Below are 82,542 nucleotides of genomic sequence, written 5' to 3'. Positions count from 1 at the left end.
GCGGTACGACCTTGCTGGACGGCACTGGTTCAGCCAGCAACTACACGGTGGCCAATCCGACTGGCTTGACGGCCAGCATCACGCGGGCGTCGATCAGCGCCATTGCCGGTATCGTGGCAGCGAACAAGGTATATGACGGCGGCACGGCAGCCAGCCTGAACCTGGCGGGCGCCAGCTTCAATGGCATGGTGGCCGGTGACGCCTTGAGCCTGGCCGGCGGCCCTGTCCTTGGCGCATTCAGCGACAAGAATGCGGCGGTCGGCAAGACCGTGACCATCAGCGGTCTGGGCCTGGCCGGTGCCGATGCGGGCAACTATGTGCTGGCCAGCAGCCAGGCCAGCACCACGGCCACCATTACCCCAGCCGCCCTGACGGTCAGCGCCAGCGGCGTCAACAAGGTGTATGACGCCACCACGAATGCCGCCGTTTCCTTGCGCGACAACCGTATCGGCAACGATCAGCTGAGCATTGCCAGCAATGGCGCCAGCTTCAGCGACAAGAATGCGGGCGTGGGCAAGACGGTGACGGTGGCCGGCATACGGCTGAGCGGCGCGGATGCGGGCAATTACGTGGTCAACAGCACCGCCAGCACCACGGCCACGATCTCGCAGGCGGCGCTGACGGTGAAAGTCGATAACGCCGAAAAAGACCAGGGACGCGCCAATCCCGACTTCCGCGCCAGCTACAGCGGCTTGCTCGGTGGCGACACGGTGGCCGCCGAGGTGAGCGGCAACCTGGCGTTCAGCACGCCTGCGACGACGGGATCCGTGGCCGGCAATTATCTCGTATCGGCATCGGGCCAGGTGTCGAATAACTACGCCTTGAGCTATGTGGACGGCGTGCTGAAAGTCAATCCGACGGAAGCGCTGCAAAGCGCGGTCGCAAGCGTGATTGCGGCCGTTGCCGTGGCGCCATCGCAGGGCAATATGGTGCAGGCGGACATGATCGTCAGCGGCGAGACGGCGCCAGGCAAGCCCGCCGCCGCGCCGGAGGGAGAGAAGGGCAGCGCAGGCAGCGCGCCGGTGGTGCAGCTGGCCGGCAATGTCGTCGGCAATGTCCTGCCAGGGCTGCGTCTGAGCGTGGTCGATAGCGGCCTGCGCCTGCCGACCGAAGCTGGCGGCAACACGCGCCAGGACAGCCAGTAAAGCCAGCGGCGCCACCGCAAGGCGGTGCCGGAGATGCCGCTTCGTGTTTCGAAGCGGCATTTTTTTTACCGGCGCGTCGTTGCCGCACTCTTATAATGGCTGCACCATCCTTGATTTCCGTCAGAAGAGCAACGCTGAACAGAAAGTACAATCGCATGACATCCAATTTCATCGGCGTGGCCGGCTTGCCACGCGCCGGTTCCACCTTGCTGTGCCAGCTGCTGGCGCAGCATCCCGACTTGCATTGCGAAGGCAATAGCTCGCCCCTGTGCAACGCCTTGCTGGGCATGCGGCGCATGGTCAGCGACGACGCTTTTTTCCTGTCGCAGCTCGACAGCTCCTTCGATGCCAGTTATGACCATCTGAAAACGGCCATGCAGGGCTTCCTGCGCGGTTGGTACCGGGATTGCGGCAAGCAGGGCGTGGTGGACAAGAACCGCGCCTGGCTGCATTGCGTGGAAATGCTGCTGCAGCTGGCGCCGGAAGCGAAAATCATCGTCTGCGTGCGTGAACTGGGCCAGGTCTACGGCTCCATCGAAGCGCAGCACCAGCGCACCATCCTGCTCGATTTTGTCGACCATCTGGCCGATTTCGACCGCCTGGGCCGGGCCGACATGCTGTTTGCCAAGGACCGCACCATCGGCGCTCCCCTGAGTTCCCTGCATGCCGTGCTGGACTTGCCTGCCGAAGTGCAGCAAGAGCTGTATTTCGTGCGTTTCGAGGACTTGATGGCGCGGCCGGTGGAATGCATGTCGCACCTGTACACCTGGCTGGGCCTGGCACCGTTCCAGATCGACCCGCACGATCTGGCCGTGGGTATCCAGGAAAGCGACAGCCATTACCGCATGAAGTACACGCACCGCCAGCAGGCGACCATCAGCGCGCCCAGGCCGCATGCGATACCGCCGCGCATCCAGGCGCAAATCGAAAGTGCGTATGGCTGGTTTTATGACCTGTATTATCCGCAACACCAACGCGTGGCAACGCCATCGGCCTGAAAACACTTGCGGCAGTGCTAATACCACTTGCCGCAACGCTGCCGGCGCGGTATTGCCGGCAGTTGCTGCAAACTCTGCTTTTCTTCCTCCCCTCACTCTTTGCTTCTCATGCCGTGGCCGGACCGCATGAAGCCACTGGTATTGTAAAAAACACCGTTATATAAAACCACTTGACTACCAATTTAAGGCGTCGCATTCTCTGTGCAGAAAGCCGACGCTTCGCTGTGCTTTCTTTACGTACAACATAAAAAGCTACTTCGATAGTTTTCGTATAACGTTCAGGAGACATTGTGAAGACACGGCAAATTAGCCGGCTGGCCTCGCCCTTGATGGCTGGCCTGCTGGGCAGCGCGCTGCTCGCTTGCGGCGGCAATTCCACCACCGAACCCCCATCGACCCTGCTGGCCGCCACGGCCGCCAGCGACAGTTGCGCAGCCTGGAGCGCCAGTGCCGTCTACACGGCGGGCCAGTGCGCCGTCTACGATGGCAAGGTGTACCGGGCCAAATGGTGGGTGCAGGGCACGGCGCCGAACAACGACCAGTGGGGACCGTGGAGCCTCGACACCACCACGCCGACTCCGACACCCACGCCTACCCCGACGCCAACGCCGACACCCACGCCAACGCCAACGCCAACGCCAGGCGTGCCCACCAAGGCCCAGGCCGAGGCGAACGAGGCGGCGCTGACGAACAACGATTTCTTCCGCAAGGTCAAGGCGTCGATCCGCACCCTGGGCAATGTGGCCGTCGAGGCCGTCCAGCCTGGCCTGGCCAGCAATCCGCTCAACGTCAAGCGCGTCGAACGTCTGCTGCCGGCGGCGAAGTGGGATTATTATTTTGCCGCGCGCGACGCCAGCTACACCTACCAGCGCTTCCTGCAAGCCGTGGCCAAGTTCCCCGCCGTGTGCGACGACTACAGCGACGGGCGCAATGCGGACGCCATCTGCCGCCACAGCCTGGCCACCATGTTCGCCCACTTCGGACAGGAAACGGGCGACCATAACGCCAGCAGCCCGCTGCCGCAATGGCGCCAGGGCTTGAAATATTTGCGCGAGCTGGGCTGCGACGAGACGGGCGCCGGCTGCGGCTACAACATCGAGTGCGCCGACCCTGTCTTCAACAAGGTGTGGACATGCGGCAAGAATGCCGACGGCAGCTTCAAGAAGTATTTTGGCCGCGGCGCCAAGCAGCTGTCCTACAACTACAACTATGGGCCGTTTTCGCAAGCCATGCATGACGGCGATCAATCCGTGCTGCTGAAAAATCCGGACCTCGTCGCCTCGACCTGGCTGAACCTGGCGTCGGCCACGTTCTTCTTTGTCTATCCGCAACCGCCGAAGCCATCGATGCTGCACGTGCTCGACGGCACCTGGGTGCCGAACGCGGCCGATACGACGGCTGGCGCGGGCAATAATTTCGCCACCACCATCATGATCATCAATGCCGAATGCGGGCAGGGCACGGAAAAGCAGGCCGCGCAAAACCGCATCGATTACTACAAGCAATTTGCCGCCGACATGGGCTGGGATTATTCCGGCGAACAATTGTCTTGCGCCAACATGCAACGCTTTACCCCGGCCAGTTCCGCTGCCTACAACATCTATTGGGAAAAGAACTGGAGCGCCGGTGGCGACAACCAATGCCAGCTGGTCAGCTATCAAACCCCGTACAGCGCCTTGCTGGCCGGGAACTACGTGAAATGCGTGGAAGCCAACTGGAATGTGAAGTTGCAGTAGCAGTAAATGCAGGAAAGCCAGCCAGGGATAACAGTTGACAAGAGCCCCTTGAGGGGCCTGCAACAAGCTCTCGATGTATAACCATAACGGAGACAGACACCACATGAAATCGAATGCATTATTGATGGCCCTGCTCAGCGGCGTGCTCGTCGCTTGCGGCGGGGGCCAGGAAGGCACGACCGCCACTCCGAACACCTTGCTCGCCGCCGTGGAAGCGTGCGCCGTCTGGGATGCCGCCACCGTCTACACGGGCGGCCAGTGCGTGCTCTATCAGGGCGTCACCTACAAGGCCAAATGGTGGACGCAAGGCAATGTCCCCAGCGCGGCCGACCAGTGGGGCCCATGGGCCGTGACGGATACGCCGACACCAACCCCGACACCGACGCCGACGCCAACGCCAACGCCGACACCAACGCCAACACCGACGCCAACGCCAACGCCAACGCCGACGCCGACGCCGACGCCAACCCCGACCCCGACCCCGACCCCGACCCCGACCCCCACGGCTTGCCGTCCGGATGGCCTGATCTCGGCCGTGCCGAATGTGCCGTATTGCAAGGTGTACGACGCGAACGGGCGCGAAGTGCTCGGTAATGGCTTGAACCGGCGCATCGTCGGCTATTTCGCCAGCTGGCGCACGGGCGTCGATGGCAGCCCGACTTATCTGGTGAATAACTTGCCGTGGGACAAGATCACCCACCTGAACTATGCGTTCGCTTCCGTCGACCCGGCCACGTCGAAGATCGCCATCGGCAGCGGCGCGGCCAATCCCGACACGGGCCTCACCTGGCCGAACGTGCCGGCCGCGGCCATGGACCCATCCTTGCCGTACAAGGGCCATTTCAACTTGCTGGCGCAATACAAGAAGAAGTATCCGGGCGTGAAACTGATGATTTCCGTGGGCGGCTGGGCCGGCAGCGGCGGCTTCTACACGGCCACGACGAATGCGGACGGCAGCATCAACACGGCCGGCATCAATACCCTGGCCGATTCCATGGTGGCCTTCGTGCGCCAGTACAACTTCTTCGATGGCGTCGATGTCGATTACGAACACCCGACCACCAACAATGAAGCGGGCAATCCGAACGACTTCGCCGTCTCGAAACCGCGCCTGGCCGGCCTGATGACGAGCTACAACGTGCTGCTGAAAGTGCTGCGCCAGAAGCTCGACGAAGCGGCCGTGCAGGACAATAAGTATTACCTGCTCACCATCGCCGGCTCCGCCTCGGGCTGGGTCTTGCGCGGCGAGGAAAACATGTCGGGATTGAAATATCTCGATTACGCCAGCCTGATGACCTACGACTTGCACGGCGCGTGGAACCAGTATGTGGGACCGAACGCGGCGCTGTTTGACGATGGCAACGATGGCGAGTTGCGCGCCGGTAACGCCTATCAGTACCAGAACATCGGCTATCTGAACACGGACTGGGCCTACCGCTACTACCGGGGCGCCATGCAGGCAGGCCGCATCAATATCGGCGTGCCGTTCTACACGCGGGGCTGGAAGGATGTGACGGGCGGCACCAACGGCCTGTGGGGCACGACGGCGCTGACCAATTCCACGGTCACCTGCGCGGGCGTGAAAACCTGCGGCATGGGCGCCACCGGCATCGACAACGTGTGGTACGACCTCGATACACAAGGCAAACCGACGCCAGGCGGCGGCAACCCCATCTGGCATGCGCTGAACTTGCAAAACGGCATCGTGCCGAGCTACCTGGACGCGTATAAAGTCACGGACAAGGCGCTGGTGGGTACCTATGTGCCGTACTACAGCAGCACCATGGTGGCGCCGTGGCTGTGGAATGCGACCAAGAAAGTGTTCATTTCCACGGAAACCACGCAGTCGATCGCGGCCAAGGCCCAGTACATCGTCAATAACAATATCGGCGGCGTGATGATCTGGGAAATGGCAGGCGATTATGCCTGGGATGCCACGCGCAATGGCGGCAAGGGCGAGTATTTCATGGGCACCACCCTGACGGACGTGCTGTACCAGGCTTTCCGCACGGCTGGCGTGTATGGCAACAAGCGCGCCGAAATCGCCATGCCGGGCACGGCGGCCAACGTCAGCATCACCCTGGGCGGCTGGAAGCTGGGCGACAACAACTTCCCCATCAACCCGGTGATGACGGTGAAGAACAACACCACATCGACCCTGCCGGGCGGTACCGTGGTGGAGTTCGACTATCCCGTCTCGGCGCCATCGGACATGAGCGACCAGTCCGGCTTCGGCTTGACGGTGATCAATGCCGGCTACACGGGGCCGAACAATATCGGCGGCTTCACGAAGAACTACAACCGGGCCCGCTTTGCGATTCCCGCCTGGCAATCGCTGGCGCCGGGCGGCTCCGTGGCGCTGACCCTGAACTACCGCCTGCCGATCTCGGGACCGGCCAACTACACGGTCACCGTGGGCGGCACCAAGTACGCCTTGACGCAGGAGTATCCGGAACTGCCGGTGGCCTTGCCGTAAGTTGAATCCGGCAGGGTAAACAAAGAAGGGCGGAACCGGGGTTCCGCCCTTTTTTATGTAGCTTCTTGTGTAGTAAAACGCCGGACAAAACCGTCGCGAGCGGCAGTGATTTGTGGCTAAGAAGCGCAACCGTGCTAGAGCACGGTGAGCATCGCAGGCCGCAAAGCGCGCCGCGCAGCAGGTTTGGTTCGGTGTTTAGAACCAGGTTTCCACTTGGAAGCCATACGACGTGCCGCTGGTATTGTTGTTGTAGATCGGGCCGCCGTTGTTCGACGCATTGACCGAGGCGGTGGCCGCATCGTTCCATTTGCCGTAGGTCACGAAAGCGCGCAGCTCGGGACGCGACCACAGGCCAGGACCGGCCGAGATCGTCGGCGCGATGGTCAGCTTGGTCAAACGCTTGGCCGGCAGGCCACCCGCTTGCGTCACGCGGTCCGTGCCCAGTTCGCCCACCAGCTTGAAGTTGTTGGTGAACGCGTACACGGGACGCACGCCGACCGAAGTCCAGGTCGAGGAACCGGTGGCGTTCGATTCGTCTTTTTGCCACAGGGCGACGAATTCCATGCCGAAATTGGCCATCGGCTGGATCGCCATGTCATTGAAGATGCGCGTGCGCTTCACGTCCGAACCGAAATTGGTGTCGCCCGAAGCGCCGAACTGCGCGCCCTTGCCGGTGCCAGGACCGACGCCGTACTGCACGCCGAAGGTATTGCCGCCGCCGAAGACTTTCGCCTGGCGGTGGAAGGCCGACAGCTGCCAGCCATTGTGCTTCTGGCCAAACGCGTCGTTGTCCTTGCCTTCGCCGATGATGTAGGTCGCGGCCAGGTCCAGGGTGCCGTTTTCATTCACGGGAATCTCGCCGTAGATGAAGTTCTGGCGCACGGCGGACTTGGTGCTGACGACGCCGGTCGGCGACACGGTGTTGATGTCGTTGTCCTTGAAGAAGGCGTACGAGAATTTGCCGGGGCCCGCAGGAATGCGGTCCAGGCCGGCGCCCGTGCCGTTCATATTGATGTACTGCAAGTCCAGCATGTGGATGTCAGGACGGTAGTAGAAGCGCTTGCCGATCCAGGCCGTGCCGCCGTTCAGGAAATCGAGTCCCTGTGCTTCGACATAGGCCTTGACGATGCCCAGCTTGTTGTCGCCGAAATCGGAGTTGGGCGCGTAGGCGTTGACCCAGATGGTGGCCAGGTAGTTCACGCCGCCGGACTGGGCGACGGACTTGGTGTAGCCGAATTCCGTATAGGCGTCGCACTCATTGCCCAGACGATATTTCATGGTATTGCCGCCCAGGCCGAAGCAGCCTTGCGAACCGCCGTCGCCCGAAGTATTGCTGCCGGCGCCGGCGCGCAGGTAGCCGTGGAAGCCTTCGGAATCGGATGGGTACATGGGGTCGGCCATGGCGGCAGCGCTGGCGATGGCCAGGAGCAGGGCAGGTAAAGTTTTCAATGCAGTGCGATTCATGCGGTCTCCAGAAGAATGTTGGTGGTAGCGGTGGCGCCCCGGAAGGCCGCTCACCGCACACGGTCTAATGCCGAAAACCAAGTCTAGCAGCGCTTTTTTAACCACCCTGATACAAATCGAACAAGTACCGATACTTTCTTTCAAAGTGTTGTTTTTCCTCAATATCGATACTCTGGTGCATGAAGCGGGTGCAAAAGAGTATCGAATTGCGGTTTTGGAGTATCAGAAAGTATCAAAGTCCGGTGCTACATTGTGGTCGTGGTGCTAAGTACCTGAGCATTGCCAACGACAAAAAACACTGGAGACACACAATGAAACGTTCCGCCATTGCCGCGCTGTGCGCCGGCGCTCTCTGCCTCAGTTCGTCCGCTTTTGCCGCAACCGACCTCGTCATCGCCACCGTCAACAACGGCCACATGATCGAAATGCAAAAGCTCAGCAAGTTCTTCGAGCAAGCCAATCCCGACATCAAGCTCAAGTGGGTGACCCTGGAAGAGGGCGTCTTGCGCCAGCGCATGACCACCGATATCGCCACCAAGGGCGGCCAGTTCGACGTGATGACCATCGGCCTGTATGAAACGCCCATCTGGGGCAAGAAAAACTGGCTGATCCCCATCAAGCCGGACGCCAAATACGATATCGACGACTTGCTGCCCGCCATTCGCGAAGGCCTCTCCGGCGACGGCAAGCTGTACGCGTCGCCGTTCTATGGCGAAAGCTCGATGATCATGTACCGCAGCGACCTGGTCAAAAAGGCGGGCATGACGATCGAAGACCGCCCCACCTGGAACAAGTTGCGCGACGTGGCGGCCAAGCTGCACGATCCTGCCAACGGCGTGTACGGCATCTGCCTGCGCGGCAAGCCGGGCTGGGGCGACAACATGGCGCTGATCACCACCATGGCCAATTCCTACGGCGGCCAGCTGTTCGACATGCAATGGAAACCGCAATTTACCAGCAAGCCGTGGAAGGATGCGGTCACCATGTACGTCGACCTGATGAAGAAATACGGCCCGCCGGGCGCGGCCGCCAACAGTTTCAATGAAAACCTGGCGCTGTTCAACCAGGGCAAGTGCGGCATCTGGATCGACGCGACCATCGCCGCCTCCTTCATCACGGACCCGAAACAGAGCAAGGTGGCCGACAAGGTGGCGTTTGCCCAGTCGCCCATCGGCGTGACGGAGCGGGGCGCCAACTGGCTGTGGATCTGGTCGCTGGCCATCCCGTCGAGCTCGAAGCACCCGAACGAGGCGCAACGCTTCATCAACTGGGCCACGTCGCCCGATTACGTGAAACTGGTTGCCAAGGAAACCAGCTGGGCCAATGTGCCGACGGGCACGCGCAAGTCGACGTATGCGAGCCCCGAGTTCCAGAAAGTGGCGAAATTTGCCGCCGCCGAAGGCAAGGCCCTGGCCACCACGCGCGCCGTGCAAAGCACCTTGCCGCCATCGCCATATGTTGGCGTGCAATTCGCCTCGATTCCCGAATTCCAGGTGATCGGCGTGGCCGCCGGCCAGCAGATGGCGGCAGCGCTGCTGGGCAAGGTGACGGTGGAGCAGGCGCTGGAATTGTCGCAGCAGACGGCGGAACGCGAGATGCGCAAGGGTGGCTATTACAAGTAAGAGGGTAGCCTGACCAAACCTGCTGCGCGTCGCGCTTTGCGGCCGGCGATGCTCACCGTACTCCAGTACGGTTGCGCTTCTCGGCCACAAGGGGGCGCCGAGCCTCACTGCCGCTCGCTACGGTTTTGTCAGGCATCTTTGTTGTGCCGTTTGGTTTGTAAAACAGGTGACATGACTGGCCTTGCTATTGCAGAGATCAATCACTCACCTCACGTCTCAAGAGAACCCTATGAAACGCTTTATCCCCCGGACTTTGCTGACGCCGGCCGTGGTCGCCGTCTCCGTCATTTCCGTGATCCCGCTGCTGATCACCCTGTTTTACTCGTTCGTGCGCTATTCCATGCTCGATCCGAGCGGCCATCCTTTCCATGGCCTGGCCAATTTCCACTTTTTCTTTACCGATGCCTCGTTCCTGCCGGCCTTGCAGAACACGTTTACCTTGCTGTTTTCCGTCATGCTGGTAACCGTGGTGCTGGGCACGGCGCTGGGCTTGCTGATCAACGAAGCGTTTCCGGGGCGCGCCATCGTGCGCGTGCTGCTGATTTCGCCGTTTCTCGTCATGCCGGCCGTCAACGCCCTGATGTGGAAGAACATGCTGCTCAACCCGATCTACGGCCTGTTTGCGCAGATCAGCCTCTTCTTTGGCGCCACGCCCGTCGACTGGCTGTCGGCCCATCCCCTGTTTTCCATCATCATGATGGTCTCCTGGCAATGGCTGCCGTTTGCCTGCCTGATCTTCATGACGGCCCTGCAATCGATGGACCGCGAACAGCTGGAGGCGGCGCGCATGGATGGCGCCACCTATGTGCAGCAATTACGCTATCTCTACATTCCCCACCTGGGCCGCGCCGTCTCGGTGGTGCTGATGATCGAGATGATTTTCCTGCTGTCGATCTTTGCGGAAATCTTTACCACCACGGGCGGCGGTCCCGGCTTCGACACGACGACCATCACCTTCATGATCTATCAGCAGGCACTGCTGTCGTATGACGTGGGAGCGGCTTCCGCCGGCGCCTTGTTCGCCGTGCTCATCGCCAACATCGCCGCCTTCTTCCTGATGCGCGTCATCGGCAAGAACCTGTCGAAATAAGGAGACCTTGATGCATAGCAAACTCAATCTGTATGGCCGCACGGCCGCCGCCTGGCTGTGCGCGCTGCTGCTGTTCTTTCCCATCTTCTGGCTGGGCCTGATGGCCTTCAAGACGGAAGGACAAGCCATTTCCACGCCGCCCCTGCTGTTCTTCACGCCGACCCTGGACAGCTTCCGCGAAGTGCTGGCGCGCGACAATTACTTCGGCTACGCGTGGAACTCGCTGTTTACCAGCGTGGTGTCGACGGCCATTGGCCTCTTGATCGCCATCCCGGCCGCCTATTCGATGGCCTTCTTTCCCACGGGCGGCACCATCGGCTTGCTGAAATTCATGCTCAGCTCGCGCTACATGCCCGGCGTGGGCGCGCTGATGCCCATCTATATCTGCTACCAGTACTTCGGCCTGCTCGATACGCGCATCGGCCTGACCATCATGTTCATGCTGATGAATTTGCCCATCATGATCTGGCTGCTGTACACGAGCATGAAGGAGCTGCCGCGCGAAATCCTCGAGGCCTCGCGCATGGACGGCGCCACCGTGTGGGACGAGTTCCGCCACGTCGTGCTGCCCCTCTCCGTGGGCGGCATCGCTTCCACGGCCCTCGTGTGCATGGTGTGGTCGTGGAATGAATCGTTCTGGTCGCTGAACCTGGGCGCCTCGAACGCGGGCACCCTGGCCTGGCTCATCGCCTCGTATTCGAGCCCGGAAGGCCTGTTCTGGGCCAAATTGTCGGCCGCTTCGCTGATGGCCATCGCGCCCATCATGGCGCTGGGCTGGTTCTGCCAGAAACAATTGGTCCAAGGTATGACTTTCGGCGCCGTCAAATAATTAAAGAATTGAGAAAAATCATGGCTTACCTTCAACTGAGCAATATCGAGAAATTCTTTGGCGAACACCGCGCCATCAAGGGCATCGACCTGGAGATTCAACAGGGCGAATTCGTCGTCTTCGTGGGACCGTCGGGTTGCGGAAAATCAACCCTGCTGCGCCTGATCGCGGGCCTGGAACCGATCGATGGCGGCAAGCTGTCGCTCGACGGGCGCGATATCACGGCGCTGCCGTCGTCGAAGCGCGACCTGGCGATGGTGTTCCAGTCGTATGCGCTGTACCCGCACATGACGGTATTCCAGAACATGTCGTTCGCCTTGAAACTGGCCGGCGTCGATCCGGCCGTCATCCGCGAGAAAGTCGACAAGGCGGCCGCCATCCTCGATCTGGGTAAATACCTGGAACGCACGCCGAAGGAACTGTCGGGCGGCCAGCGCCAGCGGGTGGCCATCGGCCGCGCCATCGTGCGCGACCCGAAAGTGTTTTTGTTCGATGAACCGCTGTCGAACCTGGACGCGGCCCTGCGCGTGCAGACGCGCATCGAGATCGCCAAGCTGCACCGCGAGCTGGGCGCCACCACCATCTATGTGACGCACGACCAGGTCGAGGCGATGACCCTGGCCGACCGCGTGGTGGTGCTGCGCGACGGGCAGATCGAGCAGCATGGCTCGCCCCTGGAACTGTATGACCGCCCGGCCAACCGCTTCGTCGCGCAATTCATCGGCACGCCCAGCATGAATGTGGTGCCCGCCGATGCGGCGCCGCAGCTGCTGGCGCAGGCGGGCAGCGCGGCGCAGGCCGATGGTTTTGTCGGCATCCGCCCCGAGCACGTGCACCTGGGCGCGGTACAGCCGGGCAGCGTGCCCGTCACCGTCGACCTGGTGGAATCGCTGGGCGTGGAAACCCTGACCTATGTGCGCCTGCCGAACAATGTGCAGGTGGTGTCGCGCGGCGCGGAGCGCAGCAGCCTGCAGCCGGGCCAGCAGACGCACCTGACGTTCGAGCCGGGCTTCGTCCATTATTTCGACCGCGCCGGCAAGACCTACGCGGCGGCGAAAGGAGCGCTGTAATGGATGCCATCGCATTGAAGCAGGCGAACCTGGCCAAGCTGCCGGCGGACGTGGCCGTGCCCGCGTATGCGCGCGGCGCGCTCGTGCCCAGCATCGTGCATATCGGCGTGGGCGGCTTCTTCCGCGCCCACCAGGCCGTGTACCTCGACGATTTGCTGGCCTTGCCCGGCCAGCAAGACGCGCAATGGGGCTATTGCGGCGTGGGCTTGCTCGCGCATGATGCGGCCATGCGCGACGCCATGCGGGCGCAGGACGGTTTATATACGGTGGTCGAGCGCAGCGCGGCCGGCGATACCGCGCGCATCATCGGCTGCATCGGCGAATACCTGTATGCGCCCGACGAGCCGCAAGCTGTGCTGGAAAAGCTGGCCGACCCTGGCACGCGCATCGTCGCGCTGACCATCACGGAGGGCGGCTATTACGTCAACCAGGGCACGGGCGAGTTTGATGCGGATCATGCCGACATTGCGTACGAACTGGCGCATCCCGAGGCGCCGCGCTGCTCGTTCGGCTACCTGGCCGCGGCGCTGGCCCTGCGCCGCCAGCGGGGCCTGGCGCCATTTACCATCATGTCCTGCGATAACCTGCAAAACAATGGCGACGTGACGCGCAAGATGCTGCTGGCCTTTGTCGCCCTGCGCGACGCAGAACTGGCGCGCTGGCTGGCCACGCATGGCAGCTTCCCCAACAGCATGGTCGACCGCATCACGCCGGCCACCACGGACGAACACCGGGCGCTGGTGCGCGACAGTTTCGGCATCGTCGACGCCTGGCCCGTCGTGTGCGAGCCGTTCCGCCAGTGGGTCATCGAAGACGAATTCCCGCAGGGCCGTCCGGCCTGGGAACTGGTGGGCGCGCAGATGACGCACGACGTGCTGCCGTATGAAAAGATGAAGCTGCGTTTGCTCAATGCCAGCCACCAGGCCCTGTGCTACATTGGCATGCAGCTCGGCTACACGTTTGCGCATGAAGCGATGGGTGACCCTGGCATCCGCCTGCTGGTGCGGCGCATGATGGATGACGAGGTCACGCCCCTGCTGGGCGCAGTGGAAGGCATCGACCTGGCGCAATACAAGCACACCCTGATCGAACGCTTCTCGAATCCGGCCGTGCGCGACCAGCTGGCGCGCATTGGCACGGAAGGCTCGGCGCGCATCCCGAAATTCGTGCTGCCATCCGTGCGCGAAGCACTGGCCCGGGGCGGCGCCATCAAGCTGCTGGCGTTTACCGTGGCGTGCTGGTTCCGCTACCTGGAAGGCCACGACGAGCAGGGGCGCGAGATGCCCCTGAACGATCCATATGCGGTGCGCCTGCGCGCGCTGGCGCTGCAGGGCGGGGCGGACGCCGCGGCGCTGCTGTCCTTGCGCGAGCTGTTCGGCGAATTGAGCGACGCAGAGGCGTTCACGCAGGCGGTGGGGCAGTCGCTGGCCAGCCTGTATGGACTGGGCGCGCGCGCGGCGCTGGAACAGATCGTCGCCTGACGGGGAGGGCGCGCCATGCCACGCAAGGCCGGATATCCGCAGGTGGAGCAGGAACTGGAACAGCAGCGCGACGCCACGCCCGGCTTCGAGCCGAAAGGCAGTTTCGGCTTCATCCGCTATCTCGAGCACGGCTTTCCGAATGCGCTGGTGCGCTGGCATTACCACGACGAGTACGAACTGCACCTGATCGTCGAAAGCAGCGGCAAGGTCTTTGTCGGCGACTACATCGGCCAGTTCGCGCCCGGCCACCTGGTGTTGACGGGGCCGCGCGTGCCGCATAACTGGGTCTCGCTCGATACGCCGGCCGAGGGCGTGGCCCTGCGCGACATGGTGATCCAGTTCGGCCATGCGCCGCTGGCGTCGATGGCGGCCGCCATTCCCGAATTGAAGGGAATCTTCCCGTTGCTGCAGCGCGCCCTGCATGGCGTGGAATTCTTTGGCGTCAGCGAGCAGTCGCTGCGGCGCTTCCGGCGCATCCGCGACAGCAGCGGCCTGCCGCGCTTCATCGAATTTCTCACCTTGCTGGGTGAGCTGGCGCAGACCAGCGATTACCAGCTGCTGTCGACGGTGCCCATGCAGTCGAGCGACGATGACGTGGCCTTGGCGCGCATCAGTTCGGCCATCAACTTCATCGTGCACAATTACAGCAGCCAGTTCTCGCTGAAACAGCTGGCCGAGCAGGTGGACATGCCCGAGCGGACGTTTTCGCGCTTCTTTCGCAGCGCCACGGGCAACAGCTTCACGGATTTCGTCAACCGCCTGCGCATCAACAAGGCGTGCCAGCTGCTGATGGAGACGGAGCGCTATGTCAGCAACATCTGCTACGAGGCGGGTTTTAACAATGTGGCCAATTTCAACCGGCGCTTCCTGGAATTGAAGGGCATGACGCCGAAGGAGTTTCGCCAGCAGGCGCTGGGCCGTTTTGGCGAGTGAAGCTTTTTGAGGTACATTCGATGGCACGGGCGGGGACAGCCTGAGAGAGACGAGCATGGAACACCTATGGCACAAGGACAGCGAGCGCAAGGCGCCCGAGCTGGAACGCGAAAGCTACGACGGCATTATCAATTACCTGGAACATGGCTATCCCAGCTCGCGCGTGCGCTGGCACTGCCATGAAGAGTATGAGCTGCACCTGATTGTCGCCACCAGCGGGCGCCTGTTCGTGGGCGACTACATCGGCGAATTCTCGCCCGGCCACCTGGTGCTGACGGGCCCGCGCCTGCCGCACAACTGGATTTCCAACGTGATGCCGGAGGGCGGCGTGGCCCTGCGCGATATGATCGTGCAGTTCGCCCATGCGCCGCTGGCCGGCGCCGCGCGCGTGATCCCCGAATTGCGCGAGCTGCTGCCCCTGCTCGAGCGCTCCAGCTATGGCGTGGAGTTTTTCGACATGGGCCACGAGGCCGAACAGCACCTGGCGCGCATCCGCGCCACGCATGGCGCCGAGCGCTTCGCCGAATTCGTGCAATTGATGAGCAAGCTGGCGCGCACGGCCAACTACCGCCTGCTGTCGAGCGCCTCCCTGCGTTCCTACGACGATGACGCCACCCTGGCCAAGGTCAATTCCGTCCTCAACTATATTACGGAGAATTACCGCGAGCCGATATCGGCGGAAATGCTGGCCGAGCAGGTGGGCATGTCGCTGAGTAAATTCTCGCGCTTCTTCCGCAAGGCGACGGGCAACAGCTTTACCGATTTCGTCAGCCGGCTGCGCATCAACAAGGCGTGCCAGCTGCTGATGGACACCGACCAATACGTGTCGAACGTCTGCTACGACGTGGGTTTCCAGAACGTGGCCAACTTCAACCGCCGCTTTTTGCAGGTGAAGGGCGTCACGCCGAAGGAATTCCGGCGCCAGGCCGATGGCCGCTTCGGCGGCATCGGCGGGCCTGTTGCGGATACGCCACTGGCGTGACGGCTGTCATGGGCTTGTCACTTTGAACAGTTACTCTCCACGGCTTCAATCCCACCTTAGCCGAGGAATGCATGAACACTGCTGTAACGTCGACCCCGAAACTGACCCTGCTGGCCATCGCCGCCGGCCTGGCCCTGGCCGCCTGTGGCGGCAGCGATAATCCGCCGGCGGAACCATCCAAGCCCGTGGCGCAGACGGGTGTGTTCCTCGACGGCGCGGTGGAAGGACTCGATTACGTGGCCGGCAGCGCGGCCAAGGCCAGCACCAACGCCAAGGGCGAATTCATGTGCAACCCGGGCGAGACGGTGGCCTTCAGCGTGGGCGGCCTGGCCCTCGGTTCGGCGCCATGCGGCGCCGTCGTCACGCCGCTGGCGCTGGCCGCCAGCACGAATGTGGCGGACGACAAGGTCGTCAACCGCCTGCTGGCGCTGCAACTGCTCGATGACGACAGCGATCCGTCGAACGGTATCAAGCTGACGGCCGAAGTAAAGGCTGCGCTGGCTGGCAAGACCCTGGACTTTGCCGCCTCCCCGGCCGTCTTCAACACGGCCCTGGCCGCGCATCTGGCGGCGGTGGGCGGAAAATTCGCCGGCCGCACGGTCGATGCCGAGCGCCGCGCCCTCGTGCGCGAGCATTTCGAGGACACCCTCGCCTCGAAAGCGGGCGCGCCCGTCAACGAGGCGCTGACGCAGGCCAATCCGGTGGGCGAAGTGAAAGTGACCGTGACGCGCTACCAGATCCAGGCGGCCGACAAATTCTACGTGCCGTACGAAGGCGCGAACGCCAAGATCAAGGGCGAATTCCCGAACGGCTTCCTGCCTTCCTACGGTTCCGGCCTGGCCTACAAGGGCAAGAACGCGGCTGGCGACCTGGAATTCTATGGCTTGACGGACCGCGGCCCGAACGGCGACGGCCCGCTGGTGCCCGACCCGTCGGGCAAGGGCACCATCGGCAGCAAGATCTTCCCGTCGCCCAGCTTTACGCCCTCGTTTGGCGTGATCACGGTCGGCAAGAACGGCGCCGTGCTGGGTTCGTCGACGCCGATCAAGGTGTCGGCCACCGTCAACAGCTCGGGCTTGCCCGTGCCCGTGGGCGCGGTCGGCAATTCGGCCGAGATTCCTGTCATGGATGCGATGAAGTTCGACGCCGCCGGCAAGGCCGTCTTCAACGCGGGCGGCCTCGATTCGGAAGCCATCGTCGTCGATGCCAAGCGCAATGCGCTGTGGGTGTCCGACGAATACGGCCCCTTCATCGTCAAGATCGATGCGGCCACGGGTATCATCCAGGCCAAGTACGAGCCGGGCAAGGGCTTGCCGGCGCTGTTCGCCAAGCGCCGCGCGAACCGTGGCATGGAAGGCATGACCCTCGACACGAGCAACGACAAGCTGTACGCCTTTTTGCAAAGCCCGTTGACGGACGGCTCGGCAATGTACTCGGTGACGAAGAAGAATGAACAGGTCGAGCGCTTCGCCCGCTTCACGCGCTGGATCGAATTCGACCCGACGACGGGCACCAGCGGCAAGATGTATGCGTATCCGCTGAATGCCGCCGACTACCAGGATGGCCGCACGGGCAACGCCAAGCTGGGCGACATGGTGGCGCTGGGCGGCGGCAAGTTCCTCGTCATCGAGCAGGGCGCCGCGCCATCGGGCAAGGTCTTCAACAAGCTGATGCTGGTCGAACTGAAGGGCGCCACGGACATTGCGGCCGCCGCCTTCAACGCGACGACCTCCGACCTGGAAAAGAGCAGCATGGGCGGCGCGGCCGTCAATGGCGCCGACTGGGCCGCTGTCACGCCGCTGAAGAAAACCCTGTTGCTGGACTTGAACGCCATCGGCTGGGCGGCGGAAAAGGCGGAAGGCCTGACCCTGATCGACGACTCCACCATCGCGCTGGCCAACGATAATGACTTCGGCCTGAAAACCAAGGTCTTCGACGCGAATGGCGTGGAAGTGGCGGACGCCGACGTGACCAAGTGCACGGTCGACGCCAACGGCGCCATCGTCACCAGCAGCGCGGCCGGCTGCACCGCGGGCAATACCATCCGCGTGGCGCGCGGCGACGACCGCGAGCGTCCTAGCCGCTTGTGGATCGTGAAGTTCGCCAAGGCGCTCACTGCGTATTGATCGCGTATTGATATTGCGCAATTGATGGATGAAAAAAAGCCGCACAGTGCGAACTGTGCGGCTTTTTGACTGTGGGCCAGGTTTACTTTTTAGTATAAGTATTGAGCCAATCGAGCACCGTGTGATGCCACAGCAGCGAATTGGCCGGCTTCAGCACCCAGTGGTTTTCGTCCGGGAAGACCAGCAGCTTGCTCGGGATGCCACGGCGCTGCAGCGCCGTGAAGGTGCCCAGGCCTTGCGCCGTGGGGATGCGGAAGTCCAGGTCGCCCTGCACCACCAGCATCGGCGTCTTCCAGTTCTTCACGAAGTTGACGGGGTTGAACTGCTCGTACTTGGCCGGCGCGTCGTAATAGGTGCCGCCGTTTTCCCACTCGGTGAACCACAGTTCTTCCGTTGCATAGGCCATGCCGCGGTTGTCGAACACGCCGTCGTGGTTGACCAGGCACTTGAAGCCGTCCGGCCAGTTACCGGCGATCCAGTTCATCATGTAGCCGCCGTAGGACGCGCCCAGCGCGCAGCTGCGCTCGCGGTCCAGCCACGGGAATTTTTTGGCGGCCGCTTCCAGGCCCTTCTGCAGGTCGAGCAGCGGCTTGCCGCCCCAGTCGCCGCTGATGGCATCCGTGAACTTCTGGCCATAGCCGGTCGAGCCGTGGAAGTCGATGAAGACGGTGGCGTAGCCGGCGCCCGCATACACTTGCGGATTCCAGCGGTAGCTCCAGCTGTTGCCGAAGCTGCCTTGCGGGCCGCCGTGCACCAAAAAGGCGACCGGATACTTTTCGCCCGCCTTGGCATTCCATGGCTTCATGACGTGGCCGTAGACGGTTTCGCCATCCGCGCCCGCGAACGAGAACTGCTCATATTCGCCGAAGCGCACGTTGGCCAGCGCTGCCGCATTCTGCCTGGTCAGCTGGACCATCGGCGCGTTTTCCGACTTTGCGTCGAGCTTGCGCGTGTACAGCTGCGCGCCCGAGGCCAGGTTGGCTTGCGCCAGCACGATGGTATTGCCGCGCACGTCGAAGTCGCCCACGGCGCCCTTGCCCGTCAGCGCGCTGACCTTGCCGCTGGCCGCGTCGATGTGGAACAGACGGTGCTGGCCCACGTCATCGGCGGCGACGAGGAAGGCCTTGCCGTCCGGCGTCCAGCGGAAATCGGCCACGGAACGGTCCCAGTCGTCGGCCAGGGTGCGCTTCTTGCCCGTGGCGACATCCATCAGCACCAGATGAAAACGGTCCGCTTCGAAGCCAGGCTTGGTCATGGCGACATACGCCAGGGTACGGCCATCGGGCGAGTAGGTGGCTTTCGCATCCCAGGCCGGATTGTTGGCCGTGAGGTTGCGTGGCGCCTGGCCGCCGGCGGCGGGTATCGTATAGACGTCGAAGTTGGTCGACCACGATTCCGTGCGGCCGGCCACGCGCACGGAGAAGGCTACCGTCTTGCCGTCCGGGCTGAAGTGGTATTCGCTGTTGTCGCCGAATGGCTTCGATGGCGCGTCGCCATCGAGGGTGCCGCTCAGGCTGACGGGCGCGGCGCTGACCTTGCCGGTCGCGTCGATCGGCGCCGAATACAGCGCATTGCGGCGGCCGTCGGCCCAGGTATCCCAGTGGCGCACGAACATCTGGTCGTAGACCATGCCGCTGGCCTTGTTCTTCGCTTTTTCATCGAGGCGCTTTTTTGTACAGGCGAGGTCGGCGCAATCGAGGAAGACGCCCATGCTGAAGGCCAGGCGGTCGCCCTGCGGCGACAGGCGGTAGGTATCGACGTCCAGCGCCAGGTCGGTGACCTTGGCCGCTTCGCCGCCGTTCAGGGGCAGCTGCCACACTTGCGAGGAGCCGGAGCGGCCCGAGAGGAAGTAGATGGCGTCGCCGTTCGGCGACCATTGCGGGTCGCTGGCGCTGGCGTCGCCGCGCGTGAGCTGGCGCGGCGCCGCGTTCGGCGCGCGCAGGTCGATCATCCACAGTTGCGTATTGCCGCGGTTTTTCTCCAGGTTGGTCGTGCGCACCGTGTAGACGACGCGCGTGGCGTCCGGCGACAGCACGGGGCTGCCGACTCTTTCCATGGCGACCATGTCTTCCACGGTGAAACCGCGCGGCGCGGCCGGCGCCGGTTCTGCCGCAACGGCGGCGGCGGTGGTGGCCATGGCGGCACTGAATGCTCCCAAGAGCAGCAGACGTAAACTCATTCAAACTCCCGATTCTGATGACGACGTTATCGATATGGTATTGACGTGGCCGGCTGTACCGCCGGCAGCCCGACATCATAGCAATAAAGACGCGCCCGCTGCGGGAGTTGACCGCCGGTTAGCCGGCCGGCACTGCCAGTTGGTCGAGCGCCACGTGGCCCAGGAAACCGCCCCGGCTGACGGCCGGCAAGCCCGCCTCGATGGCGTGGGCAAAGCGGATGCCGGGGTCCTGTTCCAGCGCCGCCAGCACGCGCGCCACGTGCGGATAGTCGCTTAAGCGCGCCAGCTGCAGCGGTTCGGCCCAGCGCGCCGTGGCGGCCAGGTAGGCGTCGGCGATGCTCGGCGCCGCATCGGAAGCGAGCCAGGCGCGGCCTTCGAGCAGGCGTTCCAGGTGCGCCAGGCTTTTATTCACCTTCTCGACGGCCATCTCGCGCCAGACGGCCGCGCGTGCATCGTTTTCTGCCGCGCGGCTGGCCTGGAAGGCGGGCATGAAGGCCGCGTGGAAGGTCGTGTGCAAAAACGACAGCACGCTGTTCAGGCGGTCGCAGGCGGGCGTGCCCTGCGCAAAGCCCAGGCAGCTGTCCGGCGCGCGGGCGGCGATATGCAGCAGGATCGCCATGCTTTCCAGCAGCGGCGCGCCCGTGTGCGTGAGCAGGGCCGGCGTCTGGCCCAGGGGATTGATGGCGAGAAAGGCCGGATGCTGCTTGCTGGCCGGGTCGCGTGCTTCGACGCGGGCCAGGCGATACGGCAAGCCGCTCCATTCGAGGGCGGCGATGGCGGCAAACGAGCAGCCGAACGGCACGCTGTAGATCAGGGTGGTTTCCATGCTGGAGTTCCATTCAGGTGAGGGAAGGGCAGTCTAATCGCGATGGTTACTATTTGGAAGAAGGCAGAATAATGTGGTATAGGTACATTTTTTATACCAGATAGGGCATGCACATGAAAGACAATGTCTCGGGCTGCGCCGTGGAAGAAGCCATGCGCTTGCTGGGAGGGCGCTGGAGAGCGGTGCTGCTCAGCTATCTGATGGCGGGACCGAAGCGCTTCAGCGAAATCCGCCGCGCCGTGCCGAATATCTCGCAGCGCATGCTGACCCTGGACTTGCGCGCGCTGGAAGAGGCGGGCTTGCTGACGCGCACGGTCTACGCGGAAGTGCCCGTCAAGGTGGAATATCAACTGACGGACGAGGGCTTGCACCTGCGCGAGCTGGTCGAGATGCTGCGCGCCATCGGCCTGCGCCTGCGCGGGCAGGCGGACGGCGGCGGCGCCTTTCTCGCGCCCGATGTCGTGGATGATAGTTCTCTATAGAAACAGCTGTTTTTATGCAAAGTGCTAGACTGCCGGCCTTTGACCACTACTTTTGACACCCATGCGCCTGACTACCCTCGCCCTGACCGCCGCCGCCCTGTTCGCCGCCTTGCCAGCCCAGGCCGCTACCATGCCCACGCTCGAACACATCCAGGCCGCCGTGCAGGCGGGCGTGGCCAAAACGCAAGCCAGGATGCAATCGTCGATACCGGTTCCCATTCCCGTCAAGGCCACCAGCCTGCAGGGCTGCCAGGAGTCGCAGGAAGTGCAGGGCGAGGTGGTGTGCCTGGTCGGCATGAGCGCCGGCATGCGCGACGGTTTTATGGTCTTGCCGCTACGTAACGATAACGGCACCTGGGTCGGCGTCGAGCGCAAGGACGCCAGGTTTGCGGGGCCGTCGCCGGCCGAGGCACAAGCGATGATACGCGCCTGGGCCAAGGAAGAGGTGGCGCGCAATCCGGAGGCGGCCAAGGACGTGCAGATGCAGGAAGCGCAAAGCACCATGCAGGTCAAGGCCGTCAACGAGTGCGACGTCCAGCGCAAGACGGGCTATCTGGTGTGCGACACGGAATTGAGCGTGCCGAGCCGCCCTGAAGGCATCAAGACGGAACTGACCTTCATGCTGGAAAACGCCGGCTGGCGCTACGTGCCGCGCTAAGCTGCCAGCTGCCACGCCGTTCGCGCAGCAGCCTGGCATTCTTCCTCCCATAGCGCCAGCCCCGCTTCGGGGCGCCTGGCGCTGGTGTATTTCCTTCCTGCACTTCCTGCCTGTGGGCGGCCCATGCGGCCGCCGGCAGGCATATCGCCTCCCTCATCGGCACCATACATACAGTTAAGTGAAGTGGCTTAATTGATATATTTATTCATTAAATATTCATTTCAATTAAAATGATAAAATTGGTGATTATCTTTATTTTTGTTGTGATTTTCCCATATAAAGCCATATATTTGTTTTAATCGTTATTTTTTGGCGTATGATATTAATAATGCGTAAGTAAATTCTGCGATCTGAATGTCTGGAGAACCGCCGTGCTGAAAAAAATAACGAGTAGTGAACTCATGCTGGGAATGTATGTCGAACGCCTGGGCCGTTCCTGGCTCGATACCCCTTTCTGGACGCGTTCTTTCTTGCTGGAATCGCTGGCTGACCTCGAGCGTATCCGCTCGGCGCGCCTGTGCGAAGTGTGGATCGACACGGCGCGCGGCCTGGCGCCGGCGGTTGCCGTGCCGCCTGCCGTGCCGCCGGCAGCCGATCGCGGCCCCGCCCCTGATACGGCGCCCGCCGTGTCGCGCGACGAGCAACTGGCGCGCGCCTGGCGCCTGATCGAACGCTCGCGCCAGGCCGTGCAGACGATGTTCGACGAGGTGCGCATGGGCAAGGCCTTGTCCGCGGCGCAAGCCTACGAGCTGGTTGACGATATCGCCGGCTCGGTGCAGCGCGGCGGCGACGTGCTGCTGGGCCTGGCGCGCCTGAAAACCGCCGACAACTACACGTATATGCATTCGGTGGCCGTGTGCGCGCTGATGACGGCCCTGGCCAGGGAACTGGGCCTGGCGCCCGAACAGGTGCGCTCGGCTGGCCTGGCGGGTTTGTTGCACGATATCGGCAAGATGGCCGTGCCGTCCGCCATCCTCAACAAGCCGGGCAGCCTGAGCGAAGCGGAATTTTCCTCCGTGCGCGCCCATCCGTCCGCCGGCCACCGCATGCTGCAGGAGGTGGGCGAGATCGACCCGGTGGCGCTCGACGTGTGCCTGCATCACCATGAAAAACTCGATGGCAGCGGCTACCCCAAGGGGCTGCGTGGCGAGGATATCAGCCTGTTTGCCCGCATGGGTGCCATCTGCGACGTGTACGACGCGATCACCTCGAACCGGCCGTACAAGCAGGGCTGGTGCCCGGCCGATTCGCTGCGCCGCATGGCCGCCTGGTGCGGCGGGCACCTGGACGCGCAGCTGTTTGCCGCCTTCGTCAAATGCCTGGGCATCTATCCGCTGGGCACCCTGGTGCGGCTGCAGTCGGAGCGCCTGGCCGTGGTGGTGGGACAGGCGCCGGGCAAGCCGCTGACCCAGCCCAGCGTGCGCGTGTTTTTTTCCATCCGCGCCGGCACCTGCATCGCCCCGACTGTCATCGACCTGGCCGCGCCGGGTTGCCAGGAGCGCATTGTTTCCACGGAAAGCGCAGCCCAGTGGCGCTTGCAGGACATCGACCGTTACTGGGCCGGCGAACCTGCCGTGGCATGACGGCTGGCACGGCCGTAATAAAGTGCATTTTGTTAATAATAAAATATTAAAATAATGGTGCCAGTGCCGTGTTCGCTTTGCTGGCTGGCGACCGTTCCTTGTCCGCATACCCGTCACCGTACGGGCTACTTCTGAGGATGTGACCATGCGACTGAATCTTCCCGTCAGCGATACCGAAATCAACCTGAGCGATAGCGAGACCATCGTCTCGACTACCGACTTGCAAGGCAATATCACGTATGCCAACCCGTATTTCATCGCCGTCAGCGGTTACAGCGCGGAAGAATTGATCGGCGCGCCGCAAAACATCCTCCGGCATCCGGACATGCCGGCCGAAGCGTTCGCCGATTTCTGGGCCACCATCCGTTCGGGGCGCTCGTGGAGCGGCATGGTGAAAAACCGCTGCAAGAACGGCGATTATTACTGGGTGCTGGCGAACGTCACGCCGGTGGTGGAAGACGGCGTGGCCGTCGGCTACATGTCCGTGCGCACCAAGCCCACGCGCCAGCAGGTGGCGCAGGCGTCCGCCCTGTATGCGCGCATCAAGGCGGGGCAGGCCGATGGCATCGTCATCAGCCAGGGCGCTGCCGTGCGCACGGGCTGGCTGGCCAGGCTGGCGAGCCTGCGCGACCTGCCGCTGGGCCAGCGCATCGCCTGGAACCTGGGGGCGCTGGTGCTGCTGTTGCTGCTGCAACTGGGGTGGGATGCGGGCCTGCTGCCGGCCGCGGCCCACGGCTGGCTGACGGGCCTGTCCGTGGCGGCCTTGTGCCTGACCCTGTATTTCTGGCATGCCTTGCACAAGGTCGTGCTGCAGCCGCTGCAGCAAGCGCGCCAGGCGTGCGATGTGATGGCGGGCGGCGACCTGACGGGCGAGCTCGACACCACGCGGCGCGACGAGATGGGGCAGCTGCTGCGCTCGCTGCGCCAGTTGCGCGTGAACCTGCACTCCATCGTCGGCGACGTGCGCGGCAATTTCCTGCGCATCAGCATGGCCAGCCAGGAAATCGCCGCCGGCAATATGGATTTGTCGGGCCGCACGGAGGCGCAGGCGTCGGCCCTGCAGCAGACGGCGTCGAGCATGGAGCAGCTGGCGGCCACGGTGCAGCAGAATAGCGGCAACGCCGTGCAAGCGAGCGACATGGCGGGCAAGGTGCATGGCCTGGCCGGGCGCGGCGGCGAGATCGTCGGCCAGATGGTCAGCATGATGGCCGACATTAACGCCTCATCGAAGAAGATCGGCGACATTACGGGTATTATCGAGGGTATCGCCTTCCAGACGAACATCCTGGCCTTGAACGCGGCCGTGGAAGCGGCGCGCGCGGGCGACCAGGGGCGGGGCTTTGCCGTGGTGGCGGGCGAGGTGCGCAGCCTGGCCCACCGCAGCGCGGCGGCGGCCACGGAAATCAAGCAGTTGATCACGGCATCGCTGGAGCAAGTGCGGGCGGGCGCGACGCTGGCGCAGCAGGCGGGCGCCAGCAGCGCCGAGATGCTGGGCGCCGTGCAGGGCGTGCACGGCATCATGGAAGAGATCGCCTCGGCTTCGCGCGAGCAAAGCCATGGCATCGGCCAGGTCAACATGGCCGTCACGCAGATGGATGAAGTGACGCAGCAGAACGCGGCGCTGGTCGAGGAATCGGCGGCTGCCTCGGCATCGCTGCAAGACCAGACCTTGCAGCTGGAACAGGCGATGGCCCTGTTCAAGCTGGAACGGCGGCGCGGCGGCGCGGCCGTGCCCCTGCGCGCGCCGGAGCGCCGCGCTACAGCAGGCGCTCTGACAGCGCCTTGAACGGCACCTTGGGCACGAGGAAGGCGAACGGGGCGGACATGGGCGGCAATTGCCCCAGCAAGCCGCAGTCGGCGCGCAAGGCCGTCAGCGCTTGCACTTGATCCACATCAACGGGCAAGTCGATTTCGCCGAAGACCAGCTTGCCGTTGCGCGGCACGTGCGCAATGGCCGCATCCTGGCAGGCGAGGAAGGCGACGGCGTCGTGCCAGTTGCCGAACAGTTGCTGCCAGTCGGCATCGAGGCCATGCGCCGCCGTGATGTCCGCCTGCACATCGAGCGCCGGGGCGCTGCCGGAGCCGCTGGCAATGCTGCAGTGCGCCTGCGTGGCCGTGACCTCCAGCGTCATGCCGGCCGCCAGGTGGGTCGGCAGGATATCGCTGAACAGCCGCGTGCCCAGCGCGTGCGGCAGGCTGGCCATGATGTTTTTCAAGAAATACACGCAAGGCACGGCCGGTGCGCCCGGCGGCGTATGGTCCAGGTACAGGCGCCAGTTGCTTTGCAGGGGAGACGGCAGCAGCCGGCGCAGCGGACCGAGCAGGGCAGGGCCGAAATGCCCGTGGCGGTAGGTCAGCACGGTAAATGGCGTCTTGCCGTCGCGCTGCCACAGGGCCACGCCTGGCGGCAATAATTTCTGCGCCGCAGCGGCGTCGACCAGCCAGCTCACGTAGACGACGTCGCGCACGTCGCTGTGCAGTTTCAGGAAGGGCAGGCGCGACATGACGGCCTGGCGTAGCCTGGCGAAATGCGCGCAATTGGCGAGCGCGGCAAACAGGCGCCCCGGCCTGCCCGCGCGCGGGTGGCGGTAAGTGTTGTCTTGCAATTAGGAACTTTCAGATGCGGTGATGCAGGCGGACGGCGCCGCCTGCCGGAGACGCTGGGTCTTATTGCATGTGCCAGCCGTGACTCACCACGATGGATTGTCCGCTCAGGGCGTTCGACGGGAACGCGGCCAGGAAGATGGCCGTTTGCGCCACGTCCTGCGTGGTGGTGAATTCGCCGTCGATCGTGTCTTTCAGCATCACTTTCTTGATCACGTCTTCTTCGCTGATGTTCAGCTGGGCCGCCTGTTCGGGGATTTGCTTGTCGACCAGCGGCGTGCGCACGAAGCCGGGGCAGATGACGTTGGCGCGGATGCCGTCTTTTGCGCCTTCCTTGGCCACCACCTTGGCCAGGCCCAGCAGACCATGCTTGGCGGCAACATAGGCGCTCTTGAACGGCGAGCCTTCGTGCGAGTGCACGGAACCCATGTAGATGATGGCGCCGCCGCGGCCCGCCTTGATCATTTCGCGCATGCAGGCGCGCGTGGTGAGGAAGGCGCCGTCCATGTGAATGGCCAGCATCTTTTTCCACTGGTCGAACGGGTAGTCGACGACGGGGCTGATGATCTGGATGCCCGCGTTGCTGATCAGGATATCGATGCCGCCGAAGTGGGCCACGGCGTCCGCCACGCCCTTGTCCACCTGTTCTTCGCTGGAGACGTCCATGGCGACGGCAAACGCCTGGCCGCCCGCTTGCTTGATTTCCTCGGCCGTCTTGCTGGCCGCTTCCAGGGCCAGATCGGCGATGACGACCTTGGCGCCCTGTTTCGCGTATTCGATGGCCATTTCCTTGCCGATGCCACTGGCGGCGCCGGTAATCAGTGCGACTTTGTCTTTGAGTTGCATATTAATCCTTTGCATTGCGGGTTGGAGTGATCGTGGAAAACCTGACTATGCCAGTATAGCCAGAAAACGCGCCGCGCATGCCCCGCGCACGCCTAAACGGCTTGCTGCCGGTCAAGCTGCCTGTCCAGCATCTCCTGCAGGCGCCAGGCGCCGGGATTGGTGCCCGACCAGGTGCGAAACGCGTGGTTGAACGCGCTTTGTTCCTGGTAGCCGAGCAGGAAGGCGATGTCGACCAGCGACAGGTCCGGCTCGCGCAGATAGTCGCGCGCCAGGCCATAGCGGGCCTGATCCAGCAGGGCCTGGAAGCTGGTGCCCGCGTCGGCCAGCTTGCGCTGCAGGGTGCGCGGCGTGACGGCCAGCGCGGCGGCAACGGTGGCCAGCCGCGCCGAACCCTGGCGCAAGCCCGCCACGATGGCCGCGTGGACTTGCGCGTCGATGCCGGCGCCCATGTCCATCTCCGCCTGGCGCTGTGCCAGCAATTGTTCCGCATGCTGGCACAGCACGGGATACAGGCTGACGTCCGCGTTCGGCACGGGCCAGTCCAGCAATTGCGCGTCGAAGGTGGCCGTGTTGGCGGGGGCGTTGAAGGCGGGCAGGCTGCCCAGCACGCGCACGTATTCGTCGCGGTGCGCCGCGTGGCGCAGCAAGTCGCCGCCGCCATCGTGGGTGAATGCCAGCCGGGCCGGCGGCAGCGGCATGCCCGCCAGCCAGTCGCCGCACACTTTGACACCGGCAAAGACGCTGTCGACCAGGTGCCGGCTGGCGCCCGGGTAGTTGCTGGCCCAGCGGTAATGCGCGATGGCGCCGTCGCGCTGCAGGGTCGAGCGGCCCAGGTCGTGCGCCAGCCGTTCGTAGCGGGCCGTCTGTTCCAGCGCCTGGCCCACGTTGCTGCAACTGAGCAAGATCAAGCCGTAGGCGCTGTAGGTGCCCATGCGCACGCGCTGGCCCACGTGCAGGCCGAAATGCGCGTCGCCCGCCAGCTGCGCGCCCGCATCGAGCAGGCGCACGTAGTCGCGCGCGGCCAAGGCCAGGCCGGTCGCGGCCGCTTCCAGGCCGTGCGGCGCCACGCCGGCCGCCTGCGCCAGGGTGGCGCTATCGATGCCGTGGGCGCCGGCCGCTTCCAGCAGCGGCTGCAGATAGGCGCCGGCGACCCGGCCTTCCGCGTGGTGGCTGTCAGTGTCTGGCATGATGGAACAATGCGATTGTCATGAAAAACCAATACCCTTCGTCTGTGGCGGCATATGCTATTGATCTAGCAAGAAAATCAGGCAAGAACAGTATAGCAAGCCGCCATGGCGCGCAACTGGCCACAACACAGGGGGATGTCGATGCAACGCTGGAATGGCTGGGGGGACGAGAGCGTCACGTATGCGCTGAGCGAGGATGCGCTGGCTTTTCTGGGCGAGCGCCTGGGGCCGGGCAGCGGCATTGCCGACGCCACCTTCGACGACGCTTGCGCGCAAGTGCCCGTATCGCGCCTGGCGCCGCATCCGCTCATCGATACTACGCCAGCTGTGCGCGTGCCCCATGCGCTGGGTCAAAGCCTGCCCGACTGGTTCAAGTTGCGCCATGGCCGCATCGGCTTTGTTCCCGATGGCGTGGCGTTTCCCGACAGCGCGCTGCAGGTGCGCCAGCTGCTCGCGTATGCGCGCCAGGCTTGCGTGGCCGTGATACCCCACGGCGGCGGCACCAGCGTGGTAGGGCATTTGACGGTGGCGGCGGGGCCGCGTCCCGTACTGTCGATCAGCCTGACCCGCCTGTGCGCGCTGGGCCACCTGGACCGCGAGGCGCAGCTGGCGACGTTTGGCGCGGGCGTGTATGGCCCCGACCTGGAAGCGCAGCTGCGCGCGCATGGCTATACGTTGGGACACTATCCGCAGTCGTTCGAATACTCGACGTTGGGCGGCTGGATCGCCACGCGCTCGTCGGGCCAGCAATCGCTGCGCTATGGCCGCATCGAGCAGCTGTTCGCGGGCGGCGAGGTGGAAACGCCGTCCGGCACCTTGAGCATCCCCACCTTTCCCGCGTCGGCGGCCGGCATCGACCTGCGCGAAATGGTGCTCGGCTCCGAAGGGCGGCTGGGCATCCTGACGCAGGCCACCGTGCGCGTCTCGCCGCTGCCGCCGTATGAGGCGTTCCACGCCGTGTTCTTCGCCGACTGGGGCCAGGCGCAGGCGGCCGTGCGGGCGCTGGCCCAGTCGCGCCTGCCCCTGTGCATGCTGCGCCTGTCGAACGCGGTCGAAACGCAAACCATGCTGACCCTGGCCGGGCATAAAAGACTGGTGGGATTGCTGGAGCGTTATCTGTCCCTGCGCGGCTGCGCGGAAGGAAAATGCATGCTGATGCTGGGCGTGAGCGGCGACGAGAAACCGGCGCGCGCGGCCCTGCGCGGCGCCCTGGCGGTGGCGCGGCGGCACAAGGGCGTGCACGTGGGGCGCCACATGGGCGACAAATGGAAGCAGGGACGCTTTCGCAACGTCTACCTGCGCAACGGCGCCTGGGAACACGGCTACGTCATCGACACGGTGGAAACGGCCGTCGACTGGCCCCGCGTGACGGCCATGATGGCGGCCCTGGAGCAGGCGGGCAGCAATGCGCTGGCCGCACACGGCGAGCAGGTGCACGCCTACACGCATCTGTCGCACGTGTATGCGCAGGGCGCCAGCGTCTACACCACGTATGTGTACCGGCTGGCGCCCACCTTTGAAGCCAACATGGCGCGCTGGCGCAGCTTGAAAGACGCGGCCAGCGCCGCCATCGTCGCCAACGGCGGCACCATCAGCCACCAGCATGGCGTGGGCACGGACCACGCGCCGTGGCTGATGGCGGAAAAGGGAGAACTGGGCATCGCCGCCATGCGCGCGCTGCTGCGCCAGTTCGACCCGCAGGGCATGATGAACCCCGGCAAACTGCTGCCCGAAGCCGGCGGCCCGTCATGAACAGGGCAGAGCTGCCTGGCATCCTGGCGCGCGACTGGGATGTGCTGATCGTCGGCGGCGGCATCACGGGCGCCGGCATCCTGCTGGAAGCGGCGCGGCGCGGCCTGGCGGCGCTGCTGGTGGAGCAGCGCGATTTCGCCTGGGGCACGTCGAGCCGTTCGTCGAAGCTGGTGCACGGCGGCTTGCGCTACCTCAAGCAGGGCCAGTTCGCGCTGACGCGCGAGTCGGTGCATGAGCGGCAAGCCTTGCTGGCGGATGCGGCCGGGCTGGTCGAGCCGCAGGGCTTCGCCTTCGGCGACTACGCGGGCAGGAAGCCGGGGCGGCGCCAGTTCATGCTGGGCCTGGCCATCTACGACGCGATGGCGGGCAAGCGCGCGCGCCGCTATGTCGATGCGCCTGATTTTGCCATGCTGGCGCCGCACGTCCGGCGCGACGGCCTGCAGGGCGGCATGCTGTACCAGGATGCCAAGACGGACGATGCGCGCCTGGTGCTGCGCGTGCTGCAGGAGGCGCGGTGCCATGGCGGTGTGGCCGTCAATTACCTGGGCGTGGCATCGCTGCTGCGCGACGATGGCAAGGTCGCCGGCGCCACCTTGAACGATGCGGTCGATGGCATGGCATGCACCGTGCGTGCGCGCCTGGTGATCAGCGCCACGGGCGCCTGGGCCGACGGCTTGCGCGGCCAGGTGGGAGCGCCGCCGAAGCTGCGGCCCCTGCGCGGCAGCCATCTGCTGCTGCCCGCCTGGCGTTTGCCGCTGGCGCAAGCCGTCAGCCTGATGCACCCGCACGATGGCCGCCCCGTGTTTGCGTATCCGTGGGAGGGCGTGACCCTGGTCGGCACCACCGATGTCGACCACGCCGGCGGCCTGGAAAGCGAGCCGGCCATCACGCGCGGCGAACTCGATTACCTGCTGGCGGCGCTGCGCTGGCAGTTTCCGCAGCTGGCGCTGGGCGAAGACGACGTGCTGGCCACGTTTGCCGGCGTGCGCCCCGTGATCGACAGCGGCCAGCTTGACCCGTCGAAGGAAGCGCGCGAACATGCGCTATGGCTGGAAAACGGCTTGCTGACGGTGGCGGGCGGCAAGCTGACGACGTTCCGCGTGATCGCCCTCGATGCCTTGCGCCGCGCCGCACCGCTGCTGCCGGGCTGGCGAGCGGATTTGCGCCCGCTGCCCATCTTTGACGCAACGCCGCCCCTGTCGGGCAAGGCCTTGCTGCTCGACGGCGAGCAGCGCGAACGGCTGCTGGGCCGTCATGGCGCGGCCGCGCAGGCCCTGTGCGATGCGGCGCACGAGGGTGAACTGGCGCCGGTGCCCGGCACGCAGACTTTATGGGCGCAGCTGCGCTGGGGCGCGCGCAGCGAGGACGTGCAGCACCTGGACGACTTGCTGCTGCGGCGCACGCGCCTCGGTTTGCAGCTGGCCGGCGGCGCGCTTGCTATCATGCCGCGCCTGCGCGCCATCTGCCAGCATGAACTGGGCTGGGACGATGCGCGCTGGGAGGAAGAGCAGCAGCGTTACCTGGCCTTGTGGCGCAGCCATTACAGCGTGCCGCAGGGCGGCTGAAAAACCATAAAAATAAGCAAGAGGAGAGCATCATCGAGACCACCCTGTTTGGCCAGCCCCTGGCGCTGGGCGACGCCCGCATCACCTACGACAGCCTGTCGCCGCTGGACTTGCGCCAGCCCGTCGATACCCTTGTCGACGACCTGGGCGAAGACCTGCTGCAAATCACGTGCGCGAATGGCGGCATCGTCGACGTGGGCTGGTACCCGGCCTGGAGCGAAGAGGGACGCTTGCGCGTGGTGGCCGTGCGCGGGCAGGACTGGGAAGCGCCCGTGTTCAGCGCGCAGCCGGAAAAAGATCCGCAAGCGCTGCTGCAGGCGCTGCGCGCCGCGCTGGCCAGCGTGGCATAAGCCATGGCGACCGTAGCGGGCGATGGCCCGTATATCCTCTCCATCGACAATGGCACGCAAAGCGTGCGCGCGCTGTTGTTCGACCGGGACGGGACACTGGCGGCGAAGGCGCAGGTCTTCCTCGAAGCGTACTATTCCGACCACCCCGGCTGGGCCGAGCACGACGCCGACGGCTACTGGCAAGCCGTGTGCGAAGCGTGCCAGCAGCTGTGGCGCGGCACCGTCATTGAAAAATCGTCGATCGTCGGCGTGGCCGTCACCACGCAGCGCGGCACGGTGGTCAACGTGGATGCACACGGCGCGTCCTTGCGGCCCGCCATCACCTGGCTGGACCAGCGCAGCACGCGCGAGATTCCCCAATTGGCGCCATGGTGGCGCGCCGCCTTCCGCGCCACGCGCCTCGATGGCACGATCCGGTATTTCCGCCGCGAGGCCGAGATCAACTGGATCAGCGCGCACCAGCCCGACATCTGGCGCCGCACGCACAAGTTCCTGCTGCTGTCGGGCTTTTTGAATCACCGCCTCTGCGGAAAATATATCGATTCGACGGGCTCGCAAGTGGCGTATATCCCGTTCGACTACAAGCGCCATGCCTGGGCCGGGCGCTTCGACTGGAAGTGGCAGGCGCTGGCGATACAGCGCTCGATGTTGCCGGAACTGGTGACGCCGGGCACGCGCATGGGCGCCATCACGGCTGCGGCGGCCGCGGCGACGGGCATCCCGGAGGGCACGCCCCTGCTGGCGGCGGCGGCCGACAAGGCCTGTGAGGTGCTGGGCGCCGGCTGTGTCGAGCCGCACGTGGCGTGCCTCAGCTACGGCACCACGGCCACCATCAACACGACCAGCCGCAAGTACGTGGAAGTGACGCGCTTTATTCCGCCGTACCCGGCCGCCATGCCGGGCGCCTACAGCACGGAAGTGCAGATTTTCCGCGGCTACTGGATGGTCAACTGGTTCAAGGAGCAGTTCGGCGACCGCGAACGGGCGGCGGCGGCCGAGGATGGCACGGGCTTGTCCGCCGAGGCGCTGTTCGACCGCCTGGTCGACGCCGTGCCGCCCGGTTCCATGGGCCTGATGCTGCAACCGTACTGGAGTCCCGGCATCAAGGTGCCGGGGCCGGAAGCGAAGGGCGCCATGATCGGCTTTGGCGACGTGCATACGCGCGCGCACATCTACCGCGCCATCCTCGAAGGCCTCGCGTATGCGCTGCGCGAGGGCAAGGAACGCATCGAGCGGCGCAGCGGCATCGCCATCACGGAGCTGCGCATCGCCGGCGGCGGTTCGCAAAGCGACGCGGCCATGCAGCTGACGGCCGACATCTTCGGCTTGCCGGCCGCGCGCGCCCACGTATATGAAAGTTCGGGCCTGGGCGCGGCCATCGCCGCCGCCGTGGGGCTGGGCTGGCATGCGGACTTTCCCGCCGCCGTGCAAGCGATGACGCGCAAGGGCAAGGTATTCCAGCCGCATCCCGAGCACCGCAAGATCTACGAGCAGCTGTACCGGCGCGTGTACCGCAAGATGTATGCGCGGTTGCAACCGCTGTACCGCGAGATCGCCGACATCACCGGTTATCCGGAATAGCTACTCATTAAATGCTATTGCGAATCATTCTCATCCATTATATGATGTGTTCCGCATTTCACTAAGGCAACTTATCCCCGGTGACTGCAGTGCGCCGCCGGCCTTGCGCCGGCGGCGTGTCCGCGCGGGCAGGGTTCCGCCGCAACGCTTCCTTCAACGCCGCCGCTTGATCGTGCACCGCCTGTCCTCTGCCCAGCATTTTTTCATTCCACAAGCATGAAGCAGCAAACCCAGGCAAGGATAGCGATGAAGAGCAGCAAACAAGGATTGACCCCGCTGGCCGCCGCGCTGGCGCTGGCATTGGGCGGCGCGCACGGCCATGCGTGGGCGGCAGACAGCAGCGATGCGGTGCAGATGCCCGCCATCAGCGTGTTTGGCGACGCCATCAGCGCCGGCACGGCCGGACGCTCGTACATCAACAGCGCCGACATCGAGCGCCAGCAGGCCGACAATGTCGCGTCCTTGCTCGACACCTTGCCCGGCGTCGACCTGGCCGGCACGGCCCGCCCCAGCGGCCAAAGCCTCAATATCTGGGGTTTTAATAAAGTGCAGGACGTGAAAGTCATCCTCGACGGCGTGCCCAAGGGCTTCGAGAAATACCGCCAGGGTTCCATCTTCATCGAGCCGGAACTGATCAAGCAGATCGAAGTGAACAAGGGCGCGCATACGAGCTTGTACGGGAATGGCGGCTTCGGCGGCGTCATCACGGTCGAGACCAAGGATGCGCAGGACTTGCTGGAAGGCGGCGAGAAAGCGGGCGCCATGCTCAAGTACTCGCGCCACTCGAACAATGGCGAAAACGACGCCACCGTGGCCGTTTACGGCCGCACGGCAGACGGCCGCTTCGACGCGATGGCCTTCACCACGCAGCGCAAGTCGGACGATTTGCGCAAACCCGACGGCAAGCCATTCCGCTTTTCCGCCATCGACGCGCCATCGAGCCTGGCCAAGCTGAATATCCGGCTGACGCCGGAGCAGCTGCTGACCCTGACGGCGATGAAGGGCGGCAGTTCGGGCTGGGGCCCGTTCGCCGCCATGGGCGAAGACGTGCCCACGCCGACCGAGGCGGAAATCAAAAAATATGGACTGGAGGAGGCGTGGCAGCGCAAGGCCGTGTACCGCGACCAGGACGACGACACCTATTCCGTGAAGTGGCAGTACGCGCCGCAACATAATCCGTGGATCAAGCTGACGGCCAGCGCCGGCTATTCGCACACGGACCAGCATGACAAGCGCCTGCCATCGGCTTCGGCGGGTTCCTACCTGGGCTCCCTGGGCAACGAGAGCTGGGCTTCGTACGTGGACCGCATCGCGGAAGTGCGCAACGAAAGCGTGTTTGCGACGGGCGCCGTGTCGCATGTGCTGCAAACGGGCCTGCAATGGCACAAGAACGTGCGCGACACCCTGATGTACTACCCGTCATCGACGGCGCTGAAAGACCCCAGCTACAACTACGGCTATTTCCAGCCCTATTACATGCCGGCCGGGCGCCAGGAAACCACGGGCCTGTATCTGCAGGATGCGATGACGTATGGCGACCTGACGCTGACGGCGGCGCTGCGCCACGACCGGGTCGTTTCCCAGGGCGTGCCGAACAGGGCGCCGCGCTACAACAGTCCGCTGGCGGCGGCCGGTCACGACTTCAGCGAAAAGGCGCACGCAGACTGGTCGCCCCGCCTGGGTCTGTTCTGGAAGGCGTCCAGCACGCTGGCCTTGTTCGGCGACTTGAGCCGCACCTGGCGCGCGCCGACGATCGACGAGATGTATTCGAACGAATACTATGTGTCGTCCCGGCTCGGTTCATCGACGCCTGGCACCAGCCGCGACCTGGCCGTCGAGCGCGTGACGGCCGTGCGCGCGGGCGTCATGCTGCACCGGCAGAACGTCTTCATGGAGCGCGACGACGTGCAGCTGCGCCTGACGGCGTACCAGAACCGCGTCAGCGACAATATCGGCCCGCGCCTGGGCATCCTGATCGAAGGCTATGTGCCGGGATCGGGCAAGGTGCCGCCGGCCCTGTCGTCCTACCGCAACCTGGCCGGTTTCCGCACGCAGGGCGTGGAAGTCGAGTCCTACTACAATTCGCCGCGCCTGTTTGCCAGCGCCTCGCTGTCGAAGCAGCGCGGCACGCGCACGGGTTCCCAGCGCGACCCGTGGGGCCAGGACGAACCTGTGTCGACCATCGCGCCCGATAAACTGATGGCGGGCCTGGGCTGGCGCATGCCCGACCTTGGGGCCAGCATGGGCTGGCAGGGCCGTTTCGTGGCAAAGCAGGAGCGCGTCCTGCCGGTGGGGAGCGTGTACCGCCTGCCGCCATCGAAGGGCTATGCGCTGCATACCCTGTTCGCCTCGTGGAATGGCAGGCAGGGCGTGTGGCGCGGCACGGAGGTGCGGCTGACGGTCGATAATGTCTTCAACCGCAATTACATGCCTTACCTGAGCGAGGCGGTCACCGGCGTGGGGCGTAATGCGAAATTGAGCGTGTCGAGAAAATTTTGATTCGCTTTGAGAACGGCGGGCCGGAGACGCGGGCCTGAGAAAATGCCGATGGCAGCGTTGCAGCTTCCTTGCCGTACTGGCGTACTGTCTGCGTCGCTGCGCCTTGCCCTCGACATTTTTCAGGTCCGCTTGGCCCGGGGTGCCTTTTTTTGTGACTTGGGCCTACTCCCGGTCCGTTGCATGTTCCGTTGAACTTCCAACTTCAAACGTCAACGTAAAACGATCGCCTTGACCGTTTCCCAGGCCGTGCTGCCCGAGTGCGTGGCGCGGACCTGGTTGCGGCCCTCTTCCTTGGCCACGTACAGGGCGCGGTCGGCGGCGACGAACAGCGCTTCGCGGTCGTCCAGCTGGTGCGGGCGGATGGTGGCCACGCCGATGCTGACGGTGATCCACGGCGAGGTGCTCGAGCGCGGGTGCGGCAGTTGCAGCGCTTCGATGCTGGCGCGGATGGCCTCGGCCAGGTGCAGGGCGCTGCCGGCGTCCGTGTCGGCAAACAGCAGGACGAATTCTTCGCCGCCGTAGCGGGCCGCCAGGTCGCCGGAGCGGCTGGCATGCGCATCGATGGCTTGCGCCACCTGCTGCAGGCAGCTGTCGCCGGCCGGGTGGCCCAGGCTGTCGTTGTACAGCTTGAAGTGGTCGACGTCGAGCACCACCAGCGACAGGGCGCCGCCGCCGCGCACGGCGCGTTGCCATTCTTTTTCCAGGAAACTGTCGAAATGCCGGCGGTTGGCTATTTTGGTCAGCGGATCGAGGTAGGCGGCGCGCTGCAATGCGTCTTCCGACTGCTTGTGGTGGGTGATGTCGTGCAGCAGGCCGATATACAGGGGCTGGCGCAGATACATGGGCGTGAGGGTCAGATCCATGCTCAGCGCCGCGCCGTTGCGGTGGCGGATCGCCACTTCGCGCGTGCCGTGGTTGTGCGCTTTTTCCGGATTGGCCGCGTGCATGGCGAAGTAATCGAGGTATTCCTGCGTCACCAGGGGGCTGAGCAGCTCGCCGATGGAACGTCCGGCCAGTTCGTTTTCGCGGTAGCCCAGGTACTGGTCGCAGGCCGGGTTGGTGTACTGGATGCGCCCGTCGGCTTCGATGATCAGCAAGCCCTCGGCCATGTTGTTGACGATGGTGCGCAGGCGCTCGGCCTGTTCCTGCTGCGTTTCATTGTTGCTGCGGATTTGCAGCTGGGCGCGCACGCGCGCGCACACTTCGGCCATGCGCAGCGGTTTGCTGATGTAATCGACGGCGCCGCAGTCGAAGCCGGCCACCACGTCTTCCGTTTCCGTCTTGGCGCTCATGAAGATGACGGGGATGCGCTGCGTCAGCGGGTGCTGCTTGAGGCGGCGGCACGTTTCGATGCCATCCATGTCCGGCATCAGTACGTCGAGCAGGATCAGGTCGGGCTGGGCGCGCTGGGCGATCGCCAGCGCCCGTTCGCCGGACGTGGCGACATAGGTTTGATAACCCTGTTCGCTCATCAGCTTGCGCAGCAGCTCAAGGTTGGCCGGCGCATCGTCGACAATCAAAATCGCGGCCTCTTGCCGCTGGGAATGCCCCACACTGCCTGAACTCATTGCTACCGGCCTTCTCGGATGTACTCTGCGCTGCCAGCATTTGCTGCATTTTCGGTGATGCTGAGCGGATTCAAATCTGATACAGCGGTCAAATCATACCGCCTTGCTAATTTTTTGGGTGAAAAAATCGATGTTGTGCGAGGTGAGAAAGTATTATTTTTATGATATTTTTAAAAATAAATACACGCAGTTGCTATCGTGAAAGCGGTTTTTGGGCGGAAAAGACGCGTGCCCTCTGGCGCAGGGGCAGCTGGGATACGCCCCGCAGTTGCGGGGCGTGAAGAGGCGAGTTACATTTTTGCGGCGATCAGTTTGCCCAGGATGGCGATGCCTTCGCGGATGCGTTCCGGTGGCACCGTCACGAACGACAGGCGCAAGGTGTGCGTGTCCGGCGTGTTCGCGTAGAACGGCGCGCCCGGCACGAAGGCGACCTTGTTGGCGATGGCTTCGTCGAGCAGCTTCATCGCATCGATATGTTTCGGAAGGGTGACCCAGATGAACATGCCGCCTTCCGGCTTGGTCCAGGTGACGCCGGCCGGGAAGTGCTCTTCCAGCGCCGACAGCATGGCCTGGCACTGGTTGCCGTACAGGTTGCGGATGCTGGGAATGTGCCGCTCCAGGAAGCCATCCTTGATCACTTCATGCACGACCATCTGCGTCAGCTGCGACGTGTGCAGGTCGGCCGCCTGCTTGGCCAGTTCCAGGCGGCGCACCAGCGGCATCGGCGCCACCACGTAGCCGAGGCGGATGCCGGGCGTGAGCACTTTCGAGAACGAGCCCATGTAGATGACGCCGTCCGGATTCATGTTGATCATCTTCGGATACGGCTCGCCGCTGTAGCTCAGGGCGCCGTACGGATCATCCTCGATCAGCGGCAGGCCGTGGCGGGCGCAGGTTTCCACCAGTTCCACGCGGCGCGCCACGGACAGGCTGCGGCCCGTCGGGTTCTGGAAGTTCGGCAGCGCGTACAAGAGGCGCGCGCCATCGGCGACGGGGTTGATCGACGACGGCACCAGGCCTTCGTCATCGGTATCGACGGAAACGAATTCGGGACGGTAGACGGAAAACGCCTGCAGGGCGCCCAGGTAGCTGGGGGTTTCCACCAATACCTTGCTGCCTTCGTCGATCAGGACCTTGCCCAGCAAGTCCAGCGCCTGCTGCGAGCCGGACGTCATCAGCACCTGTTCCGGCAGGATGGTGCTGCCATTGCTGGAGAGCGAGTCGGCGATCCACTGGCGCAGCGGCAGGTAGCCGTCGGTGGGGCCGTATTGCAGGGCCACCTTGCCATTGTTCGACAGGACCTTGTCGAAGGCGGTCTTCATTTCCTCCACGGGGAAGGTGGCGGGCGAGGGCAGGCCGCCGGCAAACGAGATGATCTCGGGACGCTGCGTGATCTTCAGGATTTCGCGGATGAACGAGCTTTGCAGCTGTTCCGCGCGTTCGGCAAAGCGCCATTGGATCGGATTCGGATTTTCAATTTTCATACGAGTCTCACAGAAGATGCCGAGCTGCGCCGGCTGGATTTGTTGGCCCGCTTGTGGCGGTGCGTGCGCAAGCGGTGCCGGATAGGCGCCGCCATGGTGCTGCGGTATTGTACGGCTTGCACGCCGCCGTGCCCATCCGCACGCGCAACGGCGTTGCAAATGGGCGTCAAGGCGCGCTATTTCAGCTTGCGTCCGATGGCCACGACGGCGATCACGGCGCCGGCAAACAGCAGGCTTTCGCCCGCCAATGGCTCGTTCAGCAGCACGGCCGCGCCCACCAGGGTGAGGAAAGGCTGCAGCAGCTGCGTCTGTCCCACGCGGGCCACGCCGCCCAGCGCCATGCCCCGGTACCAGAAAAAGAAGGCGATAAACATGGAAAACACGGAAATGTAGGCAAAGCCCAGCCAGGCGGCGCCGCTGGCCTGCGCCATCAGCGCGCGCTGCGGCCAGGCGTTCCACAGCACCACGGGCAAGACAAAAGGCACGGCCAGCAGCAGGGCCCAGGAAATCACGTGCTGGCCCGGCATGGCTTGCGCCAGACGCCCGCCTTCCGCGTAGCCGAGAGCGCCGAGCAACACGGCGGCGAACATCAGCCAGTCGGCCAGGTGGAAGCTGCCGCCGCCCTGGCGCAGCGCGAAGGCCACCACCAGCGCCGTGCCGAGCAGGGCCATCAGCCAGAATCCCGGGGAAGGGCGTTCCTTGCCGCGCATTACGGCAAACACGGCGGTCGCCAGCGGCAGGATGCCGACCAGCACGGCGCCGTGCGAGGCGGGCAGGCTGCGCATGGCGATCGACGTCAGCCAGGGGAAGCCCAGCACGCAGCCCAGCGACACGAGCGCCAGCGGCAGCCATTGTTCGCGCCGCGGCAGCGGCGCGCGCTGCTGCCACAGCCACAGGCCGGCCAGGCCGGCGGCCACCAGGGCGCGGCCCAGGGCGACAAAGGTGGGGTCGAGTTCGGCCACCGCCAGGCGCGTAAAAGGCAGGGTCAGGCTGAAGAGGGCGACGGCGATGAGGCCCAGCAGCAGGCCTTTGCGGTCGGCGCCGAGGCGCAGGGGAGAAGTGGGGGAGGTGGTGGCGTGCGATGGCATGGCTGTCCTGGTACGGGTGGCATGGGTAAATGGGGCGGGCTGGATCAATCCGCCCCGTACTGCTATCCTAGAGGCGAATAGCAATACAGTACAAATACACTTTGCCGCATAACTTCACATACTGTAATGGTCATATGAGCAATACACTCCCTTTGCTGTCGCGCGCTTCGGGCGAAACCCTGATCGACCAGATCGCGCGTTCGCTGGCGGCGCGCATCGACGACAAGCTGCTGCGCGGCGGCGCGCGCATGCCCTCGATCCGCCAGGCTGCCGCCAGCCTGAACGTCTCGTGCGCCACGGTGGTGGCCAGCTACGACAAGCTGGTGGCGCGCGGCTATCTGGAATCGCGGCGTGGCGCCGGCTTTTTCGTCCGCGAACGCTCGCCGCTGAACACGCCGGCGCCGCCCGCCGGCGCGCAGGACGCGGCGGCGCAGCCGATGGATGTCGTCTGGCTGATCCGTAACATGTTCCGCCAGACGCCGGCCATCCCCGCGCCCGGCACCGGCATGCTGCCCGCCGAGTGGCTCGATGGCGAGCTGGTGGCGCGCGCCTTGCGCGACGTCAGCCGCCAGCCGGGCAGCCTGCTGCTCGGTTACGGCTCGCCGCAGGGCTTTTTGCCGCTGCGCCAGCAGTTGCAGCTGAAACTGGCGGGCCTGGAAATCGCCTGTCCGCCCGAGCAGATCGTCACCACGGTGGGCGTGATGCAGGCGCTGGACCTGGTGGCGCGCGAGTTTGCCCGCCCCGGCGACACCATTTTCGTCGACGATCCCGCATACTGGCTGATGTTCGGCGCCTTTGCCGCCATGGGCATGAACGTCATCGGCATCCCGCGCTTGAAAGACGGCCCCGATATCGCCGTGCTGGCCGAGCTGGCGGCGCTGCACCGCCCCAAGCTGTATGTGATCAACTCGGTGCTGCACAACCCCAGCTCGACGTCGCTGTCGGCCGCCAAGGCGTTCCAGGTGCTGCGCCTGGCCGAACAGCACGATTTCCTCGTCGTCGAAGACGATATCTATTGCGACATGCACCCGGGCGGCGACGTGCAGGCGGCCACCCGCCTGGCCGCGCTGGACCAGCTGCGCCGCGTGATTTACCTGGGCGGCTTTTCCAAGAGCCTGTCGGCCAACCTGCGCGTGGGCTTCATCGCCACCTCGCCGGAATGGGCGCAGCGGCTGGCCGACCGCAAGATGCTGGCCACCCTGACCACCAGCGACATCGGCGAGCGGGTCGTATATAAAATCCTCTCGCAAGGCCTGTACCGCAAACATGCGGAACGCCTGCGCGCGCGGCTCGACAAGGTGCGCGAGGGCACGTACCGCCGCGCCGAGCGGGCCGGCCTGCGCTTCGATCCCGCGCCGGCCGGCATGTTCATCTGGGCCGACGCGGGCTGCGACACCAATGTGCTGGCCGAAAAGGCGCTGGCCGAAGGCCTGGTGCTGGGGCCGGGCAGCCTGTTTTCGCCGCGCCAGCTGCCGTCGACCTGCATGCGCCTGAACCTGGCCACGGTGCAGGACGAGCGGATATGGGATTTTTTCGCCCGCGCGCTGGGTCAGGCGGGCGGCGCCGTCCCATCCGCTCTGAACAAGCCGGCGAGATAGCGCCCGGTTGCGTGCAGCCGCCGCCCGATGCTCAGGCGCGGCGGCGCTCCCGGCGCGCCAGGGCTGTCAGCAGGGCCGCGCCGGCCAGCAGCATGCCGACTTGTCCCGGTTCCGGCACCTCGCGTACTTGCCACAGTGCGTAGGTGCCGGTGCCGACAAAATTGGTCTTGGCGACGTAAGCGCCATGGTCGTCCGGATAGCGCGGCGCGGTATACGTCAGCTGGAATTCGGAACTGTAGCCCCAGGGGTCGACGAAATCCTTGAATTCGATGCGCTGTTCAAACTCCGCGGTGTCAAAATAAGGTGTCGAGCCGCCGGCGGACACGTCGAGCATGGACGACACCTTGTATTGCCCGAAGCCGTAGCCACCGGAACTCTGCATCATGATATTGCTTGTCGGTAGTAAATACATGCTGGCGTAGCCGTCAGGATCGAGAGTCCAGTTGTAACGGCGGCTGCCCATCTTGATCTCGCCGGAAAAATACACGGGGGCGCCATTGGTCGAGTTGCTGGCGCCATGGATGTTGCCGGACTGGCTCTCTGCGAGCGTGGCCGTATCGAGCAGGAATTTCATCGTATATGGCTTGCCGATCAGCGATTCCCCGTAATCGGAGAACAGGTGCAGTTCGTCCACCCCCTGGGCGACGATGCCGCTCACGCTGAATTCGATGACGGTTGCCTGGGCCATGGCGGGCAGTGCCAGCAGGCCAGCCAAGATACCGGTCCGCATGGCCTGCATCATGGTCTTGCGCTGACGCGCAGTGACGGGCTTTTCAGGAGCCGCAGGCGCCGTGGTTGGTGTGCGACGGGAGCCCGCCATGGACGGCGGCATGCAGGTGCGAACGGACAGCATGGATAGGCGTTTCACGACGGTCTCCTCCTGTTTGATAATAGAAAATCAATATTAATGCCGATGCTGCTTGCAAGCCGCTCAATTGATGAGGTTGTTCTGTTATCGATTTTGCTATGGCCTCCGTCACACCGGCCGACGGGCGTCGGTGCACGATGCAACCACCCCACCCGCACATTGCTGCAAAGACGCCTTGAAATCGCTTATATAATCCCCAACTTCATCAAATCCGTCCCATCCACAAGACTATGAGGTAAAAATGGCTGTCTCCGAAAAGCAAACCCTGGGTTTTCAGACCGAAGTGAAGCAAATGCTGCACCTGATGATCCATTCCCTGTACTCGAACAAGGAAATCTTCCTGCGCGAATTGATCTCGAACGCGTCCGACGCGGCCGACAAATTGCGCTTCGAAGCGATCGATAACGACGCCCTGTACGGCAACGATCACGAATTGAAGATCAAGGTCAGCTTCGACAAGGATGCGCGCACCATCACCATTTCCGACAACGGCATCGGCATGACCCGTGACGAGGCGATCTCGCACCTGGGCACCATCGCCAAGTCGGGCACCAAGGAATTCTTCGGCAAGCTGTCGGGCGACCAGCAGCAGGACGCGGCCCTGATCGGCCAGTTCGGCGTGGGCTTCTATTCCGGCTTCATCGTGGCCGACAAGATCACCGTCGAAACGCGCCGCGCCGGCGTGGACGCCTCGGAAGGCGTGCGCTGGGAGTCGGCGGGCGAAGGCGATTACAGCATCGAATCGATCGACAAGCCGTCGCGCGGCACGGACATCATCCTGCACCTGCGCGAAGGCGAGGACGAATTGCTGTCGAGCTGGAAGATCAAGTCCATCATCCGCAAATACTCGGACCATATCTCGCTGCCGATCGTGATGCAGAAGGAAGAGTGGGACGACGAGAAAAAAGAAACCGTCCTGAAAGACGAATTCGAAACCGTCAACCAGGCCAGCGCCCTGTGGGCCCGCAACAAGGCCGACATCACGCCGGAACAGTACGACGAATTCTACAAGCACGTGTCGCACGACTTCCAGTCGCCGCTGACGCACACGCATAACCGCGTGGAAGGCCGCAGCGAGTACACGCAGCTGCTGTACATTCCGGCCAAGGCGCCGTTCGACATGTGGGACCGCAACAAGCGCGGCGGCATCAAGCTGTACGTCAAGCGCGTCTTCATCATGGACGATGCCGAGCAGCTGATGCCGACCTACCTGCGCTTCGTGCGTGGGGTGATCGATTCGGCCGATTTGCCGCTGAACGTGTCGCGTGAAATCCTGCAGGAGTCGCGCGACGTCAAGGTGATCCGCGAAGGCTCGACCAAGCGCGTGCTGGGCATGCTGGAAGAACTGGCGAACGCGGACGAGCAGGACAAGAAGGACAAGTACGCCGTCTTCTGGAAGGAATTCGGCCAGGTGCTGAAGGAAGGCATCGGCGAGGACGCGGCCAACAAGGAGCGCCTGGCCAAGCTGCTGCGCTTTGCCTCGACGGCCAACGACAGCGACGAGCAAGTCACTTCGTTCGCGGACTACGTGGCGCGCATGAAGGAAGGTCAGGACAAGATCTACTATGTCACGGCCGACAACTACGCCGCCGCCAAGAACAGCCCGCACCTGGAAATCTTCCGCAAGAAGGGCGTCGAAGTGCTGCTGCTGACGGACCGCGTCGATGAATGGATGCTGTCGTTTATCCAGGACTTCGAAGGCAAGGAACTGGTCTCCGTTGCCAAGGGTGGCCTGGACCTGGGCGCGCTGGAAGACGAAGCGGAAAAGAAAGAGCACGAAGAAACGGAAACCTCGTACGCCGACCTGGTGGGCAAGATGAAGACCGTGCTGGCTGACAAGGCCAAGGACGTGCGCGTTACCTTCCGCCTGACCGACTCGCCAGCCTGCCTGGTGGCCGATGAAAACGAATTGTCGGGCAACCTGCTGCGCATGCTCAAAGCTGCTGGCCAGAGCGCGCCGGAATCGAAGCCGATTTTGGAAATCAACCCGAACCACCCGCTGGTGACGCGTCTGAAATACGAGGACGCGGAAGGCGGCAAATTCGGCGACTGGGCCAACATCCTGTTCGACCAGGCCATGCTGGCCGAAGGCGGTTCGCTGGCCGACCCGGCCAGTTTCGTCAAGCGCCTCAACGAGTTGCTGCTCAATACGGCGAAGTAAACGCTGCAATGTACGTAGGTCGGATTAGCGGGGCCGCCGAGGCCAAGCGTAATCCGACACGGTAACTGATGCATCAGGGCCGGTCCTTTCGTCATGAAGGGGGCGGCTTTTTCTTTAAGGGGGCATCATGAAAATTCGCCTGATGGCCGGCCTGGGCGCGCACGCGCTGGGCTGCCTGCTGTTTATTGTGTTGAGCTGGCTGGGTTTTTACCTGTACACGCAGCTGTTCGGCAGCCTCGGCTCGCGCGGCGTGGCCGGCGGCCTGGCTTTGCTGCTGGTGTTTTATGTGTATGCGGGCACGAATCTGCTGCTGGTGCTGCTGCCGCCCGGCAGGGTGAAACCGCTGCTGTGCGCCCTGCTGGGCGCGGCCGTGCTCGCGTATCTGCTGCCCCAGCATCCGCTGCGGGCCATCTATTTCAGCGTGCTGGCGGGCGGCTTGAGCCGGCTGGCCGTGCTGGCCAGCGCGCGCCTAAGCGGATACCTGCGCGGCTGACAGGTCCGCAATGAAAGCGGCCACCGCAACGGCAGCCGCTTCCGGCGCCGCCTGCAGCAGCATGTGCGGCGCGGCGATGTCGGCCAGTTGCGCGCCCGCTGCCTGCCGCAGTATCTGCACGGCGTTCGCCGGCGGCACCAGGCGGTCGTGGCTGGCGCGCAGATACAGCACGGGCAGGCTGCCGCGCGCGAAGCTGCGCGAGGCGTCGGTTTCCAGCACGGCGCGCAGGCGCTGGCGCAGCACGCTGGGCGGCACTTGCGCGAGTGCCGCGGCCAGTTCCGCCTGCAGGGACGGCGTCGCATACGGCGCCAGCAGCGCCTGGCGCAGGGCGAAGCCGGGCATGGCGCCAAAGGGCACCATGCCGAGCAGGTGGCGCAGCGGCGCCAGCATCGGGCGCGGATTGCGCACGAACGAACAGCACAGGACCAGGGCGCGCATGCCGGGCGGCGGCTCGGCGCGCAAAGCTGCCCCCAGCGGTCCCGAAAACGATTCGGCCAGCACGACGAAAGGGCGGTCCCGCGGCAAACGCTCGCGCACGAATGCTTCCAGCGCCGCGTAATCGAGCGGCGCGGCCGGATAGGCGATGGCCTGGGTGTCGATGGCGGCCTGCGCGCGCAAGGCGGCGCCAAAACGGTGGAATAGCCGGGCCGTGCCATCCATGCCGGGCAGGAGGACAAGCAGGGGTGAGGCGGGGTGAGAGATGGTCATTGCTGCCATCATAACAGGCACATCGGCGCACACGCAGTCTGCCAGCCGCACGGCATGGGGGGGGCGCCATGCTAGAATCGCCGGCGCGCCATGCGTGGCCAGTGGCCACTGGTAGCGGCAAAATCCCCCGACAGATAGAATCATGCATATCATCTTTTCAAATTACCGCACCTTGGGCGGCGCCTTGCTGGCGGCGGCCTGCGTCCTTTCCCAGCCCGCCCGCGCCACGGCGGCGCCCTCGGCGCCGGCCGGGAAAAGCCTGTCCTCCCTGCTGGCCGGCGGTCCCTTGCCGCGCCTGAGCGAAGACCCGCAAGTACGCGCCGCCCTGTTCGACTTCTTCGGCTACGCGCGCGGCAGCTACACGGAAGACGATGAATTGCTGCTGGCGCAGGCGCTCGAAGCGATCAGCGAAAAGCGCGACGCCACGCGCACCGTGCTGGCCGATGGCCGCCAGCTGCTGGCGTCGATGAATGACCGCAAGCAGGGCCGCGAACGGGGCGCCATGCTGCTCGACAAGCGCGGTGCCATCATTGCCTTTGGCCTGGTCAACGGACATTGCCGCCTCGAGGGCCAGCCGCTGGCGAAAGTCTGCAATCCCGATCCGAATGCCGTGCTGACGGTGTTCCACCGCAAGGGCATGCTGGTCGGGGATGCGGCGCCCTTGCTGGCCTGGGCCCGTCAATTGCCGCCCATGCTGGCGCTGATCGCGGGCGACAAGGAAGCGGGCGCCGATGGGCAGAAGATCGCCAGCGTCGAATACGTGCTGGCGCAGCCGGCCCTGCCGGGCTGGAACCGCGCCCAGCTGCCGCCCGCCTATCCACCGGCGCTCCTGCCGCTGCTGCTCGATAAATCGACGGTGCTGACGTCGGCGGGCGCCGGCGTGTTTGCCTATCCGCTCACGCTCAAGGGCAAGAAGCAGAACAATGTGCTGGACCATGCCGAAGGCCGCCCGCCGCGCGACCTGGAAGTGGCGCTGCGCAGCTATGCCAGTTTCGACACGGTGGTCGAGCGCTACCGCCAGCTGGCCAAGGGCGCCAGGCTGCAGCGCAATGAGCGCACGGCCTACCTCGATGGCGATATGGGGCAGGGCAGCTACCGCGTCTACATCCGCAATACGGGCGCGGACGGCGTGATGATCGACGTGGCGCTGTGGCAGCGCAGGCTGGCGGCCAGCCGCTGATTTCAGCGCCGCTTTTAACAATAGGGCGCTGAGGTGTAGCCTAGCTCCGCCAACCGCGCGGCGATGGCGTCGTCGCGCGTTTTCCTGCCGGTGCGCAGGCGAGCATGCGTCAGGGACGCGGGCAAGCCATGCGCCAGCAACGCGTCGATGTCGAGCATGGTCCCGGATGCCGACAACTGGCGCAGGGCGGGCAGGCTAGCGAGGCCAGGCAGGCTGTCGAGCGTCTTGCAGGTGTGCAAGTTCAGGCGTTCGAGCACGGAATTGGCCCCCAGCGCGATCTGCCGCAGCTTGATCTGGTCTTCCACCCATAGCGCCTGCAACAGCGGGAAACGGCCGATATCGCCCAGCGTTTCCAGACCGCGCACGCGTATCACTTCCAGTTTCCTCAACAGCGGCGCCTCGATGTGCGCGAGTGATTCGCGGCCGCCCAGTTGCAACAGCAGCCTGTCCAGGCGGTTCATCTCCGAGATGAAATCCAGCGGCACCTTGTTCTTGATGCGGTACAGCGACAGCTCGTGCAGCGCCGGCAGGCTGGCCAGGGTCTCGATGTGCTGGTGGTGGCCTTCGATGACGAGGCTGGCCAGGTGCGCATACTGGCGCAGGGGCGCCAGGTCGATATTGTTCCTGGCCGATTCGCCCAGGTTCAGGTATTCGAGGGCGCGCAAATTGTCCAGTTGCAGAATGTCGCCTTGCGCCAGCTCGTACACGCCCAGGCTCAGGCGCTTCAGGTGCCGCAGTTCGCCCAGCGCTTCCAGGTGGATGGCTTGCCGGTGGCAATCGATGGACAGGCTGGCCACATGCGGCAGCGCGCGCAGGATGCGGGCATCGAACACCCTCGGGTCGTAGCCGTAGATGCGGATGGTCAGCGCCGTGCCGCAAGTGGCGGCCAGGGCGTCGAGGTCGGCCAGCAGCGGTGCTGGCTCGGCCAGGGTATTGAACTGCACCAGCACCTCTTGGCCGCCCGCGATGGCGGCGCGGATCGCCCCGGCATCGATGCGTTCGGGATTCTGGATGCGCTGCGGCTGTCTTGTTTGCGTCATCGTCACAGTCCTATCGGGTAGTCGACTTTCCTGGGGGGAGGGCAGCCTTCCGGCCCCGGGAACGTCTGTTTGCCCGTGTCGTCGTAGCGCTTGCCGCATTCGACGAGCACGCGCTTGCGGAAGGTGTAGATACTGGCCACCTTGCCGTTCGGGTGGTAGCAGATATTGTCGCCATCGCGGTCGGCCGAAGCGTAGCTGATCATGGTCTGGCCGTTCACCGTGCGCGTGCTGTGGCCGCTGCGCGGCTCCGTGCATTTGAGCTGGCCGCTTTCATAGTATGCGTTGACGACGGAGGTGTCGGCGGCGCGGTCGACCAGCAGTTCATCCTTGCGCTTGCCGTTCGGGTAGTTCGAATAGCCTTCCTGGCGCTGGCCGTACTGGAAGGCGTAATAGTACTGCGGCTTGCCGTCCGGGTAGTACATGTGGTGGTACTCGCACACGTCGTCGCGCGTGCTGCCGTACTCCTTGAAGGTACAGCGGTGGATGTCGTTGAGCAGCTGGCCGTCCTCATAGTATTCGCGCAGGTGCGTGAGCAGGCGTCCCTGGTCGATGACGGCCAGGCGTTCCGGCTTGCCGTTCGGGTAGTAGCGCGCATCGAGGCCCTGCTTCTTGCCGTTATCCCACAAGGTGTCGAGGCGCAGGATCTTGCCGCTGTCGTCGAACGCCTGTTCCCGACCATCGAGCTGGCCGTTGCGGTAGGTGGCCGTGTAGACCACGTATTCCTTGCCGGCCGGACCCAGATAGCGCGTGCGGCTGCCATCGAGCACGCCCGCCTGGTAATGGTCGCGCACGCGCAGCGCGCCTTGCGCATCCGTGTCGAGGGCTTCGCCCTGTTTTTTGCCTTGCACAAAAGCGACGCTTTGCGTGACACCGTCCTTGAGCTTGAGCTTCCACGGCCCGTCGCGCAAGCCGTCGATAAAGCTGCCGTCGCCGTCTTCCGTGATCCACGCGCCGTGGCGCGCGCCGTTGACGTAGTTGCCGCGCGTGCGCACTTTGCCGCCCATGCGGCGCTCATGCGGGCCATTCAGCTGGCCGTCCGTATAGGTGTCGAAACCCGTCACTTCCTCTTCATCGGCATAGTTGACGACCATCCAGCGGCCTTCGCGCTTGCCGGCCCGGTACATGCCGCTCTCGCTCTGTTTGGGATATGTGAAGTACCACATGCCTTCTTGCAGGCCATTGACGAAATGGCCTTTTTCGCTGCCTTCGTGCATGCCCTCGCGCACCCACAGTCCCTGGCGCTTGCCTTTCACGTACTGGCCCCGCTCGACCACCGAGCCGTCGTCCCAGGCCAGGCTGTAGATGACGGACGGACCGTCTTCGCTGCCCGTGAACTGCTGCGGCGCCGTTTCCCACGTCACTTGCCACAGGCGGTAATTGGGCAGGATGCCCGCGCCCGCATCGCTGTACAGCGTGTAGCTGGCGGTGAGAAAACGCTCGCCTTTCTTCTGGAAGGTTTTCTTGTAGGTGATGGCGTCCTTGCCGCCGGGCGCCACGGGCTTGCCTTCGTCGCTGTAGGAGCCGACGATGGTGCCTTGCGTATGGTCGATGGCGTCGAAGTCCGCATTGCCGCTCTTGCCGCGCGCGACGCTGTAGTCCATCGGTGCCAGCTTGGCCAGCGCCGCCTTGACCGTTCCCGCGTTGGGTGCGCTGCCTTGCGCCGCGATGCGGTTCAGGGCCGGCTGCAAGCCATCGAGGCGCCGGTACTTGCCGGAGCTGCGGTGGTAGCGGTAGGCGCGCAAGCCATTCTTGTCGCCCTGGCGGAACAGCACCAGCATGGTTTGCACGCTGGTGTCCGATTCCTTGTCCAGCGACGCATAGAAGACGGAGCGGATGACGGCATTGCCGAACTGGTCGAGCAGGAAGGTCTTCGAAGCGCTGTTCGTGCACTCGCAGTAATAGCCGTTGACGCCCTCTTTTTCCTTGATGAAGGCGATGTCCAGCCCGCTGTCTTGCGATGCAGTGATGGCGGGATGGGCGAGGCTCTTGCCTTCGTAGAAGGGCGCGCCGTGGGCGAGGGCGGAGCAGAGCAGAAAGGACAGGAGAACTGGCAAGAGCGGACGTTTCATCGTGGGGCTGGCGCCGGGGCGCCGCAATGGAAAGGCCACGATTCTGCCTGCGTTCTTACTTGTGGGCAAATGCGCGCACGCGTATCGTGTGCGCGCCTGTGGTTCAGGGCTGGTGCGCGGCGCAGAAGTCCAGCAGCATCTGTTCGCCGTCCGGCCAGGGGCCGTAGCCCGCATCGCCATTGATATGGCCTGCATCGCCGATCATGGTGAAGTCGCTGCCCCAGGCGGCGGCAAACGCGCGTGCCCGCGCGAAGCTGACGTAGGGATCATCGCCGCTGGCGACCACCAGGCTGGGAAACGGCAAGGCTTGCAGCGGCATCGGCGCAAAGCCCGTCGTGCCGGCGGGGTAGGAGGGCGCTTCCACATCGCTGGGGGCGACGAGGAAGGCGCCGGCGATCCTGTGCGACGAGCCGCTGGCCGCCCAATGGGCCACCAGCGTGCAGGCCAGGCTGTGCGCCGCCAGCACGGGCGGGCGCTCGCAGGCGGCGATGGCGCGGTCGAGTTCCATCACCCATTCGTCCTTGTCCGGCGTCTGCCATTCCCGGTGCGGCACGCGCGACCATTGCGGGTGGCGCGCTTCCCAATGGGTTTGCCAATGCTGCGGCCCGGAATTCCACAGGCCGGCCAGGGTTAGGACGAGAGGCGACATCGATGCTCCTTAAGTTATAACTCCGTGCGCAGGGCGAACAGCTCCGGGAACAATACCACGTCGAGCATCTTGCGCAAATAGCTCACGCCCGCCGTGCCGCCCGTGCCCGTCTTGAAGCCGATGATGCGCTCGACCGTCGTTACGTGGCGGAAGCGCCAGAAGCGGAAGGCCGTTTCCAGGTCGACCAGCTTTTCGGCCAGCTCGTACAGGGCCCAGTGTTTCGACGGGTCGCGGTAGACTTCCAGCCAGGCCGCCTTGACGGAGGCGTCGGAAGCGGTCGGCAGGGTCCAGTCGGCGTCCAGGCGCTCCGGGGCGATGGGCAGGCCGCTGCGCGCCAGCAGCTTGATGGCTTCGTCGTAGACGGATGGCGCGCGCAGGGCGGCGTCGAGCACCTTGTAGGTGTCGGGTGCCGTCGTATGCACGTTGAGCAGGGCCGCGTTCTTGTTCCCCAGGATGAATTCGATCTCGCGGTACTGGAAGGACTGGAAGCCGGACGAGGCGCCCAGGTAGGGCCGGATGGCCGTGTATTCGGGCGGCGTCATGGTGGCCAGCACGTCCCAGGCATGCACCAGCTGGTCCATGATGCGCGCCACGCGGGCCAGCATTTTAAACGCGGGCGCCAGGTCGCCGCTTTGCAGGTTGGCGCGCACGGCGTGCATTTCGTGCAGCATCAGCTTCATCCACAATTCGCTGGTCTGGTGCTGCACGATGAACAGCATTTCGTTGTGGTTCGGCGACAGCGGGTGCTGGGCCGTCAGGATGCGGTCCAGCGCCAGGTAGTTACCGTAGCTCATCGATTCGCTGAAGTCCATCTGCGCGCCATGCCACTGCGCATCCTGGCCGCCGGCATGCATGGGGCAGCCGCTGGTGTTTTCCTTGTTCATATTCTTGTCGTCGCTCATGGGATGCCTCAGGTGACGGCATCGCGCTTGGCGGCGATGTCGTAGGCTTGGGTATCGAGGATGTCGCGCAGGATTTCCACGGCATCCCACACCTCGGCAAAGCTGGTGTACAGGGGCGTGAAGCCGAAGCGCATGATGGCCGGTTCGCGGTAGTCGCCGATCACGCCGCGCGCGATCAGCGCCTGCATCACGGCATAGCCGTGCGGGTGCGTGAAGCTGACCTGGCTGCCGCGCCGCGCATGCTCGCGCGGCGTGACGAGACCCAGCGGATGACTGGCGCAGCGCTGTTCCACCAGCGTGATGAACAAATCGGTCAGGGCCAGCGACTTGCGGCGGATGGCTTCCATGCTCGTTTGCGCAAAGATATCGAGGCCGCATTCGACCAGGGCCAACGAGACGATCGGCTGCGTGCCGCACAGGGCACGGGCGATGCCGTCGGCGGGCGCGAAGCCTGGGTCCATGGCGAACGGCGTGGCGTGGCCCCACCAGCCGGACAAAGGCTGGCGGAAGCGCGCCTGGTGTTTTGCCGGCACCCAGATGAAGGCGGGCGAGCCGGGGCCGCCGTTCAGGTATTTATAGGTGCAGCCGACTGCCAGGTCGGCGCCGGCGCCGTTCAGGTCCAGCGGCACGGCGCCGGCCGAATGGGCCAGGTCCCACAGCGCCAGCGCGCCCTGCGCGTGGCAGTGGCTGCTGATGGCGGCCATGTCGTGCTGGTAGCCGGTGCGGTAGTTCACGTGCGTGAGCATGGCGACGGCGCAATCGGCATCGATGGCTTGCGCCAGTTCGTCCGGACTGTCGACCAGTCGCAGCTGGTAGCCCCGGTCGAGCCAGGCGGCCAGGCCTTGCGCCATGTACAGGTCGGTGGGGAAGTTGCTGCGTTCGCTGACGATGACGCGCCGCGCGGCCTGGGCGGGATCGCTGGCCTGCATCTGCAGGGCTGCGGCCAGGGCCTTGAACAGGTTGACGGAGGTGGTATCGGTGATCACCACTTCGCCCGTGCCGGCACCCAGCAGCGGCGCCAGGCGGTCGCCCAGGTGCTTGGGCAGGTCGAACCAGCCGGCCGTATTCCAGCTGCGGATCAGGTCCGTGCCCCATTCGGCCGTAATGACGTGCTGGGCACGGGCCAGGGCCGCTTTCGGCCGCGCACCCAGGGAATTGCCGTCGAGGTAAATCACGCCTTGCGGCAAGTCGAATTGCTGGCGCAGGGGCGCCAGGGGATCGTCGAGGTCGCGCGCGCTGCAGTCATGTCGAGAAATCATGGTGGCTTTCATGTTGATACTTGTCTCAATGGCACGATATTGTTTGAGGCTTAAAGTATTGTGCGGAAGCAGGCAGTGTAGCAAATCCACGCCGCTGAGAGGCGGTTTCCGCCCCCGATGAGGTGTGGAAACTGCCTGCCTGCGGGGCGTCAACGAAAAAAATCACGATTTTTTAAAATATTTTCAAATAACCCTAAAGTTTTGCCAGATGCCGCCGTCAACGATTACATGAACAGTGTCAAACCGGCCGGAAAAGAATACGGATCTTTGAAATATTTTTCGAAAAAGCCCTAAAGTTCCTGCCAGGGCGGCCGTTATCTAGGTAGATAGGCTTGATTCTGATCAAGTTGTTGTAAAAAAGTGATATTTTTTACAGGCCAAAAGTCGGGTAAATCCGTCGCAGAGCCAACCTCCCACATCCGCGCCGTTGCTGGCGTGCGACCATGATCGAGCAGTGTTTGTCAGACAAACACCTACGATCCCATCCGCTATTCCCCGACCAAAAATACAGCGCTGCACCTCTGTTGCGTTTGATGTTGCTCCTGCAGAATGTATCTCACTGGCAACAAACAATGCTGGCTGAATTCAACGGATTGAGGAGATGGAAATGACTGCTAACGACATGATGGCTGAGATTCGCGACGCTAACCTGAGCTACCTGATGCTGGCCCAGCAAATGATTCGTGCGGACAAGGTAACGGCCATCTTCCGTTTGGGCATTGCCGCAGACATCGCCGAATTGATCGAAGGCATGAGCAATGCGCAGATCCTGAAGCTCGCTGGCGGCAACATGATGCTGGCCCGCTTCCGCTTCGACGACAGCGCCATCCTGGGCATGCTGACGAACTACAATAAAGACCGCTCGCTGGCCCAGTCGCACGCTGCCATCCTGATGGCCGGCCAGGGCGTCGAAGAAATCGCTTAATTCAGTTAGTCAGTATCAGTCAGTTGCGGAGCACACAGCATGGCCAAGAAAAGTGTCGTATCGGAAGCGCAGGAAATCCAGCTGGCCATCGAGTTGATACAGCTGGGCGCACGCCTGCAACTGCTGGAGACGGAAGTCTCGCTGTCGCGCGAACGCCTGCTGAATCTGTACAAGGAATTGAAGGGCGTCTCGCCGCCCAAGGGCATGCTGCCGTTTTCCACCGACTGGTTCCTCACCTGGCAACCGAATATCCATTCCTCGCTGTTCATCAACATCCACAAATTCCTCGTCGATCACGCGGGCGCCACCGGCATCGAAGCCGTGATGAAGGCGTATAAGCTGTATCTGGAACAAATGCCGCCCGAAGCGGGTGAAGAGCCCCTGCTGTCGCTGACGCGGGCCTGGACCCTGGTGCGCTTTTTCAGCAGCAAGATGCTGGACATGGCGCCCTGCGGCAAGTGCGGCGGCAAATTTGTCGTCAATTGCCTCGACCTGAACGCCGATTATGTGTGCGGCCTGTGCCATATGCCTTCGCGCGCCGGCAAGACCAAGAAGGCGCGCGATGAAGCGGCCGCTGTCGCGCCGCCCGGTGTCGTCGCCTGATATTGTCCCAATCATAGCCTCAGTGAAAACCGGAGCGGTCGCCAGGCCGGACTCCGGTTTTTTCATGGTGCTTTCGCTTACACTGGCGTTTTTCTCCGATGGCTGTCCCATGCTGCAACAAATCCTGCGCGCCCCCGCGCTCAAGGCCATCCTGATCCAGGTGCTGGCCTTTCCCTTGATGTTGCTATTGGTATATGGCCTGGCGCGCGTCGGCGCGACCATGTCGCTGCCGGCCGTGGCCTTGCTGCAGGGCGTGCTGGCGGCGCTCATTACTTGGCGCGCGGGCCTGGCGCGCTGGTGGTGCGCCATCGGTCTGCTGTTTGCGCCCGCCTTGCTGGGCGCCAGCCTGCTCGACTGGCCTCCGGCCGTGTTCCTGGCGGCCTTTGTTTTCCTGCTGAGCCTGTATTGGTCCACGTTCCGCACGCAAGTGCCGTTTTATCCGTCGGGGCCGAAGGTGTGGCAGGCGGTGGCGGCGCTGATCGCGGACCGGCCCGGCGTGCGGCTGGTTGACATCGGCAGCGGCCTGGGCGGCCTGGTGCTGGACCTGGCGCGGCGCCGGCCCGATGGGCAGTTTTCCGGTATCGAACTGGCGCCGCTGCCGTGGCTGGCAAGCCGCCTGCGCGCAGGACTGGCGGGGAGCCGCGCGCGCTTCCTGCGCGGCGACTACGAAGCGCTCGACTTCGGCCGTTACGATGCCGTGTTTGCCTACCTGTCGCCGGCGGCAATGGCGGCCCTGTGGATCAAGGCGGGAAGGGAAATGTTGCCCGGTAGCATGCTTCTTAGTTACGAATTCCAGATTGCGGCGCGCGAGCCCGATAAGACCATCGCCGCCACAGAGGGTGGCCCTTTGCTTTACATATGGTGCTTTTAAGCAATTGTCTGCGTTATTTGCTTGCCCGGAGGGCAATCTCACGTTATTGTAGTTCCACACGGCATTTTCTCGGATTTGCATTGAAAAGCAGCGCATTTCAATTAACTTCCGGTTACTTTTTTTTGCCGCTGTCCTTGCCGGCGGCGCAGCCGCCAGAAGGCAGAAACAGGTTTGAACGTGCCGGGCACACAGCCGAGGCCATTATTGGGAGTCAGGGCACTTGTTAGTCATAATCGGATACATCATCGTCTGCGCCTCGGTCTTTGGCGGCTTCGCGCTGGCCGGCGGCCATCTGGCGGCGCTGTTCCAGCCGCTGGAGTTGCTGATGATCGGCGGCGCCGCCCTGGGCGCCTTCCTTGTTGGTAACAATAACAAGGCCATCAAGGCGACGATCGCCGCCTTGCCCAGCCTGTTCAAGGGCTCGCGCTATACCAAAGAGCTGTACATGGAACTGATGTCGCTGTTGTTCGAAGTGCTCAGCAAGGTGCGCAAGGAAGGCTTGATGTCGATCGAAGGCGATATCGACAAGCCGGAAGAAAGCCCGCTGTTTTCCAAGTATCCGGCCGTGCTGGCCGACCACCACATCGTCGAATTCATGACCGATTACCTGCGCCTGATGGTATCAGGCAATATGGATGCGTTCCAGATTGAAAACCTGATGGACAACGAAATCGAGACGCACCATCACGAAGGCGCCGTGCCGGCCCACGTGATCGCCAAGGTGGGCGATGGCTTGCCCGCGTTCGGTATCGTCGCCGCCGTGATGGGCGTGGTGCACACGATGGAATCGGTGGGCATACCGCCGGCCGAACTGGGCATGCTGATCGCGCACGCGCTGGTCGGCACCTTCCTCGGCATCTTGCTGGCCTATGGTTTCGTCGGTCCGCTGGCCAGCCTGCTGGAGCAGAAGCTGGAAGAGTCGAGCAAGATGTTCCAGTGCGTGAAAGTGACGCTGCTGGCCAGTCTGAACGGTTATGCGCCGGCCCTGGCCGTGGAGTTCGGCCGCAAGGTGCTGTTCTCGACCGAGCGCCCGACGTTCAATGAGCTGGAAGACCACATCAAGAAATCGAAAACGAAGTAAGCAGTGAAACTACGCCTGGACACCATGAGTCATTTGCAGCACACGGAAGGGGGACGCCATGGCCGATGAAGGCATGCGCCCGATTATCGTCAAGCGTATCAAGAAGACGGCTGGCGGACACCATGGCGGGGCGTGGAAAATCGCCTATGCCGACTTTGTCACGGCCATGATGGCCTTCTTCCTGCTGATGTGGCTGCTCGGCTCCACCTCGAAGGGCGACTTGAACGGCATTTCCGAATTCTTCAAGACGCCGTTGAAAGTGGCCATGGCGGGCGGTTCCGGCAGCGGCGAAAGCAATTCCGTGATCCAGGGCGGCGGCCAGGACCTGTCGCGCCAGGACGGACAGGTACGCAAGGCGCAGGAAGAGCAGCAGCGCAAATCGTTCGACCTCAATTCCGCCAAGGCCGCGCTCGAGCGCGAGGAGAGCAAGCGCCTGCAGGCGCTCAAGGCGCGCATCGAAGCGACCATCGACGCCAATCCCCTGCTGAAAAAATACAAGAACCAGTTGCTGCTCGATATCACCAGCGAAGGCTTGCGCATCCAGATCGTCGACGAGCAGAACCGTCCTATGTTTGCGCTCGCCAATGCGAACCTGCAACCGTACACCAAGGAAATCCTGCACGCCATCGGCTCCGTGCTCAATGAAGTGCCGAACCGCATCGGCCTGTCGGGGCATACGGATTCGACCCCCTACATGAGCGATGCCGGCTACAGCAACTGGGAATTGTCGGCCGACCGCGCGAATGCGTCGCGGCGCGAACTGGTGATCGGCGGCATGAAGGAAGAAAAAGTCTTGCGCGTGGTGGGCCTGGGCTCGGCCGCGCACCTGGACAAGCTCGATCCCTTCAATCCGATCAACCGGCGCATCAGCATCATCGTCATGAACAAACGCACGGAAGAAAATGTCCTGCGCGATGGAGCGGCGATCGAATTGCCGGTGACCGATGCCGCTTCCGCCGCTGTCGCTTCCGGGCTGGCGGCCGGCGCGCCGCCCGCAGCGGCACCAGTCCCCGCCCCGGCAGCGGCGAAAAAATAACACGCAAGGCTGTCGACGCGTGGTGTATTGAAACAATGAGACCTTTATGACAAGAAAGAAAATACTTGGCTCGCATGTAAAGCGCCTGCTGTCTGGCGTGTCGGACCATGGCCGCAAGCACTTGACGGAGGTGGAAACCGACCTGGTGCAGACCGGCATCTTGCTGGAAGAGGCGATCGAGAAGCTGTCCTTCAATTTCATGGCGATACACGCAGCCGTCGCTGCGCAGCAAGACACGATCGCCTTGCTGCTCGACGGCGGTATTCCTGCCGAGCAGCAGCGGGAAAAACTGCTGGCCTTGCAGGATGAGGTGGGGGGCTATGTGAATGCCGCCATCACCAGCCTGCAGTTCCAGGACATGACCAGCCAGCTGATCGAGCGCACCTTGAAGCGCGTGACGGGCTTGCGCGAGTTCCTCGGGACCCTGGGCGAGCATGGTGCGGAGATGTTGCCGGAGAGCGACAATGAAGAAATTGTCGCCTTGCTGGGGCGGGTCAGCATGGCGCTGGCGATTCAAAGCCTGGAGTTGCGCAGCGTGCTGCGCAAGGCTGTCAGTCAGCAGCATTTGGAAAGTGGCGACATCGAGCTGTTCTAGCATGTCAGTGCGGAGCGCTTGTGGTTGCATGGATTGATTAATCAAATACTCGGGCAGGATGCCCGGAATAAGTGGGAGCAAAGATGGCCAAAACGATACTTGCAGTGGACGATTCCAGCTCATTGCGCCAGATGGTGGCGTTCAGCCTGAAAGCCGCCGGTTACCAGGTGGTGGAGGCCGTCGACGGTCAGGATGGACTGGAAAAAGCCAAGCTGCAAACCGTGGACCTGGTATTGACGGACCAGAACATGCCGCGCATGGATGGCCTGGAGCTGATCAAGCTGCTGCGCGAACTGCCGACCTACCAGAAGGTACCCATCCTGATGCTGACGACGGAGTCGTCGGACGAGATGAAATCGAAAGGACGTGCCGCCGGCGCCAATGGCTGGCTGGTCAAGCCGTTCGATCCGCAACGCCTGATCGAAGTGGTCAAGAAGGTGATCGGCTGATGCCAGCCGCGCAGCACAACGATGCAATTGACGGAGTCACCCTATGACCATCGATATTAGCCAGTTTTTTCAGGTCTTTTTCGATGAGGCCGAAGAACTGCTGGCTGAAAAAGAACGGCTGCTGCTGGCCGTTGATATTGCGGCGCCCGACGCCGAAGATCTGAATGCCATTTTCCGTACCGCCCATTCGATCAAGGGCGGCGCATCGACGTTCGGCCTCTCCGACATGAGCGAGGTGACGCACATCCTCGAGTCGCTGCTCGACCGCATCCGCCAGGGCCAGATGGCCCTGACGGCGGAACACGTCGATGCCTTTTTGGCCGCCAAGGATATCCTCAAGATGCAGCTCGACGGCCATCGCCTGGGCAGCGCCGTTGACCAGGATGCCGTGGCCAACGTGCGCATGATGCTGCAGTCGTTCTCGCAGGACGTGCCGGTGGCCGCGCTCACACCCGTCGCGCCGGCCTTCCATACGGCGGAAAAAGCCGCCGTCAGCCATGCCGGCGGCCATCGCATCCGCCTGGAGCTGCCGGCGATGGAGCCGCGCGAAGTCGATGCGCTGGCGGCCGAACTGGGCTTGCTGGGCGACGTCGCCGTATCGAGCTTGCCCGACGCGCGCAAGGTGCTGGAAGTGACGACGCATGAAAGCCTGGACGATATCCTGGCCATCTGCTCGTTCGTGCTCAATCCCGACGACATGGTGATCACGCAGGCGCCGCCACTGGCGCCAGGCGAAGCCGATGCGGCCCGCGCGGCGCAGGAAAAAGCCCAGGGCTATGGTTTCTTCGACCCGCTGCCAGGCGCGCCTGCCGCACAGGGCGCGGCGGACCCCGGCTATGGCTTCTTCCAGCCCATCGAGGATATCCGCGCCGCCGCCGGCGTGCAGAGCGACGCCGAACAGGGCTACGGTTTCTTCCAGCCGCTCGAACAGATTTGCGCCGACGCCGCCAAGGCGGGCAGCGCCGTCGCCGCGCCGGCCGTGGCGAGCGTTGTGGCCGAAGCTGAGCAGGAAAAGAAGCCGGCCAAGAAAGAGGGCGACAAGGCCGGCGCCGAATCGTCGTCGATCCGCGTCTCGATCGAGAAAGTCGACCAGCTGATCAACCTGGTGGGCGAACTGGTGATCACGCAGGCGATGATCGAGCAGCGCGCCAGCGCGCTCGACCCGATGCTGCATGAAAAACTGCTCGACAGCGTCAGCCACCTGACGCGCAATACGCGCGACTTGCAGGAAGCGGTGATGTCGATCCGCATGATGCCGATGGATTTCGTCTTTTCGCGCTTCCCGCGCATGGTGCGCGACCTGGCGACGAAACTGGGCAAGAAGGTCGATTTCATCACGAATGGCGCCGCCACGGAACTGGACAAGGGCCTCATCGAGCGCATCGTCGATCCGCTCACGCACCTGGTGCGCAACAGCATCGACCATGGCGTGGAAATGCCGGCCGCCCGCGTGGCCGCCGGCAAGACCGAGGCGGGCCGTCTGTTCCTCTCGGCCAGCCACCAGGGCGGCAACATCATCATCGAAGTATCCGATGACGGCGCGGGACTGAACCGCGAGCGCATCCTGGCCAAGGCCGCGCAGCAAGGCCTGGACGTGTCCGAGTCGATGAGCGACGCCGAAGTGTGGCAGCTGATATTCGCGCCCGGCTTTTCCACCGCCGAAGCCGTGACCGACGTGTCGGGCCGCGGCGTGGGCATGGATGTCGTCAAGCGCAATATCAGCGCCATGGGCGGCGTCGTCGACATCCGTTCGGCCAAGGGTTTCGGCACGACGATTTCCATTTCGCTGCCGCTGACCCTGGCCATCCTGGACGGCATGTCGATCCGCGTCGGCGACGAAGTGTATATTTTACCGCTGGGTTTTGTCATCGAATCCCTGCAGCCGGCCGTTGAGGACATCAAGGACATCAGTGGCAAGGGGCAGGTGGTGAAAGTGCGCGGCGAATACCTGCCCTTGATCCCGCTGTACCAGATGTTCGACATCGCGCCGCGCTTTACCAGTCCCTCGGAAGGCATCTGCGTGATCCTCGAGACGGAAGGGCGCAAGGCGGCCCTGTTTGTCGACGACCTGGTGGGGCAGCAGCAGGTCGTGGTGAAAAACCTCGAATCGAATTACCGCAAGGTGGTGGGCATTTCCGGCGCCACCATCCTGGGCGATGGCGGCGTGTCGCTGATTCTCGATGTCGCCGCCCTGATCCGTTCCTCTCGCCAGCTGGCCGACGAGTCCATTTTTTCGTAATACCGATAGATAAAGATAGGAAAACGCACCATGTCAGATACTCAACAAACATCCGGAAGCAATGCGGGCGACGGCAAGGACATCGCCGGCCGTGAATTCCTGGCCTTCACCCTGGGCTCCGAAGAGTACGGCATCGATATCCTGAAGGTCCAGGAGATCCGTGGTTACGAAGCGGTCACCCGCATCGCCAACGCGCCTGAATTCATCAAGGGCGTGATCAACCTGCGTGGCATCATCATTCCCGTGGTCGACATGCGCATCAAGTTCAACCTGGGCACGCCCGTGTACGACCAGTTCACGGTGGTGATCATCCTGAACATCGGCGGCCGTATCGTCGGCATGGTGGTCGACAGCGTTTCCGACGTCACCACCCTGACGCCGGAGCAGGTGAAACCGGCGCCGGAAATGGGCACCGCCTTCTCGACCGACTACATGATCGGCCTGGGCACCATCGACGAGCGCATGCTGATCCTGGTCGATATCGACAAGCTGATGTCGAGCAGCGAGATGGGCCTGATCGACAAGCTGGCGGCGTAAACGGCAGCAAGGCGGCGCCCGGTGCGCCGCCGTTTTACCACGCAAAGAATCACTACAGATATGCATGTACCGGCGCGGGCATCAGCCAGAGGCGCGCCGGCAGGCTGCAAGGTCCGACAGAGACCCGGCCATAACACGGCGCCGTCCGGTTGAACGGGCGCCGTTCACATAAATATTGGAGACTGTAATGAGTTTGCGCGATTTCAAGATAGGCACCCGGCTGGGGATAGGTTTTGGCAGCATCCTCGCCATCCTGGTGGTGGTGATCGTTTCGGCGAATGCCCTGAATTACCATAACAAGGCCCAGTTGCTCACGGGCCTGGAGCTGGCAAGCGAAAAGAATACGCAGGCGTCGCTGATGAAAAGCGCGATGCTGGAAACCGGTATCGCCATGCGCAACATCGGCTTGCAGGGCGATGTGGGCTTGATGCAGGTGGAAGAGGGCAAGGTGCGCGAGCAGCGCAAGCTGTATGACGGCGCGCGCGGCAAGCTGGCCAGTCTGGGCCTGTCCGATGGCGAGAAGGCGCTGCTGGCCAACATCGCCAAGGTCGACGGCGAAGTCGATGCCGCCTTCAAGGAAGCGATGGGGCAGGTGCTGGCGTTTAACAGCGAGGGCGCGGCGAAGGTGATTGCCACCCGCATCGACCCCTTGAACAAGGCGACCCTGGCCGATATCAACAAGCTGCTCGACTTGCAGCATGTGGCGCAGCAAAGCTTCATGGACGACTCGCTGGCGGCCGATGCGCGCCTGATGACGGTACTGTTCATCCTGGGCGGCGCGGCGGTGGCGATCGGCGCCTGGTGCGCCATCTTCATCACGCGCTCGATCACGGTGCCGCTGTCGGGCGCCCTGGCCGTTGCGCAGAAAGTGGCGGCCGGCGAGCTGACGTCGCGCGTGGTGGTCGAAGGCAAGGATGAAACGAGCGCCCTGCAGCAGGCGCTCAAGGACATGAACGAGAGCCTGGTGCAGACGGTCAGCGACGTGCGCACCGGGACGGACACCATCACCGTGGCGTCGCGCGAGATCGCCAGCGGCAATGCGGACCTGTCGGCGCGCACGGAAACGCAGGCCAGTTCGCTCGAGGAGACGGCGTCGTCGATGGAAGAGCTGACGTCGACCGTGAAGCAGAACGCGGACAACGCGCGCCAGGCCAACCAGCTGGCCGTGTCGGCATCGTCGGTGGCGGAGCAGGGCGGCAAGGTGGTGGCGCAAGTGGTCGATACCATGGGTTCCATCAAGGACAGTTCGCGCAAGATCGTCGATATCATCGGCGTCATCGACGGCATTGCGTTCCAGACGAATATCCTGGCGCTGAATGCGGCCGTCGAGGCGGCGCGCGCAGGCGAGCAGGGGCGCGGCTTTGCGGTGGTGGCGTCGGAAGTGCGTAATCTGGCCCAACGGTCCGCTGGCGCGGCGAAGGAGATCAAGGGCCTGATCGGCGACTCGGTCGACAAGGTCGATGCCGGCAGCCGCCTGGTGGACGAGGCGGGGCAGACCATGGGCCTGATCGTCACGTCGATCCGGCAGGTGGCCGACATCATGGGCGAGATCACGGCGGCGACGCAGGAACAGAGCCATGGCATCGAGGAAGTGAACCAGGCCATCGCGCAGATGGACCAGATGACGCAGCAAAATGCGGCGCTGGTCGAGGAAGCGGCGGCGGCCGCCGAAAGCATGCAGGACCAGGCGCAGAAACTGGCCGACGCCGTCAGCATCTTCAAGCTGGATGGAGAGGGCGCGGCGCAGGCAGCCATGCCCGCGCCCTCGCCAGTAGTCAAAGCGGTGGCACGGCCGGCGCCCGGCGTGGCGGCAAATACACGGCGGTTGGCAAAGACGGCGCAAGCCGGCACGCCACCGCCCGCGAAAAAGCTGGCGGCGGCCGGCGGCGACGATTGGGAAGAGTTCTGACGCCAACCCGGTCCCGCTAGTTATACTTGCAAAGGCATTGGTTAGAGTAGTCATAGAGAGGTAAAAACAAAATGCCGCAAACTAAAACGGATTCGGTCAAGGAATTTGATTTCACTGGCAAGGACTTCGAACGGGTCCGCGCCATGATTTACAAGCGGGCCGGCATCGCGCTGGCCGACAGCAAGCAGGAGATGGTCTACAGCCGCCTGGCCAGGCGCCTGCGCGCGACGGGCATTTCCTCGTTCGTCCGCTACCTGGACGACCTGGAGGCAGGCCGCATGGGCGACGAGTGGGAAGCGTTCACGAATGCGCTGACGACCAACCTGACGTCGTTCTTCCGCGAGGCGCATCATTTCCCGCTGCTGGCCGAGCATGTGAAAAAACTGAGCGGGCCGATCACCATCTGGTGTTCGGCCAGTTCCACCGGCGAGGAGCCTTACTCGATCGCCATGACGGTGTGCGAGGCGTTCAATACGCTCACGCCGCCCGTCACCATCATCGCCACGGACATCGACACCAACGTGCTGGCCACGGCCGCCAATGGCGTCTACAACCTGGACCGGCTCGACAAGATGCCGGCCGACCGTGCGCGGCGCTTTTTCTTGCGCGGCAAGGGCGACCGCGAGGGGCAGGTGCGGGTGCGCCCGGAACTGCGCCAGATGATCACCTTCAAGCCGCTCAACCTGCTGGCCGACGGCTGGCCATTGACGGGGCAGTTCGACGTCATCTTTTGCCGTAACGTGATGATTTATTTTGACAAGGCGACGCAGCGCAAGATCCTGTCGCGCTTTGTGCCATTGATGAAGCCCGATGCCCTGCTGTTTGCGGGCCATTCGGAGAATTTTCTGTACGTGTCGGATTCATTGAAGCTGCGCGGTAAAACAGTCTATGAGCTCGATCAGCCTCGGGGCGCCGCGCCCAAGGTATCGTCGCATCGTACATGAGAGTGAAATATGAGCCTGGAATCCAAAGAGCAATTCGCCACTAACGTCTATTACGACAGGACGTTCAATTGTGACGCCGCCAAGATCTTGCCTGGTGAGTATTACTTTACCAACAAGGACATGCTGATCGTCACCGTGCTGGGCTCCTGCGTCTCGGCCTGCATCCGCGACCGTGTCACGGGCCTGGGCGGCATGAACCATTTCATGCTGCCGGACGGCGGCAGCGATCCGAACAGCCCGATCTCGGCCTCGATGCGCTATGGCACCTACGCCATGGAAATCCTGATCAACGATTTGCTGAAGGCCGGCGCGCGGCGCGAAAACATGGAAGCGAAGGTATTCGGCGGCGGCGCCGTGCTGCGCGGCTTCACGGCGATCAACGTGGGCGAGCGCAATGCGGCCTTCGTCATCAATTACCTGAAGGCGGAAAAGATGCGCGTGGTGGCCGAAGACCTCAACGACATCCATCCGCGTAAGGTGTATTTCTTCCCCCGCAGCGGCAAGGTGCTGGTGAAAAAGCTGATGCAGACGCATAACGACACGCTGGTGCGCCGCGAACTCGATTACGCCAGCCGCCTCAAGGTCGCGCCGGTCGGCGGCGAGGTCGAGCTGTTCTGATACATATCGGACCAAACCTGCTGCGCGTCGCGTTGTGCGGCTTGCGGCGGTGTGGTCCGGGTACTAATTTAATAAAGAATAAGGGCCGCAAGGCCTGGAAGGATAACTATGAAGATCAAAGTATTGATCGTGGATGACTCGGCGCTGATCCGCAGCGTCATGACGGAAATCGTGAACAGCCAGCCCGACATGGAAGTGGTGGGGGCGGCGCCCGATCCGCTGGTGGCGCGCGAGATGATCAAGCAGACCAACCCCGACGTGCTGACCCTCGACGTCGAGATGCCGAAGATGGATGGCCTGGACTTCCTGGAAAAGCTGATGCGCTTGCGCCCGATGCCGGTGCTGATGGTGTCGTCGCTGACCGAGCGCGGTTCGGAAATCACCATGCGCGCGCTGGAACTGGGCGCCGTCGATTTCGTCACCAAGCCGAAGATTTCCATCCAGAGCGGCATGCGCGAGTACACGGACATGATCGCCGACAAGATCCGCGCCGCCTCGAAGGCGCGCATCCGCGCGCGCACCCTGCCGTCGGCCGGCGACAAGGTGGCCGCGCCGCTGCCTGCGCTGCGCAGCCCGTTGACGTCGAGCGAAAAGCTGATCATCGTGGGCGCCTCGACGGGCGGCACGGAAGCGATCCGCGAATTCCTCATGCAGATGCCGTCCGATTGCCCCGGCATCCTGATCACGCAGCACATGCCGGAAGGCTTTACGCGCTCGTTTGCGCGCCGCCTCGATTCGCTGTGCAAGATATCGGTGCAGGAAGCGGCAGGCGGCGAACGCGTGCTGCCGGGCCACGCCTATATCGCCCCCGGCCATTCGCACCTGACCCTGACGCGCAGCGGCGCCAACTACATGACCAAGATCGACCAGGGCGAGCCGGTGAACCGCCACCGTCCGTCCGTCGATGTGCTGTTCCGTTCGGCCGCGCAATCGGCTGGTAAAAATGCCGTCGGCGTGATCCTCACCGGCATGGGCAAGGATGGCGCGCAAGGCATGTTGGAGATGAAGGCCGCAGGAGCGTATAATTTTGCGCAGGATGAAGCCAGTTGCGTGGTGTTCGGCATGCCGCGCGAGGCGATCGCCGTCGGCGCTACGCATGAGGTCGGCGCTCTGACGGCGCTGCCTGGCATGGTGCTGGGACACTTGGCGGCGCACGGCATGCGTGCTTTGCGCGTGTAAGCCACGTTTTATATGATCTGAGGCAAGTTTGTTCGCCTAAAAGCAACGAAAATGCTATCCTACAACTTGCTGCCGTAGTGTCGACCATAATGTCGGCATTCATGTCGATATTATTAACAAACCGCTACAGAAACAACGGAGTTATTCATGGCTGATCCAAAGATGAAATTTTTAGTCGTTGACGATTTTTCGACGATGCGCCGCATTGTCCGGAATCTGTTGAAGGAACTGGGTTATGCCAACGTCGATGAGGCGGAAGACGGCGTGATGGGCCTGGCCAAGCTGCGCGCGGAATCCTACGATTTCGTCGTCTCGGACTGGAACATGCCGAACATGGATGGCCTGACGATGCTGCAGCATATCCGCGCCGATCCCGCACTGGCCAAGCTGCCCGTGCTGATGGTCACTGCTGAAGCGAAAAAAGAAAACATCATCGCCGCCGCGCAAGCTGGCGCCAGCGGTTATGTCGTCAAGCCGTTCACGGCCGCGACCCTCGATGAAAAGCTGAACAAGATTTTCGAGAAGCTGGAAAAAGCCGGCGCCTGATCACGGTTTGATACGCATCAAAAAAACGCTGCCAGTGCGAACTGGCAGCGTTTTTTTTGTTCACCCCGCTTACACCAGGCCGCCATTCGCGCGCAGAGTTTGCCCATTCACCCAGCGGCCGTCGGGGCCTGCCAGGAAGGCCACGGCGGCGGCGATGTCGTCCGGCGTGCCCAGGCGTTCCAGCGGGGCCATCTTGCTCATGCGCTCTATCATTTCTTCCGTCTTGCCGTTCAAGAACAGGGCCGTGGCCGTGGGGCCGGGGGCGACGGCGTTGACGGTGATGTTTTTGCCGCGCAATTCCTTGGCGAAGATAGCCGTCATCGTCTCGATGGCTGCCTTGGTGGCGCCGTAGACGGCATAGCCGGGCAGGGCCAGGCCAATCACGCTGGTGGAGAAGTTGACCACGCTACCGCCGTGGCGCAAGCGCGTCGCCGCCTGGCGCATGGTGTTGAAGCTGCCCTTGACGTTGATGGCGAACAGGCTGTCGAAGGTGGCGTCGTCCGTGTCGGCCAGGGCCGGCAGCGCGGGCGGCATGATGCCGGCGTTGTTGATCAGCACGTCAACACCGCCGAAGGCCGCCTCGGCCGCATCGAACAAGGCTTGCACGTCGCCCGCATCGGCCACGTTGGCCTTGACGGCGATGGCGGCGCCGCCTTCGGCCTCGATGGCCGCCACCAGCGCGTCCGCCGCCCCCTTGCCGCTGGCGTAATTGACGATGACCTGCATGCCGTCGCGCGCCAGGCGGCGGGCGATGGCCGCGCCGATGCCGCGCGAGGCGCCCGTGACGATGGCGACCTTGGCGGAATGGGATGCTGTGTTCATGGTGTTCTCCTGTCGTGGTGGAGGCCCGCATGGGCCAGTGCAGCCATTGTGATCTTTATCGATCCATGGATAAAGATAGGGATCTTGATTTCAATGTACAAATTCCATTAACAATGATTGTTGGCCTCGCTGATATGGACGGGCGTACTCCCGCTGACCGCAAGTAATTGCGCAAAGGAATGAAACATTTCCCAAAGTTAACTTTACACGTCAAATAATTTGGCCCATGATCGCTGCAGTATTGCCCTTTGTCCCCGACCCCGACAAGAAGGAGCGCAACATGCGCCGAGCACCCGTATTATTTTTTGCCCTGAGCACGGCCTTGCTGGCAGCTTGCGGCGTGAGCCTTGAGCAAACCGCTGTCGTGCCTGTCGTGTCCGTCGAGATGCAGGAGCCGGCCGTGCAGTGGCCTGCCGAAGGCGATGGCCGGCATGCCTATCTGCACCGCGTGGGGGGCCGCGATTATGTCAGCCTGAGCCAGCATGGCCCCGAGGGCGGCTTGCCGATACTCACGGGGACGCAGCGCCATGCGCACGCCATCCGCCTGCTGGCAGCCGATCCGGCCCAGGTCCGGGCCATCCTGCGCAGCCTGAGGCTGCCTGCGAACCAGCGCAAGCTGTGGGCGGGCGAGGAAATCGTGCTCGATGCGGCCAGCTATGACATGTTGCAAGCGGCACGCGGCAGCAACAAGCCGCTGTTTGCCGAGCTCAAGCTGGTAGGGATGGAGAAGTAATAAAAGAAACGGGGCCGAACGGCCCCGCTGTGACTGTGCTTAAATTTCCAGGTTGTCGATGAGCCTGGTCTGCCCCAGCTTGGCGGCGGCCAGCACCACCAGCGGTTCGCCTGCGGCCAGTTCGGCGGCGCTCGGCGCTTGCAGGTTGGCGCGCTTGCGCACGGCGATGTAGTCCGATTTCCAGCCGCGGCTGTTCAACAGCTGCATGCTGGCCTGTTCCAGCTCGCCCACGGCCAGATTGCCCTTGCGCACTTCCTCGGCGACGAAATTGAGGCCCTTGAACAGTTCCGGCGCTTCCGCCCGTTCGCTTTCCGACAGGTACATATTGCGCGAGGACAAGGCCAGGCCATCGTCGGCCCGGTACGTTTCTGCGGCGATGATTTCCGTCGGCAGCGCAAACTGGCGCGCCATGTTGCGGATGATCATCAGTTGCTGGTAATCCTTCTTGCCGAACACGGCCACTCTCGGGCCCACGCACGAGAACAGCTTGGTGACGACCGTGCACACGCCTTCGAAGAAGCCGGGGCGGAATTCGCCTTCCAGGGTATTGCCCAGGTCATCGGGCGGGCGCACGCGGTATTCCTGCGGCTCCGGGTACAGTTCCTTTTCCGTCGGCGCGAACAGCACGTACACGCCTTCCTTTTCCAGCTTGGCGATGTCGGCCGCCATGGTGCGCGGATATTTCTCGAAATCTTCGTTCGGGCCGAATTGCAGGCGGTTCACGAAGATCGAGGCGACGACAGGGTCGCCATGCTTGCGCGCCAGGCGCATCAGCGACAGATGGCCTTCGTGCAGGTTGCCCATGGTGGGGACGAACGCCGTGCGCAGCTGTCCGCTGAGCTGGTCGCGCAATTCTTCAATGTCGGAAATAATTTTCATGGATTGCTTTCGCTAAAACCCCGTTGTACGGTGGTCAGTGACAAAGGGAAGGGATCAGGCGGGCGAATAGGCCAGCCGGACGTAGATGGGGGCAAACGGTTCTGCCTGCGTGATTTCGATCAGGGTTTCCTTGGCCAGTTCCAGCAGGGCCACGAAGTTGACCACGACCACGGGCACGCCGCCGGCAATGTCGAACAGCTCGCTGAATTCGACGAAGCGCGACGACTGCAAGTGGCGCAGGATGCTCGACATGTGCTCGCGCACGGACAGTTCCTGGCGGCTGATGCGGTGATGCTGGGTCAGCTTGGCGCGTTTCAGCACGTCGAGCCACGCCTGCTGCAGGTCCACCGGTTCCACGTCGGGCCAGGTGGGCGTCAGGCTTTGCTCGATGAAAATCTGCGTGCGCACGAAATCGCGCTCGAACTGGGGAATGGCGTTCAGGTCGTAGGCGGCCAGCTTGATCTGCTCGTACTCGAGCAGGCGGCGCACCAGTTCGGCGCGGGGGTCGCCGCCATCTTCCTCGACGTCGCTCTTGCGCGATGGCAAAAGCATGCGCGACTTGATCTCGATCAACATCGCCGCCATCAGCAGGTACTCGGCGGCCAGTTCCAGGTTGCGCACACGGATCTGGTCCACATATTTCAGATATTGCAGGGTCACCTGCGCCATCGGGATGTCGAGAATGTTGAAGTTTTGCTTGCGGATCAGGTAGAGCAGCAAGTCGAGCGGGCCTTCGAAGGCTTCGAGGAAGATTTCCAGCGCGTCCGGCGGGATGTACAGATCCGTCGGCATGCGCAGCATGGGCTCGCCATACAGGCGGGCGATGCCCAGCGGGTCGGCGGCGGGCGCCGCGTCCGTGGCTGCGGATGCTGCAGGGTCGCCGCTGCCGTCGCCATCAGCGACAGGTTCGGGCGACTCGATGACTGCGCCGGCACCGGAAGCGTCGGCTTCCGGCGTGACTGCAGACTCTTCAGGCAACATCGTGCCGGTTCCAGATCTTAGTTCTTGTTCTGGTAAACGTAAGCCTGTTGCTTGACGGCCGACGCCAGCTGGCGCTCCTGCTCATCGATGCTGACGGCCGGCTTGTCCCACAGCAGGGCGCGGCCCGCTTGCTGGCCCGCTTCCATGCCAGGATTCTTGGCCTTCAGTTCGGCGATGAACAAGGTGTGGTCGGATACGTAGTTGTTGTGTTTTGCAGGCAGTTTCATATTCTCTTCTGAGTGTCTTATGGGTAAGGTCAGCCGGCCGTATTTTACCGCGCCGTGCCGCTTGGCGGGTTGTTGTATCGGCAAGTCCGGGGCGAAATTGCTAAAAATCAATAACGCAGCAGGCGCCGCATCACCATCGGCGCCGGTTCGGCGGGGTTGGCGTGCGAATATTCCAGTTCTTCGGCCAGCTCGAATTCGAAGGCCGCATAAAAATCGATCAGCTTGCGCTGGTCGCGTCGCACGGCCAGGCGCAATTCCTCGGCCTGACACGACAGGCCGTGATGAATGATGGCTTCGAGCAAGTGCTGCGAGACGTGGCTGCCCCGGTAAGCGGGCAGCACGCCCATGCGCGAAATCTTCCAGATGGCGGGATCGCTGTCGAGCGGCATCCAGCGCAGCGAACCGGCTGGAATGTCGTCGATCAGCAACAGAAAACCGCCGCCGTGGCGCAATTGCGCTTCCACCTGCTGCGCCGTCTCGTGGTGCCCGCTGGACGAGGCCGCCACCTTGCCGGCCCACGCAGCGCGGGTCAGCTCGGCCATCAGTTGTGCATCGGCATTTGTTGCTTCGCGCACCACGATATTCATCATCGGTCCTTGTGCGGGCTTAGCGGATGCGCATGCCAGGTTCCGCGCCCGGCCATGGGTTCAGGATGTAGATGCCCGGATTGGCCTTCTCGTCGGCGGCGGAGGCGGCCATGACCATGCCTTCCGAAATGCCGAACTTCATCTTGCGCGGCGCCAGATTGGCCACCAGCACCGTCAGCTTGCCGATCAGTTCTTCCGGCTGGTAGGCCGAGCGGATGCCCGAGAACACATTGCGCAGGCGGCCTTCGCCCGCGTCCAGGGTCAGGCGCAGCAGCTTGTCGGAGCCGTCGACCAGTTCGCAGTTGACGATCTTGGCGATGCGCAAGTCGACCTTGAGGAAATCGTCGATCTTGATCTCGGGTGCCAGTTCCTCGATGGCGGCAGCGGCGACAGCAGGGGCCGCGGCGTCGTTCGCGGCATCGCCAGCCGGTGCGGCGATGGCGGCGGCCGCTTGCGGTGCATCAAACAGCGCTTCGATCATCTTTGCATCCATGCGCGTCATCAAGTGGCTGTAGGCGCCGATGGTACGGCCCAGCATGCTGTTCGAGACGGCGTCGCCGAACACTTGCGTATCCGCCCAGGTGAACTCGGCGTCGTTGAGGAACGATGCCACGTTCTTCGCCACGCCCGGCAGGACCGGCGACAGCAGAATCGTCAGCTGGCGGAACAGGATCAGCGCCGTGGTGCACACGTCGTGCAGTTCGGCCGTCTTGTCGACGTCCTTGGCGAGGATCCACGGTTTGTTTTCATCGACATACTGGTTGGTGATGTCGGCGATTTCCATGATTTCGCGCAAGGCCTTGCCGAATTCGCGGTTTTCAAAATGCGCGGCGATGCTGGCCTGGCGTTCGACGATGACGCCGTTCACGTCCACCGTCAGCGCGCGGTTGATCCAGCTTTGCGCGCCTTCCGACAGCGTGGATGCCAGCTTGCCGTCGAAACGCTTGGCGATGAAGCCGGCGCAGCGGCTGGCGATGTTCACGTACTTGCCGATCAGGTCGCTGTTCACGCGGGCGACGAAGTCTTCGCCGTTGAAGTCCAGGTCTTCCACTTTCGAGTTCAGCTTGAAGGCGATGTAGTAGCGCAGCCATTCCGGGTTCATGCCCAAGTCCAGGTAGCGCAGCGGCGAAATGCCGGTGCCGCGCGACTTCGACATCTTTTCGTTATTGACCGTCAGGAAGCCGTGTACATTGACTTTCAGTTTGTCGATCACGGGGTGATTGGCAAATTTCAGCATGGCAGGCCAGAACAGCAGGTGGAAGGAAACGATGTCCTTGCCGATGAAATGGATCTGTTCCGTCGTCGGGTCATTCAGGAAGGCGTCGAAATCGATGCCTTTCTTGTCGCAATAGTTTTTCAGGCTGGCCAGGTAGCCGACGGGCGCGTCCATCCACACATAGAAGAACTTGCCTGGTGCATCGGGAATCGGGATGCCGAAGTAGGGCGCGTCGCGCGAGATATCCCAGTCAGCCAGCTTTTCGCCCGCTTCGCCCAGCCATTCGCTGACCTTGTTGACCATTTCCGGCTGCAAGCGGCCTGGCGTATTCAGCCAATCCTTGAGGAATTCGAAGCAGCGTGGGTCGGACAGCTTGAAGAAATACTGTTCCGACGGCTTCATCACGGGCGTCGCGTTGGTGAAGACCGAGAACGGGTTGACCAGGTCGGTCGGCTGGTAGGCCGCGCCGCACACCTCGCAATTGTCGCCGTACTGGTTCTTGGCGCCGCATTTCGGGCATTCGCCCTTGATGTTGCGGTCGGCCAGGAACATGCCCTTGACCGGGTCGAAGAAGCGGTCGACGGTTTTCGTGACGATCAGGCCCGTATCGCGCAGTTTGCGGTAGATCGATTGCGACAGATCAACGTTCTCCGGCGAATCGGTCGAATACCAGTTGTCAAAAGCGATATGGAAGCCATCGAGGTACTGGGCGCGGCCGGCGGCGATGTTGGCGACGAATTGCTGCGGCGTGATGCCTTCCTTTTCGGCGGCGATCATGATGGGCGTGCCATGCGTATCGTCGGCGCCCACAAAGTGCACTTCACGGCCGGCTTCGCCATCGCGTTGCATTCGCTGGAACCGGACCCAGATATCGGCCTGGATGTATTCCATGATGTGGCCAATGTGAAAAGCGGCGTTTGCGTAAGGCAGGGCAGTGGTGACGAACAGCTTGCGAGTCATGATTGATGCACTTTTGGGATGGATAATAGGACATTTTAACAGCGGAAAGGCAATATGAGCAGATGCAGCGCCGGCAAGTGATGCTTTTGCCGCCATCGCACCATGCAAATTTGCGCTAGACTGCGCGTATTGCACATATGTAGTACACACGGAGATTTACATGAGCATCACAGTAGAAGACGTCAAGGCCGCGCTGGCCCAGGTTATTGATCCAAATACACATAAAGATTTCGTTTCCAGCAAAACCGTCAAGAATCTGAAGGTTGATGGCGCTGATATTTCGCTCGACATCGAACTGGGCTACCCCGCCAAGAGCCAGATCGACCTGATCCGCAAGTCCGTGCTGGCCGCCCTGCGCGTGCTGCCGGGCGTGGGCAACGTCAGCGTGGGCGTGTCGTCGAAGATCATTTCGCACACGGTGCAGCGCGGCTTGAAGCCGATGAGCAACGTGAAAAACATCATTGCCGTCGCTTCCGGCAAGGGCGGCGTTGGCAAATCGACCACGGCCGTCAACCTGGCCCTGGCCCTGGCCGCCGAAGGCGCCACCGTCGGCATGCTGGACGCCGATATCTATGGCCCGTCGCAGCCGATGATGCTGGGCATCAGGGGCCAGCCGAAGACGCTGGACGGCAAGAGCATGGAGCCGATGGAAAACCACGGCCTGCAAGTGTCGTCGATCGGCTTCATGATCGATCCGGACGAGCCGATGGTGTGGCGCGGCCCGATGGTCACGCAAGCCTTGCAGCAATTGCTGGACCAGACCAACTGGCGCGACCTCGATTATCTGATCGTCGACATGCCGCCAGGCACGGGCGACATCCAGCTGACCCTGTCGCAGAAAGTACCCGTCACGGGCGCCGTGATCGTCACGACGCCGCAGGACATCGCGCTGCTGGACGCGCGCAAGGGTTTGAAAATGTTCGAGAAGGTCGGCATTCCGATCCTCGGCGTGGTGGAAAACATGAGCACGCACATCTGCTCGAACTGCGGCCATGCGGAAGAAATCTTCGGTGCCGGCGGCGGCGCGAAGATGTGCGCGGACTTCGGCGTGGAATTCCTCGGCGCCTTGCCGCTGACCATGGCGATTCGCCAGCAGACGGATTCGGGCATGCCCACCGTCGTGGCCGAGCCGGAAGGCCCTGTCGCCGTGATCTACAAGCAGATCGCCCGCACCATCGCGATCAAGGTGGCGGAAAAGGCGAAGGATATGACAAGTAAATTCCCGTCGATCGTCATCAAAAACGACTAGTGGCCGGGTGGCCTTGCAAACCTGGTTTTCAAGGCCACCATGGCACCATTGGATTTATCCATTGGCTTAACTCTTACCCGGCGCCACAACCGCCAGGAATATGGTTTCATGCAGTCCGTGTTGTTATTAAACAAGAGGAGACATCATGCAATTGACCACCGTATTCCTGCGCCAGGCCGCAGTCCTGGTTGCCGGCACTCTGCTGGCCGCCAGCGCCTTTGCCCAATCCGTGTCGTTCGTCGAGCCAGCCGATGGCGCGACGGTGACGAGCCCGTTCAAAGTGAAATTTGCCGTCAGCGGCATGGACGTCAAGCCGGCCGGCGACATGACGGCCAAGACAGGCCACCATCATCTGCTCATCAATATGGGACCGATGAAGGCGGGCGAGATGATACCCATGGACGAAAAGCATTTGCATTTCGGCAAAGGTCAAACGGAAACGGACGTCACCTTGCCGCCGGGCCAGTACACGCTCACCATGCAGTTCGCCAATGGCGCGCACCAGTCGTATGGGCCGGAGTTGAGCAAAAGCATCAAAGTGACGGTCCAGTAAGTCCAGGCAAGCAAGTCAGGCAAATTCATTTGTTTCGGCAAAGGCCGGGTTCCAGCGATGGAGCCTGGCCTTTTTCATGGTATTGCTTTTTGTCATCATTGCGTCATATAGTCGGCGTATACTGCCCGGTGGCCTAACTTTTGATGAGTGGATATGACGAAACATTTCTCCCTTTCCCGGCACCTGGCGCAGGCGCTGCTGCTGGTGACTAGCGTGGCGGCTTGCCAGGCATATGCGGCCAAGGCCGTACCCACGGCTGCGGCGCAGCCGAAGCTGGTCGTGGTGCTGGTGGTCGATGGTTTGCCGCAAGAGCAGGTAACGCGCTACCGCGAGCAGTTCGGCCAGGGCGGCTTCCGCCGCCTGCTGGAGCAGGGCGCGTGGTTCAGCGATGCGCACCAGGCGCATGGCATCACGGTCACCGCGATCGGCCACTCGGCCGTGCTGTCGGGCGCCTATCCGTACCAGCATGGCGTGATCGGCAATAACTGGATCGATCCCCTCACGAAAAAATCCGTGTACTGCACCGAAGATGGCAATTTCCATTACATCGGCGAAGAAACGAAGCCGGACGACGGCACGGCGCCGACCAAGCTGCGCGTGAGCACCCTGGGTGACGAGTTGCGCTATGCCACGGGCGACAAGGCCAAGGTCGTCACCGTGTCGGGCAAGGACCGGGGCGCCATCCTGCTGGCCGGGAAAACGGGCACGGCATACATGTACATGGAAAAGACGGGCAACTTCGCCAGCAGCACCTATTACATGCAGCAGCATCCGCAATGGGTGCAGCGCTACCAGGCTGGCAAACCGCAGGACCGCTACTACGGCAAGAGCTGGACGCCGCTGCTGGCCGACAGCGCCTACGTCAACGATGCGCGGGACGACCTCGTGGCGGCCAAGCCGGGCACGCGCAACACCTTCCCGTTCGCCTACTACAGCGACAGCGGCAAGCTCGATGGCGAGTATTACAGCCGTCTGAAGTCCGGCCCCTTCCTCGATGAACTGACCCTGGAATTCGCCCGCGCCGCCATCGATGGCGAAAACCTGGGCCGCAACCCGGCCGGCGTGCCCGATATCCTGGGCGTGAGCCTGTCCGCGCATGATTATGTGAACCATGCCTACGGCCCGGAAAGTAAGATGTCGCACGACCACCTGCAGCGCCTGGACCGCATGCTGGCCGGCTTCTTTGCCGATCTCGATAAAAAAGTCGGCATGGACAACGTGCTGGTGGTGCTGACGGCCGACCATGGCTTTGCCAACGTGCCGGAATTTACGGAAACGCGCGGCTTTTCCGCCAAACGCATCGATGGCGGCAAACTGGTCGATGCCTTGAACCAGCACCTGGCAACGACTCTGGGCATCGATAAACTGGTGACGACGTCGTCGCTGCCGAATATCTACCTCGATTACGCGCTGGCGGAACAGCGCGGCGTCCATCGCGCGGCCCTGGAAGACGCGGCGGCCCGCTTCCTGCTGCTGCAGGACGGCCTGGCGCAAGTCTATACGCGCACGCAGATGGAAACAGGCGCCGTCGCCACGCGCATGGACACGCTGATGCGCCGCGCCTGGAACCGCCAGCTGTCGGGCGACCTGATGCTGGTCACAAAGCCGGCCTGGTACTTCGGCAAGGGCAGCGGCGGCACTTCGCACGGCACGCCGTACACGTATGACACCAACGTGCCGCTGATGGTCTTCGGCCCCCGCTGGATCAAGCCGGGCGCCTACGGCCAGTACGCGGAAGTGGTCGATATCGCGCCTACGCTCGCCCATTTGCTGCGCATACGCCAGCCGTCGGCGTCGGAAGGGCGGATTTTGACGGAAGCGGTGCGGTAAAGGGCGGTGCTGCGTGCTTGTCGGCTTACGCGCTTTGCGCTAACCCGACCTACGATGACCTTGTAGGTCGGATTAGCGGGGCGCAGCCACGCGTCATCCGACAACATCGTCGGCAAAACCGCTTACAGCAGCCAGTCTATCGGCAGCACCGACAAAATCGCCACCCCCAAGCGCTTCCACACGCTGGTGCCCGGTTCCGTGTCGTAGCGGGTGGTGGCGCCGCTGGCGTCGCGGGCGATCCAGTACAGCGCGCCGTCGTCGCCAAGCAGTACCTGGTAGGCGCGCTGCGGGATGGTGGTGCGCATGGCTTGCCCCAGTTGGCTGGCCAGCGCGGGGCTGTCGATGACGAGGCCCATTTCCGTATTCAATTCGATCGAGCGCGGGTCGAAATTGAACGAGCCGACAAAGATGCGCTGGTCGTCGACGGCAAAGGTCTTCGCATGCAGGCTCGATGCGGAGCTGCCGAAGCGGCCCGGCTGTTCGCGCGCGTCTCCCGCTTCCCACGAGCGGCGCGATTCATACAGCAGCACGCCCGCTTTCAGCAGCGGCTTCCTCCACTTCGCATAGCCCGCATGTACGGCCGCCACGTCGGTCGCTTCCAGCGCATTCGTCAGGATGCGCACGCCCACGCCTTTTTGTGCCAGGTCGGCAAAGGCTTGCGTGCCGGCCTTGCCTGGCACGAAATACGGCGACACCAGGTCCACTTCCTTTTGCGGCACACCCAGCAGGTTTTGCAGGTTTTCCGCCACGCCCGTGCCTGGCCGGGCCTTGTCCAGCACCTTGGCCGGGTCGTCGCTGACCATGCGCGTCCTTGCCCATTCGAAGGGCAGGGTGCGTTCCATCATCTGCTTGACGAAGGGCGAGGTGCGCAGCGCCTGCACGTATTCTTCGGCCGCCCTGGTGTCGTCGATGCGGTCCGCCTCGGCAGCGATGGTGGCCGCGTCGCCATCGACAGGGCTGGTCAGCAGCAGTCTGGCCGGGTAGGCCGAGGCGCTGTTCCAGTATCGGTCGAAATCCTGCGATACCTCGCCCACGACAGGGCCGACGGCCAGCACGTCCAGGTCGGCAAACAGCACGTCGCCGGCCGCACCAAAATATTCATCGCCCACATTGCGCCCGCCGACGATGGTGGCCTGGTTATCGGCCGTGAACGACTTGTTGTGCATGCGCCGGTTGAGGCGCGAAAAATCGGTGGCGAAGGCCAGCGCGCGCGGCGCGCGGGGCACGAAAGGATTGAACAGGCGGATTTCCAGGTTCCGCTGCTTGCCCAGCATCGCCAGGGTCTGGTCCAGACCCGCCGTGTTGTTATCGTCGAGCAGCAGGCGCACGCGCACGCCCCGTTCGGCCGCCTGGCGCAGGGCGTCGAACAGCAGGGTGCCCGTGATGTCCTTGTGCCAGATGTAGTACTGCACGTCCAGGCTGCGCTGGGCGGCGGCGGCCAGCAGGGCGCGCGCGGCAAAGGCGTCGCGCCCGTCGACCAGCGGATAGATGCCGGACACGCCGGGATGCTGCGCCACCATGGGCGCGATGGCCGTGGCCAGCCCGGTATCGGCCGTATCGGCGATGACGGTGGAGGGGATGCGGCCGTCCAGCGAAGGCAGGGAAGCGCAGCCGGCAAGGACGGCGGACAGCAGCAGGGGCAGCAGCAGCCGGGTGGCGCTGCGGAAGGGAAGTACTTGGGCGGGCATGGCGGGCTTTCATCGAGTTGCCCCGATGTTAGCAGATGCGCATGCCCGCACGCGGACGCGGTTTTACAGTTGTTCCAGCGCGATCAGCTCGGCCACCGTCTGGCGGCGGCGGATCAGGCGCGACGGGTGTTGATCATCGGCGCCATCGACCAGGTATTCGGCCGCATGCGGGCGGCTGTTGTAGTTCGATGACATCGATGCGCCATACGCGCCGGCGCCTTCGAAGACCACGTAGTCGCCCACCTGCGCTGCCGGCAACAAGCGCGTTTCCACCACGCCGCCGTCGCGCTGAGTGAAGACGTCGCCCGATTCGCACAGGGGACCGCCGACGACGGTGGCGCATGCGGGGCTGGCGTCCAGCGCGCGGCCGTCATGCGCGATCACCGACATTGCATGGTAGCTGCCGTACATGGCGGGGCGCATCAGTTCATTGAAGCCCGTATCGAGCAGGGTGAAGTGGTTGCCGCCCATTTGCTTGGTGGCGCGCACTTCGGCCACCAGCAGGCCGGCGTCCGCCACCAGGAAGCGGCCCGGTTCGATTTCCAGGTGCACGGGATGGCCCAGGTGCGCCTCGATCTGCTTGCGCGCCGCATCCCATAGCTGGAAATAGTGGTCCGTGTCGACTGGTTGCTCACCTTCGCGGTAGGGCACGGACAGGCCGCCGCCCGTGGAAATGGCTTCCAGGTCGTGGCCCATGTTCTTGACCAGGTCGACCATGGTGCCGCAGACGGTTTCCAGGTGGCTGTAATCGACGCCCGAACCGATGTGCATGTGCAGGCCCACCAGGTGCAGTCCGTGGGCGCGGATGACGGCCAGCGCCTCCGGCAGCTCTTCGTGCCAGATGCCGTGCTTGCTGTTTTCGCCGCCCGTATTCGTCTTGTTGCTGTGGCCATGGCCATAGCCGGGATTGATGCGCAGCCAGACGCGGTGGCCGGGCGACACGGGGCCCAGCTGGCGCAGCATGTCGACGGAGCCGCAATTGACTTCAATTTTTGCTGCCGCCACGCGCGCCAGGGTGGCGCGGTCGAACAGGTCGCAGGTAAACACCACGCCGGCGGCGCCGTTCGTTTGCGCCGGCGTAAAGCCTGCCTGCAGCGCGCGCTCGATCTCGCCCAGCGAGACGGCGTCCACGTGCACGCCCGCTTCGCGCATCACGGCGAGCAGATGGATGTTCGAATTGGCCTTTTGCGCGAAGCGCACGGTGTCGAATTGCGCCAGCTGCGCGATGCGCGCGCGGATGGTGGCCGCGTCATACACCCACAGGGGCGTGCCGTGTTCCTGGGCGAGTCGGGCGAGGGTCTGGTCGGTGACGGGCTTCATCGTGTGCTTTCGGTGGAATGAGGGGGTAGGTGCATGATGGCCGATTGCGCTTCGACTATAAAATATCCATTTAAGCCTACCTTATTCATTTATGATATGGGTATGACTATCTCCCTGCGCCATATCGAAGTCTTTCGCGCCATCATGACGACGGGCAGCGTGACGGCGGCGGCCGCCATGCTGCACACCTCGCAGCCCACCGTCAGCCGCGAGCTGGCGCGCCTCGAACATTTGACGGGCTTGACCTTGTTCGAACGCGAACGGGGGCGGCTGCGCCCCACGGCCCAGGCGTTGCAGCTGTTTGAGGAAGTGCAGCGCGCGTACTTCGGTCTGGAGCGCATCGTCAGCACGGCGGCGGCCCTGCGCCAGTTCGACCAGGGGCAGTTGTCGATCGCCTGCCTGCCCGTGTTTTCCCAGTCGCTGCTGCCGCAGGCGTGCAAGCGCTTCGTCGCCGATTTTCCCAAGGTGAGCATCAGCATCACGCCGCAGGAGTCGCCGCTGCTGGAAGAGTGGCTGTCGGCGCAGCGCCACGATATCGGCCTGACGGAAGTGGGCAATGCGCCGCCCGGCACGGCGCTGGCCACCTTGATGTCCGTCGATGAAGTGTGCGTGCTGCCCGACGGCCATGCGCTCGCCAGCAAGGCCGTGCTGCAGCCAGCGGACTTCGCGGGCCAGCCTTTCATCAGCCTGGCCGCCGTCGACCCGTACCGTCAGCAGATCGACGCCATCTTCGCGCAGGCGGGCGTGGAACGGCGCATGGCGCTCGACACGCACAGCGCCGCTTCCGTCTGCGCCATGGTGCGCGAAGGCGTGGGGCTGGCCATCGTCAATCCGCTCACGGCGCTCGATTATGCGGGGCAGGGCTTGCAGATCCGCCGCTTTGCCGTGTCCCTGCCGTTCACCGTGAATCTCGTGAAACCCTTGCACCGGCCCCTGTCGCAGCTGGTGGCCCTGTTCGAGCAGGCGCTGCATGCGCAGGCGGACGAGGTGAAAAGGCGCTTGCTGCAGCTGTGACGACGCTTGTGGAGCGGCGGCGGTCAACAGAGTAAAATGGCGTTTTACTTATTCAAGCCTGATTACTTCGATGACCACAACCGCTACTCCCGTCCGTACCCGTTTCGCTCCCAGCCCGACCGGCTATCTGCACCTGGGCGGCGCCCGCACCGCTTTATACAGCTGGGCCTACGCCCGCCACTTCGGCGGCACCTTCGTGCTGCGCATCGAAGACACGGACGTGGAGCGTTCCACGCCGGAAGCCGTGCAAGCCATCATCGAAGGCATGAAGTGGCTGGGCCTGGACCACGACGAAGGCCCGTTCTACCAGATGCAGCGCATGGACCGCTACCGCGAAGTGGTGGCGCAGATGCTGGCCGAAGGCACGGCGTACCACTGCTACTCGTCGCAGGAAGAAGTCGAAGCGATGCGCGAGCGCATGCGCGCCGCCGGCGAAAAGCCACGCTACGACGGCACCTGGCGCCCGGAACCGGGCAAGACCCTGCCGGCCGTGCCAGCGGACCGCAAGCCCGTCGTGCGCTTCAAGAATCCGCTCGATGGCGACGTGACGTGGGACGACGTGGTCAAGGGCACGATCACGATCTCTAACCGCGAACTGGACGACCTGGTGATCGCGCGCCCGGACGGTACGCCAACCTACAACTTCTGCGTGGCCGTCGATGACTGGGACATGCAGATCACCCACGTGATCCGCGGCGACGACCATGTCAACAACACCCCGCGCCAGATCAACATCCTGCGCGCCATCGGCGCGCCGCTGCCGCTGTACGGTCACCTGCCGATGATCCTCGGCGCGGACGGCGAGAAGCTGTCGAAGCGCCATGGCGCCGTCAGCGTGATGGATTACCCGGCGCAGGGCTTCCTGCCGGAAGCGATGCTGAACTACCTGGCGCGCCTGGGCTGGAGTCATGGCGACGATGAAGTGTTCTCGACCGAGCAGTTCTGCGAGTGGTTCAACCTGAACCACCTGTCGAAATCGGCGGCCCAGTTCAACAATGAAAAACTGGCCTGGCTGAACAACCACTATATCAAGCAGGCCGACAACACGCGCCTGGCCGACCTGGCGCGTCCGCAAATGGTCGCCGCCGGCGCCGTCTTCGAAGGCGCGCCGGACCTGGCGCAAGTGCTGGGCATGATGAAAGAGCGCGCCAACACCGTCAATGAACTGGCGGCCGCCTCGATGCTGTTCTTCCGCGCGCCGCAGCCGGAAGCGGAACTGGCAACGCAGCACATCACGGACGCCATCAAGCCCGTGCTGGCGCAGTTTGCCGAGCGCATCGCCACGGTGGAGTGGAGCAAGGAAGCCGTCGCCGCCATGATCAAGGAAGTGCTGGCCGCCAACACCATCAAGATGCCGCTGCTGGCCATGCCTTTGCGCCTGATTCTGACGGGCCAGCTGCAGACGCCGGCCATCGACCAGGTGGTCGTGATCTTCGGCCGCGAGACCGTGCTGGCGCGCCTGGTAAAGTGGCTGTAATCGGCGCTCTGAAATAAGCGCTGGAATCGCGTGTAGAAACCGCCCCTGTGAAAAGTTGCTCATAGACGAAAAAGGGTATTTGCAGAGTGAAACTTCTTTGCTATACTCTTGTTTCTGCACCAACGGGGGTATAGCTCAGCTGGGAGAGCGCTTGCATGGCATGCAAGAGGTCAGCGGTTCGATCCCGCTTACCTCCACCAGCAGCAAAATCGCAGTCAGGTTTTGTTAGTCGTTGAAGTGGTGCAGTTGTTGTTTGGAAGTTCCGCGGTCCCCATCGTCTAGAGGCCTAGGACATCACCCTTTCACGGTGAGTACAGGGGTTCGAATCCCCTTGGGGACGCCA

69 protein-coding genes and 2 tRNA genes are annotated in these 82,542 nt (G+C 63.5%); 47 read left to right on the top strand and 24 right to left on the bottom strand.

Annotated features, from left to right (window positions below):
- The 4 genes from AC1RJW_RS20150 to AC1RJW_RS20135 all read left to right on the top strand — a co-directional run.
- Positions 1 to 1,145 (top strand): YDG domain-containing protein (locus tag AC1RJW_RS20150; RefSeq protein ID WP_493046560.1); only part of this gene is annotated, 1,145 nt, incomplete at its 5' end.
- A 155-nt stretch (positions 1,146 to 1,300) separates the two neighbouring features.
- Positions 1,301 to 2,143, top strand: coding sequence for a sulfotransferase family protein (locus tag AC1RJW_RS20145; RefSeq protein ID WP_493046559.1), 843 nt, complete (start codon positions 1,301 to 1,303; stop codon positions 2,141 to 2,143).
- Positions 2,144 to 2,433: 290 nt separating this feature from the next.
- Positions 2,434 to 3,879: a glycoside hydrolase family 19 protein gene (locus AC1RJW_RS20140; protein WP_493046558.1), complete on the top strand. Its 1,446-nt coding sequence runs from the start codon at positions 2,434 to 2,436 to the stop codon at positions 3,877 to 3,879.
- 103 nt (positions 3,880 to 3,982) lie between these two features.
- Positions 3,983 to 6,355: a chitinase C-terminal domain-containing protein gene (locus AC1RJW_RS20135; protein WP_493046557.1), complete on the top strand. Its 2,373-nt coding sequence runs from the start codon at positions 3,983 to 3,985 to the stop codon at positions 6,353 to 6,355.
- Between the two features lie 195 nt (positions 6,356 to 6,550).
- Here the strand turns inward: AC1RJW_RS20135 and AC1RJW_RS20130 are convergent, their stop codons facing one another.
- Positions 6,551 to 7,819, bottom strand: a complete 1,269-nt coding sequence (locus AC1RJW_RS20130) for a maltoporin (RefSeq protein ID WP_493046556.1) — start codon at positions 7,817 to 7,819, stop codon at positions 6,551 to 6,553.
- Positions 7,820 to 8,130: 311 nt separating this feature from the next.
- Here AC1RJW_RS20130 and AC1RJW_RS20125 point away from each other — a divergent pair, with 311 nt between their 5' ends.
- The 8 genes from AC1RJW_RS20125 to AC1RJW_RS20090 all read left to right on the top strand — a co-directional run bounded on the left by AC1RJW_RS20125 (position 8,131) and on the right by AC1RJW_RS20090 (position 17,952).
- Positions 8,131 to 9,441, top strand: coding sequence for an ABC transporter substrate-binding protein (locus AC1RJW_RS20125; RefSeq protein ID WP_493046555.1), 1,311 nt, complete (start codon positions 8,131 to 8,133; stop codon positions 9,439 to 9,441).
- A gap of 229 nt (positions 9,442 to 9,670) precedes the next feature.
- Positions 9,671 to 10,531, top strand: coding sequence for a carbohydrate ABC transporter permease (locus AC1RJW_RS20120; protein WP_493046554.1), 861 nt, complete (start codon positions 9,671 to 9,673; stop codon positions 10,529 to 10,531).
- Positions 10,532 to 10,541: 10 nt separating this feature from the next.
- Positions 10,542 to 11,360 (top strand): carbohydrate ABC transporter permease, encoded by an 819-nt coding sequence (locus AC1RJW_RS20115; RefSeq protein WP_070219870.1) that lies wholly within the window; start codon positions 10,542 to 10,544, stop codon positions 11,358 to 11,360.
- Between the two features lie 20 nt (positions 11,361 to 11,380).
- Positions 11,381 to 12,430 (top strand): ABC transporter ATP-binding protein, encoded by a 1,050-nt coding sequence (locus tag AC1RJW_RS20110; RefSeq protein ID WP_493046553.1) that lies wholly within the window; start codon positions 11,381 to 11,383, stop codon positions 12,428 to 12,430.
- Positions 12,430 to 13,911 carry a mannitol dehydrogenase family protein gene (locus tag AC1RJW_RS20105; RefSeq protein WP_493046552.1) on the top strand — a complete coding sequence of 494 codons (1,482 nt, stop codon included), beginning with the start codon at positions 12,430 to 12,432 and terminating at the stop codon, positions 13,909 to 13,911. The genes AC1RJW_RS20110 and AC1RJW_RS20105 overlap by 1 nt, the downstream gene beginning before the upstream one ends.
- Before the next feature lie 15 nt (positions 13,912 to 13,926).
- Entirely contained in the window at positions 13,927 to 14,844 is a 918-nt protein-coding gene (locus tag AC1RJW_RS20100) for a helix-turn-helix domain-containing protein (RefSeq protein ID WP_493046551.1), read from the top strand.
- Positions 14,845 to 14,899: 55 nt separating this feature from the next.
- Positions 14,900 to 15,826, top strand: a complete 927-nt coding sequence (locus AC1RJW_RS20095) for a helix-turn-helix domain-containing protein (protein WP_493046550.1) — start codon at positions 14,900 to 14,902, stop codon at positions 15,824 to 15,826.
- A gap of 71 nt (positions 15,827 to 15,897) precedes the next feature.
- Complete coding sequence (locus AC1RJW_RS20090) at positions 15,898 to 17,952, top strand: esterase-like activity of phytase family protein (protein ID WP_493046549.1); 2,055 nt, start codon at positions 15,898 to 15,900, stop codon at positions 17,950 to 17,952.
- 82 nt (positions 17,953 to 18,034) lie between these two features.
- On the opposite strand, the gene AC1RJW_RS20085 is transcribed toward AC1RJW_RS20090, so the two are convergent.
- Positions 18,035 to 20,089: a S9 family peptidase gene (locus AC1RJW_RS20085; protein ID WP_493046806.1), complete on the bottom strand. Its 2,055-nt coding sequence runs from the start codon at positions 20,087 to 20,089 to the stop codon at positions 18,035 to 18,037.
- Positions 20,090 to 20,249: 160 nt separating this feature from the next.
- A complete protein-coding gene (locus tag AC1RJW_RS20080) occupies positions 20,250 to 20,957 on the bottom strand; it encodes a glutathione S-transferase family protein (RefSeq protein WP_493046548.1) in 708 nt (235 codons plus the stop codon).
- 113 nt (positions 20,958 to 21,070) lie between these two features.
- Between AC1RJW_RS20080 and AC1RJW_RS20075 the strand changes: the two genes are divergently transcribed.
- From AC1RJW_RS20075 to AC1RJW_RS20060, 4 genes are all read left to right on the top strand, one after another.
- Positions 21,071 to 21,439 carry a winged helix-turn-helix transcriptional regulator gene (locus AC1RJW_RS20075; RefSeq protein WP_493046547.1) on the top strand — a complete coding sequence of 123 codons (369 nt, stop codon included), beginning with the start codon at positions 21,071 to 21,073 and terminating at the stop codon, positions 21,437 to 21,439.
- A 61-nt stretch (positions 21,440 to 21,500) separates the two neighbouring features.
- Positions 21,501 to 22,097 carry a hypothetical protein gene (locus AC1RJW_RS20070; protein WP_493046546.1) on the top strand — a complete coding sequence of 199 codons (597 nt, stop codon included), beginning with the start codon at positions 21,501 to 21,503 and terminating at the stop codon, positions 22,095 to 22,097.
- A 371-nt stretch (positions 22,098 to 22,468) separates the two neighbouring features.
- The gene (locus AC1RJW_RS20065; protein ID WP_493046545.1) at positions 22,469 to 23,680 is read left to right on the top strand and encodes an HD-GYP domain-containing protein; all 1,212 of its coding nucleotides are present in this window, start codon (positions 22,469 to 22,471) and stop codon (positions 23,678 to 23,680) included.
- 145 nt (positions 23,681 to 23,825) lie between these two features.
- Positions 23,826 to 25,466 carry a methyl-accepting chemotaxis protein gene (locus tag AC1RJW_RS20060; RefSeq protein WP_493046544.1) on the top strand — a complete coding sequence of 547 codons (1,641 nt, stop codon included), beginning with the start codon at positions 23,826 to 23,828 and terminating at the stop codon, positions 25,464 to 25,466.
- Here AC1RJW_RS20060 and AC1RJW_RS20055 read toward each other — a convergent pair.
- The 3 genes from AC1RJW_RS20055 to AC1RJW_RS20045 all read right to left on the bottom strand — a co-directional run bounded on the left by AC1RJW_RS20055 (position 25,438) and on the right by AC1RJW_RS20045 (position 28,317).
- A complete protein-coding gene (locus tag AC1RJW_RS20055; RefSeq protein WP_493046543.1) occupies positions 25,438 to 26,286 on the bottom strand; it encodes a DUF2071 domain-containing protein in 849 nt (282 codons plus the stop codon). The genes AC1RJW_RS20060 and AC1RJW_RS20055 overlap by 29 nt on opposite strands.
- 61 nt (positions 26,287 to 26,347) lie before the next feature.
- A complete protein-coding gene (locus AC1RJW_RS20050) occupies positions 26,348 to 27,130 on the bottom strand; it encodes a 3-hydroxybutyrate dehydrogenase (protein WP_326456358.1) in 783 nt (260 codons plus the stop codon).
- 92 nt (positions 27,131 to 27,222) lie between these two features.
- Positions 27,223 to 28,317 carry an AraC family transcriptional regulator gene (locus AC1RJW_RS20045; RefSeq protein ID WP_493046542.1) on the bottom strand — a complete coding sequence of 365 codons (1,095 nt, stop codon included), beginning with the start codon at positions 28,315 to 28,317 and terminating at the stop codon, positions 27,223 to 27,225.
- 141 nt (positions 28,318 to 28,458) lie between these two features.
- Here AC1RJW_RS20045 and AC1RJW_RS20040 point away from each other — a divergent pair, with 141 nt between their 5' ends.
- The 5 genes from AC1RJW_RS20040 to AC1RJW_RS20020 all read left to right on the top strand — a co-directional run bounded on the left by AC1RJW_RS20040 (position 28,459) and on the right by AC1RJW_RS20020 (position 36,064).
- On the top strand, positions 28,459 to 30,069 hold the full coding sequence (locus AC1RJW_RS20040) for an FAD-binding oxidoreductase (protein ID WP_493046541.1): 1,611 nt from the start codon (positions 28,459 to 28,461) through the stop codon (positions 30,067 to 30,069).
- Positions 30,066 to 31,634, top strand: a complete 1,569-nt coding sequence (locus AC1RJW_RS20035) for a glycerol-3-phosphate dehydrogenase/oxidase (protein WP_493046540.1) — start codon at positions 30,066 to 30,068, stop codon at positions 31,632 to 31,634. Before AC1RJW_RS20040 ends, AC1RJW_RS20035 begins: the two co-directional genes overlap by 4 nt.
- On the top strand, positions 31,598 to 31,984 hold the full coding sequence (locus AC1RJW_RS20030) for a hypothetical protein (RefSeq protein ID WP_493046539.1): 387 nt from the start codon (positions 31,598 to 31,600) through the stop codon (positions 31,982 to 31,984). Before AC1RJW_RS20035 ends, AC1RJW_RS20030 begins: the two co-directional genes overlap by 37 nt.
- Before the next feature lie 3 nt (positions 31,985 to 31,987).
- Positions 31,988 to 33,565, top strand: coding sequence for an FGGY-family carbohydrate kinase (locus AC1RJW_RS20025; RefSeq protein ID WP_493046538.1), 1,578 nt, complete (start codon positions 31,988 to 31,990; stop codon positions 33,563 to 33,565).
- A gap of 246 nt (positions 33,566 to 33,811) precedes the next feature.
- Positions 33,812 to 36,064: a TonB-dependent hemoglobin/transferrin/lactoferrin family receptor gene (locus AC1RJW_RS20020; RefSeq protein WP_493046537.1), complete on the top strand. Its 2,253-nt coding sequence runs from the start codon at positions 33,812 to 33,814 to the stop codon at positions 36,062 to 36,064.
- A gap of 209 nt (positions 36,065 to 36,273) precedes the next feature.
- Here the strand turns inward: AC1RJW_RS20020 and AC1RJW_RS20015 are convergent, their stop codons facing one another.
- The 3 genes from AC1RJW_RS20015 to AC1RJW_RS20005 all read right to left on the bottom strand — a co-directional run bounded on the left by AC1RJW_RS20015 (position 36,274) and on the right by AC1RJW_RS20005 (position 40,204).
- The gene (locus AC1RJW_RS20015; protein ID WP_493046536.1) at positions 36,274 to 37,632 is read right to left on the bottom strand and encodes a diguanylate cyclase; all 1,359 of its coding nucleotides are present in this window, start codon (positions 37,630 to 37,632) and stop codon (positions 36,274 to 36,276) included.
- A gap of 290 nt (positions 37,633 to 37,922) precedes the next feature.
- Positions 37,923 to 39,116 (bottom strand): aminotransferase-like domain-containing protein, encoded by a 1,194-nt coding sequence (locus AC1RJW_RS20010; RefSeq protein ID WP_493046535.1) that lies wholly within the window; start codon positions 39,114 to 39,116, stop codon positions 37,923 to 37,925.
- A gap of 176 nt (positions 39,117 to 39,292) precedes the next feature.
- A complete protein-coding gene (locus tag AC1RJW_RS20005) occupies positions 39,293 to 40,204 on the bottom strand; it encodes a DMT family transporter (RefSeq protein ID WP_493046534.1) in 912 nt (303 codons plus the stop codon).
- Positions 40,205 to 40,338: 134 nt separating this feature from the next.
- Between AC1RJW_RS20005 and AC1RJW_RS20000 the strand changes: the two genes are divergently transcribed.
- Entirely contained in the window at positions 40,339 to 41,802 is a 1,464-nt protein-coding gene (locus AC1RJW_RS20000) for an aminotransferase-like domain-containing protein (RefSeq protein ID WP_493046533.1), read from the top strand.
- A gap of 31 nt (positions 41,803 to 41,833) precedes the next feature.
- Here AC1RJW_RS20000 and AC1RJW_RS19995 read toward each other — a convergent pair whose 3' ends face one another.
- Positions 41,834 to 42,670: a PEP-CTERM sorting domain-containing protein gene (locus tag AC1RJW_RS19995; protein ID WP_493046532.1), complete on the bottom strand. Its 837-nt coding sequence runs from the start codon at positions 42,668 to 42,670 to the stop codon at positions 41,834 to 41,836.
- A gap of 241 nt (positions 42,671 to 42,911) precedes the next feature.
- Here AC1RJW_RS19995 and htpG point away from each other — a divergent pair, with 241 nt between their 5' ends.
- Positions 42,912 to 44,831, top strand: coding sequence for a molecular chaperone HtpG (gene htpG, locus AC1RJW_RS19990; protein WP_493046531.1), 1,920 nt, complete (start codon positions 42,912 to 42,914; stop codon positions 44,829 to 44,831).
- A 127-nt stretch (positions 44,832 to 44,958) separates the two neighbouring features.
- Entirely contained in the window at positions 44,959 to 45,324 is a 366-nt protein-coding gene (locus AC1RJW_RS19985; protein WP_493046530.1) for a hypothetical protein, read from the top strand.
- Here AC1RJW_RS19985 and AC1RJW_RS19980 read toward each other — a convergent pair.
- Positions 45,301 to 46,032 carry an alpha/beta fold hydrolase gene (locus tag AC1RJW_RS19980; RefSeq protein ID WP_493046529.1) on the bottom strand — a complete coding sequence of 244 codons (732 nt, stop codon included), beginning with the start codon at positions 46,030 to 46,032 and terminating at the stop codon, positions 45,301 to 45,303. The two genes, AC1RJW_RS19985 and AC1RJW_RS19980, sit on opposite strands and share 24 nt — an antisense overlap.
- A 142-nt stretch (positions 46,033 to 46,174) precedes the next feature.
- Here AC1RJW_RS19980 and AC1RJW_RS19975 point away from each other — a divergent pair, with 142 nt between their 5' ends.
- The gene (locus AC1RJW_RS19975) at positions 46,175 to 47,212 is read left to right on the top strand and encodes a hypothetical protein (RefSeq protein WP_493046528.1); all 1,038 of its coding nucleotides are present in this window, start codon (positions 46,175 to 46,177) and stop codon (positions 47,210 to 47,212) included.
- A gap of 14 nt (positions 47,213 to 47,226) precedes the next feature.
- On the opposite strand, the gene AC1RJW_RS19970 is transcribed toward AC1RJW_RS19975, so the two are convergent.
- From AC1RJW_RS19970 to kynU, 5 genes are all read right to left on the bottom strand, one after another.
- A complete protein-coding gene (locus AC1RJW_RS19970; protein WP_493046527.1) occupies positions 47,227 to 48,252 on the bottom strand; it encodes a leucine-rich repeat domain-containing protein in 1,026 nt (341 codons plus the stop codon).
- Positions 48,253 to 48,254: 2 nt separating this feature from the next.
- A complete protein-coding gene (locus AC1RJW_RS19965; RefSeq protein WP_493046526.1) occupies positions 48,255 to 50,360 on the bottom strand; it encodes a toxin-antitoxin system YwqK family antitoxin in 2,106 nt (701 codons plus the stop codon).
- Positions 50,361 to 50,424: 64 nt separating this feature from the next.
- A complete protein-coding gene (locus tag AC1RJW_RS19960) occupies positions 50,425 to 50,970 on the bottom strand; it encodes an RBBP9/YdeN family alpha/beta hydrolase (RefSeq protein WP_493046525.1) in 546 nt (181 codons plus the stop codon).
- 14 nt (positions 50,971 to 50,984) lie between these two features.
- Positions 50,985 to 51,872, bottom strand: coding sequence for a tryptophan 2,3-dioxygenase (gene kynA, locus AC1RJW_RS19955; RefSeq protein WP_475413566.1), 888 nt, complete (start codon positions 51,870 to 51,872; stop codon positions 50,985 to 50,987).
- Positions 51,873 to 51,880: 8 nt separating this feature from the next.
- Positions 51,881 to 53,131, bottom strand: a complete 1,251-nt coding sequence (gene kynU, locus AC1RJW_RS19950) for a kynureninase (RefSeq protein WP_493046524.1) — start codon at positions 53,129 to 53,131, stop codon at positions 51,881 to 51,883.
- A 607-nt stretch (positions 53,132 to 53,738) separates the two neighbouring features.
- Between kynU and flhD the strand changes: the two genes are divergently transcribed.
- The 14 genes from flhD to cheY all read left to right on the top strand — a co-directional run bounded on the left by flhD (position 53,739) and on the right by cheY (position 66,663).
- Positions 53,739 to 54,056 (top strand): flagellar transcriptional regulator FlhD, encoded by a 318-nt coding sequence (gene flhD / locus AC1RJW_RS19945; RefSeq protein ID WP_010396649.1) that lies wholly within the window; start codon positions 53,739 to 53,741, stop codon positions 54,054 to 54,056.
- A 39-nt stretch (positions 54,057 to 54,095) separates the two neighbouring features.
- Positions 54,096 to 54,659: a flagellar transcriptional regulator FlhC gene (flhC, locus tag AC1RJW_RS19940; protein WP_326458939.1), complete on the top strand. Its 564-nt coding sequence runs from the start codon at positions 54,096 to 54,098 to the stop codon at positions 54,657 to 54,659.
- Between the two features lie 109 nt (positions 54,660 to 54,768).
- Positions 54,769 to 55,530, top strand: a complete 762-nt coding sequence (locus AC1RJW_RS19935) for a class I SAM-dependent methyltransferase (RefSeq protein WP_493046523.1) — start codon at positions 54,769 to 54,771, stop codon at positions 55,528 to 55,530.
- Between the two features lie 220 nt (positions 55,531 to 55,750).
- A complete protein-coding gene (gene motA / locus AC1RJW_RS19930) occupies positions 55,751 to 56,611 on the top strand; it encodes a flagellar motor stator protein MotA (protein WP_077401985.1) in 861 nt (286 codons plus the stop codon).
- A gap of 58 nt (positions 56,612 to 56,669) precedes the next feature.
- Entirely contained in the window at positions 56,670 to 57,647 is a 978-nt protein-coding gene (gene motB, locus AC1RJW_RS19925) for a flagellar motor protein MotB (RefSeq protein WP_436499244.1), read from the top strand.
- Between the two features lie 46 nt (positions 57,648 to 57,693).
- On the top strand, positions 57,694 to 58,242 hold the full coding sequence (locus AC1RJW_RS19920; RefSeq protein ID WP_034758366.1) for a hypothetical protein: 549 nt from the start codon (positions 57,694 to 57,696) through the stop codon (positions 58,240 to 58,242).
- A gap of 83 nt (positions 58,243 to 58,325) precedes the next feature.
- Positions 58,326 to 58,691 (top strand): response regulator, encoded by a 366-nt coding sequence (locus AC1RJW_RS19915; protein ID WP_034758362.1) that lies wholly within the window; start codon positions 58,326 to 58,328, stop codon positions 58,689 to 58,691.
- Positions 58,692 to 58,734: 43 nt separating this feature from the next.
- Entirely contained in the window at positions 58,735 to 60,930 is a 2,196-nt protein-coding gene (gene cheA, locus AC1RJW_RS19910) for a chemotaxis protein CheA (protein WP_493046522.1), read from the top strand.
- A 30-nt stretch (positions 60,931 to 60,960) separates the two neighbouring features.
- Positions 60,961 to 61,467, top strand: a complete 507-nt coding sequence (locus AC1RJW_RS19905; protein WP_034758356.1) for a chemotaxis protein CheW — start codon at positions 60,961 to 60,963, stop codon at positions 61,465 to 61,467.
- 187 nt (positions 61,468 to 61,654) lie between these two features.
- Positions 61,655 to 63,376 (top strand): methyl-accepting chemotaxis protein, encoded by a 1,722-nt coding sequence (locus AC1RJW_RS19900; protein WP_493046521.1) that lies wholly within the window; start codon positions 61,655 to 61,657, stop codon positions 63,374 to 63,376.
- A gap of 71 nt (positions 63,377 to 63,447) precedes the next feature.
- Positions 63,448 to 64,320: a CheR family methyltransferase gene (locus AC1RJW_RS19895; RefSeq protein ID WP_493046520.1), complete on the top strand. Its 873-nt coding sequence runs from the start codon at positions 63,448 to 63,450 to the stop codon at positions 64,318 to 64,320.
- A gap of 9 nt (positions 64,321 to 64,329) precedes the next feature.
- The gene (gene cheD / locus AC1RJW_RS19890; RefSeq protein WP_034758343.1) at positions 64,330 to 64,938 is read left to right on the top strand and encodes a chemoreceptor glutamine deamidase CheD; all 609 of its coding nucleotides are present in this window, start codon (positions 64,330 to 64,332) and stop codon (positions 64,936 to 64,938) included.
- A 108-nt stretch (positions 64,939 to 65,046) separates the two neighbouring features.
- Positions 65,047 to 66,117 carry a protein-glutamate methylesterase/protein-glutamine glutaminase gene (locus AC1RJW_RS19885; protein ID WP_035826603.1) on the top strand — a complete coding sequence of 357 codons (1,071 nt, stop codon included), beginning with the start codon at positions 65,047 to 65,049 and terminating at the stop codon, positions 66,115 to 66,117.
- Between the two features lie 147 nt (positions 66,118 to 66,264).
- Positions 66,265 to 66,663 (top strand): chemotaxis response regulator CheY, encoded by a 399-nt coding sequence (gene cheY, locus AC1RJW_RS19880; protein WP_010396677.1) that lies wholly within the window; start codon positions 66,265 to 66,267, stop codon positions 66,661 to 66,663.
- A gap of 69 nt (positions 66,664 to 66,732) precedes the next feature.
- On the opposite strand, the gene AC1RJW_RS19875 is transcribed toward cheY, so the two are convergent.
- The gene (locus AC1RJW_RS19875; protein WP_493046519.1) at positions 66,733 to 67,485 is read right to left on the bottom strand and encodes an SDR family oxidoreductase; all 753 of its coding nucleotides are present in this window, start codon (positions 67,483 to 67,485) and stop codon (positions 66,733 to 66,735) included.
- Positions 67,486 to 67,765: 280 nt separating this feature from the next.
- Here AC1RJW_RS19875 and AC1RJW_RS19870 point away from each other — a divergent pair, with 280 nt between their 5' ends.
- Positions 67,766 to 68,218 carry a hypothetical protein gene (locus tag AC1RJW_RS19870; protein ID WP_493046518.1) on the top strand — a complete coding sequence of 151 codons (453 nt, stop codon included), beginning with the start codon at positions 67,766 to 67,768 and terminating at the stop codon, positions 68,216 to 68,218.
- 39 nt (positions 68,219 to 68,257) lie between these two features.
- Here the strand turns inward: AC1RJW_RS19870 and panC are convergent, their stop codons facing one another.
- From panC to metG, 5 genes are all read right to left on the bottom strand, one after another.
- Entirely contained in the window at positions 68,258 to 69,097 is an 840-nt protein-coding gene (gene panC / locus AC1RJW_RS19865) for a pantoate--beta-alanine ligase (RefSeq protein WP_070219724.1), read from the bottom strand.
- A 54-nt stretch (positions 69,098 to 69,151) separates the two neighbouring features.
- Complete coding sequence (locus AC1RJW_RS19860) at positions 69,152 to 70,078, bottom strand: segregation and condensation protein A (protein WP_493046517.1); 927 nt, start codon at positions 70,076 to 70,078, stop codon at positions 69,152 to 69,154.
- A 17-nt stretch (positions 70,079 to 70,095) separates the two neighbouring features.
- On the bottom strand, positions 70,096 to 70,305 hold the full coding sequence (locus AC1RJW_RS19855) for a DUF3460 family protein (RefSeq protein ID WP_034778041.1): 210 nt from the start codon (positions 70,303 to 70,305) through the stop codon (positions 70,096 to 70,098).
- 107 nt (positions 70,306 to 70,412) lie between these two features.
- Positions 70,413 to 70,892: a GNAT family N-acetyltransferase gene (locus AC1RJW_RS19850; protein WP_070219744.1), complete on the bottom strand. Its 480-nt coding sequence runs from the start codon at positions 70,890 to 70,892 to the stop codon at positions 70,413 to 70,415.
- A 19-nt stretch (positions 70,893 to 70,911) separates the two neighbouring features.
- A complete protein-coding gene (gene metG, locus AC1RJW_RS19845) occupies positions 70,912 to 73,068 on the bottom strand; it encodes a methionine--tRNA ligase (protein ID WP_493046516.1) in 2,157 nt (718 codons plus the stop codon).
- A gap of 160 nt (positions 73,069 to 73,228) precedes the next feature.
- Between metG and apbC the strand changes: the two genes are divergently transcribed.
- The 3 genes from apbC (at position 73,229) to AC1RJW_RS19830 (ending at position 76,700) form a co-directional block, all read left to right on the top strand.
- Entirely contained in the window at positions 73,229 to 74,317 is a 1,089-nt protein-coding gene (apbC, locus tag AC1RJW_RS19840) for an iron-sulfur cluster carrier protein ApbC (protein WP_493046515.1), read from the top strand.
- A gap of 145 nt (positions 74,318 to 74,462) precedes the next feature.
- Positions 74,463 to 74,870 carry a DUF4399 domain-containing protein gene (locus tag AC1RJW_RS19835; RefSeq protein ID WP_493046514.1) on the top strand — a complete coding sequence of 136 codons (408 nt, stop codon included), beginning with the start codon at positions 74,463 to 74,465 and terminating at the stop codon, positions 74,868 to 74,870.
- 153 nt (positions 74,871 to 75,023) lie between these two features.
- Positions 75,024 to 76,700: an alkaline phosphatase family protein gene (locus AC1RJW_RS19830; protein ID WP_493046513.1), complete on the top strand. Its 1,677-nt coding sequence runs from the start codon at positions 75,024 to 75,026 to the stop codon at positions 76,698 to 76,700.
- A 122-nt stretch (positions 76,701 to 76,822) separates the two neighbouring features.
- Here the strand turns inward: AC1RJW_RS19830 and AC1RJW_RS19825 are convergent, their stop codons facing one another.
- Both AC1RJW_RS19825 and lysA read right to left on the bottom strand, forming a co-directional pair.
- The gene (locus AC1RJW_RS19825; protein WP_493046512.1) at positions 76,823 to 78,388 is read right to left on the bottom strand and encodes a phospholipase D family protein; all 1,566 of its coding nucleotides are present in this window, start codon (positions 78,386 to 78,388) and stop codon (positions 76,823 to 76,825) included.
- A gap of 63 nt (positions 78,389 to 78,451) precedes the next feature.
- Positions 78,452 to 79,708, bottom strand: a complete 1,257-nt coding sequence (gene lysA, locus AC1RJW_RS19820) for a diaminopimelate decarboxylase (protein ID WP_493046511.1) — start codon at positions 79,706 to 79,708, stop codon at positions 78,452 to 78,454.
- Between the two features lie 102 nt (positions 79,709 to 79,810).
- Here lysA and AC1RJW_RS19815 point away from each other — a divergent pair, with 102 nt between their 5' ends.
- The 4 genes from AC1RJW_RS19815 (at position 79,811) to AC1RJW_RS19800 (ending at position 82,542) form a co-directional block, all read left to right on the top strand.
- Entirely contained in the window at positions 79,811 to 80,722 is a 912-nt protein-coding gene (locus AC1RJW_RS19815) for a LysR family transcriptional regulator (protein ID WP_493046510.1), read from the top strand.
- Between the two features lie 70 nt (positions 80,723 to 80,792).
- Positions 80,793 to 82,199, top strand: a complete 1,407-nt coding sequence (gene gltX, locus AC1RJW_RS19810; protein WP_493046509.1) for a glutamate--tRNA ligase — start codon at positions 80,793 to 80,795, stop codon at positions 82,197 to 82,199.
- Positions 82,200 to 82,323: 124 nt separating this feature from the next.
- Positions 82,324 to 82,399 (top strand) — tRNA-Ala (locus AC1RJW_RS19805).
- 67 nt (positions 82,400 to 82,466) lie between these two features.
- A tRNA-Glu gene (locus AC1RJW_RS19800) sits at positions 82,467 to 82,542 on the top strand.

This window comes from Janthinobacterium sp. GW822-FHT07A03 (assembly GCF_058798815.1).
Note: the sequence above shows the minus strand (reverse complement) of the source record. Positions and strands in the feature narration are given on the sequence as shown.

What these genes read in the sequence shown, in the direction of transcription:
- motB (WP_436499244.1), top strand. Translation starts at nt 56,670, where the DNA reads ATGGCCGATGAAGGCATGCGCCCGATTATCGTCAAGCGTATCAAGAAG.
- AC1RJW_RS20015 (WP_493046536.1), bottom strand. Translation starts at nt 37,632, where the DNA reads ATGAGTTCAGGCAGTGTGGGGCATTCCCAGCGGCAAGAGGCCGCGATT.
- AC1RJW_RS19960 (WP_493046525.1), bottom strand. Translation starts at nt 50,970, where the DNA reads ATGTCGCCTCTCGTCCTAACCCTGGCCGGCCTGTGGAATTCCGGGCCG.
- AC1RJW_RS19895 (WP_493046520.1), top strand. Translation starts at nt 63,448, where the DNA reads ATGCCGCAAACTAAAACGGATTCGGTCAAGGAATTTGATTTCACTGGC.
- cheD (WP_034758343.1), top strand. Translation starts at nt 64,330, where the DNA reads ATGAGCCTGGAATCCAAAGAGCAATTCGCCACTAACGTCTATTACGAC.
- AC1RJW_RS19935 (WP_493046523.1), top strand. Translation starts at nt 54,769, where the DNA reads ATGCTGCAACAAATCCTGCGCGCCCCCGCGCTCAAGGCCATCCTGATC.
- AC1RJW_RS20075 (WP_493046547.1), top strand. Translation starts at nt 21,071, where the DNA reads ATGAAAGACAATGTCTCGGGCTGCGCCGTGGAAGAAGCCATGCGCTTG.
- AC1RJW_RS19920 (WP_034758366.1), top strand. Translation starts at nt 57,694, where the DNA reads ATGACAAGAAAGAAAATACTTGGCTCGCATGTAAAGCGCCTGCTGTCT.
- AC1RJW_RS20000 (WP_493046533.1), top strand. Translation starts at nt 40,339, where the DNA reads ATGAGCAATACACTCCCTTTGCTGTCGCGCGCTTCGGGCGAAACCCTG.
- metG (WP_493046516.1), bottom strand. Translation starts at nt 73,068, where the DNA reads ATGACTCGCAAGCTGTTCGTCACCACTGCCCTGCCTTACGCAAACGCC.
- AC1RJW_RS20135 (WP_493046557.1), top strand. Translation starts at nt 3,983, where the DNA reads ATGAAATCGAATGCATTATTGATGGCCCTGCTCAGCGGCGTGCTCGTC.
- AC1RJW_RS19915 (WP_034758362.1), top strand. Translation starts at nt 58,326, where the DNA reads ATGGCCAAAACGATACTTGCAGTGGACGATTCCAGCTCATTGCGCCAG.
- AC1RJW_RS19835 (WP_493046514.1), top strand. Translation starts at nt 74,463, where the DNA reads ATGCAATTGACCACCGTATTCCTGCGCCAGGCCGCAGTCCTGGTTGCC.
- AC1RJW_RS19830 (WP_493046513.1), top strand. Translation starts at nt 75,024, where the DNA reads ATGACGAAACATTTCTCCCTTTCCCGGCACCTGGCGCAGGCGCTGCTG.
- AC1RJW_RS20130 (WP_493046556.1), bottom strand. Translation starts at nt 7,819, where the DNA reads ATGAATCGCACTGCATTGAAAACTTTACCTGCCCTGCTCCTGGCCATC.
- cheA (WP_493046522.1), top strand. Translation starts at nt 58,735, where the DNA reads ATGACCATCGATATTAGCCAGTTTTTTCAGGTCTTTTTCGATGAGGCC.
- AC1RJW_RS20020 (WP_493046537.1), top strand. Translation starts at nt 33,812, where the DNA reads ATGAAGAGCAGCAAACAAGGATTGACCCCGCTGGCCGCCGCGCTGGCG.
- cheY (WP_010396677.1), top strand. Translation starts at nt 66,265, where the DNA reads ATGGCTGATCCAAAGATGAAATTTTTAGTCGTTGACGATTTTTCGACG.
- AC1RJW_RS20085 (WP_493046806.1), bottom strand. Translation starts at nt 20,089, where the DNA reads ATGGCCACCACCGCCGCCGCCGTTGCGGCAGAACCGGCGCCGGCCGCG.
- kynU (WP_493046524.1), bottom strand. Translation starts at nt 53,131, where the DNA reads ATGATTTCTCGACATGACTGCAGCGCGCGCGACCTCGACGATCCCCTG.
- AC1RJW_RS20070 (WP_493046546.1), top strand. Translation starts at nt 21,501, where the DNA reads ATGCGCCTGACTACCCTCGCCCTGACCGCCGCCGCCCTGTTCGCCGCC.
- AC1RJW_RS20050 (WP_326456358.1), bottom strand. Translation starts at nt 27,130, where the DNA reads ATGCAACTCAAAGACAAAGTCGCACTGATTACCGGCGCCGCCAGTGGC.
- AC1RJW_RS19885 (WP_035826603.1), top strand. Translation starts at nt 65,047, where the DNA reads ATGAAGATCAAAGTATTGATCGTGGATGACTCGGCGCTGATCCGCAGC.
- AC1RJW_RS19850 (WP_070219744.1), bottom strand. Translation starts at nt 70,892, where the DNA reads ATGAATATCGTGGTGCGCGAAGCAACAAATGCCGATGCACAACTGATG.
- AC1RJW_RS20110 (WP_493046553.1), top strand. Translation starts at nt 11,381, where the DNA reads ATGGCTTACCTTCAACTGAGCAATATCGAGAAATTCTTTGGCGAACAC.
- AC1RJW_RS20100 (WP_493046551.1), top strand. Translation starts at nt 13,927, where the DNA reads ATGCCACGCAAGGCCGGATATCCGCAGGTGGAGCAGGAACTGGAACAG.
- AC1RJW_RS20005 (WP_493046534.1), bottom strand. Translation starts at nt 40,204, where the DNA reads ATGCCATCGCACGCCACCACCTCCCCCACTTCTCCCCTGCGCCTCGGC.
- AC1RJW_RS20090 (WP_493046549.1), top strand. Translation starts at nt 15,898, where the DNA reads ATGAACACTGCTGTAACGTCGACCCCGAAACTGACCCTGCTGGCCATC.
- AC1RJW_RS19905 (WP_034758356.1), top strand. Translation starts at nt 60,961, where the DNA reads ATGTCAGATACTCAACAAACATCCGGAAGCAATGCGGGCGACGGCAAG.
- flhC (WP_326458939.1), top strand. Translation starts at nt 54,096, where the DNA reads ATGGCCAAGAAAAGTGTCGTATCGGAAGCGCAGGAAATCCAGCTGGCC.
- AC1RJW_RS19900 (WP_493046521.1), top strand. Translation starts at nt 61,655, where the DNA reads ATGAGTTTGCGCGATTTCAAGATAGGCACCCGGCTGGGGATAGGTTTT.
- AC1RJW_RS19875 (WP_493046519.1), bottom strand. Translation starts at nt 67,485, where the DNA reads ATGAACACAGCATCCCATTCCGCCAAGGTCGCCATCGTCACGGGCGCC.
- gltX (WP_493046509.1), top strand. Translation starts at nt 80,793, where the DNA reads ATGACCACAACCGCTACTCCCGTCCGTACCCGTTTCGCTCCCAGCCCG.
- AC1RJW_RS20035 (WP_493046540.1), top strand. Translation starts at nt 30,066, where the DNA reads ATGAACAGGGCAGAGCTGCCTGGCATCCTGGCGCGCGACTGGGATGTG.
- AC1RJW_RS20095 (WP_493046550.1), top strand. Translation starts at nt 14,900, where the DNA reads ATGGAACACCTATGGCACAAGGACAGCGAGCGCAAGGCGCCCGAGCTG.
- apbC (WP_493046515.1), top strand. Translation starts at nt 73,229, where the DNA reads ATGAGCATCACAGTAGAAGACGTCAAGGCCGCGCTGGCCCAGGTTATT.
- kynA (WP_475413566.1), bottom strand. Translation starts at nt 51,872, where the DNA reads ATGAGCGACGACAAGAATATGAACAAGGAAAACACCAGCGGCTGCCCC.
- panC (WP_070219724.1), bottom strand. Translation starts at nt 69,097, where the DNA reads ATGAAAATTATTTCCGACATTGAAGAATTGCGCGACCAGCTCAGCGGA.
- AC1RJW_RS20125 (WP_493046555.1), top strand. Translation starts at nt 8,131, where the DNA reads ATGAAACGTTCCGCCATTGCCGCGCTGTGCGCCGGCGCTCTCTGCCTC.
- AC1RJW_RS19855 (WP_034778041.1), bottom strand. Translation starts at nt 70,305, where the DNA reads ATGAAACTGCCTGCAAAACACAACAACTACGTATCCGACCACACCTTG.
- AC1RJW_RS20040 (WP_493046541.1), top strand. Translation starts at nt 28,459, where the DNA reads ATGCAACGCTGGAATGGCTGGGGGGACGAGAGCGTCACGTATGCGCTG.
- AC1RJW_RS20115 (WP_070219870.1), top strand. Translation starts at nt 10,542, where the DNA reads ATGCATAGCAAACTCAATCTGTATGGCCGCACGGCCGCCGCCTGGCTG.
- AC1RJW_RS19860 (WP_493046517.1), bottom strand. Translation starts at nt 70,078, where the DNA reads ATGTTGCCTGAAGAGTCTGCAGTCACGCCGGAAGCCGACGCTTCCGGT.
- AC1RJW_RS20120 (WP_493046554.1), top strand. Translation starts at nt 9,671, where the DNA reads ATGAAACGCTTTATCCCCCGGACTTTGCTGACGCCGGCCGTGGTCGCC.
- AC1RJW_RS20060 (WP_493046544.1), top strand. Translation starts at nt 23,826, where the DNA reads ATGCGACTGAATCTTCCCGTCAGCGATACCGAAATCAACCTGAGCGAT.
- AC1RJW_RS19975 (WP_493046528.1), top strand. Translation starts at nt 46,175, where the DNA reads ATGCATATCATCTTTTCAAATTACCGCACCTTGGGCGGCGCCTTGCTG.
- flhD (WP_010396649.1), top strand. Translation starts at nt 53,739, where the DNA reads ATGACTGCTAACGACATGATGGCTGAGATTCGCGACGCTAACCTGAGC.
- AC1RJW_RS19825 (WP_493046512.1), bottom strand. Translation starts at nt 78,388, where the DNA reads ATGCCCGCCCAAGTACTTCCCTTCCGCAGCGCCACCCGGCTGCTGCTG.
- AC1RJW_RS20145 (WP_493046559.1), top strand. Translation starts at nt 1,301, where the DNA reads ATGACATCCAATTTCATCGGCGTGGCCGGCTTGCCACGCGCCGGTTCC.
- AC1RJW_RS20105 (WP_493046552.1), top strand. Translation starts at nt 12,430, where the DNA reads ATGGATGCCATCGCATTGAAGCAGGCGAACCTGGCCAAGCTGCCGGCG.
- AC1RJW_RS20025 (WP_493046538.1), top strand. Translation starts at nt 31,988, where the DNA reads ATGGCGACCGTAGCGGGCGATGGCCCGTATATCCTCTCCATCGACAAT.
- AC1RJW_RS19970 (WP_493046527.1), bottom strand. Translation starts at nt 48,252, where the DNA reads ATGACGCAAACAAGACAGCCGCAGCGCATCCAGAATCCCGAACGCATC.
- AC1RJW_RS19870 (WP_493046518.1), top strand. Translation starts at nt 67,766, where the DNA reads ATGCGCCGAGCACCCGTATTATTTTTTGCCCTGAGCACGGCCTTGCTG.
- AC1RJW_RS20045 (WP_493046542.1), bottom strand. Translation starts at nt 28,317, where the DNA reads ATGCCAGACACTGACAGCCACCACGCGGAAGGCCGGGTCGCCGGCGCC.
- AC1RJW_RS19980 (WP_493046529.1), bottom strand. Translation starts at nt 46,032, where the DNA reads ATGACCATCTCTCACCCCGCCTCACCCCTGCTTGTCCTCCTGCCCGGC.
- AC1RJW_RS19815 (WP_493046510.1), top strand. Translation starts at nt 79,811, where the DNA reads ATGACTATCTCCCTGCGCCATATCGAAGTCTTTCGCGCCATCATGACG.
- htpG (WP_493046531.1), top strand. Translation starts at nt 42,912, where the DNA reads ATGGCTGTCTCCGAAAAGCAAACCCTGGGTTTTCAGACCGAAGTGAAG.
- AC1RJW_RS20080 (WP_493046548.1), bottom strand. Translation starts at nt 20,957, where the DNA reads ATGGAAACCACCCTGATCTACAGCGTGCCGTTCGGCTGCTCGTTTGCC.
- AC1RJW_RS20010 (WP_493046535.1), bottom strand. Translation starts at nt 39,116, where the DNA reads ATGAAAATTGAAAATCCGAATCCGATCCAATGGCGCTTTGCCGAACGC.
- AC1RJW_RS19985 (WP_493046530.1), top strand. Translation starts at nt 44,959, where the DNA reads ATGAAAATTCGCCTGATGGCCGGCCTGGGCGCGCACGCGCTGGGCTGC.
- lysA (WP_493046511.1), bottom strand. Translation starts at nt 79,708, where the DNA reads ATGAAGCCCGTCACCGACCAGACCCTCGCCCGACTCGCCCAGGAACAC.